Origin of the sequence: Arthrobacter woluwensis, assembly GCF_900105345.1 — a bacterium.
GTDB classification, from domain to species: Bacteria; Actinomycetota; Actinomycetes; order Actinomycetales; family Micrococcaceae; genus Arthrobacter_E; species Arthrobacter_E woluwensis.
This window is the reverse complement of sequence record NZ_FNSN01000003.1, coordinates 2,560,245-2,675,587: the sequence shown is the minus strand read 5'-3', so window position 1 is coordinate 2,675,587 and position 115,343 is coordinate 2,560,245. Positions and strand designations below refer to the sequence as shown.

General features: G+C 68.0%; 95 protein-coding genes, 1 tRNA gene, 3 rRNA genes and 1 pseudogene (2 of these 100 cut by a window edge). 53 read left to right on the top strand and 47 right to left on the bottom strand.

Going from position 1 to position 115,343, the window contains the following annotated elements:
• The 3 genes from rplT to BLV63_RS12810 form a co-directional block, all read left to right on the top strand.
• Positions 1 to 174 carry the 3' portion of a 50S ribosomal protein L20 gene (rplT, locus tag BLV63_RS12820; RefSeq protein WP_066217310.1) on the top strand. It extends 207 nt beyond the left edge of the window, so 174 of the gene's 381 nt are visible here — the last part of the coding sequence; its start codon lies off the left edge, out of view; the stop codon is at positions 172 to 174.
• 15 nt (positions 175 to 189) lie between these two features.
• Positions 190 to 1,104: a TrmH family RNA methyltransferase gene (locus BLV63_RS12815; RefSeq protein WP_066217312.1), complete on the top strand. Its 915-nt coding sequence runs from the start codon at positions 190 to 192 to the stop codon at positions 1,102 to 1,104.
• 123 nt (positions 1,105 to 1,227) lie between these two features.
• Positions 1,228 to 2,145, top strand: a complete 918-nt coding sequence (locus BLV63_RS12810) for a cation diffusion facilitator family transporter (RefSeq protein WP_066217314.1) — start codon at positions 1,228 to 1,230, stop codon at positions 2,143 to 2,145.
• A gap of 133 nt (positions 2,146 to 2,278) precedes the next feature.
• Here BLV63_RS12810 and BLV63_RS12805 read toward each other — a convergent pair whose 3' ends face one another.
• On the bottom strand, positions 2,279 to 3,514 hold the full coding sequence (locus BLV63_RS12805; protein ID WP_373277874.1) for an MFS transporter: 1,236 nt from the start codon (positions 3,512 to 3,514) through the stop codon (positions 2,279 to 2,281).
• Positions 3,515 to 3,657: 143 nt separating this feature from the next.
• On the opposite strand from BLV63_RS12805, the gene BLV63_RS12800 reads away from it, so the two are divergent.
• The gene (locus BLV63_RS12800; RefSeq protein ID WP_066217316.1) at positions 3,658 to 4,089 is read left to right on the top strand and encodes a (deoxy)nucleoside triphosphate pyrophosphohydrolase; all 432 of its coding nucleotides are present in this window, start codon (positions 3,658 to 3,660) and stop codon (positions 4,087 to 4,089) included.
• 189 nt (positions 4,090 to 4,278) lie between these two features.
• Here BLV63_RS12800 and BLV63_RS12795 read toward each other — a convergent pair.
• The 3 genes and pseudogenes from BLV63_RS12795 to BLV63_RS12785 all read right to left on the bottom strand — a co-directional run.
• Positions 4,279 to 5,475, bottom strand: a pseudogene (locus BLV63_RS12795) (Rv2578c family radical SAM protein); the annotation flags it as partial.
• Between the two features lie 82 nt (positions 5,476 to 5,557).
• Positions 5,558 to 6,196, bottom strand: coding sequence for an SIMPL domain-containing protein (locus tag BLV63_RS12790; RefSeq protein ID WP_066217318.1), 639 nt, complete (start codon positions 6,194 to 6,196; stop codon positions 5,558 to 5,560).
• A gap of 34 nt (positions 6,197 to 6,230) precedes the next feature.
• A complete protein-coding gene (locus tag BLV63_RS12785; RefSeq protein WP_066217320.1) occupies positions 6,231 to 6,647 on the bottom strand; it encodes a hypothetical protein in 417 nt (138 codons plus the stop codon).
• Positions 6,648 to 6,734: 87 nt separating this feature from the next.
• Between BLV63_RS12785 and pheS the strand changes: the two genes are divergently transcribed.
• Entirely contained in the window at positions 6,735 to 7,796 is a 1,062-nt protein-coding gene (pheS, locus tag BLV63_RS12780; protein ID WP_066217321.1) for a phenylalanine--tRNA ligase subunit alpha, read from the top strand.
• A gap of 2 nt (positions 7,797 to 7,798) precedes the next feature.
• Positions 7,799 to 10,342, top strand: a complete 2,544-nt coding sequence (gene pheT, locus BLV63_RS12775; protein WP_066217323.1) for a phenylalanine--tRNA ligase subunit beta — start codon at positions 7,799 to 7,801, stop codon at positions 10,340 to 10,342.
• An 88-nt stretch (positions 10,343 to 10,430) separates the two neighbouring features.
• Here pheT and BLV63_RS12770 read toward each other — a convergent pair whose 3' ends face one another.
• Both BLV63_RS12770 and ppk2 read right to left on the bottom strand, forming a co-directional pair.
• Complete coding sequence (locus tag BLV63_RS12770; RefSeq protein ID WP_066217325.1) at positions 10,431 to 10,850, bottom strand: ASCH domain-containing protein; 420 nt, start codon at positions 10,848 to 10,850, stop codon at positions 10,431 to 10,433.
• 236 nt (positions 10,851 to 11,086) lie between these two features.
• Positions 11,087 to 11,995: a polyphosphate kinase 2 gene (gene ppk2, locus BLV63_RS12765; protein WP_066217326.1), complete on the bottom strand. Its 909-nt coding sequence runs from the start codon at positions 11,993 to 11,995 to the stop codon at positions 11,087 to 11,089.
• Between the two features lie 81 nt (positions 11,996 to 12,076).
• On the opposite strand from ppk2, the gene BLV63_RS12760 reads away from it, so the two are divergent.
• Complete coding sequence (locus tag BLV63_RS12760; RefSeq protein WP_066217328.1) at positions 12,077 to 12,919, top strand: 4'-phosphopantetheinyl transferase family protein; 843 nt, start codon at positions 12,077 to 12,079, stop codon at positions 12,917 to 12,919.
• Here the strand turns inward: BLV63_RS12760 and BLV63_RS12755 are convergent.
• The 3 genes from BLV63_RS12755 to BLV63_RS12745 form a co-directional block, all read right to left on the bottom strand.
• Positions 12,864 to 14,213, bottom strand: coding sequence for a M1 family metallopeptidase (locus BLV63_RS12755; RefSeq protein WP_066217330.1), 1,350 nt, complete (start codon positions 14,211 to 14,213; stop codon positions 12,864 to 12,866). The two genes, BLV63_RS12760 and BLV63_RS12755, sit on opposite strands and share 56 nt — an antisense overlap.
• A 48-nt stretch (positions 14,214 to 14,261) precedes the next feature.
• Positions 14,262 to 18,131: a Pls/PosA family non-ribosomal peptide synthetase gene (locus BLV63_RS12750; protein ID WP_066217365.1), complete on the bottom strand. Its 3,870-nt coding sequence runs from the start codon at positions 18,129 to 18,131 to the stop codon at positions 14,262 to 14,264.
• 234 nt (positions 18,132 to 18,365) lie between these two features.
• Entirely contained in the window at positions 18,366 to 19,337 is a 972-nt protein-coding gene (locus BLV63_RS12745) for a quinone oxidoreductase family protein (RefSeq protein WP_066217332.1), read from the bottom strand.
• Positions 19,338 to 19,474: 137 nt separating this feature from the next.
• On the opposite strand from BLV63_RS12745, the gene argC reads away from it, so the two are divergent.
• From argC to BLV63_RS12700, 9 genes are all read left to right on the top strand, one after another.
• A complete protein-coding gene (gene argC, locus BLV63_RS12740; RefSeq protein WP_066217367.1) occupies positions 19,475 to 20,506 on the top strand; it encodes an N-acetyl-gamma-glutamyl-phosphate reductase in 1,032 nt (343 codons plus the stop codon).
• Complete coding sequence (gene argJ, locus BLV63_RS12735) at positions 20,503 to 21,669, top strand: bifunctional glutamate N-acetyltransferase/amino-acid acetyltransferase ArgJ (protein ID WP_066217334.1); 1,167 nt, start codon at positions 20,503 to 20,505, stop codon at positions 21,667 to 21,669. The genes argC and argJ overlap by 4 nt, the downstream gene beginning before the upstream one ends.
• A gap of 30 nt (positions 21,670 to 21,699) precedes the next feature.
• Positions 21,700 to 22,641, top strand: coding sequence for an acetylglutamate kinase (gene argB / locus BLV63_RS12730; protein WP_066217336.1), 942 nt, complete (start codon positions 21,700 to 21,702; stop codon positions 22,639 to 22,641).
• A 5-nt stretch (positions 22,642 to 22,646) separates the two neighbouring features.
• Entirely contained in the window at positions 22,647 to 23,918 is a 1,272-nt protein-coding gene (locus tag BLV63_RS12725; RefSeq protein ID WP_066217338.1) for an acetylornithine transaminase, read from the top strand.
• 6 nt (positions 23,919 to 23,924) lie between these two features.
• Entirely contained in the window at positions 23,925 to 24,893 is a 969-nt protein-coding gene (gene argF / locus BLV63_RS12720; protein ID WP_066217340.1) for an ornithine carbamoyltransferase, read from the top strand.
• On the top strand, positions 24,893 to 25,420 hold the full coding sequence (locus tag BLV63_RS12715) for an arginine repressor (protein WP_066217342.1): 528 nt from the start codon (positions 24,893 to 24,895) through the stop codon (positions 25,418 to 25,420). Before argF ends, BLV63_RS12715 begins: the two co-directional genes overlap by 1 nt.
• A gap of 74 nt (positions 25,421 to 25,494) precedes the next feature.
• Complete coding sequence (locus tag BLV63_RS12710) at positions 25,495 to 26,700, top strand: argininosuccinate synthase (RefSeq protein ID WP_066217344.1); 1,206 nt, start codon at positions 25,495 to 25,497, stop codon at positions 26,698 to 26,700.
• Between the two features lie 2 nt (positions 26,701 to 26,702).
• Positions 26,703 to 28,127, top strand: coding sequence for an argininosuccinate lyase (gene argH, locus BLV63_RS12705; protein WP_066217346.1), 1,425 nt, complete (start codon positions 26,703 to 26,705; stop codon positions 28,125 to 28,127).
• A gap of 127 nt (positions 28,128 to 28,254) precedes the next feature.
• Positions 28,255 to 29,019 (top strand): maleylpyruvate isomerase family mycothiol-dependent enzyme, encoded by a 765-nt coding sequence (locus BLV63_RS12700; protein WP_066217347.1) that lies wholly within the window; start codon positions 28,255 to 28,257, stop codon positions 29,017 to 29,019.
• A gap of 83 nt (positions 29,020 to 29,102) precedes the next feature.
• On the opposite strand, the gene BLV63_RS12695 is transcribed toward BLV63_RS12700, so the two are convergent.
• Complete coding sequence (locus BLV63_RS12695; protein WP_373277875.1) at positions 29,103 to 29,603, bottom strand: methylated-DNA--[protein]-cysteine S-methyltransferase; 501 nt, start codon at positions 29,601 to 29,603, stop codon at positions 29,103 to 29,105.
• Positions 29,593 to 31,125 carry an AlkA N-terminal domain-containing protein gene (locus tag BLV63_RS12690; protein WP_066217350.1) on the bottom strand — a complete coding sequence of 511 codons (1,533 nt, stop codon included), beginning with the start codon at positions 31,123 to 31,125 and terminating at the stop codon, positions 29,593 to 29,595. The genes BLV63_RS12695 and BLV63_RS12690 overlap by 11 nt, the downstream gene beginning before the upstream one ends.
• Positions 31,126 to 31,231: 106 nt before the next feature.
• Between BLV63_RS12690 and BLV63_RS12685 the strand changes: the two genes are divergently transcribed.
• The 4 genes from BLV63_RS12685 (at position 31,232) to tyrS (ending at position 36,326) form a co-directional block, all read left to right on the top strand.
• A complete protein-coding gene (locus tag BLV63_RS12685) occupies positions 31,232 to 31,915 on the top strand; it encodes a DNA-3-methyladenine glycosylase (protein WP_066217352.1) in 684 nt (227 codons plus the stop codon).
• A gap of 65 nt (positions 31,916 to 31,980) precedes the next feature.
• A complete protein-coding gene (locus tag BLV63_RS12680) occupies positions 31,981 to 32,544 on the top strand; it encodes an adenine phosphoribosyltransferase (RefSeq protein ID WP_066217354.1) in 564 nt (187 codons plus the stop codon).
• A gap of 197 nt (positions 32,545 to 32,741) precedes the next feature.
• Positions 32,742 to 34,973, top strand: a complete 2,232-nt coding sequence (locus BLV63_RS12675) for a HelD family protein (RefSeq protein ID WP_066217356.1) — start codon at positions 32,742 to 32,744, stop codon at positions 34,971 to 34,973.
• 36 nt (positions 34,974 to 35,009) lie between these two features.
• On the top strand, positions 35,010 to 36,326 hold the full coding sequence (gene tyrS, locus BLV63_RS12670) for a tyrosine--tRNA ligase (protein WP_174521293.1): 1,317 nt from the start codon (positions 35,010 to 35,012) through the stop codon (positions 36,324 to 36,326).
• Positions 36,327 to 36,428: 102 nt separating this feature from the next.
• Here tyrS and BLV63_RS12665 read toward each other — a convergent pair whose 3' ends face one another.
• Positions 36,429 to 37,241 (bottom strand): carbon-nitrogen hydrolase family protein, encoded by an 813-nt coding sequence (locus BLV63_RS12665; protein WP_066217360.1) that lies wholly within the window; start codon positions 37,239 to 37,241, stop codon positions 36,429 to 36,431.
• A gap of 514 nt (positions 37,242 to 37,755) precedes the next feature.
• Between BLV63_RS12665 and BLV63_RS12660 the strand changes: the two genes are divergently transcribed.
• From BLV63_RS12660 to rrf, 3 genes are all read left to right on the top strand, one after another.
• Positions 37,756 to 39,280, top strand: a 16S ribosomal RNA gene (locus BLV63_RS12660).
• Positions 39,281 to 39,810: 530 nt separating this feature from the next.
• Positions 39,811 to 42,937 (top strand): 23S ribosomal RNA (locus BLV63_RS12655).
• Between the two features lie 222 nt (positions 42,938 to 43,159).
• Positions 43,160 to 43,276 (top strand): 5S ribosomal RNA (gene rrf / locus BLV63_RS12650).
• The 16S, 23S and 5S rRNA genes sit together here, the layout of an rRNA operon.
• 343 nt (positions 43,277 to 43,619) lie before the next feature.
• On the opposite strand, the gene BLV63_RS12645 is transcribed toward rrf, so the two are convergent.
• From BLV63_RS12645 to BLV63_RS12635, 3 genes are all read right to left on the bottom strand, one after another.
• A complete protein-coding gene (locus tag BLV63_RS12645; RefSeq protein ID WP_066217458.1) occupies positions 43,620 to 44,105 on the bottom strand; it encodes a GNAT family N-acetyltransferase in 486 nt (161 codons plus the stop codon).
• A 113-nt stretch (positions 44,106 to 44,218) separates the two neighbouring features.
• Positions 44,219 to 45,670, bottom strand: a complete 1,452-nt coding sequence (locus BLV63_RS12640; protein ID WP_066217460.1) for an aldehyde dehydrogenase family protein — start codon at positions 45,668 to 45,670, stop codon at positions 44,219 to 44,221.
• Positions 45,671 to 45,696: 26 nt separating this feature from the next.
• Positions 45,697 to 46,854, bottom strand: coding sequence for an acyl-CoA dehydrogenase family protein (locus BLV63_RS12635; RefSeq protein WP_174521294.1), 1,158 nt, complete (start codon positions 46,852 to 46,854; stop codon positions 45,697 to 45,699).
• Positions 46,855 to 47,010: 156 nt separating this feature from the next.
• Here BLV63_RS12635 and BLV63_RS12630 point away from each other — a divergent pair, with 156 nt between their 5' ends.
• The gene (locus tag BLV63_RS12630; protein ID WP_066217461.1) at positions 47,011 to 48,486 is read left to right on the top strand and encodes a PucR family transcriptional regulator; all 1,476 of its coding nucleotides are present in this window, start codon (positions 47,011 to 47,013) and stop codon (positions 48,484 to 48,486) included.
• A gap of 36 nt (positions 48,487 to 48,522) precedes the next feature.
• On the opposite strand, the gene BLV63_RS12625 is transcribed toward BLV63_RS12630, so the two are convergent.
• Positions 48,523 to 49,683 (bottom strand): CaiB/BaiF CoA transferase family protein, encoded by a 1,161-nt coding sequence (locus tag BLV63_RS12625; protein WP_066217464.1) that lies wholly within the window; start codon positions 49,681 to 49,683, stop codon positions 48,523 to 48,525.
• A gap of 352 nt (positions 49,684 to 50,035) precedes the next feature.
• Here BLV63_RS12625 and BLV63_RS12620 point away from each other — a divergent pair, with 352 nt between their 5' ends.
• The 11 genes from BLV63_RS12620 (at position 50,036) to xerD (ending at position 63,644) form a co-directional block, all read left to right on the top strand.
• Complete coding sequence (locus BLV63_RS12620; RefSeq protein ID WP_066217466.1) at positions 50,036 to 51,424, top strand: APC family permease; 1,389 nt, start codon at positions 50,036 to 50,038, stop codon at positions 51,422 to 51,424.
• Between the two features lie 244 nt (positions 51,425 to 51,668).
• Complete coding sequence (locus BLV63_RS12615) at positions 51,669 to 53,561, top strand: hypothetical protein (protein ID WP_066217467.1); 1,893 nt, start codon at positions 51,669 to 51,671, stop codon at positions 53,559 to 53,561.
• Between the two features lie 2 nt (positions 53,562 to 53,563).
• Positions 53,564 to 54,562, top strand: coding sequence for an HAD-IIA family hydrolase (locus BLV63_RS12610; RefSeq protein ID WP_066217468.1), 999 nt, complete (start codon positions 53,564 to 53,566; stop codon positions 54,560 to 54,562).
• Positions 54,563 to 54,629: 67 nt separating this feature from the next.
• Positions 54,630 to 54,851 carry a hypothetical protein gene (locus BLV63_RS12605; protein ID WP_066217469.1) on the top strand — a complete coding sequence of 74 codons (222 nt, stop codon included), beginning with the start codon at positions 54,630 to 54,632 and terminating at the stop codon, positions 54,849 to 54,851.
• Positions 54,848 to 55,723 (top strand): TlyA family RNA methyltransferase, encoded by an 876-nt coding sequence (locus tag BLV63_RS12600; RefSeq protein ID WP_066217471.1) that lies wholly within the window; start codon positions 54,848 to 54,850, stop codon positions 55,721 to 55,723. The genes BLV63_RS12605 and BLV63_RS12600 overlap by 4 nt, the downstream gene beginning before the upstream one ends.
• Positions 55,724 to 55,731: 8 nt before the next feature.
• Positions 55,732 to 56,760: an NAD kinase gene (locus BLV63_RS12595; protein ID WP_066217473.1), complete on the top strand. Its 1,029-nt coding sequence runs from the start codon at positions 55,732 to 55,734 to the stop codon at positions 56,758 to 56,760.
• Positions 56,761 to 56,809: 49 nt separating this feature from the next.
• The gene (gene recN / locus BLV63_RS12590; RefSeq protein ID WP_074784285.1) at positions 56,810 to 58,555 is read left to right on the top strand and encodes a DNA repair protein RecN; all 1,746 of its coding nucleotides are present in this window, start codon (positions 56,810 to 56,812) and stop codon (positions 58,553 to 58,555) included.
• Positions 58,556 to 58,567: 12 nt separating this feature from the next.
• Positions 58,568 to 60,295, top strand: coding sequence for a CTP synthase (gene pyrG, locus BLV63_RS12585; protein ID WP_066215737.1), 1,728 nt, complete (start codon positions 58,568 to 58,570; stop codon positions 60,293 to 60,295).
• 126 nt (positions 60,296 to 60,421) lie between these two features.
• Entirely contained in the window at positions 60,422 to 61,777 is a 1,356-nt protein-coding gene (locus BLV63_RS12580) for an acyltransferase family protein (protein ID WP_066215735.1), read from the top strand.
• A gap of 134 nt (positions 61,778 to 61,911) precedes the next feature.
• Positions 61,912 to 62,625 carry an NUDIX domain-containing protein gene (locus BLV63_RS18800; protein ID WP_066215733.1) on the top strand — a complete coding sequence of 238 codons (714 nt, stop codon included), beginning with the start codon at positions 61,912 to 61,914 and terminating at the stop codon, positions 62,623 to 62,625.
• Entirely contained in the window at positions 62,622 to 63,644 is a 1,023-nt protein-coding gene (xerD, locus tag BLV63_RS12570; protein WP_066215732.1) for a site-specific tyrosine recombinase XerD, read from the top strand. The genes BLV63_RS18800 and xerD overlap by 4 nt, the downstream gene beginning before the upstream one ends.
• A gap of 42 nt (positions 63,645 to 63,686) precedes the next feature.
• On the opposite strand, the gene BLV63_RS18945 is transcribed toward xerD, so the two are convergent.
• The 8 genes from BLV63_RS18945 to BLV63_RS12530 all read right to left on the bottom strand — a co-directional run bounded on the left by BLV63_RS18945 (position 63,687) and on the right by BLV63_RS12530 (position 72,591).
• Positions 63,687 to 64,028 (bottom strand): zinc-binding dehydrogenase, encoded by a 342-nt coding sequence (locus BLV63_RS18945; protein ID WP_367888714.1) that lies wholly within the window; start codon positions 64,026 to 64,028, stop codon positions 63,687 to 63,689.
• Complete coding sequence (locus BLV63_RS19120; RefSeq protein ID WP_367888713.1) at positions 63,913 to 64,686, bottom strand: NADP-dependent oxidoreductase; 774 nt, start codon at positions 64,684 to 64,686, stop codon at positions 63,913 to 63,915. The genes BLV63_RS18945 and BLV63_RS19120 overlap by 116 nt, the downstream gene beginning before the upstream one ends.
• A 93-nt stretch (positions 64,687 to 64,779) precedes the next feature.
• Entirely contained in the window at positions 64,780 to 66,471 is a 1,692-nt protein-coding gene (locus BLV63_RS18135; RefSeq protein WP_066215730.1) for a LamG-like jellyroll fold domain-containing protein, read from the bottom strand.
• Positions 66,472 to 66,482: 11 nt separating this feature from the next.
• Positions 66,483 to 67,139, bottom strand: coding sequence for a hypothetical protein (locus BLV63_RS12550; RefSeq protein WP_243874775.1), 657 nt, complete (start codon positions 67,137 to 67,139; stop codon positions 66,483 to 66,485).
• Between the two features lie 769 nt (positions 67,140 to 67,908).
• The gene (locus BLV63_RS12545) at positions 67,909 to 69,264 is read right to left on the bottom strand and encodes an alanine racemase (protein WP_217640451.1); all 1,356 of its coding nucleotides are present in this window, start codon (positions 69,262 to 69,264) and stop codon (positions 67,909 to 67,911) included.
• 26 nt (positions 69,265 to 69,290) lie between these two features.
• On the bottom strand, positions 69,291 to 70,913 hold the full coding sequence (locus BLV63_RS12540; RefSeq protein ID WP_066215728.1) for an FAD/NAD(P)-binding protein: 1,623 nt from the start codon (positions 70,911 to 70,913) through the stop codon (positions 69,291 to 69,293).
• Positions 70,910 to 72,052, bottom strand: coding sequence for a pyridoxal-phosphate dependent enzyme (locus tag BLV63_RS12535; RefSeq protein ID WP_066215725.1), 1,143 nt, complete (start codon positions 72,050 to 72,052; stop codon positions 70,910 to 70,912). The genes BLV63_RS12540 and BLV63_RS12535 overlap by 4 nt, the downstream gene beginning before the upstream one ends.
• Positions 72,053 to 72,276: 224 nt before the next feature.
• Positions 72,277 to 72,591 (bottom strand): ArsR/SmtB family transcription factor, encoded by a 315-nt coding sequence (locus BLV63_RS12530; RefSeq protein ID WP_066215723.1) that lies wholly within the window; start codon positions 72,589 to 72,591, stop codon positions 72,277 to 72,279.
• A gap of 96 nt (positions 72,592 to 72,687) precedes the next feature.
• Between BLV63_RS12530 and BLV63_RS12525 the strand changes: the two genes are divergently transcribed.
• Both BLV63_RS12525 and BLV63_RS12520 read left to right on the top strand, forming a co-directional pair.
• Complete coding sequence (locus tag BLV63_RS12525; protein WP_066215721.1) at positions 72,688 to 73,980, top strand: MFS transporter; 1,293 nt, start codon at positions 72,688 to 72,690, stop codon at positions 73,978 to 73,980.
• Positions 73,981 to 74,113: 133 nt separating this feature from the next.
• The gene (locus BLV63_RS12520; protein ID WP_066215719.1) at positions 74,114 to 74,407 is read left to right on the top strand and encodes a DUF4190 domain-containing protein; all 294 of its coding nucleotides are present in this window, start codon (positions 74,114 to 74,116) and stop codon (positions 74,405 to 74,407) included.
• A gap of 10 nt (positions 74,408 to 74,417) precedes the next feature.
• Here BLV63_RS12520 and BLV63_RS12515 read toward each other — a convergent pair whose 3' ends face one another.
• Positions 74,418 to 75,305, bottom strand: coding sequence for a PhzF family phenazine biosynthesis protein (locus BLV63_RS12515; protein WP_066215717.1), 888 nt, complete (start codon positions 75,303 to 75,305; stop codon positions 74,418 to 74,420).
• A 111-nt stretch (positions 75,306 to 75,416) separates the two neighbouring features.
• Here BLV63_RS12515 and BLV63_RS12510 point away from each other — a divergent pair, with 111 nt between their 5' ends.
• Complete coding sequence (locus tag BLV63_RS12510; protein ID WP_066215777.1) at positions 75,417 to 75,875, top strand: Lrp/AsnC family transcriptional regulator; 459 nt, start codon at positions 75,417 to 75,419, stop codon at positions 75,873 to 75,875.
• A 52-nt stretch (positions 75,876 to 75,927) separates the two neighbouring features.
• Here the strand turns inward: BLV63_RS12510 and BLV63_RS12505 are convergent, their stop codons facing one another.
• The 6 genes from BLV63_RS12505 to BLV63_RS12480 are packed head-to-tail and all read right to left on the bottom strand — an operon-like array spanning position 75,928 to position 80,593.
• Positions 75,928 to 76,647 (bottom strand): ABC transporter permease, encoded by a 720-nt coding sequence (locus tag BLV63_RS12505; RefSeq protein WP_066215715.1) that lies wholly within the window; start codon positions 76,645 to 76,647, stop codon positions 75,928 to 75,930.
• Positions 76,644 to 77,525 (bottom strand): ABC transporter ATP-binding protein, encoded by an 882-nt coding sequence (locus tag BLV63_RS12500; RefSeq protein WP_066215713.1) that lies wholly within the window; start codon positions 77,523 to 77,525, stop codon positions 76,644 to 76,646. Before BLV63_RS12500 ends, BLV63_RS12505 begins: the two co-directional genes overlap by 4 nt.
• The gene (locus BLV63_RS12495; protein ID WP_066215711.1) at positions 77,522 to 78,319 is read right to left on the bottom strand and encodes a SagB/ThcOx family dehydrogenase; all 798 of its coding nucleotides are present in this window, start codon (positions 78,317 to 78,319) and stop codon (positions 77,522 to 77,524) included. Before BLV63_RS12495 ends, BLV63_RS12500 begins: the two co-directional genes overlap by 4 nt.
• 18 nt (positions 78,320 to 78,337) lie before the next feature.
• Complete coding sequence (locus tag BLV63_RS12490) at positions 78,338 to 79,540, bottom strand: YcaO-like family protein (RefSeq protein WP_066215709.1); 1,203 nt, start codon at positions 79,538 to 79,540, stop codon at positions 78,338 to 78,340.
• Complete coding sequence (locus BLV63_RS12485; RefSeq protein WP_066215707.1) at positions 79,465 to 80,385, bottom strand: TOMM precursor leader peptide-binding protein; 921 nt, start codon at positions 80,383 to 80,385, stop codon at positions 79,465 to 79,467. The genes BLV63_RS12490 and BLV63_RS12485 overlap by 76 nt, the downstream gene beginning before the upstream one ends.
• A gap of 19 nt (positions 80,386 to 80,404) precedes the next feature.
• Positions 80,405 to 80,593 carry a hypothetical protein gene (locus tag BLV63_RS12480; RefSeq protein ID WP_066215705.1) on the bottom strand — a complete coding sequence of 63 codons (189 nt, stop codon included), beginning with the start codon at positions 80,591 to 80,593 and terminating at the stop codon, positions 80,405 to 80,407.
• Positions 80,594 to 80,991: 398 nt separating this feature from the next.
• On the opposite strand from BLV63_RS12480, the gene BLV63_RS12475 reads away from it, so the two are divergent.
• Complete coding sequence (locus tag BLV63_RS12475; RefSeq protein ID WP_066215703.1) at positions 80,992 to 81,558, top strand: 8-oxo-dGTP diphosphatase; 567 nt, start codon at positions 80,992 to 80,994, stop codon at positions 81,556 to 81,558.
• A gap of 93 nt (positions 81,559 to 81,651) precedes the next feature.
• Here BLV63_RS12475 and BLV63_RS12470 read toward each other — a convergent pair whose 3' ends face one another.
• The 7 genes from BLV63_RS12470 to BLV63_RS12440 all read right to left on the bottom strand — a co-directional run bounded on the left by BLV63_RS12470 (position 81,652) and on the right by BLV63_RS12440 (position 89,452).
• Entirely contained in the window at positions 81,652 to 82,803 is a 1,152-nt protein-coding gene (locus tag BLV63_RS12470; protein WP_066215702.1) for a bifunctional 2-methylcitrate synthase/citrate synthase, read from the bottom strand.
• Between the two features lie 89 nt (positions 82,804 to 82,892).
• Entirely contained in the window at positions 82,893 to 83,801 is a 909-nt protein-coding gene (gene prpB, locus BLV63_RS12465; protein ID WP_066215700.1) for a methylisocitrate lyase, read from the bottom strand.
• Positions 83,801 to 85,318 carry an MmgE/PrpD family protein gene (locus BLV63_RS12460; RefSeq protein ID WP_066215698.1) on the bottom strand — a complete coding sequence of 506 codons (1,518 nt, stop codon included), beginning with the start codon at positions 85,316 to 85,318 and terminating at the stop codon, positions 83,801 to 83,803. The genes prpB and BLV63_RS12460 overlap by 1 nt, the downstream gene beginning before the upstream one ends.
• On the bottom strand, positions 85,315 to 86,013 hold the full coding sequence (locus tag BLV63_RS12455) for a GntR family transcriptional regulator (protein ID WP_074784279.1): 699 nt from the start codon (positions 86,011 to 86,013) through the stop codon (positions 85,315 to 85,317). Before BLV63_RS12455 ends, BLV63_RS12460 begins: the two co-directional genes overlap by 4 nt.
• A gap of 115 nt (positions 86,014 to 86,128) precedes the next feature.
• Positions 86,129 to 86,899, bottom strand: coding sequence for an SGNH/GDSL hydrolase family protein (locus BLV63_RS12450; RefSeq protein WP_169795529.1), 771 nt, complete (start codon positions 86,897 to 86,899; stop codon positions 86,129 to 86,131).
• A gap of 88 nt (positions 86,900 to 86,987) precedes the next feature.
• Positions 86,988 to 87,704 carry a response regulator gene (locus tag BLV63_RS12445; protein WP_066215694.1) on the bottom strand — a complete coding sequence of 239 codons (717 nt, stop codon included), beginning with the start codon at positions 87,702 to 87,704 and terminating at the stop codon, positions 86,988 to 86,990.
• On the bottom strand, positions 87,701 to 89,452 hold the full coding sequence (locus BLV63_RS12440; protein WP_066215775.1) for a sensor histidine kinase: 1,752 nt from the start codon (positions 89,450 to 89,452) through the stop codon (positions 87,701 to 87,703). Before BLV63_RS12440 ends, BLV63_RS12445 begins: the two co-directional genes overlap by 4 nt.
• 195 nt (positions 89,453 to 89,647) lie before the next feature.
• Here BLV63_RS12440 and BLV63_RS12435 point away from each other — a divergent pair, with 195 nt between their 5' ends.
• From BLV63_RS12435 to der, 10 genes are all read left to right on the top strand, one after another.
• On the top strand, positions 89,648 to 91,000 hold the full coding sequence (locus BLV63_RS12435; RefSeq protein ID WP_066215692.1) for a cation:dicarboxylate symporter family transporter: 1,353 nt from the start codon (positions 89,648 to 89,650) through the stop codon (positions 90,998 to 91,000).
• A gap of 129 nt (positions 91,001 to 91,129) precedes the next feature.
• A complete protein-coding gene (locus BLV63_RS12430; RefSeq protein ID WP_066215773.1) occupies positions 91,130 to 92,020 on the top strand; it encodes a ParA family protein in 891 nt (296 codons plus the stop codon).
• An 8-nt stretch (positions 92,021 to 92,028) separates the two neighbouring features.
• On the top strand, positions 92,029 to 93,042 hold the full coding sequence (locus tag BLV63_RS12425) for a segregation and condensation protein A (RefSeq protein ID WP_254780556.1): 1,014 nt from the start codon (positions 92,029 to 92,031) through the stop codon (positions 93,040 to 93,042).
• Positions 93,032 to 93,601, top strand: coding sequence for an SMC-Scp complex subunit ScpB (gene scpB, locus BLV63_RS12420; protein ID WP_066215690.1), 570 nt, complete (start codon positions 93,032 to 93,034; stop codon positions 93,599 to 93,601). The genes BLV63_RS12425 and scpB overlap by 11 nt, the downstream gene beginning before the upstream one ends.
• A gap of 592 nt (positions 93,602 to 94,193) precedes the next feature.
• Positions 94,194 to 94,760 carry a putative endonuclease domain-containing protein gene (locus tag BLV63_RS18130; RefSeq protein WP_139244690.1) on the top strand — a complete coding sequence of 189 codons (567 nt, stop codon included), beginning with the start codon at positions 94,194 to 94,196 and terminating at the stop codon, positions 94,758 to 94,760.
• A 231-nt stretch (positions 94,761 to 94,991) separates the two neighbouring features.
• Positions 94,992 to 96,359, top strand: coding sequence for a pseudouridine synthase (locus BLV63_RS12410; protein ID WP_066215687.1), 1,368 nt, complete (start codon positions 94,992 to 94,994; stop codon positions 96,357 to 96,359).
• A gap of 3 nt (positions 96,360 to 96,362) precedes the next feature.
• Positions 96,363 to 97,499 (top strand): prephenate dehydrogenase, encoded by a 1,137-nt coding sequence (locus BLV63_RS12405; RefSeq protein WP_066215685.1) that lies wholly within the window; start codon positions 96,363 to 96,365, stop codon positions 97,497 to 97,499.
• Positions 97,496 to 98,299, top strand: coding sequence for a (d)CMP kinase (gene cmk, locus BLV63_RS12400; RefSeq protein WP_082724236.1), 804 nt, complete (start codon positions 97,496 to 97,498; stop codon positions 98,297 to 98,299). The genes BLV63_RS12405 and cmk overlap by 4 nt, the downstream gene beginning before the upstream one ends.
• Before the next feature lie 100 nt (positions 98,300 to 98,399).
• Entirely contained in the window at positions 98,400 to 99,065 is a 666-nt protein-coding gene (locus BLV63_RS12395; RefSeq protein WP_066215769.1) for a lysophospholipid acyltransferase family protein, read from the top strand.
• 9 nt (positions 99,066 to 99,074) lie between these two features.
• Positions 99,075 to 100,607, top strand: a complete 1,533-nt coding sequence (der, locus tag BLV63_RS12390; protein WP_066215683.1) for a ribosome biogenesis GTPase Der — start codon at positions 99,075 to 99,077, stop codon at positions 100,605 to 100,607.
• A gap of 455 nt (positions 100,608 to 101,062) precedes the next feature.
• On the opposite strand, the gene BLV63_RS12385 is transcribed toward der, so the two are convergent.
• The 3 genes from BLV63_RS12385 to BLV63_RS12375 form a co-directional block, all read right to left on the bottom strand.
• Complete coding sequence (locus BLV63_RS12385; protein WP_066215680.1) at positions 101,063 to 101,893, bottom strand: hypothetical protein; 831 nt, start codon at positions 101,891 to 101,893, stop codon at positions 101,063 to 101,065.
• A 104-nt stretch (positions 101,894 to 101,997) separates the two neighbouring features.
• Positions 101,998 to 102,621, bottom strand: coding sequence for a DUF6318 family protein (locus BLV63_RS12380; protein ID WP_255218042.1), 624 nt, complete (start codon positions 102,619 to 102,621; stop codon positions 101,998 to 102,000).
• Between the two features lie 120 nt (positions 102,622 to 102,741).
• Positions 102,742 to 103,893, bottom strand: coding sequence for a hypothetical protein (locus BLV63_RS12375; protein ID WP_082724235.1), 1,152 nt, complete (start codon positions 103,891 to 103,893; stop codon positions 102,742 to 102,744).
• Positions 103,894 to 103,998: 105 nt separating this feature from the next.
• Between BLV63_RS12375 and BLV63_RS12370 the strand changes: the two genes are divergently transcribed.
• Positions 103,999 to 104,595 (top strand): TetR/AcrR family transcriptional regulator, encoded by a 597-nt coding sequence (locus BLV63_RS12370; RefSeq protein ID WP_066215676.1) that lies wholly within the window; start codon positions 103,999 to 104,001, stop codon positions 104,593 to 104,595.
• Positions 104,596 to 104,943: 348 nt separating this feature from the next.
• On the opposite strand, the gene BLV63_RS12365 is transcribed toward BLV63_RS12370, so the two are convergent.
• Positions 104,944 to 105,717, bottom strand: coding sequence for a hypothetical protein (locus tag BLV63_RS12365; RefSeq protein WP_066215673.1), 774 nt, complete (start codon positions 105,715 to 105,717; stop codon positions 104,944 to 104,946).
• Between the two features lie 282 nt (positions 105,718 to 105,999).
• On the opposite strand from BLV63_RS12365, the gene BLV63_RS12360 reads away from it, so the two are divergent.
• Both BLV63_RS12360 and BLV63_RS12355 read left to right on the top strand, forming a co-directional pair.
• A tRNA-Pro gene (locus tag BLV63_RS12360) sits at positions 106,000 to 106,076 on the top strand.
• 560 nt (positions 106,077 to 106,636) lie between these two features.
• Positions 106,637 to 108,640 (top strand): DUF262 domain-containing protein, encoded by a 2,004-nt coding sequence (locus tag BLV63_RS12355; RefSeq protein WP_066215671.1) that lies wholly within the window; start codon positions 106,637 to 106,639, stop codon positions 108,638 to 108,640.
• A 31-nt stretch (positions 108,641 to 108,671) separates the two neighbouring features.
• Here BLV63_RS12355 and BLV63_RS12350 read toward each other — a convergent pair whose 3' ends face one another.
• The 5 genes from BLV63_RS12350 to BLV63_RS12330 form a co-directional block, all read right to left on the bottom strand.
• The gene (locus BLV63_RS12350; protein WP_066215669.1) at positions 108,672 to 108,881 is read right to left on the bottom strand and encodes a hypothetical protein; all 210 of its coding nucleotides are present in this window, start codon (positions 108,879 to 108,881) and stop codon (positions 108,672 to 108,674) included.
• Between the two features lie 303 nt (positions 108,882 to 109,184).
• A complete protein-coding gene (locus tag BLV63_RS12345; protein ID WP_066215667.1) occupies positions 109,185 to 109,886 on the bottom strand; it encodes a hypothetical protein in 702 nt (233 codons plus the stop codon).
• Positions 109,886 to 110,653: a YfbU family protein gene (locus BLV63_RS12340; RefSeq protein ID WP_066215665.1), complete on the bottom strand. Its 768-nt coding sequence runs from the start codon at positions 110,651 to 110,653 to the stop codon at positions 109,886 to 109,888. Before BLV63_RS12340 ends, BLV63_RS12345 begins: the two co-directional genes overlap by 1 nt.
• A gap of 90 nt (positions 110,654 to 110,743) precedes the next feature.
• The gene (locus BLV63_RS12335) at positions 110,744 to 113,884 is read right to left on the bottom strand and encodes a hypothetical protein (RefSeq protein WP_066215663.1); all 3,141 of its coding nucleotides are present in this window, start codon (positions 113,882 to 113,884) and stop codon (positions 110,744 to 110,746) included.
• 2 nt (positions 113,885 to 113,886) lie between these two features.
• On the bottom strand, positions 113,887 to 114,477 hold the full coding sequence (locus tag BLV63_RS12330) for a recombinase family protein (protein ID WP_066215662.1): 591 nt from the start codon (positions 114,475 to 114,477) through the stop codon (positions 113,887 to 113,889).
• 193 nt (positions 114,478 to 114,670) lie between these two features.
• On the opposite strand from BLV63_RS12330, the gene BLV63_RS12325 reads away from it, so the two are divergent.
• Positions 114,671 to 115,343, top strand: partial view of an AbiV family abortive infection protein gene (locus BLV63_RS12325; protein WP_066215660.1) — the 5' portion only. It continues 44 nt past the right edge of the window; the window shows 673 of its 717 coding nt (coding positions 1-673); it begins with the start codon at positions 114,671 to 114,673; its stop codon lies beyond the right edge, outside the window.

Here is a 115,343-nt window from a genome sequence, read left to right as displayed (position 1 = left end):
CGCGCCAACGGCCTGACCTACAACCGTCTGATCCAGGGCCTCAAGGCCGCTGAGGTCGAGGTTGACCGCCGTATGCTCGCCGAGCTGGCCGTGTCCGACGCCGCCACCTTCGCCGCTCTGGTGAAGCTCGCCAAGGACGCCCTGCCGGCTGACACCTCCGCCCCGAAGAACTAGTAAGTCCTTCTCAGCGTGAGCTTTTCCGAGCGCCCCCAAGCCGCCATCATGTCCAATCCCCGGGCCGACCGGGTGAGAGACGTGGCCCGGCTTGCGGGGCGCTCGGCGCGTTCCCGGCAGGGTCTGTTCCTCGCCGAAGGACCGCAATCCGTGCGCGAAGCCCTCGTGGCTCATCGTGAACGCCTGTCCCGCGGTGAGGAGGGCCTGGTCACGGAGCTGTACGCCAGCCAGGCCTGTCTGGACCGATACCCGGAACTCGCCGCAGGTGCCGAAGGGGTCCGGACCAGGATCGCCACGGATGAGGTGCTGGCCGCCATGGCCGACACCGTCAATCCCCAGGGCATCGTGGCCGTCTGCCGCTTCCTGGACCGCCCTCTGGACGAAGTGCTCGACGCCGGGCCGCGCCTTCTCGCGGTGCTGTGTCAGGTACGCGATCCCGGCAACGCCGGCACCGTCCTGCGGGCAGCGGACGCCGCGGGTGCGGACGCCGTGATCTACTCCGGCTCCAGCGTCGACATCTACAACCCCAAGGCCGTGCGCTCGACCGCCGGCTCGCTCTTCCACCTCCCCGTGGTGACCGGGGTCGACGTCGCGGATCTCGCGGCGCGCTGTGCGGAGCGGGGGATCGGCATCCTGGCCGCTGACGGTTACGGTTCCCTGGACCTGGACGAGCTCCAGGACGCCAGCGCGGCTCGTCGGCTCGGGGCGTCCGGTTCCGCTGGCTTGGACGGTGAGCAGGCGCCGTCGTACGACCTGGCCTCACCCACCGCGTGGTTCTTCGGCAACGAGGCCCAAGGGCTCGCCCCCGAGGAGCTCGCCCTGAGCGACCACCGTGTGGCAGTGCCCGTGTACGGTTCGGCGGAAAGCCTGAACCTCGGCACCGCTGCGACCGTCTGCCTCTACGCCAGTGCCCGCGCCCAGCGCCGCTGAGCACCCCTCCGGCCTGATTCCTTCGGTGCCACGGGGCGTCAAAGATCCCGTTTCGTCTCCGGGACGCGCCGCGTGCGACTAGCCTTGGAATGATTTGTCACTCCAACTCATTCAAGGGGAATCATGTCCGCAAGTGGCGGAAACAAGGCCGTGGTGGCCGCCCTGTCCGCGAATCTCGCCATCGCCGCGATGAAGTTCGTGGCGTACGCCTTCACTCTCAGCAGCTCGATGCTGGCGGAGGCGATCCACTCCGTCGCCGACTCCGGCAACCAGCTGCTGCTCCTGCTGGGAGGGAAGCGGGCCAAGCGCGCCGCCGATGCGGAGCACCCCTTCGGGTACGGGCGTGAGCGGTACATCTACGCGTTCATCGTCTCGATCGTCCTGTTCAGCGTCGGTGGCTTGTTCGCCCTGTATGAGGCCTACGAGAAGTTCCACGATCCGCACGGCATCGAAGGGCCGTTCTGGTGGGTCCCGCTCGCCGTGCTGGTGGGCGCGATCATCGCCGAAGGCTTCTCCTTCCGCACCGCGATCCACGAAGCGAACCACCTCCGCGGCCGTCAGGGCTGGGTGCGGTTCGTCCGCAACGCCAAGCAGCCCGAACTGCCCGTGGTCCTGCTGGAGGACTTCGGCGCGCTCATCGGTCTGGTGTTCGCCCTGTTCGGTGTGTCCATGACCCTCGTGACGGGCGATGGCGTCTGGGACGCCTTCGGCACCGCCATGATCGGTCTCCTGCTCGTGGCGATCGCCATCGTCCTGGCGCTCGAGACGAAGTCACTGCTGATCGGTGAGTCCGCCAGCGCGAACGATGTCGCCGCGATCGAGCGCGCCATCCAGGAGGACGGCACCCGCATCATCCACCTCAAGACTCTGCACCTCGGCCCCGAGGAACTGCTCGTGGCCGCGAAGTTCAGCGTCCCGGAAGGCGCCACGGGCGCAGCGATCGCTCAGGCCATCGACGACGCCGAGAACCGGATCCGCACCGCCGTTCCCACGGCACGGGTGATCTACCTCGAGCCGGACATCTACCGCGCCTCCGTCTGACGGAAGCCGGGAAGCACCGGAGACGGCGAAGGCCGGGCCTGATGGCCCGGCCTTCGCCGTCTCCGGAACCGGATCGTCCGGCGTCGGGTGCTCAGTGCTCCGTGCTTAGTGCTCCGTGATGAGTGTCCGAAGCTCAGTGCTCGATGTCGTGGTGCACGGACTGGACCGGGAAGCGGCGCTCCAGACGCCCGCTCGTGAGCGCGACCCCGAGGCCGAGCAGGGCGAGGACGGCGCCGACGAGGGCGGGTGCCGTATAGCCGTAACCCAGGGCGATCACCACGCCGCCCAGGAAGGCGCCGGCGGCGTTCGCCAGGTTGAGTGCGGCGTGATTGAGCGACGACGCCAGGCTGGGCGCGTCCGGGGAGGCGTCCAGCAGGCGGGTCTGCAGGGGAGTGGTGAGGAGGGAGCCGATGCCGCCGACCACGAAGACCATGATGAGGGCCGCAGGCGCCCACGGGGCCGCCAGGGTGTACAGCACGAGCGCGATGGCGATCGCGATGAGCGCACGGTAGATGGAGCCCATCACGGACTTGTCCGCGAGGCGGCCGCCCACGATGGTTCCGATGACCATGCCCAGGCCGTAGATGGCGACCACCAGCGGGATGAGGCTCTCCGGCAGATGGCTCACCTCGGTCATCGTGTGCGAGATGTACGTGTACGTGGCGAAGAACCCGCCGAAGCCGATCGTGCCGATCAGCAGCGCCATCCACACTTGGACGCGCTTCAGAGCGCCGAGTTCCCGCCGGATGCTGGCGCCCGGGATGCTCGCTTCGAACGGCACGAAGAGCGCGATGGCCCCGGCCGTGAGCAGGGCGATCACGGAGACGAGGGCGAAGAGCAACTGCCAGCCGAAGTTCTGGCCGAGCCAGGTGGCGAACGGGACGCCGATGACATTCGCCACGGTCAGGCCCGTCATCACCATGGAGATCGCCCAGCCGCGCTTCGTCGCAGGCACCAGGGACGCCGCGATCACCGCCGCGATGCCGAAGTAGGCGCCGTGGGGCAGGCCGGAGATGAAGCGTGAGAGGGCCATGGCGCCGTAACTGGCGGCGAGCATGCTGGATGCGTTGGCGACGGCGTAGAACAGCATGAGACCGATGGCGAGACGCTTGCGCGGAAGCCGCGCGCCGAAGGCCGCCAGCAGGGGTGCGCCCACGCAGACGCCCAGGGCGTATGCGGAGATCAGTGTTCCCGCCTGGGGAGTGGTCAGGTGCAGTCCATGCTCGACTTCCCGGAGCAGGCCCATCATGGCGAATTCCACGGTGCCGATGGCGAATCCGCCCATGGCGAGCGCGATGATCGCCCGGGTGAGGGCGGCGGAGGAGAGGCGAGGACGTGCGATGATCCCGGCCGGGGGAGAGGTGGTCACGGAGGGTCCTTGACTGAGGGGGTGGGCTGGTCTGTGATCACGACGTCGGGACCATTCTTTCCATTGTCGCAACGTGAAAGCCCTGGGCGCTATTTCTTTCGGTCTCCGCGTGCCGTGACGGGGTGGATCTAGACTGGTCCGCGATGACTATCGCACCTCGCCTCGTGGTTGGCGCCGCCGTCCTGGATTCCCTCACCGAGCCCCGTTCGCTGCTCTGCGCCCGGCGCAGCGCCCCCGAGAGCCTGGCAGGGCTCTGGGAGTTCCCGGGCGGAAAAGTCGAACCGGGCGAGGAGCCGGAGGCCGCCCTGCACCGGGAGCTCCGTGAAGAACTCGGGATCTCGGTGGCGCTGGGACCCGAGGTTCTGTCCGGCGCCGATCACGGCTGGGTGCTCAACAAGAAGGCGACCATGCGAGTGTGGCTCGCGGAGATCAGCGAGGGTGAGCCGCAAGCTCTCGAAGATCACGACGAACTGCGCTGGGTCCCTCTAGAAGAGGGCGCCTTGCACGCCCTGCCGTGGATTCCGGCGGACTTCCCGATCGTGGACGCCGTCCTCCGCCGGGCGACCGGTTCCTGACAGGCTTCGTCCCGGGAGACGGTGACCGCTTTCGGACCCTGGGGCCGGCAGCGGCTCCTGCGTGCCGGTCCCCGCGGAGTTCCAGCGGGTGCGCCACGTCGGCGGCCCGGCGAATCGTGATGTGACGCCGGTGGGGGACTGACCGGTGCCGTTCATGATGGCCTGTGACGGCCTGGCTTCTGACGGCCCGCCTTGTGACGGCGGGGTCCAGTTCTTCAGGGACGCCATGCTGCCTTCGGGGTAGCGGGCCTCCTCGACCCGTGGGTCCGGATGGAACTCCGTGACGGCGCCGTCCGTGCTGCGGGCCGCGCCGAGCCCTGCAGGCACCTCCCGGTTCACGGCAGGCCCCGAGGCAGAGGAAGCCTGCTGCCCTTCGGACTGCTGCAGTTCGGAATGCGCAAAGCCATTCGACGTCGGGAAGCCGTGCTTCCTCTTGAAGAAGGCGACCCGCTGGGCGAGCCACTTCCGGTAACCCGCATCGGCGTATGAGCCCTGGCCTTTCGGGCCGGCGTACAGGCGGCGGTACTTCCCGACCAAGGCGGGGTGTTCGCGGGCCAGCCAGGACATGAACCACTCGCGGGTGCCCGGGCGCAGATACAGCGCGCCGGCGGTGACGCCGGTGGCCCCGGCGGCCGCGAGTGAGGAGAACAGTGCGTCCAGATCATCATCCGAATCGCTCAGATAGGGCAGGATCGGCATGGCCATGACGCCACACGGCAGTCCGGCCTCGCGCAGCCGGGACACCAGGCGCAGGCGGGCCCGCGGACCCGGGGTGCCCGGTTCGATGGCGGCCTGAAGCTCCTCGTCCATCATCGCCAGCGAGATCCCGAGCCCGATCGGCACCGCCTGTGCGGCTTCGCGGAGGAGAGGGATGTCCCGGGACAGGAGTGTCCCCTTGGTCAGGATCGAGAATGGAGTCCCCGACTCGGCCAGGGCCTCGATGATGCCCGGCATCAGCTGATACCGCCCCTCGGCGCGCTGGTACGGGTCCGTGTTGGTGCCGAGCGCGACGTGGTCGTGCTTCCAGGACGGGCGGGCGAGCTCGGCCCGCAGCACCTCCGCCGCGTTGACCTTGACCACCACCTGCGAATCGAAGTCGAGGCCCGAGTCGAAGTCCAGATAGGTGTGGCTCTTCCTCGCGAAGCAGTACACGCACGCATGGCTGCAGCCCCGGTAGGGGTTGATGGTCCACGAGAACGGCATGGTCGACTGAGTCGGGACCTTGTTGAGCACCGATTTCGCGGTGACCTCATGGAAGGTGATCCCCGCGAACTCGGGCGTAGAGATGGAACGCAGCAGGCCCGCCATCGGCAACAGCGGGGCGGCCGTCGGGGCAGTGGCGGTGTCCACCAGTGCCGGCTGGAGTGCCTGTGCGTCCCATCTCATGCAAGTATTCGAACATATGTTCGAACGGAGTTCAAGGGGGGCGCGGTCAAACTGCTCTGGGAGGCGGCTTCGGCCGGTGTCTTCAGGCGACGGACCACGTGACGCCGAGCGACACCTGGACCTCCTGTTCGCCTGCCTGGATGGCGCCATCCGCTTGCGGTGCGGCGGCGACCCGGGCGAAGGCGATGGGAGGGAGCCCGCCGACGGCGGAGCCTTCCTCGATGCGGAGGACCTGGCCGAGGGTGACGCCCGACGATGCCGCGAGCTGCGACGCCCGGGCGAGGGCGTCCTGCCAGGCGGCCTCACGGGCCTGCGACCGGACCGCGGTGGGGTCGGAGACTTCGAGCGAGAATCCTTCGAGCCGGGCCTGTTCCCCTCCGGCGGCGATGGCGCTCTGCAGGACGCCCGCGGCGGCGGGCAGGGAGCGGAGCGTCACGCGCACCGTGCCACGGGCGACGTAGCCCAGCAGGCCGTCGTCGTGCCCGTCGCGCCATTTCCGTTCCGCGCGGAGCGAACGGTCCGTGGTCGCGATGTCGCGGGGTTCGACGCCCGCGGAGTGCAAGGCGTCCCGCAGCGCGTCGAGGGTGCGTCCGGACTGGGCGAACGCCTCCTCCACGGAGCCGGCCAGCGTTTCGATGCTCAGGTGTGCCGTCGCGATGTCCGGCACCGCAGGGGCGCTCGCGTGCCCGGTGACGGAGATGGTCCGTGTCGGTGTTTCCATGCCGTTCCTCTCGTCGTGTCCCCTCAGGGAATGGTCAGAACCGATCCTGGTCCTGCGGCCCAATATAGCCACCCGCTTCAAGGCCCGCGTCCCGTTCGAAGGGGTTCGCAAGAGCCGGACTGCCCGTCCGCCAGACGGAATAGGCGGCGCAGAGACCGTAGAACAGCAGGAAGGGCAGCCCCAGGCAGGCCGCGTACTGCGCGGCGTGGCGAGCCTCGTGAGCGAGCAGGCGCGGGTCGCTCTCGACGGACAGGCCGGGCCGCGCGAGGATCACGGATCCCACGGTGAAGGCGCCTCCGGCAGGGAACGCCCAGGGGTAGTCGCGGGCCAGCCAGAGACCGTGCGGACCTCGGTCGACGGGGCAGCGCGCGGCACGTGCGACGGCGAGGCCGAGCAGCGTGCTCAGATTCACCCAGTTCAGTGCCGCCCGGGTTTTCCACATGCCAGACATGGGCCCAGCCTACGACGGGCCGCGTACTAGACTTGTGCAGGGCCTTGATTGGCCCGTCACCACCCCTTCGACCCGAAAACACGGTACATGTCAGAGACCACTAAGGAAGTCATGGCCCCCAGCCCGTTGGATGAGGCCGCTCTCCAGAATGCTGTCGCAGAAGCCCTGGCAGCCTTTGAGGAGGCCACCGATCTTGAGGAGCTCAAGACCGCTCGGCTGGCGCACACCGGTGAGAAATCGCCTCTGAGCCAGGCGAACGCGGCCATCCGCGATCTGCCCAAGGACCAGAAGAGCGCCGCCGGCAAGCTCATCGGCGGTGCCCGCGGCCAGGTGAACAAGGCGCTCGCCGCCCGCACCGTGGTGCTGGAGGAGGAGAACGACGCGCGGATCCTCCTCGAGGAGACCGTGGACGTCACCGCCGCGCCGCGCCGTCGCCGTGCCGGCGCCCGCCACCCGCTCTCCGTGCTCCAGGAGCAGGTCTGCGACATCTTCGTGGGCATGGGCTGGGAGATCGCGGAAGGCCCCGAGCTCGAGTCCGAGTGGTTCAACTTCGACGCTCTGAACTTCCAGCCGGACCACCCGGCGCGCGAGATGCAGGACACCTTCTTCGTGGAGCCTCCGGAGGCCCACCTCCTGCTGCGCACCCACACCTCGCCGGTGCAGGTCCGTTCCATGCTGGAGCGGGAGCTGCCGGTCTACGTGCTGTGCCCGGGCAAGGTGTTCCGCACCGACGAGATCGACGCCACCCACACGCCCGTGTTCCACCAGTTCGAAGGTCTGGCCGTCGACAAGGGGCTGTCCATGGCGGACCTGCGCGGGACGCTGGAGCACTTCGCGCGGCAGATGTTCGGCGCAGAGGCCAAGATCCGGCTGCGCCCCAACTACTTCCCCTTCACCGAGCCGAGCGCCGAACTCGACATCTGGCACCCGGGCGCCAAGGGCGGCCCGCAGTGGATCGAGTGGGGTGGCTGCGGCATGGTCAACCCGAACGTGCTCCGCGCGGCCGGGATCGACCCGGAGGTGTATTCCGGGTTCGCGTTCGGTATGGGCATCGAGCGCACTCTCATGTTCCGCAATGAAGTTCCTGACATGCGGGACATGATCGAGGGCGACATTCGTTTCAGCGAGCACTTCGGGATGGAGATCTAAGCGTGCGCATTCCACTTTCCTGGCTCCGTGAGTACACGGAGCTTCCTGCAGGCGCGTCCTCCGAGGACCTGATGGCGGACCTGGTCCGCGTCGGTTTCGAAGAGGAGGATGTGCACCGTCCGGCCGACTCGATCTCCGGTCCCGTCGTGGTGGGCCAGGTCCTGTCCCTCGTCAAGGAACCGCAGTCCAACGGCAAGACCATCAACTGGTGCCAGGTCCGTGTGGTCCCGGAAGGCCAGGAGCAGACGCTGGAAGGCAAGGGCATCGAGCCCTCGGGCATCCAGGGCATCGTCTGCGGCGCCCACAACTTCGTGGAGGGTGACAAGGTGGTGGTGACCCTTCCGGGCGCCGTCCTGCCGGGTGACTTCCACATCTCGCCGCGTAAGACCTACGGGCACGTCTCCGCCGGCATGATCGCCTCCGCCCGTGAACTCCGACTGGGCGACGAGCACGACGGGATCATCGTGCTGTCCACGCTCGGTCTGGACCCGGAACTCGGCACCGACGCCCTGGAGCTCTTCGGGCTGAAGGACGAGGCCGCCGAGATCAACGTGACTCCCGATCGAAGCTACGCCTTCAGCATCCGGGGTGTGGCCCGTGAGTACGCTCATGCCACTGGCACCGCCTTCACCGACCCGGCTTCGAAGGTCTCCGTGCCGGCCGCGCTGGGCGAGGGTTACCCGGTCACGCTGTCCGACCAGGCCCCCATCTACGGGGTTCCCGGCTGTGACCGCTTCGTGGCCCGCGTGGTCCGCGGCGTGGACGCGAGCCGTCCCACGCCGCAGTGGATGGTCTCCCGGCTGCGCCTCGCGGGCATCCGCTCCATCAGCCTGCCGGTCGACATCTCCAACTACGTCATGCTGGAACTCGGACAGCCGAACCACTGCTATGACCTGGACACCCTCGAGGGCGGCATCGTCGTCCGCCGTGCCCTTCCGGGCGAGCGGATCGTCACCCTGGATGAGAAGGACCGCGCGCTCGACGCCGAGGACCTGGTCATCGCGGACGATTCCGGTGCGATCGGTATCGCCGGTGTCATGGGCGGGGCCCGCACCGAGGTGTCCGCGGGCACCAAGGACATCCTGGTGGAAGCCGCTCACTTCGACACGATCTCGATCGCGCGGGCCCGTCGCCGTCACAAGCTGCCGAGCGAAGCGTCCAAGCGGTTCGAGCGCGGCGTCGACTGGTACCTGGCTCCTGTGGCCGCGCAGCGCGTGGTGGATCTGCTCGTGGAACTCGCCGGTGGGACCGCCGACGACGCCGGCACTGATGTCGGCACGGCGCCGGAGACGGTGACCATCTTCCTGCCGTCCGGTTTCGTGTCCGCACGGATCGGTGTGGAGTACACGACCGAGCAGATCGTCAGCAGCCTGACGGACCTCGGCGCGACCGTGACCGAAACCGAAGGCGGCTGGACCGTCACCGCTCCGAGCTGGCGCAACGATCTGGAGACCAAAGAGGACCTCTCCGAGGAGATCGCCCGCCTGGTCGGCTACGACAAGATCCCTGCCACCCTCCCGGTGGCGCCTCCCGGCCGCGGCCTGAGCCGTGTCCAGAAGCAGCGCCGCCGCGTGATGCAGGCCCTCGCCGACTCCGGTCTGGTCGAGGTCCTCGCTTACCCGTTCGTCTCGAAGACGTCCAACGACGTGTTCGGCACGCCCGAGGCCGGCGCCGCGGTGCAGGCCGTCAAGCTCGCCAACCCGCTGAGCGAGGAGTTCGGCTGGCTGCGGACCTCCGTGCTCCCTGGTCTGATCGAAACCGCCAAGCGCAATATCTCGCGTGGTTTCCGTGACCTGGCGCTGTACGAAGCAGGTCTGGTGTTCCTGCCGGAGGGCGGGCTGGGCACCCCGGGCATCCCGCCGCTGGGCGCCAAGCCTTCCGACGAGGTGCTGGAGGGCCTGTACCAGGGCATCCCCGCGCAGCCACAGCACATCGCCGGCGTCTTCACCGGCAAGGACAGCCCGGCAGCGCCCGGTCACGCGCCCCGTGCGTGGGACTGGGCCGACGCGGTCGACGCCGCACGGCTCGTGGCCGATGTCCTCGGCGTCGAGGTCGTGGTGGAGCAGGGCGCGCACCAGGCGTTCCATCCTGGCCGCACTGCCGTCCTGCGTCTGCGGTCCGGTGAGCTCGTCGGCTACGCGGGTGAGCTTCACCCCAAGCTGGTGAAGTCGCTCGACCTGCCGGCCCGTACGGTCGCGTTCGAGATCGATGCCGATGTCCTCTTCGACGCGGCGGCCGACGTCGTCGTGGCGAAGCCCATCTCCACCTTCCCGGTGGCGACACAGGACGTGGCGCTGATCGTCGACGGCGATCAGCCGGCCGCCGCTGTTCAGGACGCGCTGCGTGAAGGGGCCGGAGAACTCCTGGAGGATGTCGCGCTGTTCGACGTGTACATCGGCACCGGGATTCCGGAGGGCAAGAAGTCCCTGGCCTTCGGCCTGCGGTTCCGTGCGGACGACCGCACGCTGACCGCGGACGAGGCCTCCGGGGCCCGCGCGGCGGCTGTCGCGCTCGCGGCGGAGCGCTTCGGAGCCGTCCAGCGCTGACGCCCCCGCACCACATCGACTGCTCCACACGATGTCGAAACCTCCGGAAATCCGGGGAAATCGGCATCGTAGGGAGCAGTCGATGTGTTTAAAGCGTTTGGACGCTCATCCTCACGCAAACGACCTCGGTCTCGTCGGTGACGTGGAATCCTGGGTCCCCAAGGGAATCGCGGAACTCGTCGGAGTGCCAGAACCCCTCATGGGCGGAGCGCCACTCGTCGACCGACTCGAAGCCCTCGCCCTCGGCCAGGGCATGCTCCAAAGTCACCGCAGCAAGTCGGCATACCTCCACCGTGGTCACCGTCTCCACGGCGACCGGCGTACCGGCTGAATCGACGACGACGGCCCGGTCGCCCGCGCGCGGCAGCGGCTCGTTCGCGGAGTATTCGAGAAGCAGCGAGGACGTGGACGTCTTCGTCCCGTCGAGCAGGGCTGCCACGAGCTGATCCCGCAGAGGGCCCGGGAATGCATACTCGGAAACGGGCCAGGCGGGGTCGATTGCACTCATCCGACCAGTCTAAGACGGCGTTGAGCTTCCACCGTCAGGGATTCGTGCAAGACGCGATCGACTGCTCCATACGATGCCGTTTCCGCCACAATTCCAGGAGAAATGGCATCGTATGGAGCAATCGATCGTGGGCTCAGGCCGGGGAGAGGGTCGAGGAGAGACGCGGGGCCAGATGCGAGGCCCGGGAGCCGGCGATGGGGTAGCGAAGAGGGCGGCAGGCACGGCCAGCCTCGGGCCTAGCTCGACGGGTGCTCTCCGTCTTCGAAGATCCTCGAGGCCGGGCCTACGATCAGCGGGTCCGGGGCGGTGGCGAGGTCGGGGTCCTTGCCGTCGTAGTCGAACAGGTTCAGCACGTGGCGCATGGCCTCGAGGCGGGCGCGCTTCTTGTCGTTGCTCTTGACGACGGTCCACGGGGCGTGGTCGGTGTCCGTCGCCAGGAACATCGCCTCCTTGGCCTCCGTGTAGGAATCCCATTTGTCGAGGGACGCCAGATCCATGGGGGAGAGCTTCCACTGACGGACCGGGTCGACCTGGCGGATGGTGAACCGCGTCAGCTGCTCCGAGCGTGACACCGAGAACCAAAACTTCACCACATCGATGCCGTCCTGGACCAGGAGCTCCTCGAACAGCGGCACCTGGCGCAGGAACACCTGATACTGCTCATCGGTGCAGAAACCCATCACCCGCTCGACCCCCGCCCGGTTGTACCAGGAGCGGTCGAAGAGGACCATCTCCCCGGCCGCGGGCAGGTGCTTCACGTAGCGCTGGAAGTACCACTGGCTCTGCTCGGTGCTGCTGGGCTTCTCGAGCGCCACCACCCGGGCGCCGCGGGGGTTCAGGTGCTCCGTGAAGCGCTTGATGGTGCCACCCTTGCCGGCGGCGTCCCGGCCCTCGAACACGAGGAGCAGCCGGCGGCCGTTCCCCTTGATCCATTTCTGCAGCTTCAGGAGTTCGATCTGCAGGAGACGCTTCTCCAGCTCGTACCGGGGCCGCTCCAGCCGCTCGCTGTAGGGGTAGCCTTCACGCCACGTGTCGAGGGGCACGCCCTGGGCGTCCAACAGGACCGGATCGTCGTCATCGTTGTCCAGCACGGAGTAGCCGAGCGGCGGCTGGATCCCCGTGAGCGAGTGGTTCAGGATGCTCATGGCGTCACCGTAGACGCGGCCGATGAACGGCGGTTGAACGGGATGCGAGGGCCGCGCCGCCGTACCGGGGACAATGGATTCATGCGCGTGATCACCTGGCTGGGCTCCCTGGACGACGCCGCGCGCGACGTCGGCCTTCCGCCCCTCGACGACGCCGAACGTAACCGGGCGCGCGCCTTCACCTCGGCTGCTGCGGGGGTGCGCTTCGGCACGCTGCGGCGGATCCAGCGCAAGCTTCTGGCGGACGCCCTCGGAATCGATCCGCGACGATTCGCGAGTGCCTACGAGTGCCCGGACTGCGGCCCGGCGGCGGGTCACGGCAGGCCGGGATACGTGGTCGTGGAGCGGGTCCCGGCGGACTCTCAGCCCGGGAGCGCGGTAAGCCGGGGTCCCGCCGGCACGAGCCACCTCGACTCTGACCACACCGCCAACGCCCACACCGCCGCCCCCGGCTCCGCGAGGCCGCAGCGGCTGACCGACGTCGGGCTGTCCGCCAGCCGCGCGGGGGAGTGGGGCGCCGTCGTCGTCGTGACGGAGGTGGAGCCGGGCTTCCGGATCGGTCTGGACCTCACCCTGCACCGCGAGATCTTCGACGGCTTCGACGACGTCGCCCTCGACGGACGGGAACGCGACTGGCTCCGGATGCAGGAACCCGGGGAACGGAACGCCGAACGGGCTGCGCTCTGGGCCGCCAAGGAAGCCGTGGCCAAGCGCGACGGTCACGGTCTGAGGAAGGACCCGGCAGGGATCCCCGTCCTGTCCGCGCCCGGAAGCGGCACCAGCGGAACGCCCCCGGGAGGCGCGATAGGCTACGCGCCCGGAGTGGTGCAGCTTGCAACACGTGCGGAGGGGCTGCCTCCGCACGTGCTCACGGCCGCGGTGCCGGCAGCGGCGGAAGGTGCTTTTCGTACAGCCATGGCTTGAGCAGCGCGGCCGCGTCGAGCCCCGGCGCCAGCGAATCCGCGAGGGCGAACAGCGCCTGAGGCGTGACCGTGGCGTGGCGGTGTTCACGGGTCCACTCCCGCAGGAGGGTGAAGAACTGCTCGTCGCCCATGGCCGTCCGCAGCACGTGGAGGGCCAGGGCGCCCCGCTTGTACACCCGGTCATCGAACATGTCCTCGGGGCCGGGATCGCCGATCACGAGATCCTGGGCCTGGTCCGCGAGTTTGCGCCAGGCCGCGAGCACCCGCAACTGGGTGCTGAGCGTGCCACTGGCCTCGCTCCAGAGCCATTCGGCGTAGCAGGCGAACCCTTCGTGCAGCCAGATGTCCTTCCAGCTGCCGACGGTCAGAGAGTTGCCGAACCACTGGTGGCTCAGCTCGTGGGCCACCAGGCGCTGGGCCTCCCACTCGGTGGCGAGGTGGTTGCGCCCGATGATCGACAGCGCCTGCGCCTCGAGGGGGATCTCCAGCTCGTCCTCCGTGACCACGACGGTGTACTCGCCGAAGGGGTACGGGCCGAAGCGGTCCTCGAAGAGGTCCATCATGTCGCGCTGACGGGCCAGCCCCGTCTCGGCCTGCCCGCGGAGCGACGGCGGCACCGCGACGTGGACCGGGACCGCGCCCGGGGCGCCGTCGACGTCGAACGTGGTGTACCGCCCGATCTGGAGCGTCGCCAGGTAGGAGGCCATCGGCTCCTTCTGCTCGAACACCCAGGTCTCGCGGCTGGACTTCCGGCGGTGCTCCACGAGGCGGCCGTTGCACACCACGCGGTAGCCGGCGTCGGTCGTCACGGTGAAGCGGTAGGAGGCCTTCTGGCTCGGGTGGTCATTGCACGGGAACCACGACGGCGCCCCGTCCGGCTGCCCGGCGACCAGCACGCCGTCGCGCAGCTCTTCCCAGCCGACCTCACCCCAGGTGCCACGGCGCGGCCGCGGATTGCCCTCGTAGCGCACCTCCAGGAGGAAGTCCTCGCCCTTCGGGATGCTGTGCGGGGCGTTGACGACGAGCTTCTCGCCGCGCTGGGCGAACTTCGCCACCCGTGAGCCGTTGAGCTGGATCTTGGTCGGCTTGAGACCGGCGAGATCCAGCGAGATCTGGGAGAGCTTCACGTTCGCGCGCCCCCGGAGGATCGCCACGCCCTGCAGCCGGTTGCTCGCCAGGCGGCAGTCGAGCTCCAGATCATAGTGCCGGACGCTGTAGTCCGCGCTCCCGTGCCCGGGGGTGTACGGGTCCGGGATCGTGGAGGCGGGGTGCTTCTTGCCGTGGTGCTCAGACATGGGGGAGAGGGTCATCCAGGGTCGGGGACGGGGACGATGCGGGAGCTGCTACGGTCCGCGCCAGGGGCTGACCGGATTACCCATCCAGTAACTCCCGGCCGGAACCGCTTCGCCCCGCATCACGAGCGACGCGGGGCCGACCGTGGCCCCGCTGCCCAGGGATGCCTGGGGCAGGATCACGCCGTGCGGCCCCATGGTGGAACCAGCCTCCAACGTTACGGTATCGATCGCCATGATGCGGTCGTGGAAGAGGTGAGTCTGCACCACGCAGCCGCGGTTCACGGTGGAACCGTCGCCCAGGGTCACCAGGTCCGCTTCCGGGAGCCAGTAGCTCTCGCACCAGACGCCGTGACCGATCTTCGCGCCGAGCGCCCGAAGCCACCACACCAGGGCTGGAGTGCCCGCCGCGGCCCGCGCGAACCACGGGGCGGCCGCCATCTCGATGAACGTGTCCACCACCTCGTTCCGCCAGATGAACGAGCTCCAGAGCGGGTGCTCGCCTTCGCGGATCCGTCCCACCAGGACCCACTTGGCGACGACGGCGCTCGCGGCCGCGACCGCTCCGGCGACCAGGACCACGAGACCCCCCAGGAGGGCGGCCGGCCAGTAGCCGGCGCCGCGGGCGATGGCGTCGAGGAGGACCATGACGCCTACCGCGAGGTAGCCCGTCAGCAGGACGGGGAAGACGCGGCACAGTTCCCAGAGGGCCCGTGCCACCTTGAGGCGGGTGGGTGGTTCGAAGGTGCGGCTCGCATCGGTGCTCTGTGCCACACGCCGCAGCCGGACCGGGGGACTGCCGAGCCACGAGCTGCCCGACTTGGCCTTGCGCGGCGTGGCCGAGAGGACCGCGACAAGAGAGTTCTTCGGCACGCTGCGGCCGGCCGCGGTCATCCCGGAGTTGCCGAGGAAGGCCCGCTTGCCCACCTTCGCGGGAGCCACCTTGAGCCAGCCGCCGCCGAGCTCGTAGGAGGCGACCATCGTGTCGTCGGCCAGGAACGCGCCGTCGCCCACGGTGGTCATGCTCGGCACCAGCAGGACGGTGGAGGCCTCCACGTTTTTGCCGATCGTGGCGCCCAGCAGCCTCAGCCAGACCGGGGTGAAGAGGCTGGCGTAGATCGGGAAGAGGAGATCGCGGGCCATGTCCAGGACGCGCTCGGTGGCCCAGACCTGCCAGCCGACCCGGCTGCGCACCCGGTGATGACCTTCCACGAGGCCGATCGCGAGGGCGCGGGTCGTCCCGAGGATCAGGAGCGCGTTGCAGAGGAACCACACCACGGAGGCCAACGGCACGGACCGGGCCAGCGCGCCGAGGGATTCGGAGAGCGAGGCCGCGCCGTGCAGGGCGCCCACGACTACGAGTCCGGCCACCGCGGCCGAGACGAACGGGATGCACGCCAGCAGGCCGGAGGCCGCGGCGAAGGCGGTGAACCAGCTGAACTCGCGGATGCCCTCACTCGCATCCCCCTGCTCAGGCCAGGCGGGCTTCGCCTTGCCGGTCCGGCCGGCGGGGGAACCGGCCACGGTGGTGCCGGCCTTGACCTTGCCGGTGACGGCGGAGCCGGGCTCGACGATCGCGTCGGCGCCCACCTTCGCGCCGGGCATGAGCGTGCTGCGCGCGCCGATGGTGGCTCCGGGGCCGATCGAGACGGAGCCGATGTGGACGGTGTCGCCGTCGACCCACCAGCCGGACAGGTCCACTTCGGGCTCGACGTTCGCGCCGCGGCCCACCGTCAGCAGCCCGGTGACGGGCGGCACCGAGTGAAGGATCACGTCGCGGCCCAGCTTCGCGCCCAGGGCGCGGGCGTAGTACGGGACCCAGGGAGCGCTGGCCAGGCTGACCGCGCTCGCGGCGTCCTGGATCTGCTCCGCGAGCCACAGCTTGAGGTGCACCCGTCCGGAGCGGGGATACACGCCCGGGGTGACGCCGCGCAGGAGCACCCGCGCCGCCACGACGGCGATGCCCATCCGGCCCAGGGGGCTGACGAAGACTGCCCAGGACAGCAGGACCCACCACCAGGAGACGGTGGGCGCCGCGTGCAGGACACCCCAGGCGGAGAGCAGATTGTTGACGGCCATGAGGTAGGTCAGCCAGCGCATGCCCACCAGGATGAACAGCGGCACGCCCATGAGGGTCTGGAACACCTGGGTCTTCCGGGCGGTCCGGCGGACCAGGCGTTCCTTCGCCTCGACGGCCTCGCCGTCCGGGACGGAGGCGCGGCAGGCCTCCACGAGAGCGCCGACCCGTGGATTGGCGTAGATGTCGGCCACCGTGACGGTGGGGTACCGGCATCGCAGGGCTGAGACCAGCTGCGCGGCGGCGAGGGATCCGCCGCCGTGGGCGAAGAAGTCGGCGTCGAGGCTCGTGGCCGGGGCGCCGAGCACGGCGCTCCAGGTGTCCACGATCCACTGGGCATCCTCCGGCAGGTTCAGCGGGGCCGCGTCCGCGGCGTCGGCCGAGCCTCCGGCCAGAGGCCATGGCAGGGCTTTGCGGTCCACCTTGCCGCTCGTCTTGGTCGGCAGATTGTCGGTGGTGGTCAGGAGCGGGATGAGCGGTGCGGGCAGGGTCGCGCCGAGCAGCTCCCGGAGGACGCCCAGGTCCGGCTCGGCGTCCCCGGCCGGCACGAGGTAGCCCACCAGGACCTGATTCCCGGCCGCGGTGGTCTGCACCGCCGCCGCGGCGCCGGCGATGTCCGGAAGCGCCTGGAGGGCCGCATCGACCTCGCCGAGTTCGATGCGCCGCCCGCCGAGCTTGACCTGTTCGTCCGCCCGGCCCTGGAAGATGAGGCCCTCGGCCTCATACCGGACCAGGTCGCCCGAACGGTAGGCGCGTTCCCAGCCGAGGCTGGGCATCGGCGCGTACTTCTCCGCGTCCTTGGTGGGGTCCAGGTAGCGTGCCAGGCCGACGCCGCCGATGATCAGCTCACCGGTCTCGCCTTCCGTCACCGGCACGCCCTCGGCGTCGACGACGGCGAGGTCCCAGCCGTCCAGCGGCAGACCGATGCGCACGGGGCCGGGTCCGCCGAGGGGAGCGGCGCAGGCCACGACCGTGGCCTCCGTGGGCCCGTACGTGTTCCACACCTCGCGCTCGTCCACGGCGAGACGCTCGGCCAGCTCGGGCGGGCACGCCTCGCCGCCGAAGATCAGCAGACGGACGTTCTCCAGCGCCTCGGCGGGCCAGAGCGCGGCGAGCGTCGGAACGGTGGAGACCACGGTGATGCCGTGGTTGATGAGCCACGGCCCGAGGTCCATGCCGGTGCGGACCAGGGCGCGCGGCGCGGGGACGAGGCAGGCTCCGTGCCGCCAGGCGAGCCACATCTCCTCGCAGGAGGCATCGAAGGCGACCGAGAGCCCGGCGAGCACGCGGTCGTCGGTGCCGATGGGCTCACCCTGGAGGAAGAGCCGCGCCTCGGCGTCCACGAAGGCCGCCGAATTGCGGTGCCGCACGGCGACGCCCTTCGGGGTGCCGGTGGAGCCGGACGTGAAGATGACCCAGGAATCGTCCTCGGGCCGCGGCATGCGAGGAGCCGGGAAGGGCTTGGGGCGCTTCTTGTCCACCACGATCTCGCCTTTGGCCTTGAGGATGCCGGCGACCTTGGCCTCGCTGAACACGAGGCGGGCGCGTTCGTCGGGATCGTCGGCGTCCACCGGCACGTAGGCGGCGCCCACCAGCAGGATGGCCAGGATGGCGATGTAGAGCTCGTTGGTGCCGGAAGGGATCCGGATGCCGATCTTGTCCCCGGCGCCGAGTCCGGCGCGGTGCAGCTTGCGGGCGTACGCGCGGACCTCGTCGGCCAGCTCGGCGTAACTGAGCGACTTCTTTCCGTCATCCAGGGCCGAGGCCTCGGGGTACGCCTCGACCGTGGCGAGGAAGATGTCCACCAGCGTGCGCTCCGGGGGCGCCAGGAGTCCGCCCGGCATCTGTGGTTCGTAGACGGTCCCCGTGGGCGACGACGGCGCGCCGCCGCCCTCCGCCGCCGGTTCGGGGCCGGGGGCCTCCGGAGCGGGGGAAGGGTCATGCGGGGAGGATGCGGGATGCTCGGTCACGCCAGCATCCTTTCTGTCGTGAGTGAACCAATGATGAAGTTCTGCTGAAGGCGCCGGTGTCCGGCCTGCGGGAGGTCGTATCCTGGCCCGTCCGGGGCCGCGGCAGGGTCAGTCGCCATCCGGGATCAGCAGCACCTTGCCCGTGGTGCGCCGAGCGGCGAGATCGCGATGGGCGTCGGCGGCGCGGGAGAGCGGGTACCGGGCGCCGATGCGCACGGACAGGCCGCCGTCGGCCGCCGCGCCGAAGACCTCGCCCGAGCGCCAGCGGCGTTCCTCGGCGTCCAGCAGGTGGTCGCCGAGGGTCGGCCGGGTGAGGAACAGGGAGCCGCCCTGGTTGAGCCGCTGGGGATCGACGGGCGGGACCGGACCGGAGGCCGCGCCGAAGAGCACGAGCGTTCCGCGGACCCGGAGGCTCTGCAAGGAGGAGTCGAAGGTGTCCTTGCCGACGCCGTCGTACACCACGTCCACGCCGCGGCCGTCCGTGAACTGCCGCGCCTGGGTGGCGAAGTCCGAGTAGTCGACCACCAGATCGGCGCCCGCGAGGCGCGCGAGGTCGGCCTTCTCCGGCGTGGACACGGTGGTGATGACCCGTGCGCCGCGGGCCTTGAGGAGCTGGATGAGGAGCAGCCCCACGCCGCCGGCCCCGGCGTGCACGAGGGCCGTCGTGCCCTCACCGGCCGGGAAGCTGGAGGTCGCCAGGTAGTGGGCGGTCATACCCTGCAGGGGCAGCGCCGCCGCCGTCTCGAGGTCCAGTCCATCGGGGACGGGCAGGGCCTTGTCCGCGTCGACGATCGCGTACTCCGCGTAGCAGGCGGAGGCCTCGGCGGTGGCGATCCGGTCGCCGGCCGCGAAGCCCGTCACGCCCTCGCCCACGGCGTCGACCACCCCGGACGCCTCCGCTCCGGGGGTCCACGGGAACGGCAGGGGGTAGATGCCCTCCCGCTGGTAGGTCTCGATGAAGTTGACCCCGGTGGCGGCCACGCGGAAGCGGAGCTGCCCGGGCCCGGGCTGGGGGATGTCCGTCTCGGTGTACTCGAGCACCTCTGGTCCGCCGGTCTCCTGGGCGATGATGGCGTGCATGGTCTGTGCCTCCCGTATCCCTCTCGATTGCCGTCAGGGACATCTTATGCAGTGGCTCCGGAGCGGTCACCGCGCCATGCCGATGCATAAATATTTGCGACAGTGCATATTCTTGCTTCGAGGTGTACAGTGTCCGCATGAGCATTTCCGTCGCCGTTTCCGGAGCCAGTGGTTACGCAGGGGGAGAGGTGCTGCGCCTGCTGGCCACCCATCCCGGAGTGACCATCGGCGCCATCACCGCCCATAGCAACGCCGGGGCCCGGCTGGGCAGCGTTCAGCCGCAGCTTCACACCCTGGGTGACCGCATCCTGGAAGAGACCAGTGTGGAGAACCTGGCCGGACATGACGTGGTGTTCCTCGCGCTCCCGCACGGCGCCTCCGCCGAGATCGCCGCGCAGCTCCCCGAGGGCACCCTGGTGATCGACGCCGGCGCGGACCACCGCCTCGTGGACGCCGCGGCGTGGGAGAAGTTCTACGGCTCGCCGCACGCGGGCACGTGGCCGTACGGCCTGCCCGAGCTCCCCGGCCAGCGGGAGAAGCTCCGCGGCAGCAAGCGCATCGCCGTGCCGGGCTGCTACCCGACGTCGGCCCTCCTCGCTCTCACTCCGGGCTTCGCGGCCGGGATGCTCGAACCGCAGGACGTCGTGATCGTCTCCGCCTCCGGCACGTCCGGCGCCGGGAAGGCCGCCAAGGTGAACCTGCTCGGCTCCGAGGTCATGGGTTCCATGTCGCCGTACGGCGTGGGCGGCGGCCACCGTCACACCCCGGAGATCGAACAGGGCCTCGGCAACGCCGCCGGGGAGCCCGTCACGGTCTCCTTCACCCCGACGCTCGCCCCGATGAGCCGCGGCATCCTGACGACGGCGACGGCGCGGGTCAGGCCGGGCGTCGGCGCGGAGGAGCTCCGTGCGGCCTGGCAGGACATCTACGAGAACGAGACGTTCGTGCACCTCCTGCCCGAAGGACAGTGGCCGACCACCAAGTCCGTGCAGGGCTCCAACCATGCCGTCCTCCAGCTGGCGTACGACGCGCACACGGGAAGGGTGATTGTCAGTGCGGCAATCGATAACCTGACCAAGGGCACCGCAGGCGGTGCCGTGCAGTCCATGAACATCGCCCTGGGTCTCGACGAATCCCTGGGGCTCGCCCAGCTAGGAGTCGCCCCGTGAGTGTCACCCTTCCCCTCGGTTTCCGTGCAGCAGGCATCACCGCAGGCCTGAAAGCCAGCGGCAAGCCGGACATGGCCCTGGTCATCAACGACGGGCCGACGAAGCACGCAGCCGGGGTGTTCACCTCGAACAGGGTGGCCGCGGCTCCCGTGCACTGGTCGCGCCAGGTCCTCGCGGACGGGCGCGTGGACGCGGTGGTGCTGAACTCGGGCGGCGCGAACGCCTGCACCGGCCCGCAGGGTTTCCAGAACACGCACGCGACGGCGGAGCGGCTCGCAGCGCTGCTCGGCGTCTCCGCCGGGGACGTCGCCGTCTGCTCCACGGGACTGATCGGCGAGCAGCTGCCCATGGACAAGATCCTGCCGGGTCTTGAACTGCTCGTGGACAACGCCGGTCCGGACGCCGGGTCCGCCGCGGCCGACGCCATCATGACCACGGACACCGTGAGCAAGGAAGCCAGCTACATCGGGTTCGATCCGCTCGGCACCGGGTTCACGATCGGTGGCATGGCCAAGGGGGCCGGCATGCTCGCCCCCGGTCTGGCCACCATGCTCGTGGTCATCACCACGGACGCCATCGTCAGCCCGGAGCTCCTGGACGCGGAACTGCGCGAGGCCGTGCGTCTGAGCTTCAACCGCGCCGATTCGGACGGTTGCATGTCCACCAACGACACCGTCCTGCTGCTCGCCTCCGGCGCCTCGGGCTCCTACCCGACCGGCGAGGAGTTCGGCAAGGGACTGCAGGAAGTGTGCAAGAACCTGGCCCGCCAGCTCATCGGCGACGCCGAGGGCGCCGCGCATGACATCGCCATCCGCACCTTCAACGCCGCCAGCGAGCTCGACGCGGAGACGGTGAGCCGCGCCGTCGCGCGTTCGAACCTCTTCAAGACCGCGATCTTCGGCAAGGACCCGAACTGGGGCCGCGTGCTCTCGGCCGTGGGCACCACGGACGCCGTCTTCGACCCTGACCGGCTCAATGTGGCCATCAACGGGGTGCAGATCTGCCGCAACGGCGGGATCGGCGAGGACCGCTCGCTGGTCAGCCTGGAAGACCGCGAGGTCCTCGTGGAGATCGACCTGAACGCCGGCGAGGACGAGGCCACCATCTGGACCAACGACCTCACCCACGACTACGTGCATGAAAACAGCGCCTACTCCAGCTGAGTAGCGCACCACCCACGCCCTAGGAGAGACATGACCTCCAGCTTGACGAGGGATCTCAGCCAGGCCCAGTCCAAGGCCGAGACCCTCATCGAAGCCCTGCCCTGGATCCAGCGCTTCGCCGGGAACACCATGGTGATCAAGTACGGCGGCAACGCCATGATCAACGAGGAACTGCGACGGGCTTTCGCGGAGGACATCGTCTTCCTGCACCACGTGGGCGTGCGACCCGTGGTCGTGCACGGCGGCGGTCCGCAGATCAACTCCATGCTGGCCCGGCTGGGCATCGAGAGCGAGTTCAAGGGCGGGCTGCGCGTCACCACCCCCGAGGCCATGGACGTCGTGCGCATGGTCCTCACGGGCCAGGTGGGCCGCGAACTGGTCGGCCTCATCAACAACCACGGCGCGTACGCGGTGGGCCTCTCCGGCGAGGACGGCGGGCTCCTCCAGGCCATCCGCACGGGCACCGAGGTCGACGGCAAGTCCGTGGACCTGGGCCTCGTCGGCGAAGTGGTGGGCGTGAACCCCCGCGCCATCCACGATCTGCTGGAGGCCGGCCGCATCCCGGTCATCTCCACGGTCGCCCCCGAGATCGGGCCCGACGGTTCCCCGACCGGGGACGTGCTGAACGTCAACGCGGACACCGCGGCGGCGGCCCTGGCCGAAGCGCTGGGCGCCAGCAAGCTCGTGATCCTGACCGACGTCGAGGGTCTGTACGCGAACTGGCCGGACAAGGACTCGCTCATCTCCTCCCTGACCGCCGATCAGCTGCGCGCCATGCTGCCGAGCCTGCAGTCCGGCATGATCCCCAAGATGGAGGCCTGCCTCAAGGCCGTGGACGGGGGAGTGCCGCAGTCCCACATCGTCGACGGCCGTCTGCCGCACTCCATGCTGCTCGAGGTCTTCACGACGGCGGGCATCGGCACCCAGGTGGTCCGCGACGCGGACGCCGACCTCACCACGGAAGGGCTGTGACGCGTATGGCGAAGCACGCTGACATCACCCCGGCGCAGGAGGAAGGCCTCCTGGACGCCCGCACGGCCAGCGGCGCGGAGTGGCTCGCGCGCTACTCCGGAGCCCTGCTCAACGTCTTCGGCACGCCTCAGCGCGTGCTGGTCCGCGGCGCGGGCGCCGTGGTCTGGGACGCCGACGGCAAGGAGTACCTTGACCTGCTGGGCGGCATCGCGGTGAATGCGCTGGGCCACGCCCACCCGTTCGTCACCTCGGTGATCTCGAGCCAGCTGGCCACCCTCGGCCACGTCTCCAACTTCTTCGCCTCGCCGCCGCAGATCGCGCTCGCGGAGAAGCTCCTGGACCTCTCGGGCGCCCCCGAAGGCTCCAAGGTGTTCTTCTCGAACTCGGGCACCGAGGCCAATGAGGCGGCGTTCAAGCTGGCGCGCCGAAACGCGGACGGACCGGACGGGCCGCGCCGGAAGATCCTCGCGCTCGAGGGCGCCTTCCACGGCCGGACCATGGGCGCGCTCGCCCTCACCGCCAAGCAGGCCTACCGCGAACCGTTCGAGCCGCTGCCCGGCGGGGTGGAGCACCTTCCCTTCAACGATCAGGACGCACTCCGTGCGGCGGTCGACGGTCAGACGGCCGCCGTGGTCCTGGAGCCCATCCAGGGCGAGGCGGGCGTGCGTCCGCTCGACCCCGAGTACCTGCGGCTCGCCCGCGAACTCTGCACCGAGCACGGCGCCCTCCTCATCCTGGACGAGGTCCAGACCGGTGTGGGGCGCACGGGCCAATGGTTCGCCTTCCAGGAGAGCGGCGTTCTCCCGGACGCCATGACCCTGGCGAAGGGTCTCGGCGGCGGATTCCCCATCGGCGCGCTCATCACGTTCGGCGAGAAGGTCTCCGCGCTGCTGAACCCGGGCCAGCACGGCACGACCTTCGGCGGCAATCCAGTCGCGACGGCCGCGGCCCTGGCCACCCTGCACGTGATCGAGCAGCAGGGCATCCTGGCTCAGGTGCGCGCCACGGGCGAGCGCCTGGCCCGGGGCCTGGCCGCGGTGCCCGGCGTCACGGACGTCCGCCAGCGCGGCCTGCTGATCGGGATCGACCTGGACGCCGACGTCGCGCCCGCCTTCGTGACCGCGGCGCTCGACGCCGGTTTCATCCTCAACGCGCCGGGCCCGCACACGCTGCGCCTGGCGCCGCCCCTCATCCTCAGTGATGCCCAGGCGGACGCCTTCCTCGGCGCGTTCCCCGGCATCCTGTCCACGGCCAAGGCCGCCTCGGCGGCAGAGTAGGTTCCCATGACTTCCGTACGTCACTTCCTCAAAGACACCGACCTCAGCCCTGCCGAACTGCAGGAGGTCCTGGACCTCGCGGTGCGGCTCAAGGCCGAGCCGGACTCCCTGGCCGTGTACGCCGGGGAGGGCCGGGCCCGCAAGACGGTCGCGGTGATCTTCGACAAGACCTCCACTCGGACGCGCGTGTCGTTCAGCGCCGGCGTGTCCGAGCTCGGCGGCAGCCCCCTCATCATCAACCCCGGGGAGGCGCAGATCGGCCACAAGGAGTCCGTGGCCGACACCGCCCGCGTGCTCGAGCGCATGGTCTCCACGATCGTGTGGCGGACCGGCGCGCACCAGGGCCTGGTGGAGATGGCGGAGAACTCCCGTGTGCCCGTCATCAACGCGCTCTGCGACGACTACCACCCGTGCCAGCTGCTGGCCGATCTGCTCACCATCCGCGAGCACAAGGGCAGCCTTGCCGGACTCACCCTGACCTATCTGGGCGACGCCGCCAACAACATGGCGAACTCCTACCTGCTGGCCGCGGTCAACGCGGGCATGCACGTGCGCATCGCGGGCCCGGAGGGATATCTGCCGGCTCCGGAGATCGTCGCGGCCGGTGAGGAGCGCGCCGCTCAGACCGGCGGCAGCGTCCTCGTCACGAGCGACGCGGTCGAGGCCCTGGCCGGCGCCGACGTCGTGGCCACGGACACTTGGGTGTCCATGGGGCAGGAAGCCGAGAAGGAGTCCCGCATGACGCTCTTCCGCGACTACTCCGTCACCGAGGAGGCCATGGCGCAGGCCGCGCCGGACGCCATCGTGCTGCACTGCCTGCCGGCGTACCGCGGGTACGAGATCGCCGCGGACGTGATCGACGGCCCGCAGTCCGTCGTCTGGGACGAGGCCGAGAACCGTTTGCACGCCCAGAAGGCCGTGATGGCATGGCTCATGCACCGTTCCGGCCTGGCCGTGGTGCCGGGTCTGGACTGATGACCGCCGCCGGCGCCGGGGCCACCAGCCCGGCCACCAAGACCGCCCGCCAGGCGCGCATCAGCGCGATCCTGCGGGGTGAGAGCGTGCGCTCGCAGGCCGAGCTGGCCGCACTCCTGGCTGACGACGGCGTGCAGGTCACGCAGGCGACGCTCTCCCGGGATCTCGTGGAGATCGGCGCGGTCCGGGTCCGGGGGAGCGACGGCGGCCTCGTGTACGCCGTCCCCGGCGAGGGCGGCGACCGTGGGCCGACGAGCGCCGTCGCGCAGGAGATCCTGGACGCCCGCCTCGAGAAGCTCTGCGGCGAACTGCTGGTCACGGCGGAGGCGTCGGCGAATCTCGTGGTGCTGCGGACCCCGCCCGGGGCCGCGAACTTCCTGGCCCTCGCCATCGACCACTCGGTGATGCCGTCCGTGCTGGGCACCATCGCGGGGGATGACACCGTGCTCCTGGTCGCCCGGGACCCTCAGGGCGGGGAGGCTCTCGCCGCCCGGTTCCTGGCCATGGCGGACAGCAACCCGAATTGATCCAGAAGGCTATGAATACTTACTCATAGTCATGTATAGTTTTACATACACCACTTCCTGAAGGAGATACTCACGTGACTGAGCGCATCGTCCTGGCCTACTCCGGCGGCCTTGACACGTCTGTGGCCATCGGCTGGATCGGCGAAGCCACCGGCGCCGAAGTGATCGCCGTGGCGGTCGACGTCGGGCAGGGCGGCGAGTCCCTGGAGACCATCCGCCAGCGCGCCCTCGGCTGCGGCGCCGTGGAGGCCTACGTCGCCGACGCGCGCGATGAGTTCGCCAACGAGTACGCCATGCCGACCCTGAAGGCGAACGCTCTCTACCAGGGCCACTACCCGCTCGTCTCCGCGATCTCCCGTCCCGTGATCGTCAAGCACCTGGTCAAGGCCGCCCGTGAATTCGGCGCCACCACGGTCGCTCACGGCTGCACCGGCAAGGGCAACGACCAGGTCCGCTTCGAGGTCGGCATCCAGACCCTGGGCCCGGACCTGAAGTGCATCGCCCCGGTCCGCGACCTCGCCCTCACCCGGGACAAGGCCATCGCCTTCGCCGAGGAGAAGGGCCTGCCGATCGAGACCACCAAGAAGAATCCGTACTCGATCGACCAGAACGTCTGGGGCCGTGCCGTGGAGACCGGCTACCTCGAGGACATCTGGAACGCCCCCACCAAGGACATCTACGACTACACCGCCACCCCGGAGTTCCCGCCGGCGCCGGACGAGGTCGTCGTGACGTTCCACCAGGGCGTCCCGGTCGCGATCGACGGCGTCGCCGTCACGCCGCTGCAGGCCATCCAGGAGCTCAACCGCCGTGCCGGCGCCCAGGGCGTGGGCCGCATCGACGTCGTCGAGGACCGTCTCGTCGGCATCAAGTCCCGCGAGATCTACGAGGCCCCCGGTGCCATGGCGCTCATCACGGCCCACAAGCACCTCGAGGACGTCACCATCGAGCGCGAGCAGGCCCGCTTCAAGGCCACCGTCGGCCAGCGCTGGTCCGAGCTGGTCTACGACGGCCAGTGGTTCTCCCCGCTCAAGCGCTCCCTGGACGCCTTCATCGAGGACACCCAGAAGTACGTCTCCGGCGACATCCGCATGACGCTGCATGGCGGCCAGGCCATCGTGAACGGCCGTCGCTCGGACACCGGCCTCTACGACTTCTCGCTGGCGACCTACGACACCGGTGACACCTTCGACCAGTCCCAGGCCAAGGGCTTCATCGAGCTCTGGGGCATGTCCTCCAAGGTCGCGTCCACCCGTGACCAGCGGGTCGCAGGGGCCTGAGCATGAGCTCCGAGACCCACGGCACGAACGAGGGCGCCCTCTGGGGTGCGCGCTTCGCCGGCGCCCCGGCGGACGCACTCGCCGCGCTGAGCAAGTCCACGCACTTCGACTGGCGTCTGGCGCGGTACGACATCGCCGGCTCCAAGGCGCACGCCCGCGTGCTCCACAAGGCGGGCCTGCTCGACGACGCCGAACTGGACGGCATGCTGGCCGCCCTCACGCAGCTGGATGAGGACGTCGCGAGCGGCGCCTACGTCGCGGCCGAGAGCGACGAGGACGTGCACGGCTCCCTGGAACGCGGCCTGCTCGAGCGCGCCGGCACCCACCTGGGTGGCAAGCTCCGCGCCGGCCGGTCCCGCAACGACCAGATCGCCACGCTGGGACGCATGTTCCTGCGCGACCACGCCCGGATCATCGCCGCGCGTGTGCTGGACGTGGTGGACGCCCTCGTGGCGCAGTCCAAGGCCCACCCCGAGGTCGCCATGCCGGGCCGCACGCACCTGCAGCACGCGCAGCCGGTCCTCCTGAGCCACCACCTCCTGGCCCACGCCTGGGCCCTTCTGCGCGATGTGCAGCGGCTCCAGGACTGGGACAAGCGTGCGGGCGTCTCGCCGTACGGCTCCGGCGCCTTGGCGGGCTCCTCGCTGGGTCTGGACCCGGAGGCCGTCGCGGCGGAGCTCGGCTTCTACTCGGCGGTGCACAACTCGATCGACGGCACGGCCTCCCGTGACGTCTTCGCGGAGTTCGCCTGGGTCGCAGCCATGATCGGCGTGGACATCTCACGGATCTCGGAGGAGGTCATCCTCTGGGCCACCAAGGAGTTCTCCTTCGTCACGCTGGATGACGCCTACTCCACGGGCTCGTCCATCATGCCGCAGAAGAAGAACCCGGACGTCGCCGAGCTGGCGCGTGGCAAGGCCGGCCGCCTCATCGGCGATCTGACCGGGCTGCTCGCCACGCTCAAGGGCCTGCCCCTCGCGTACAACCGGGATCTGCAGGAGGACAAGGAGCCCGTCTTCGACGCCGCGGACACCCTCGAACTGCTGCTGCCGGCCGTGTCCGGCATGATCGCCACGCTCGGGTTCAACACCGAGCGCATGCAGTCGCTCGCACCGCAGGGCTTCGCGCTCGCCACCGATGTGGCGGAGTGGCTGGTCCGGCAGGGCGTGCCGTTCCGGGAGGCTCACGAGCTCTCCGGCGCGGCCGTCAAGCAGGCCGAGAGCCGCGGCGTCGAGCTGTGGGACCTGACGGACGAGGAGTATGCGGCCATCTCCCCGCAGCTGACTCCCGAGGTCCGCAGCGTGCTCTCGACGGAGGGCTCGCTCGCCAGTCGCAGCGCTCAGGGCGGCACCGCGCCGTCCGCCGTCGCACGTCAGCTTGAGGCGCTTGAAGCCGAGCTGAGCGAGGCGCGGTCGTTCGTGGCCTAGTCCTCGGCGCCGTGCCCCGAGAGGCCGGGTTCCGCATTTCCGCGGAACCCGGCCTCTCGTGCGTCCGGCACGGATTCCGGTTCATGGCCACTCACTGAAACGGTCGTCCCTGCCCTAGGATGGCGGCATGAGCCAGATCACTTCCGGGTCCTCGGACCACGCCTCCGCCGATGACTCCCTGCTCCGCGATCTCCGGTCCGCCGCGGACCTGGTGAACAAGCTGGCGGCCTCCCTCGACGATGAGGCTGTGAAGGCGCCGTCGGTCCTCCCCGGCTGGACCCGGGGCCACGTCCTGGCCCATCTCATGGGCATCAGCGAGGCGATGGCGCGGCAGGTCGAGTACGCGAAGCGCGGCGAGCGGATCGATCTGTACGACGGCGGCTACGAGGGCCGCACGGCGCGTATCGAGCTCGCCGCGGGCCACACCGCCGAGGAGCACCGCGACGACGTCCGGGCCGCGACGACGCGCGCCCTGGACGCCCTCGGCAGCCTGGAACCGCAGGAGTGGGACCTCCCCATCAGCTACCGGGACGGCGTGGTGCGGGACGGCGCCTTCGCGCTCTGGCGGGAGCTCACCATCCACGGCACCGATCTCGGTCTGGACTACGGCCCGGAGACCTGGTCCAAGCCCTTCTGCTTGCATCTGCTGGACTTCCTTGCCGCCCGCGTCCCGGAGGGCCGGCACCTCGTGATTCAGCCCCTCGGATTGCCGCCCCGGACGCTCGGCCACGGGGGCGATGGCGTGGTGGTGAGCGGCATGCTCACGGACATCGCCGCGTGGCTGGCGGGACGGGAACCGAGCCTGTCGTCGCTGCGCGCCTCCGCCGCCGCCGACGACGTCGACCTGCCGGAGCTGCTGCCCTGGCCGTCCGGCGTCCCGGCGACGAAGTAGCGTCTCCTCCAGCAATGACCGTTGCGGGGTCAGCTGATGTCCCTTCCGGAGCGACCGGGGGACATCGTCTGACCCCGCATTCGTCAGGCCGCCGCGGCTTCGCGGGCCAGCAGGCTCTCCTTGACCGGAAGACCCCAGCGGAACCCGCCCAGGGTACCGTCGGTCCGGACGATCCGGTGGCACGGGACGAACAGCGCCGCCGCATTGAACGCGCAAGCGCTGGCCGCAGCCCGCACGGCTTGGGGGTTCCCCGCGGCCAGGGCGTAGCCGGCATAGGTCAAGGGGCTGCCCGCCGCGACCTCCCGCAGGACATTCCAGGCGTGTTCGCGGAACGGGCCGGACTTCTGGTGCACGGGCACGGTCATCGGCGCGGTCAGCTCGCCGTCGTAATACGCCAGCACGGCATCCGTCAGCGCACCGAGGCTGCCCGTCCGGCGCAGTTCCGCGGGCCGCAGGCTCGCGTGCACCTGGGGGAGCAGCTCGTCGAGGTCGGCGGTCCAGCCCGACGCGAGGACCGCGCCGTCCTGGCCGATCACGGTGAAGGGGCCGTCGGGCGTGGTGAGGGTGGTGTAGTCAGCCATGATGCGGTGCTTTCCTCTCGGGGTTCGCGGGCGTTGACGTGGTGGTGGCGCGCGGCAGGGCCGCCAGGCGCCAGAGGTGCAGGGTGGCGTACGAGCGCCAGGGGGAGGCGGCGGTGAACGTGGGATCTCCGGCGTCGCCGCCGAGCGCGCGGATCCCGTTGCGGACCGCGGCATCCCCGGCCAGGAAGATGTCCGGCGCTCCGAGGATCCTCATCGAGAGGTACCCGACCGTCCAGGGCCCGATGCCCGCCTGCGGCAGCAGCGCCGCCGCGAGCGTCTCCGGAGTGTCGCCGAAGCCGAATTCCAGCTCCCCGGAGGCCATGGCCGCGGCCGCCGCCTGCAGCGATGCCGTCCGGCGGGCGGGTCCGCGCAGCAGCTCCGGAACATGCTCCGCGAGCGACGACGGCGCCGGGAACAGCCGCGTGATCCGTGCCTCCGGGTGGGGACTCGCCTCAGCCGCGGTGGACCCGGGCGCGGGAGCCTCGAACCGCTCGCCGCAGACGGAGAGGCCCGCCAGGGCCGTCCGGGCCGCGGACACGGTGATCTGCTGACCGACCATGGCCCGCACGAGCATCTCCTGCGGATCGAGGGCGCCCGGCAGACGGAGCCCCGGGACCTCCGCCACGGACGCCGCCAGGCGGGGGTCCGCCGCGAGAGCCGCGTCGATGGCCTGGGGGTCCGCGTCGAGGTCGAAGAGCCGCCGGACCCGGGTGATAAGGCGGTGGAGGTCCTTCAGATTCACGGAGTGGACCTGCAGTTCCAGATACCCCCGGCCGGTGGCGGACACCCGGAAATGCGCCACCCCGTGCGGCAGCGCGAGGGCGCGCTCGTAGGACGTCCCGTCAGCGATCTCCACCCCCGGGATCGCGCGGGCCTCCAGGAAACGGAACACCCCGGGGTCGAACGGTTCCCTGTAGGGCAGGCGCAGCGTCAGCGTGCCCGCCGGGGCGTCCACCGGGTCTCGGCGTCCGTTCGCGGTGGCCCGGAGCTGACCGGGCGTCTTGTCGAACACGGCGGAGATGGTCTCGTTGAACTGCCGGACACTGTTGAAACCGGCGGCGAACGCCACGTCGGCCAGGCTCATCCCCGTCGAGACGAGGAGCTGCCGGGCCGTCTGGGCGCGGGCCGCGCGGGCGAGGGCCAGCGGGCCGGCGCCGAGCTCCTGGCTCAGGATCCGGCCGAGCTGCCGCGTCGAGTAGCCGAGCCGGCCGGCCAGTGCGGGGACGCCGCCGTCGTCCACCAGGCCGTCGTTGATGAGGCGCATGGCCCGCGCCGCGACGTCCGAGCGGATGTTCCAGGCGGGGGTGCCCGGCACCGCCTCGGGAAGGCAGCGCTTGCAGGCGCGGTAGCCGGATTCATGCGCTGCGGCGGAGGTTTCGAAGAACTCGACGTTCTCCGGTTTGGGGGTGCGGGCCGGGCAGGAGGGACGGCAGTAGATGCCCGTGCTCTTGACGGCCGTGTAGAACTGCCCGTCGAAACGGGCGTCCCTCGTGTCGATCGCCCGATAGCGCTGCCAGAAGTCCATGGCTTCATTCTGGCAGTTTCCGGACACGCCCACTGGCGGTTTTCGGACACGGCAGTGCCGGGACGGTGGGCGGGTCGTGTCCGAGGCCGGTGTTAGCGTCGGAACCATGATCGAGTCGGCTGACGTGACACGTGAAGAGGACTTCCTGAGCCCCGCGGAGGTCCGTGATCTGCTGAGCGGGGATCCCGTGGACCTGGCGCCCCGGTTGCTCGGCTCGGTGATCAGCCACACCACGCCGGACGGCACGGTCGCGATCCGGCTGACCGAGCTGGAGGCGTACCGCGGTGAGCGGGACTCGGATTTCCCTGATCCGGGAGCGCACAGCTTCCGCGGCAAGACGGCGCGGAACGCCGCCATGTTCGGCCCGCCCGCACATCTGTACTGCTACTTCACCTATGGGATGCACTATTGCGCCAACCTCGTGTGTGGGCCGGAGGGCAGGGCCTCCGGGATCCTGATGCGTGCCGGGGTCGTGGTGGAAGGCGCCGCGCTCGCCGAGAGCCGCCGGCCCGCCGCCCGCAAGGAGAGCGAACTCGCCCGCGGACCGGCCCGGCTGGCCACCTGTCTGGCCCTGACGACGGCGGACACGGGCGCGGATCTGCTCGCGCCGCCCCTGAACCTCCAGGTGCCGCGGAGCGCGCTGACGGGTGACGGCGTGGACGGTCTGACGGTGCTCGCGGGCCCACGGGTCGGCGTCTCCGGCGCCGGCGGCAGCCTGGAGTACCCCTGGCGGTTCTGGCTCGACGGCGAACCGAGCGTCTCCGTCTACCGCCCGGCCAAAGCCCGCTGAGCGTGGCGCGGAACACCCGTTCCGCGGCCGGCGCCGGTCCGAGCGGCCGGACGCCGGGGCCTAAAATGGAGGGCGTGCCTGAAACAGCCCATGAATCCGCCATCGCCCTTCTCGACCGGCTCTGCGCCGTCATCCCGGATTACCCGGAACCCGGCATCGTCTTCCGCGACCTGACCCCGGTCTTCGCCGACGGCGAGGGCTTCCGCACCGTGGTCGACGCTCTGATCGAACCGTACGCGGGCCGTTTCGACGTCGTGGCCGGTGTGGAGGCCCGTGGGTTCCTGCTCGCCGCCGCGGCAGCGTACGCCTCCGGCAAGGGTGTCGTCGCCGTGCGCAAGGCGGGCAAGCTCCCGCGGGAGACGTTCGCACAGGAGTACGCGCTCGAATACGGCACGGCCACGCTGGAGATCCACCGGGATGACCTCGCTCCCGGCACCCGCGTCCTCCTGCTCGACGACGTCCTCGCCACCGGTGGCACGCTCGCCGCCGCGCATGAACTCTTCGGCCGCGCCGGCGTGGAGGTCACGGGGATCGGCGTCGTCATGGAGCTCGACGGCCTTCCCGGCCGGGACCGCCTGGCCGCGGCCGGCATCGATCTGGACCTCGTGCACGCCCTCCAGAAGGTCTGACCCGGGTGCTCTGACCGAGAACCTCCGAGGGCTGCCCGCAGTGCGCTCCGACGGGCGCGCCGGGTCCCCTTCGGCGTCTCCGGGCAGCCGCCTCCGCCGGTCCGCCGGGACGTTCCCTTCCGTTCACCCGAATGGCTGTAGAATGGACGGTCCGTTATCGACAATGGCGGGGAACCTTGGCGAAGAGGAGTTGCTTGATGCTCGAGGCTGAGCTGGCGCGTGAACGGGACTATGTCCACGGCCTGTACCACCGGCTGGATGAACTCCGCGAAGAGAAGCGCGGGCAGCTCGCCCGCGTGCGCCGGGGCGGACCCGTGGGGAGCATGCAGAATGTGTCCGAGCGGGACGCGTTCGCCGCGCTGTATGAGGACCGGCTGGCGCAACTGGACGCGGTCGAGGACCGGCTCGTGTTCGGTCGCCTGGACCTCGACGACGGCGAGGCCCAGTACATCGGCCGTATCGGCCTGTCCACCGAGGACCTGCAGCGCCTCATGGTCGACTGGCGTGCCCCCGAGGCCGGACATTTCTATCAGGCCACGGCGTTCGACCGGCAGGGGGTGCGCCGCCGTCGTCATCTGATCCTGTCCGGCCGCGACCTCAAGGCGATGGAGGACGACGTCCTGGACCCCGGCATGCTGGGGGAGCAGACCGGCCATCAGGGTGAGGGCGCCCTGCTCGCCGCTCTGAACTCGAAGCGCACCGGACAGATGTCCGACATCGTCAGCACCATCCAGGCCGAGCAGGACCGCATCATCCGCAGCTCGATGTCCGGGGCGCTCGTGGTCCAGGGCGGTCCCGGCACGGGCAAGACGGCCGTGGCCCTGCACCGTGCCGCGTATCTCCTGTACACGCACCGCGAGCGGCTGAAGTCCGCCGGTGTGCTGCTCGTCGGCCCCAGCACGTCGTTCATGAAGTACATCGAACGCGTGCTGCCCTCCCTGGGTGAGACCGGCGTGGTCATGGCCAGCCTCGGCAAGCTCATGCCCGGCATCGACGCCGTCCCCGAGACCGATCCGCAGGTGGCGGCCCTCAAGGGACGTCTCGCCATGGCGATCGTGGTCGCCAACGCGGTGGCGCAGCGTCAGCGCACGTTCCGCTCCCCGCGGACCCTCGAGGTGGAGGGATACCGCCTGACCCTGAGTCCCAAGCAGGTCTCCCGCGCCCGGGAGAAGGCCCGCCAGACCGGCAAGCCGCACAACGAGGCGCGGGGGACGTTCGTCAAGATCCTGCTGCGCGAACTCACGGAGCAGCTCACCGAGAAGGTCCTGGCCGCCAATCCGGGCAACAGCGCGGACCGTTCGTACCTGGCGGAGGACGTCCGGTCGTCCCACGACGTCCGGGTGGCGCTGAACCTCGCCTGGATGCCGATGACACCGGAGAAGCTCCTGTCCGAGCTCTTCTCCCGTCCGGACATCCTGAAGGCCTGCACTCCGGGGTTCACCGAGGCGGAGCGCCGGCTGCTGCTCCGCCCGGCCGACGCCCCCTGGACGGAGGCGGACGTGCCGCTCCTGGATGAGGCCGCCGAGCTCCTGGGCGACTACGACGTCCATGCCGGCCGCAACGCCGCCCTCGCGGAGCAGGAACGTCAGCGCGACGTGGAGAACGCCAAGGCGACCCTGCGGAACATGGAGCACATGGGCATCGACCCGCTGTTCACCGCCGAGGAGCTCGCGGAGCGGAACGCCGAGCAGCACCACCGGCTGAGCGCCGCCGACCGTGCGCGCGGGGACCGCAACTGGGCCTACGGCCATGTGGTCGTGGACGAGGCGCAGGAGCTCTCGCACATGCAGTGGCGCCTGCTGGCCCGCCGCTGCCCGCTCAAGTCGTTCACGATCGTGGGCGACATCGCTCAGACCAGCTCCGCCGCGGGCGCGCTGTCCTGGGCGTCCGCGCTGACCCCCGAGTTCGGTGATCACTGGCGCCTGGAGGAACTCACGGTCAACTACCGCACCCCGTCGCAGATCGCCGAGGCCGCGGTCCGGATGGCGAATGCCGCCGGTCAGATCGTCTCCGCCCCGAAGGCGGTCCGGGAGGGCCGCTGGGCGCCGCAGATCGACCGGGTGTCCGCGTCCGACGTCGTGCCCCACCTGGTGCGCGCCGTCCCCGAAGAGCTGACGATGCTCGACGGCGGCCTGCTCGCCGTCATCAGCGGCCCCCGCCACCGCGCGGCGGCCGAGGCGGCCCTGCGCGCCGAGTACGGCGGCCGCGTCGGCACGGGGTCGGGCAGCTACGACCAGGACATCGTGGTGATCAGTCCGCAGGAGGCGAAGGGCCTCGAATTCGACGGTGTCGTCATCCTCGAACCCCAGGAACTCCTGGACGAGGCTGACGGACGCGTGGGTGATCTGTACGTCGCCATGACCCGGCCCACCCAGCGCCTCCGCCTGATCGCGTCCGGGCCCATCCCGGAGGGCATCGAGAAGGCCTGAACCCATGGGGAATGCTAATTTGGAGGGGTGTCACAGCTGAGCGAAACCATCGAGGGCCCCGCCCTCGCCAAGCAGAAGAACGATTCCGCCTTTGCTAACGTCTGGCAGGAGCTGAAGTGGCGTGGCCTGGTCCACGTGTCCACGGATGAGGCGGAACTGGAGAAACTCCTCGCCGGCGAGCCTGTGACCTACTATTGCGGCTTCGATCCCACGGCGCCGTCCCTGCACCTCGGCAACCTGGTGCAGCTCCTGGTGATGCGCCGCCTCCAGCTGGCCGGCCACAAACCGCTGGCGCTGGTCGGCGGTTCCACGGGCCTGATCGGTGATCCGCGTCAGACGGCCGAGCGGGTGCTCAACACCCGCGAGACCGTGGCCGAGTGGGTGGAGAAGCTCCAGGCGCAGGTCTCGCGCTTCCTCTCCTTCGAGGGGGAGAACACCGCGCGCCTGGTGAACAATCTGGACTGGACCGCGCCGCTGTCCGCGATCGACTTCCTGCGCGAGGTGGGCAAGCACTTCCGCGTGGGCACGATGATCAAGAAGGACATCGTCGCGAGCCGCCTGAACTCCGATGAGGGCATCAGCTACACGGAGTTCAGCTACCAGATCCTCCAGGGCATGGACTACCTCGAACTGAACCGCGCCTACGGCTGTGTCTTGCAGACCGGCGGCAGCGACCAGTGGGGCAACCTGACCAGCGGCACCGAGCTGATCCGCAAGGTGGAGGGCCGCAGCGTGCACGCGCTGGGCACCCCGCTGATCACCAACTCGGACGGCACCAAGTTCGGCAAGAGCGAAGGCAACGCCATCTGGCTGGACGGCGACATGTGCTCGCCCTACACCTTCTACCAGTTCTGGCTGAACACCGCCGACGCCGATGTGGTGGACCGCCTGAAGGTGTTCACCTTCCTGAGCCGTGCGGAGATCGAGGAGCTGGCCGTGTCCGTGGCGGAGCGTCCGTTCGCCCGTGAGGCGCAGCGCCGCCTGGCGTGGGAGGTCACCGGCCTGGTGCACGGTGTCGAGGCGACCGAGAAGGTCATCGCGGCATCCGCCGCCGTGTTCGGCAACGGCGACCTGTCGGTGCTGGATGAGGCGACGCTCCTGGCGGTGTCGTCGGAACTGGCCTCCGCGACCGTGCCGGCCGACGGCCTGGCCGTGGTGGATCTCCTGCTCGCGACCGAGCTGGTGAAGTCCAAGTCCGATGCCCGCCGCACCATCACCGAGGGTGGTGCCTACGTCAACAACGTCAAGGTGACGGATGTGGACTTCGTGGTGCCGGCCGAGGATCTGCTGCACGGCAAGTACCTGCTGCTGCGCCGCGGCAAGAAGAACCTCGCGAGCGTCACGGTCGCCTGACCTACCGCCTTCCCGAGACGTACGACGACGGCCCGCCCTCCCGGGCGGCTCACCTTCATGGTGGGCCGGGGGAGTGGCGGGCCGTCGTCGTTTTCGGAGGGCTCAGAACTCCACGCGGTTGGCGAGCACCGGAAGGGCCTCCCTGGCGCGGCGGACCATGTCGGGGTCGAGCTCGGCGAAGAGCATCTGGACGGCGCCGTCGGCGCGCGCCACATCCTGTCCGAACGGATTCACGACGCCGGAGTGTCCCACGCCGGTGGGAAGACTCTTCGGATTCTCCACACCGATGGAGGCAGGATCGGCCTGACCGCAGGCGAGCAGGTAGCTCGTGGTGTCGAGTGCGCGGGCACGGGTGAGTAGCTCCCACTGTTCGACCTTCCCCGGGCCGGGTCCCCAGGAAGCGCAGACGATCTGCACGGTGGCGCCGGCCAGGGCATTCGCGGTGAACAAGGCGGGGAACCGGACGTCGTAGCAGGTGGACAGGCCGAAGGTCACGCCGTCGAGTTCGAACGTCACAGCCACGTCGCCCGGCTCGACCGTGTCCGACTCCGCGAAGCCGAAGGCGTCGTAGAGGTGGATCTTCGTGTAGGAGGCGGAGACTTCAGGCCCCGTCACCAGCAGAGTGTTGCGGACCTTGGGCCGGGCGTCGCCTGCGGGCTCGGCGCCCGGGGTGAACATGCCGGCGATGATGGTGATGCCGTACTCGTGGGCGATTCCCTCCACCTCGCGGGCCCAGGGACCGTCCAGCGGCTGGGCGATGTCGTGAAGAGGATTGCCGAATGCGCGCATCGTCGCTTCCGGGAACACGATCAGTCGCGCTCCGGCATCGGCTGCCCGGGCGGTGAACTCACGGACCGACGCGAGATTGCCGGCGAGATCGGCGCCGCTGTGGATCTGGGCGAGAGCGATGAGCATGCGTACTCCTGGTCCGGGGAGGGGCCGGCGTCTTCCGGCACTGACCACTCCAGCATCTGCCGAGAGGAACGCCGAGTCCAGTCCTCCCAAACCCACCTGGAACGCTGACGGGAAGCCGACGGGACGCTGATGTGGCCGGGTTCACAGAATAGTCTGCTCCCCACAAGGGCACTTTCCGGGGCCTGAGTGCCCCCGAAATCCCCAGGATTCCGCGGAAGTTCAGGGTGATGAGGCACCACAGGGTTCTGAATTTGCGCAGACGCCGGAAGGTGCGTATAGTTGATCAGGTCGCCGCGACGGAGACGGAAAGGGTCCTGAAGGATCCGGAACCGCCCGGAGGCGGCAAACAACCTTCCTCATCGTCCTGGAACCTTTGCGTCCGGGATAGACGGTTGGATGTCTGTTGTTTGAGAACTCAATAGTGTGTCATGTTTTTTTGATACCAATGTTTTTTTGGTAATCACTGATTTCACCGCCCCTGTGGTGGATTGGTGTTTGCTGGGTTTTGAATTTCTTTTTGGAGAGTTTGATCCTGGCTCAGGATGAACGCTGGCGGCGTGCTTAACACATGCAAGTCGAACGATGAAGCCTAGCTTGCTGGGTGGATTAGTGGCGAACGGGTGAGTAACACGTGAGTAACCTGCCCTTGACTCTGGGATAAGCCTGGGAAACTGGGTCTAATACCGGATACGACCATTGCCCGCATGGGTTGGTGGTGGAAAGCTTTTGTGGTTTTGGATGGACTCGCGGCCTATCAGCTTGTTGGTGAGGTAATGGCTCACCAAGGCGACGACGGGTAGCCGGCCTGAGAGGGTGACCGGCCACACTGGGACTGAGACACGGCCCAGACTCCTACGGGAGGCAGCAGTGGGGAATATTGCACAATGGGCGAAAGCCTGATGCAGCGACGCCGCGTGAGGGATGACGGCCTTCGGGTTGTAAACCTCTTTCAGTAGGGAAGAAGCGAAAGTGACGGTACCTGCAGAAGAAGCGCCGGCTAACTACGTGCCAGCAGCCGCGGTAATACGTAGGGCGCAAGCGTTATCCGGAATTATTGGGCGTAAAGAGCTCGTAGGCGGTTTGTCGCGTCTGCTGTGAAAGGCCAGGGCTCAACCCTGGTTCTGCAGTGGGTACGGGCAGACTTGAGTGATGTAGGGGAGACTGGAATTCCTGGTGTAGCGGTGAAATGCGCAGATATCAGGAGGAACACCGATGGCGAAGGCAGGTCTCTGGGCATTAACTGACGCTGAGGAGCGAAAGCATGGGGAGCGAACAGGATTAGATACCCTGGTAGTCCATGCCGTAAACGTTGGGCACTAGGTGTGGGGGACATTCCACGTTTTCCGCGCCGTAGCTAACGCATTAAGTGCCCCGCCTGGGGAGTACGGCCGCAAGGCTAAAACTCAAAGGAATTGACGGGGGCCCGCACAAGCGGCGGAGCATGCGGATTAATTCGATGCAACGCGAAGAACCTTACCAAGGCTTGACATGGACTGGATCGCATCAGAGATGGTGTTTCCCTTCGGGGCTGGTTCACAGGTGGTGCATGGTTGTCGTCAGCTCGTGTCGTGAGATGTTGGGTTAAGTCCCGCAACGAGCGCAACCCTCGTTCCATGTTGCCAGCGCGTAATGGCGGGGACTCATGGGAGACTGCCGGGGTCAACTCGGAGGAAGGTGGGGACGACGTCAAATCATCATGCCCCTTATGTCTTGGGCTTCACGCATGCTACAATGGCCGGTACAAAGGGTTGCGATACTGTGAGGTGGAGCTAATCCCAAAAAGCCGGTCTCAGTTCGGATTGGGGTCTGCAACTCGACCCCATGAAGTTGGAGTCGCTAGTAATCGCAGATCAGCAACGCTGCGGTGAATACGTTCCCGGGCCTTGTACACACCGCCCGTCAAGTCACGAAAGTTGGTAACACCCGAAGCCGGTGGCCTAACCCCTTGTGGGAGGGAGCTGTCGAAGGTGGGACTGGCGATTGGGACTAAGTCGTAACAAGGTAGCCGTACCGGAAGGTGCGGCTGGATCACCTCCTTTCTAAGGAGCAAACGAGATCATGGCCGCTTCCTGCATGGGTTGTGGTGGTGGTTGAGTGTAGAACCCGCCTGCCAGGGCGTTCGTTCCTGGGGTGTGGTGCTCATGGGTGGAATATCGAAAAAACACATCCTCGTGATGGTTGGTGGGTTCCTGTGAAACAAGGGGGCTTGCCGGCTGGGGGTGCGGTTCCTGTACGGGTGCTGTGATGCTGCGTTTTAGTACGCCGGCCGGTGACGGTTGGTTGGAACGGGTGTGGTGTTGTGGTGGTGCAGGGGTTGTTGACACACTGTTGGGTCCTGAAGCAACAGGCCCGTCGCATGTCTCCTTTGGGGGTGTGTGGTGGTTGTTGTTTCGTTTGGTTGCCCTGCTTCTGGAAGGCGTGCCCGGTTGGGTGTGTTGGATGGGGGTGTGGGGTTGTTGTTTGAGAACTGCATAGTGGACGCGAGCATCTTATAAGGCGAGCGTCATGGCCTGGGTGGCCTCCTTTTGGGGGGTTGTGTGGGTTGTGGTGTTTGTCTTGGTTTTTGTGTGGCCAAGTTTTTAAGGGCGCACGGTGAATGCCTTGGCATTAGGAGCCGATGAAGGACGTGGGAATCTGCGAAAAGCCTGGGGGAGTTGATAACCGAACTTTGATCCCAGGATGTCCGAATGGGGAAACCCGGCTGCCTGTTATGGGTAGTCACCCGCAGCTGAACGCATAGGCTGTGTGGAGGGAACGCGGGGAAGTGAAACATCTCAGTACCCGCAGGAAGAGAAAACAACATGTGATTCCGTGAGTAGTGGCGAGCGAAAGCGGATCAGGCTAAACCGGTCCATGTGTGATAGCCAGTGGGCGTTGCATGGTCGGGGTTGTGGGGTTGTTCCGTACCAGGGTCACTGACCTGGTCGGGTGTGAATGTGCTGGCGTAGATGAACGGCCTGGGATGGTCGACCATAGAGGGTGAGAGTCCCGTAATTGTCGCGTTGATGCACCGCTCGAGGGATGATTCCCGAGTAGCACGGGGCCCGAGAAATCCCGTGTGAATCTGTCAGGACCACCTGATAAGCCTAAATACTACCTAATGACCGATAGCGGACCAGTACCGTGAGGGAAAGGTGAAAAGTACCCCGGGAGGGGAGTGAAATAGTACCTGAAACCGTGTGCCTACAATCCGTCAGAGCAGGCTTGTACCTGTGATGGCGTGCCTTTTGAAGAATGAGCCTGCGAGTTAGTGTTACGTCGCGAGGTTAACCCGTGTGGGGAAGCCGTAGCGAAAGCGAGTCTGAATAGGGCGTTTGAGTGGCGTGATCTAGACCCGAAGCGAAGTGATCTACCCATGGCCAGGTTGAAGCGACGGTAAGACGTCGTGGAGGACCGAACCCACTTCAGTTGAAAATGGAGGGGATGAGCTGTGGGTAGGGGTGAAAGGCCAATCAAACTTCGTGATAGCTGGTTCTCCCCGAAATGCATTTAGGTGCAGCGTTGCGTGTTTCTTGCCGGAGGTAGAGCTACTGGATGGCCGATGGGCCCTACAAGGTTACTGACGTCAGCCAAACTCCGAATGCCGGTAAGTGAGAGCGCAGCAGTGAGACCGTGGGGGATAAGCTTCATGGTCGAGAGGGAAACAGCCCAGACCACCGACTAAGGCCCCTAAGCGTGTGCTAAGTGGGAAAGGATGTGGAGTTGCTTAGACAACCAGGAGGTTGGCTTAGAAGCAGCCACCCTTGAAAGAGTGCGTAATAGCTCACTGGTCAAGTGATTCCGCGCCGACAATGTAGCGGGGCTCAAGTACACCGCCGAAGTCGTGGATTTCAGATAGTAGACAAGCCTTCGTGGTTCAGTCGTCTGGAGTGGTAGGGGAGCGTCGTGTGGACGGTGAAGCCGCGGTGTAAACCAGTGGTGGAGACCACACGAGTGAGAATGCAGGCATGAGTAGCGAAAGACGGGTGAGAAACCCGTCCGCCGGATGATCAAGGGTTCCAGGGTCAAGCTAATCTGCCCTGGGTGAGTCGGGACCTAAGGCGAGGCCGACAGGCGTAGTCGATGGACAACGGGTTGATATTCCCGTACCGGCGAAGAACCGCCCATACTGAGCCCGGGATACTAACCACCCAATCCGCCTCCAGGAGCCTTCGGGCAAGTGGTGTGTGGTGAGGCTGGGAACTGATCGGGGGAGGTAAGCGTATTAACAGGTGTGACGCAGGAAGGTAGCTGAGCCGGGCGATGGTAGTCCCGGTCTAAGCAGGTAGGCCGTTCCCTAGGCAAATCCGGGGAACATGAAGGCTGAGACGTGATGGGACCCCACCTTGTGGGGGATTCAGTGATCCTATGCTGCCGAGAAAAGCATCGACGCGAGGTTCCAGCCGCCCGTACCCGAAACCGACACAGGTGATCAGGTAGAGAATACTAAGGCGATCGAGAGAATCATGGTTAAGGAACTCGGCAAAATGCCCCCGTAACTTCGGGAGAAGGGGGGCCCGGACTGTGAAGAGGACTTGCTCCTCGGAGCGGATAAGGGCCGCAGAGACCAGGGGGAAGCGACTGTTTACTAAAAACACAGGTCCGTGCGAAGTCGCAAGACGATGTATACGGACTGACTCCTGCCCGGTGCTGGAAGGTTAAGAGGACCGGTCAACACTTTGGTGTGAAGCCGGGAATTTAAGCCCCAGTAAACGGCGGTGGTAACTATAACCATCCTAAGGTAGCGAAATTCCTTGTCGGGTAAGTTCCGACCTGCACGAATGGAGTAACGACTTCCCTACTGTCTCAACCATGAACTCGGCGAAATTGCACTACGAGTAAAGATGCTCGTTACGCGCAGCAGGACGGAAAGACCCCGAGACCTTTACTATAGTTTGGTATTGGTGTTCGGAGTGGCTTGTGTAGGATAGGTGGGAGACTGTGAAGCGGACACGCCAGTGTTCGTGGAGTCATCGTTGAAATACCACTCTGGTCACTTTGGACATCTAACTTCGGCCCATGATCTGGGTCAGGGACAGTGCCTGATGGGTAGTTTAACTGGGGCGGTTGCCTCCTAAAAAGTAACGGAGGCGCCCAAAGGTTCCCTCAGCCTGGTTGGCAATCAGGTGTCGAGTGTAAGTGCACAAGGGAGCTTGACTGTGAGAGAGACATCTCGAGCAGGGACGAAAGTCGGGACTAGTGATCCGGCGGTACATTGTGGAATGGCCGTCGCTCAACGGATAAAAGGTACCTCGGGGATAACAGGCTGATCTTGCCCAAGAGTCCATATCGACGGCATGGTTTGGCACCTCGATGTCGGCTCGTCGCATCCTGGGGCTGGAGTAGGTCCCAAGGGTTGGGCTGTTCGCCCATTAAAGCGGTACGCGAGCTGGGTTTAGAACGTCGTGAGACAGTTCGGTCCCTATCCGCTGCGCGCGCAGGAAATTTGAGAAGGGCTGTCCTTAGTACGAGAGGACCGGGACGGACGAACCTCTGGTGTGTCAGTTGTACTGCCAAGTGCACCGCTGATTGGCTACGTTCGGATGGGATAACCGCTGAAAGCATCTAAGCGGGAAGCCCGCTTCAAGATAAGATTTCCATGACCCTTCGGGGTCGAGAGGCTCCCAGCAGACCACTGGGTTGATAGGCCGGACGTGGAAGCAGGGACTAACGACCTGTGAAGCTGACCGGTACTAATAAGCCGACAACCTGACCACACACCACACCCCCCCGGGTGTGGGTGAAAGAACTGTGCTACGCGTCCACCATGCGGTCCCCAAACAACAAACCCACCAGTTTGACCCGAGGGAACCAGATAATTGAATAAGCAACACCACCACCCCCACAAGGGATCCACTGGTTGGTGTTGCGTGTCACGGAAACGATCCAGTGACCCTTACAAACCAACCCCCACCCCCTGGTGGGGAGTTTGAAAGAGTTACGGCGGTCATAGCGTGGGGGAAACGCCCGGTCCCATTCCGAACCCGGAAGCTAAGACCCACAGCGCCGATGGTACTGCACTCGCGAGGGTGTGGGAGAGTAGGACACCGCCGGACACAACCACCCAGGATGGCCCGAGCAACGACGCCCGGGCCATCACTGCACCACCAACGAAACAGCCCCCACACACAAGCGTGGGGGCTGTTCGCCTTTAACCACCCCACCACCACGAACCAAACCCACCCCACCCCAAAACCACAGCCCCCGCACCCAACATGCAGGGGGCCGCCCGTCTTTAACCGGCCACCCAGCAGACTGCCTTCGTGCCTGATCACACCCCCACCCCACCGGACCAGCAACCGGATCCAGCCCGCCCGAGGCAGGGGACTGGGCCTTTGATCAGCTGTGCTGGGTGACCGGCGTCGGGAATCTCGCTTATTGCTGTGGTTTTTACGGCTCTCAAACGCGCCGGTACATCACGTGGAGGCCGACCAGGCCGTCGACAGGATGGTCGAAGGCTTCGGGGACGGTGCCGATGATGTCGAATCCGAGCGATTGCCAGAGGTGCACGGCAGGATGGTTGGAGGCGACGACCGCATTGAACTGGATGGCGTGGTAACCCGCGGCACGCGCCCACGCGATGACGTATTCGCCGAGGCGCCGGCCTGTCCCACGATTGCGATATCGAGGATTGACCAGGAACGATGCGGTGGCGATGTGGCTGCCCCGGCCAGGACGGTTCGGACCCATCTTCGCGGAGCCGAGCACGTCGTCGCCGTCGGTCGCGACGACCGTCTGCCCAGGTTCGGTCTCCATCCACCAGGGGCGTGCTTCGTTGAGGGTCTGCCCCGCGGGGAAGGCGTAGGTGAATCCCTCCGCCATGATGTCCCGGTAGAACTCGTATATCGCAGGCCAGTCTTCGTCGGTGGCTTTCCTGATCTCCATGGCGCCACCCTAGCCGAAAGAGCCCTCGCTGAAAGGGAAGGGATGCCGCCGTGAGAACGGCGGCACCCCTGGCGATCGCAGCGTTGCCGTGCAGGACGGATTCCTGGGGCGCCTCAGGGGCGCGCTTGTCCGCCCCGCAGGTACACCGTGGTGGTGTGGGTGAAGAATTCGCGAGCGGCCTGGCCCTGTTCCTTGGGGCCGTATCCGCTCTTCTTGGCCCCTCCGAAGGGAACGTGCGGGTCGGCGCCCGCTGATTCCGAGTTGACGTGCAGCACGCCGACGTCGAGAATCTCCAGGGCTTCCAGCGCCAGGGTGAGGTCCTGCGTGAACAAAGCGGCCGAGAGACCGAACTCCGAGTCGCCGGCGAGAGCGAACGCTTCCGCGGGATCCGCTGCCCTCCGCACGGTGAGCACTGGGCCGAAGAGTTCATCCCGCCACACGGGTGCGTCTCCGGAGACTTCCAGGACCGTGGGTGGCACGAAGTGACCGGTTGGAGGCACGGGGGCATCGGGCCCGCCCGCCAGCAACTGGGCACCTCCGGTGAGCGCCTCGTTGACGGAGGTCAGGATGGAGTCCCGGGCTTGTGCGGTGATGACCGGCCCCAGGTCCATGCCGTCGGCGAGGGGATCACCGAGTCGCAGTGCGCCGACCCGGGCAGTGAGGCGTTCCAGGAAGGCATCCGCGATGGATTCTTCGACGATCAGCCGCGAGGTCGCGGTGCACTTCTGGCCGCTCGAGCGGAAGGCTCCCAGCAGGACCTGTTCCAAGGCGAGATCCAGATCGGCGTCCGCGAGGACGATCGCGGCGTTCTTGCCGCCCATCTCCGCCTGGACAGGCACGCCGCGGGCGGCGGCCCGTCCCGCAAGGGCACGGCCCACCCCGGTCGAACCGGTGAAGCTGAGGCCGTCCACCTCGGGGTGGTCGACCAGGACGTCGCCGAGCGCTCCGGAGCCGAGGACCAGGTTGAGTACGCCGGCGGGAAGCCCCGCCTGGTCGAGAGCCTCCGCCAGCCGCACGGCGAGCAAGGGCACCGTGCTCGCCGGTTTCCAGACCACGGTGTTGCCGTGGACCAGCGCGGGAGCGATCTTCCAGGCCGGAATCGCGATCGGGAAGTTGAAGGGCGTCACGACCGACACCACACCCAGAGGTCTCCGGGTGACCAGGATCCGCTCGCCCGCCCTGGGGGAGTGGAAGACCGTGCCGGCCTCACGCTCCGCCTCGGCCGCCTGATAGCGGAAGACCTGCGCGGCCCGGAGCACCTCGCCCTTGCCCTCGGGGAACGTTTTGCCTTCTTCGCGGGCCAGTTCCGCACCCCACGCGTCAGCCTGGTCCTCGAGCACGACGGCGGCGCGCAGCAGGACGGCGCCACGTTCGGCGAGGGGGGTGCGCGCCCAGCCGGCGGCCGTCGCGCGGGCGGCGGCGACAGCGTCGTGCACCTGCGCCTCGGTGGCCTGACGCCCCGAGGCGACCAGGTCGTCCGGGTGGCTCGGATTCCAGCTGTCCAGACGGGCCCCGTGGCCTTCGATCCAGGCGCCGTCGATGTACTGTCGCAGGTCGATGCTCATCTCAGTCCTCCAGGAGTCGTCGCTGCTCAGCGGAAGGCCGGGACGCCGGTGATGTGGTTGCCGAGCACCAGGGTGTGGACCTCGTCCGTGCCTTCATAGGTGCGGACGGATTCCAGGTTGTTGGCGTGCCGCAGCGGCGAGTAGTCGAGGGTGATGCCGTTGCCGCCGAGGATCGTGCGGGCCTCGCGGCAGATCTCGATGGCCTCCCGGCAGTTGTTCAGCTTGCCCACGGAGATCTGGTGCGGCGCCAATTTGCCGGCGTCCTTCAGACGGCCCAGCTGGGTCGCCAGGAGAAGACCCTTGTTGATCTCCAGCGCCATGTTGACCAGTTTCTCCTGCGTCAGCTGGTAACCGGCCAGGGGGCGGTCGAACTGGAGGCGCTGCTGGGAGTACTCCAGCGCGGTGAGGTAACTGTCCCGGGCGGCGCCCATCGCACCCCAGGCGATGCCGTACCGGGCCTCGTTGAGGCACTCGAACGGGCCACGCAGGCCCTTGGCGCCGGGCAGCAGCGCCGTGGCGGGCAGCCGGACCTCGCTCAGCTCCAGATCGCACTGGACCGAGGCCCGCATGGAAAGCTTGGGCTGGATGGGGGTGGCGGTGAATCCCGGGGTGTCGGTGGGGACGATGAAGCCGCGGACCCCGTCGTCGGTCATGGCCCAGATGATCGCGATCTGCGCGAGAGTCGCCAGACCGATCCAGCGCTTGGAGCCGTTGATCACCCATTCATCGCCCTCCCGGCGGGCGAAGGTCTTCATGCTGCCTGGATCGGAGCCGGCGGTCGGTTCGGTCAGGCCGAAACAGCCGATGATCTCGCCGGCCGCCATGCGGGGGAGGTATTCGTTCTTCTGTTCCTCGGTGCCGTGCTTGTGGATGGCGCTCATGGCAAGGGAGCCCTGGACGCTCACGAACGTGCGCAGACCCGAATCTCCAGCTTCCAGTTCCAGCGCGGCGAGGCCGTACTCGACCGCGGTCCGGCCCGGGCAGCCATAGCCCTTGAGGTGCATGCCGAGCAGGCCCAGCTCCGCCATCTCCGGGATGATCTCCACCGGGAACACGGCATCCTCGTACCAGCGCGCGATGCCGGGCCGGATCCGCCGGTCCACGAACTCCCGGACGGTGTCCCGGAAGGCCAGCTCGGCGGGGGTGTAGAGGGAGTCGATGTGGACGAGGTCGTAGATGCTCATGGTCTCTCCGTGGGGTGTGACGGCGGTCATGGCCTCCACGGTACTGAGCGGCCTGCCGTGCTTCATTGGTCAGTTTGTCTCGACTACAGTGAGTTCTGGTTGAAACGACCACACTCCGCGAAGGAGCCGTCACCCGGAGCGCAAGGAAGCGACACGATGATCAGCCTGGCCCATCTGCAGACCTCCCTGGGCGCGCGGCTCACGACTCTCGACGGCAAGCCTCCGGCGGCACGGACCGTCTCGGGTGTGCACATCTCGGAACTCGACGACCCCACCCCCTACCTCGAGGGCGGGGAACTGCTGCTGACCACCGGCATCCCGTTCCGGGGTCCGGCTCCGAGGACGCACGAGTACGTGGCGCGGCTCGGCGGTCACGGGGTGTACGCTCTCGGGCTGGGCCTCGGCGCGGGTCTCGACGAGGTTCCGGTGGCACTCGTGGAAGCGTGCCGGGGACAGGGTGTGGAACTCCTGATCGTGCCCGATGGTGTGCCTTTCATGGATGTCTCCCGGGCCTACTGGGACCTCGTGGCCCGGCTCGGTCAGTCGGATCTGGTCGCGAGTCTGGGCACGCAGACCGCTCTCGCCCGCGCCGCCGCACGGCCGGACGCTCTGGCCTCCGTCGTCCGCGCGCTAGCGCAGGCTCTCGGTGGCTGGGCGGCCTACCTGCCCGTGGAAGACGCTTCTCCCACCGTCTGGCCCGACAGCACGCGCCCTCTCCTGCCGCAGCTCCGGCAGGAGACCGCCCGGCTGAATCTCCGGGGACTCAGATCGGCCGCGACGTTCCAGGTGCACGGCGCCGACGTGGTGGCTCACCCTGTTCTGGTCGGTCAGCGGATCGCGGGTGTCCTGGCCATCGGGGCGGGTCGCACGCTGACCCGGGCCGACCGCCAGGTCATCCAGACGGTCTGCGTGCTGCTCTCCCTGAAGGCGCAGCAGGACGAGGAGGCGGACCGTCGCACGGGCCTGCTGCACGCCGCGGTGGCCCGGCTGATCATCGGCGGCCACCTCGAAGCCGCACGGCTGCTGGCGGGGGACATCGGAGTCGGCCTGCCCACGGGCCGGATCCGGCTGCTGCTCGTGTCGGGCCTGCCGGAAGGGGCATCGGACCGGGAACTGTCCGCCGTCCTCGGAACGCTCGACGGCGGGCCGGTGATCGAGGCGGGAGCCCTCCGGCTGCGGTGCTCTGAAGGCGAGGTCGAGATCTGTCTGGTCGACGACGAGGCCGCCCGCCTCCCGGCCGGCCGCGCGCCGGGGGAGGGGCCCGGCGTCGTTGTGCGGGCGGTGCTGAGCGCGCCGCTCACGCCGGCTCAGGTGCCCGGACGCCTCGAAGCGCTCCGGGACCTCCTGGCGCAGGCCACACCCGGCGCGCTGACCCGGCCGCCGGTGAGTCCGCTCGACCCTCGCGCCTCAGGGTGGGTGGAGACGCTGCGCGCCCAGGAACGAGGGGATCTGCTCGCAACCGTCCAGTGTTACCTCCGGAACCGCGGCCAGTGGGAGCCGGCGGCGCGGGAGCTGGGCATCCACCGGAACTCGTTGCGGCACCGTATCGGGATCGCGCAGCGGCTCCTCGGCGCCGAACTCGATGATCCGGATGTGGCGGCGAACCTCTGGCTCGCGCTCAGGGCTTCTTGACCCCGGGCTTCCTGACGGCAGGTCTCCTGAACCTGCTCAGGAGTCCAGCCACTCCCGCAGCCGGTCTGAATGCTCGCCCAGCGCCGGCGGAGCCTGGGTGGGGGTGGGGAACGCCGGGGTCCAGGTGATCGGATGCCGGACCTGGCGTCCCACCGTGGAGCCCGACGCGTCCTGCACTTCGATGGTGGGGTTGAGACCCAGTTCTTCGGCGTAGGAGATCCCCTCGTCGATGCCGGACACGCGGCCCGCGGGGATGCCCGCCGAGGTGAAGGCCTGTTGCCACGCTGCCGCGGTGTCGGTGGCCAGCGCGGTCTCCAGGTGGCGGGTGAGTTCCTCCCGGTGGGCCACCCGGGCCGAGTTGGTGCTGAACCGTTCGGCCTCGGCCAGGGCGTCCAGTCCGAGCAGGGAGGCCAGCCGGCCGAACTGCGCGTCATTGCCGCACGCGACCGCGAGGGGGCCGTCGGCGCAGTTCAGGAGCTGGTACGGCGCGATGGACGGGTGATCGTTCCCCATCCGCCGCGGGACCACCCCGGCGCCGAGATACGCCTGGGCCTGATTGGCGAGCGCGCCCTGCAGACTGGAGAGCAGGTTGACCTCCAGATGCGCGCCGCGGCCGTCGCGGTGCCGTGCGGTGAGAGCCGCCAGGATGCCCAGGGTCGCGTCCTTCGCGGTCAGGACGTCCACGAGCGCGACGCCCGCCTTCATGGCCGGGCCGTCCTGCTCGCCCGTGATGCTCATGAGCCCGCCGAGGGCCTGGACGACGAAGTCGTAGCCCATGAGTCCCGCGCCGCCCGCGCTGCCGAAGCCCGAGATGGAGGCGTAGATGAGTCCGGGATTCTCCGCGGAGAGTTCCTGATACCCGAGACCGAGACGGGCCATGCCACCCGGCTTGAAGTTCTCCACCAGCACGTCGGCGCGGCGGGCCAGCTCGCGGGCGAGCCGAAGGTCGCCGTCGTCGCCCAAGTCCAGGCAGAGCGACTGCTTGTTCCGGTTGACGCTTTCGAAGTAGGTGGAGCCGGTGGCGGAGAAGGGCGGCCCCCAGCTGCGGGTGTCGTCCCCGGTGCCGGGACGTTCCACCTTGATGACGGTGGCACCCAGATCGGCGAGGGTCATGGTGGCGAGGGGGCCCGCCAGGACCCGGGAGAAGTCGGCCACGAGGAGGCCCTCGAGGGGCAGGGTGCCGTCCGGTGCCGTCATGAAAACCGTCCTCTCACGTCTTCTCAGCGGGGGAATGAAGCCTGCATCACACCTTAGGGAATGCCGCGCACGGGCCGCAGTGGGCGAAAGCGACGGGCGCTGGACGGATCATCCAGTGTTTCGTCCGCGTGACAGTTTCAGAAAATTTTTGAACGTCATTCATAAATCCTCTTCCCTTCGAGGTGATGGGCGACTATCGTCTCGATGTGGCGTAGAACACATTTCGCCCCGTGGCCGGAACACCACCCGGCAGAATTCCCGGACCGGTCCGCCGGTCCGGCCGAACCTTCCGGTCACTCCGGGCGGCCTCCGCAAGGAGCCGTCCGCCTCCCCACAAGAAAGTCTCCCCAAGATGTCCCAGAACACTCCTCGCCTCAGGCGAACGCTCGGCCTCTGGTCAATCGTCGGCCTCGGCGTCGGCTACATGACGCTCACCACGGTCTTCGACACCTTCGGGATCGTGTCCGAAGAGACCAACGGCGTCGTGCCGACCGCCTATCTGGTGGCCCTCATCGCCCTGCTCTTCACGGCCATCAGTTACGGCCGCATGACGCGGGTCTTCCCCTCTTCCGGCTCGGCGTTCACCTACACCTCGGAGACCATCCACCCGAACGTCGGGTTCCTGGTCGGCTGGACGTCCCTCATGGACTACCTGCTCCTGCCCCTGGTGAACGCGCTGATCGTCCGCACGTACCTGACCTCGATCTTCCCGGATGTGCCGGAGTGGATCTGGGTGGTGCTGTACGTCGCGATGATCACCCTGCTGAACCTCTGGAGCATGACCAGCACGTCCCGCATCAACGGACTTCTGGTGGTGTTCTCCACCGTCCTGATCGTCGTGTTCCTGGTCCTGGCGTGGAACGCGATGCAGAACGGCGCGGGCACCGGCACCCCGTTCACGACGCAGCCGTTCTTCCATGACGGTGTGGACACGAGCTCGGTGATCGCCGGCGCGACCGTGGTGTGCTTCTCCTTCATCGGCTTCGACGCCATCACCATGTACTCCGAGGAAGCCAAGGACGCCAACACGGTGCCCCGGGCGATCGTCATCGCGCTGCTCATCGGCGGCCTGGTGTTCTTCGTGGCCGCCTGGTTCAGTCAGGCGACGTTCCCCACGGTGGAAGGCTTCGAGAACACGGATGAGTCGCTCCTGCCGCAGATGGCACTGAAGGTAGGCGGTCAGTTCTTCCAGATCCTCTTCACCGCGGCATCGTTCGCGGCCGCCGTCGCCTCCAGCCTGTCCTCCCACGCCTCCGTGTCCCGCATGATCTACGTGATGGGCCGCAACGGCAAGGGCGTGGTCTCCCGCTTCTTCTCCTTCATCCACCCGAAGACGCACACGCCGTTCAACGCCATCCTGTTCGTCGGCGCGGTCTCGCTCCTGGCCATCCCGCTGTCCCTGGACTTCGTGGCCTCCATGATCAACTTCGGCGCACTGATCGCGTTCACCTTCGTGAACGTCACGGTGGTGGTGTACTTCGTGTTCATCAAGAAGGACCGGAAGGGCCCGGCGGCGCTTCTCCGCAACATGGTCCTTCCGGTGATCGGCATGATCCTGACGGGTGTGCTCTGGTACTTCCTGTCCGACGAGGCGCGCCTGTACGGCGCCATCTGGCTCGGCGCGGGCTTCGTGGTCCTGCTGGTCATCACGCGGGTGTTCCGCCGTCCGCTCAGTGTCCGCATGGAGGACGAGGAGATCGCCGAAGTCACGGGCGAGGAACTCGGTCAGGCGGCTCGCTGACGTCGTCACGCGACACCGGACGGTTCCCTCCGAGGGTGCTGGAGAGACTGCCGGGGCATGCTGCGGAGCGTGCCCCGGCAGTCGTGTGTCCGGCGTCGCGCGTCCGCGGAGTGGCGCGGCTCACGGCCCTCCCGTCGCCTAGAATGGAAGGGATTGTGCCGGGCGGAGTCCCGGGGAAAAACCAAAGAGGCGAAGAGATCGACTGCGTGCGGCGCTGGTCGGCTCGCACAAGGAGGAATCCACCATGGCAGAGCACGACGGCGGCCGGCGAAGCGGCCGGAATTTCGGCCCCCAGGGCAACCGCAAGCCTTTCGGCGACCGCAATTCGCGGGATGGCGAGCGTCGCGGTGGCTTCGGCGACCGCAAGCCCTACGGTGACCGTCCTCAGCGCGACGGCGAGCGTCGCCCGTATGGTGACCGTCCGCAGCGCGATGGTGAGCGCCGCTGGGAGGACCGCGGCGAGCGTCGCTCCTTCGGTGACCGTCCGCAGCGTGATGGCGAGCGCCGTCCGTATGGCGACCGCAAGCCGTTCGGTGATCGCCCGCAGCGTGATGGTGAACGTCGGTCGTATGGTGACCGTCCGCAGCGCGACGGCTATGGCCCGCGTCGCGACGACCGCCGCGATGACCGCGGTTCGTTCGGAGAGCGCCGCTCCTTCGGTGACCGTCCGCAGCGTGATGGCGAGCGGCGCCCGTACGGTGACCGCAAGCCCTTCGGCGATCGCCCCCAGCGTGATGGTGAGCGCCGCTGGGAGGACCGCGGCGACCGCCGCCCGTATGGCGACCGTCCGCAGCGTGATGGCGAGCGTCGTCCGTACGGTGACCGTCCCCAGCGTGAGGGCTACGGCCGAGGCCGCGATGACCGCGGTTCGTTCGGTGAGCGCCGCTCCTTCGGTGACCGCCCGCAGCGTGATGGTGAACGTCGCCCGTATGGCGACCGCCCGCAGCGTGATGGTGAGCGCCGCTCCTTCGGCGACCGCAAGTCCTTCAGTGACCGCCCCCAGCGTGAGGGCTACGGGCGTGACCGTGACGACCGTCGTGACGACCGCCGTCGTGACGACCGTGGGGGAGAGCGCCGCTGGGAGGACCGCGGCGGGAACCGCCGCGACGATGACCGCCGCTCCTTCTCGCGCCGTGACGCCGCCGGCAACGGTCCGCGCGACTCGTACGGCCGCTCGATCAACCCGGCCGATCTGCGGTCGTCCAACCGCCCGGACCGCGAGCGCTCCCCGGAGATCGACGAGGACGTCACCGGGCGCGAGCTGGACCGCGGCACCCTCGGTGAACTCCGCTCCCTCGAAAGCCGCAATGGCACGTTCGTCGCCCAGCACCTGGTGATGGCCGGACGCTACCTGGAGGAGGACGCCGAGCTGGCCTACCAGCACGCGCTCGCCGCGAGCCGCCGCGCCGGCCGTCTGGCGTCCGTCCGCGAAGCCGTCGCCATCACCGCGTACACCGCTGGTCACTACGCCGAGGCGCTCAGCGAGTTCCGCACCTTCCGCCGCATCTCCGGTTCCAATGTGCACCTCCCGCTCATGGCCGACTCCGAGCGTGGCCTCGGCCGTCCGGACAAGGCGCTGGAACTGGCCCGCAGCGAGGACGCCCAGGATCTTGACGCACCGGGCAAGGTCGAGCTCGCGATCGTCGCCTCGGGCGCCCAGGCCGACAAGGGCGACTTCGCGGCCGCCCTGGCCGAGCTCGAGATCCCGCAGCTGGACATCAACCGGGCCTTCTCCTACAGCCCGCGCCTGTTCCGCGCCTACGCCGACGCTCTCGTCGCCGCGGGCCGTGAGGACGAGGCCGCCCGCTGGGCCCGCCAGGCGCTCGTCGCCGAGGAGGCGCTCGGCGTCGGTCAGTTCGCGGAGCCCGAGATCTTCGATCTGGTGGGCGACGACGAGGAAGAGGAGCGCCGCCACGCCTCCACCGAGGAGGACGACGCAGCCTCCGACGACGACGCTGCATCCGACGACGCCCCGGAGACCGGCTCCGAGGACGACGGCGCTGCCTCCGACGACGAGACCGAGGTCTTCGTCGACGAAGCCGACGGTCTGGTCGAGCAGCCCGCACCCGCGGGCACCGAGGACGATTCCGCCGAGGAGCCGGACAACGGTTCCGAGGGCGAGTCCCAGGACCGCTGAGCATGATCCTGCCGAGCACTTCCGCACTGGTCGACCGCTTCGACGCGATCCTCTCGGATCTGGACGGTGTGGTCTACGCCGGACCGTCCGCGATCCCGGGCGCCGTCGAAGCGCTGTCCGGTCTCGCGGACCGGGGGGTGGGGCTGGCGTATGTGACCAACAACGCCTCCCGCTCCCCAGAGCAGGTTGCTGAGCACCTGCGGGAGCTCGGCGCTCCGGCCACAGCGGAACAGATCGTCACCTCCCCGCAGGCGGCCGCCCGGCTGCTCGCGGAACGTCTGGCGCCGGGCTCCCGGGTTCTCATCACGGGCAGCACGGCGCTCGCCGCGGAAGTCTCGGAGGCAGGCCTCGAACCGGTCTGGAAGGCCACGGACGAGCCACACGCCGTGGTCCAGGGCTTCGACCCCGGGCTCGGCTGGAAGGATCTCGCGGAAGCGTCCTACGCCGTCGCCACGGGCATCCTCTGGGTCGCGACCAACACGGATCTGTCCATTCCGCAGGCCCGCGGCATCGCTCCGGGGAACGGAACCCTGGTCGCCGCCGTGCAGGCCGCGACGGGCGTGACGCCGGTCGTGGCGGGCAAGCCGGAGGTCCCGCTGTTCCACGCGGCCGCCGCCCGGCTGTCGTCCTCGCGGCCCGCCGTCGTCGGCGATCGCCTCGACACGGACATCCTGGGCGGCAACCGCGCGGGCTTCGCCACGATCCAGGTGCTGACCGGGGTCAACACGGCGCGGGACGCGCTGAACGCCCTCACTCTGGAGCGTCCCACCCACCTGATCGCGGAGCTGGGGGCGCTGTACCGCCCGTACCCGGAGACGGTGCACGACGACGGCGTGTGGCGCGTCGGCGAGGCGACCGCCGTCGTGGAGGGAGACCGCGTGGTGGTCACCGCCGAGGAGGACTCGCTGGACGGCTGGCGTGCCGCCTGTGCCGCCTGGTGGTCGGCCGTGCCCGAGACGGAGGCCGCCACCGCCCCCGGGCTGGTCTGGCGGACTCGCTGAGGTGCCGGGCCGCCGGTGGCCGCATGACGTGACGCCGTGACCCCTGACCTCGTTACGATGGGGACTGATGGATGCCGAGGAGATCACCGTGGATGAGCACGCCGACGACGGGACGAGCGCCGACGGGATGGGCCCTGTGCAGGACCCTGCCGTGGCCCAGGTGCTCTCGGCCCTGGAGGAACTGGAGGACGCCCCCTTGGAGGAGCACCCCGCCGGGCTGGACCGCATCCACGACGCCCTGGGTTCCCTGCTGGACGGCCCTCTGGTGCCCGGGATCCAGCCGCGATGACCCGGCTCGATCAGGAACTCACCCGCCGCGGTCTGGCCCGTTCCCGCACGGAGGCGGCGCGCCTCATCGCCGCGGGACTCGTCAGCAGCGCCGGTCAGGTGCTGGCGAAGGCCTCGGTGAGTGTGACGGAGGCGACCGAGCTGAGAGTCGCGGAGAGCGGCATCACGGAGTTCGTCTCGCGTGCCGGCCACAAACTGCGCGGCGCCCTCGACGCCTTTCCGGAGGTCTCGGTCACCGGCAAGAGGTGCCTGGACGCCGGCGCCTCGACCGGCGGGTTCACGGACGTCCTCCTGAGGGCGGGCGCCCGGGAGGTCGCCGCCGTCGACGTCGGCCATGACCAATTGGTCGAGGAACTGCGGCAGGATCCTCGCGTGCAGGTCTTCGAGGGCGTGAACGTGCGGTACCTCCAGGCCGCGGACATCGGGGGAGAAGCCGCCCTCACCGTCGCCGATCTGTCGTTCATCTCGCTGACCCTCGTCATGAAGCCCCTCGCCGCGTGCACCTCGCCGGGCGGCGAGCTGGTCCTCATGGTCAAGCCCCAGTTCGAGGTCGGACGGGAACGTCTGTCCCGCACGGGGGTGGTGACCAGCACGGAGCAGCGCCGCGAAGCCGTGGGCCGAGTGGCGCAGAGCGCCGTCGACGCCGGCCTGGTGCTCCGTGGTCTGGCCGAAAGCCCTCTGCCGGGTCAGGACGGGAACCACGAGTACTTCCTGTGGCTGGCACGCCCGGACGGCTCGGATGCTGTGCCTGCCGGAAGCGACATGCCTAAGATCGACCCAGGTGATGTCACCGCTCCGGCCTGGACCGGAGTGACGGTGGCGGAACTCCTCACGACCATCTGGCCGGCGCACCAGGCCGGGCCGAACCACTAGGAGCGGGTATGAGCCGGCGGATCCTCGTCTTCGCCCACACGGGGCGCGAAGAGTCCCTCAAGGCTGCCCGCGAAGCCTGCCTGGAACTGACGTCCAGTGGCCTGATCCCCGTCATGAATCCTGCCGAGCGCCAGGACATGGAGGACTACTTCGGGGACCGGGACACGCCCACCGAGATCCTGGGACAGGACTGCGAGCTGGACGGGATCGAACTCGGCATGGTGCTGGGCGGCGATGGCACCATCCTGCGCGCCGCCGAGATGGTGCGGGAGATCAACATCCCGTTGCTCGGCGTCAATCTGGGCCACGTCGGATTCCTGGCCGAAAGCGAGCGGGCGGACCTGAAGGACACCGTCCGGTGGATCGCGCGCAAGGACTACGTGGTCGAGGAGCGGATGACCATCGACGTGCAGGTCTGGGTCAAGGGCCGGCGCATCTGGCACACCTGGGCGCTCAACGAGGTGTCGCTGGAGAAGGGCAATCGCGAGCGGATGCTCGAAGTCGTCATGGAAGTGGACGAACGCCCCCTGACGTCCTTCGGCTGCGACGGCGTGGTCATGGCGACCCCCACGGGCTCCACGGCGTACGCGTTCTCCGCGGGCGGCCCTGTGGTGTGGCCCGAGGTGGAAGCGCTCCTCATGGTCCCCATCAGCGCCCACGCGCTCTTCGCGAAGCCTCTCGTGGTGTCGCCGCGGTCGCGTCTGGCGGTCGAGGTGCTCACCCGTACCGACGCCCACGGTGTCATCTGGTGTGACGGCCGGCGTTCTCTGGACCTCCCCCCGGGCGCCCGTATCGAGGTCACCCGTTCGGACACCCCGGTCCGTCTGGCCCGGACCCATCAGACGCCGTTCTCCGCACGGCTGGTGAGCAAGTTCGAACTGCCCACGAGCGGCTGGCGTGGCCCCATGCATCAGGTCCACCCCGTGGCCACGGGACAGGTCCCGATGGTCGACCAGTCCGTCCTCGACCGTCCCGTCCCCGGCGGGCAGGACGAATCACAGAACAGCACCCCGGTGCCCAGCCCGAAACACCTGTGAACCGCGCCGACAGGCCGGCCGCGCAGGGGAGACGAGACGAAAGCACAGCATGATTGAAGAAATCCGCATCAGGGACCTCGGCGTCATCACGGAAGCGAGGCTCCCGCTGGGCCCCGGGCTCAGCGTGGTGACCGGCGAGACCGGCGCCGGCAAGACCATGGTGGTCACCGCCGTCGGGCTGCTGCTGGGCGCCCGGGCCGACGCCGGCGCGGTGCGGGTGGGCGCCAAGGCCGCCAGTGTTGAGGCGACGGCTCTGCTGCCGGAAGGTCATGCGGCCCTGGAGCGGGCTGAGGAAGCCGGTGCCGAGGTCGAGACCAGTGACCAGGGCGCCGAGTTGCTCCTGGCGCGCAGCGTCAGCATGGAGGGCCGGTCGCGGGCCTACCTGGGTGGGCGCTCCGCCCCCGTCGGGGCTCTGGCCGAAGTGGGGGAGCGTCTGCTCGTGATCCACGGCCAGACGGACCAGATCCGGCTGAAGAGCTCCGCTGCGCAACGGGAAGCCCTCGACAAGTTCGGCGGCCCGGCGCTCGGGAAGGCGCTGACCGCGTACCAGGACTGCTATCAGGCGTACCGCGCGGCCGAGAAGGAACTCGCCGAGCTGCAGGCCGCGGAGCGGGAACGGCTGCGCGAGGCGGAATCGCTCGACGCCGCTCTCACCGAGATCGACGCCGTCGCCCCCGAACCGGGGGAGGACGAACGGCTCAAGGCCGAGTCGGTCAAACTCGCCCATGTGGAGCAGCTGCGGATCGCGGCGGGGACCGCGCAGGGCGTCCTCAGCGGCGACGACTACTCCGAAACCGGTGACGCGCTGCAGCTGCTCACCGCCGCGCAGCGGACTCTGGAACAGGTGTCCCAGCACGACGCGACGCTGGAAGCCCTCGCCTCGCGCGTCGCGGAGACCGCCGTGGTTCTGGAGGACATCGCCTCGGAACTCGCGCACTACTCGGCCGGGCTGGAGACCGAAGGCCCGGAGCACCTCGCGGCGTTGGAGGCCCGGCGTGCCGAGCTCTCCAAGCTGGTGCGGAAATACGCGCCCAGCATCGACGAGGTCCTGGAATGGGCCGAGACGTCCCGCGTCCGGCTGGAGGAGCTCCAGGGGGACACCGAGCGCATCGAGGCTCTGCAGGCCCAGGTGGAAGGCCGGAGGGCCGAGCTGGCTCAGTTGGCGGCCGAACTCCACGAGCTCCGCGTCAGGGCCGCCGGTGAGCTCGCCGAGCGTGTCAGCGCGGAACTCGCCGCGCTGGCCATGAAGGATGCCCGGCTGCACGTCCAGGTCGAGGAGGCGCCGGAACCGGGCCCCCACGGCCAGGACCAGATCGCGATCCTTCTGCAGCCCCACGCCGGGGCTCCGGCGCGGCCTGTCGGCAAGGGCGCGTCCGGCGGTGAACTCTCCCGGGTCATGCTCGCCATCGAGGTGGTGCTCGCGGAAGTCGACCCGGTGCCCACGTTCGTCTTCGACGAGGTGGACGCCGGGGTGGGCGGGCGTGCCGCCGTCGAGATCGGACGGAGGCTGGCGATGCTCGCCCGTCACGTCCAGGTGCTGGTGGTCACCCACCTGCCCCAGGTGGCGGCCTTCGCCCACCAGCATGTGCGCGTGATCAAGAACAGTGTCCGGGGCGCCGACGGAGGCCTGGACAGCGGCTTCACCTCGAGCGATGTGGAAGTGCTCGATGCTGATGCCCGTGTGGTGGAACTGGCCCGCATGCTCGCGGGTCAGGAGGAATCCGAATCCGCGCGTGCTCACGCGCAGGAACTTCTGGACGATGCGCGGCAGTTCACAGCATCGACCATGGCCTGAGAAAGACAAAGGGTGATAGGCTTGAACTCCGTGGTGCAGCGATCCAATTCCCGTGTAAATTCCCGCTTCCAGGACTCCGGCAAGATCACCAAACAGATCTTCGTGACCGGTGGTGTGGCTTCCTCCCTCGGCAAGGGCCTGACTGCTTCAAGTCTGGGTCATCTTCTCCGGGCTCGTGGCCTTTCGGTCACCATGCAGAAGCTCGATCCCTATCTGAATGTCGATCCTGGAACGATGAATCCGTTCCAGCACGGCGAAGTCTTCGTCACCGACGACGGCGCCGAGACCGATCTGGACATCGGACACTATGAGCGCTTCCTGGATGAGAATCTGGACGGCTCCGCCAACGTGACCACCGGCCAGGTGTACTCCACCGTCATCGCCAAGGAGCGCCGCGGCGAATACCTCGGCGACACGGTGCAGGTCATCCCTCACATCACGGACGAGATCAAGCGCCGCATGCGCCTGCCCGCCGAGCCGACGGCCGGGCATGAGGTCCCTGATGTCATCATCACCGAGATCGGCGGCACCGTCGGCGACATCGAATCCCAGCCGTTCCTCGAGGCCGCCCGTCAGGTCCGCCAGGACGTCGGACGGGGCAACGTCTTCTTCCTGCACGTCTCCCTGGTCCCATACATCGGCCCGTCTCAGGAACTGAAGACCAAGCCGACGCAGCACTCCGTGGCCGCGCTGCGCTCCATCGGCATCCAGCCCGAGGCCATCGTGATCCGCTCCGACCGCGAGGTGCCGGAGGCCATGCGCGAGAAGATCGGCCGCATGTGTGACGTGGACAGCGACGCCGTCGTCAACGCCGCGGACGCCCCCAGCATCTACGACATCCCCAAGACCCTGCACGCCCAGGGTCTGGACTCCTACATCGTGCGTGCACTGGACCTCCCGTTCAAGGACGTGGACTGGAGCAAGTGGGACAAGCTGCTCGAAGCGGTCCACAACCCGCGCCACGAGGTCGAGATCGCCCTGGTCGGCAAGTACATCGACCTGCCGGACGCCTACCTGTCCGTGACCGAGGCCTTGCGTGCCGGCGGTTTCGCCAACAACGCCAAGGTCAAGATCCGCTGGGTCCCCTCGGACACCTGCGAGACCGAGGCCGGCGCGAAGGCCGCGCTGGCCGGCGTCGACGCCATCTGTGTTCCGGGCGGCTTCGGTATCCGTGGCCTGGAAGGCAAGCTCGGCGCGCTCAAGTTCGCCCGTGAGTCCGGTCTGCCGGCTCTGGGCCTGTGCCTGGGCCTGCAGTGCATGGTCATCGAGTACGCCCGCAACGTGGTCGGCCTGGGAGGCGCGTCCTCCTCGGAGTTCGAGCCGGATTCCAAGTACCCGGTCATCGCCACGATGGAAGAGCAGATCGACATCGTGGACGGCAAGGGCGATCTGGGCGGCACCATGCGCCTGGGCCTCTACCCGGCCGTGCTGACCGAGGGTTCCGTGGTCGCGGAGACCTACGGCGCCACCGAGGTGGGCGAGCGTCACCGTCACCGCTACGAGGTGAACAACAAGTTCCGTCCGCAGATCGCCGACGCCGGCCTGGTGTTCTCCGGCACGTCCCCGGACGGCAAGCTCGTGGAGTTCGTCGAGCTTCCGCGCGATGTCCACCCGTACTACGTGGCCACCCAGGCCCACCCGGAGCTGAGCTCCCGCCCGACCCGCCCGCACCCGCTCTTCGCGGGTCTGGTGCAGGCCGCTCTGGTCCACTCCGGTGCGCTGGAGACCGCCGCCAAGTAAGGCGCCACCTCAGCAGGGTTTCCGCGAAGGGCGGGTGGCCCGGTCAGACCGACCGGGCCACCCGCCCTTCGTCATGTCCGGCTGAAGCACTTGTTAATCCAACGACTGGACTATTAGGCTGGGGCCATGAGTCAGCCTCACGTTCCCGCAACCCGGCCCGCGATCCCCGCCGGGCGCGATCTCACCCTGGACCTCGCCCGGGTGGCCTGTGTCCTGGTGGTCGTCTTCGTGCATCTCGTCCTCGTGGGGGTGGGGCGCAACCCGGACGGCTCGCCGCTCATCGACAGCCCGGTGACCGGATCGCGCTGGGTGGCCCCGGTGTCCTGGGTCGCGGAGATCATGCCGCTCTTCTTCGTGGTGGGCGGGTTCGCGGCCAAGACGGGGTGGGAGTCCGCGCAGGCCCGAGGAGAGAGCCCAGGCCGTTTCGTCCGATCCCGTTTGGCACGCCTGGCCCGTCCCGCGCTCCCGCTCTACTGCTTCCTCGCCGTGGCGCTTCTCGTGGTCAAGGTGATCGGTCTGGACCCGGCGCTCGTGAGTGCGGTGGAAATCCCCGTCGGCTCGGTCCTCTGGTTCCTCGGGGCCTATCTCCTGGTGCAGTCGCTGGCTCCGTGGATGATCCGCTGGCACGAACGTGCTCCGTGGCGCACCCTGAGTGTGCTCCTCGCGGCGGCGCTGCTGGTCGACATCATCCGCCTGGTGGTCGGCATCTGGGCGCTCGGACTCGGCAAGATCGATCTCAACGGCTATGGCACGGGGGACGAGCTGTTCGGCATCCCCAATGTCGCCTTCGTCTGGCTGTTCGCGCAGCAGATCGGATTCTGCCTCAAGGACGGCTGGTTCTCCCGTCTCAGCTGGTGGCAGCTGCTCGGCGTGGTGGCCCTCGGTTTCCTCGCCATCGGAGCCCTGGTGGGCTTCGGCTCCTATTCCACGAGCATGCTGAGCAATCAGTGGCCGCCGACCACCCCGATCGCCGTCCTCGCGCCCATCCAAGCCGCGCTCTTCACGCTGCTGCGCCGACCGCTCACCGCTCTCATGCGGCTGCGCTGGCTGCAGGCCGTGGTGTTCGCCGCCGGCTCCCGTCTCATGACCATCTATCTGTGGCACGTCACGGCGATCGTCGTCCTCACCGGGATCCAGCTCCTCCTGCCGCTGCCCATGCCGGCCCCCGGTTCGACCGCGTGGTGGCTGACCCGGCCGCTCCTCATGGTGGCCGTCTTCGCCGTGGTCTGGGTGATCTCGCTTGGGACGGCGCGGCTCGAGCGGCCGGTGCCGGAGCCGGCCGGCAGTCGTGTCAGCTCTGCGGCGACCGTCGCCGCCGTCGTGCTCTTCGTCCTCCCGTCGATCGGCATCTCCGCCTACGGTCTGGACCTGCCGCTCGCCATCGGCGCGGTGCTGTGCACGGCGGCGTCGCTCCTGCTGATCGTTCCGCGGGGGAGTGCGGAAGCATCGCGCCCGACGACGGCGGGCAGCGTCGCTGCCTGAGCCGGCCACCGGACGCTCCCGCCGGGCCCGGACGGAGACTTCCCGCCGTTCAATCACCGACGCCGAGCCGCGGCGAGGCTATTGTCGATAGTGGGGATGCGCCACTCGCCGTCCCCGGTGAGCGAAGGAGAAGCATGACCCAGTCACCCGGCGCTGAACAGCACGGACAGCAGGATGGAAACCCCGGCACCCCGCTGGCCGACGCCGTCCACACCCGCCCTCTCGCGGAGCGGAAGACGGTGTTCTCGGGCCGGATCTGGGACGTCGTCTCGGACAGCTTCTCCCTCGCCGACGGCGGGCCGACCATGGTGCGCGATTACGTCGACCACACCGGAGCCGTGGCGATCATCCCGGTCGACGAGAAGGGCCGGATCCTTCTGCTGAAGCAGTACCGTCATCCCGTCGGCATGGACCTCTGGGAGGTGCCCGCAGGCCTGCTGGACGTCGAGGACGAACCGCCGCTGGACGCCGCCGCCCGCGAACTGGCCGAGGAGGCGGACCTCCGCGCCGCCGAATGGCACGTGCTCGTGGACTTCTTCAACTCCCCGGGCGGCTCCTCGGAGGCGCTGCGCGTGTTCGTGGCCACCGGCCTCAGCCCGGTGCCCGAGGCGGACCGCCACGTGCGCACAGACGAGGAATCCGAGTTCGAATACGCCTGGGTCTCCCTGGACGAGGCGGTCTCCGCGATCCTGGCGGGCGATATCCACAACGTGTCGACCGTGGTCGGGGTGCTGGCCTTGCAGGCTGCCGTGTCCCGGAGCGGAGGGGAGCTGACGGGGGATGCGCTGCGCCGAGCCGGGCTCCGTCCCGCCGAGGCGTCCTGGACCGCGCATCCCCACTTCCGGTGAGCGCCCCGAGCGCCGGCCCTGAGACGGCGGCGGGCCCGGGGACGGCCGCCGTCGAGGCGGCCGCGAAACAGACGACGCCGGCGACCGCCGTCGAGCGCGCCATCCGGCAGTATCTCCAGCATCTCTCCGTGGAACGCGGCCTCGCGCAGAACACCCTGCAGTCCTATGAGCGCGACCTCAACCGCTACGCCCGGTTCCTGGCAGGCGAGGGCCTGGCCGAGCCTCAGGCCATCGAGCGCGGAGATGTGAGTGCCTTCGCCCAGGCCCTGCACGACGGCGCGGACGGCGGCACGGCGCTCGGCGTCAGGTCGGCGGCGCGGACCATCGTCGCGGTCCGGGGCCTCCACAAGTTCTGGGCTCTCGAGGGGCTCACCGTGAACGATCCCGCCCATGAGGTCCGCCCGCCCATGCCCGGTAAGCGGCTGCCGAAGGCGATCCCGTTCTCGGAGGTCGAACGCATCCTCGACGCCGCCGTCACCGACACGCCCGCCGGGCTTCGGGATGCGGCCCTGCTGGAATTCCTGTACTCCACCGGCGCCCGGATCAGCGAGGCCGTCGGGCTGGATGTGGATGATCTGGCGCTCGCGGGCGAGGAATCGGACGGCCCGGCTCTGGTGCGGCTCTTCGGCAAAGGCTCGAAGGAGCGGGTCGTGCCCTTGGGCAGTTACGCGGCCCGGGCGCTCGAGGCGTACCTGGTGCGCGGACGGCCCGTTCTCGCGGCGAAAGGCAAGGGCACGCCCGCCCTGTTCCTGAACGTGCGGGGGAGCAGGATCAGCAGGCAGAGTGCCTGGGCGATCCTGAAGGCCGCCGCGGAACGAGCCGGCATCGAGCGCGACATCTCGCCCCACACGCTCCGGCACTCCTTCGCCACCCACCTGCTCGAGGGAGGCGCGGACGTGCGCGTGGTCCAGGAACTCCTCGGCCACGCGTCCGTCACCACCACGCAGATCTACACCCTGGTCACCGCCGACACCTTGCGTGAGGTGTACGCGGCAGCCCACCCCCGCGCACTCGGCTGACGGATCGCCGAGCGCCGCGGGTGTTGCGGCGGACCTCCCGGCTCAGTCCCCGGAGCCCCTGCCCTCGTCCATGACGATGACGAGCTTGCCGGTGGTGTGGTCCGTTTCCCCGGCCTCGTGGGCCTTGGCAGCCTCCGCGAGGGGGAAGGTGCCGGCGATCGTGGCCTTCAGTGCGCCCTCGGCCGCCAGATCAGCGATCGCCTGCATGCCGGCATGGTCGGCTTCCACGAGGATGAGCTTGACGCGCACGCCGAGACGGTCGGCCTCCTCACGCAGTCCTTTCGCAGGTCGCGGCAGGGTGGAGACGAGGATTCCTCCAGGTCGCAGAGTCCGGAGTGACCGCAGCTGGTAGTCGCCGCCGATCGTGTCGAGCACGACGTCCACGTCGTGGACGGCTTCGGCGAAGTCGGTCTCGCGGTAGTCGATGGTCTCGTCGGCGCCCAGCTCGCGCAGGAGTCCGTGCTTGGGGGGCGCTCGCCGTGCCGATCACGTAGGCGCCGCGGGCCTTGGCGATCTGCACCGCCAAGTGGCCCACCCCACCTGCCGCGGCATGGATCAGCACCCTGTCACCGGGCGCGACGCCGGCCGTGTCGACCAGCGCCTGCCACGCCGTGAGCGCGGCGAGAGGAAGCGCGCCGGCCTGGATGTGGTCGATCTCCGCGGGCTTGCGCACGAACGCGCGAGTGGGGCCGACGACGTATTCGGCGTGGGACCCGACGCCGTGCGGGTAGGGCAGCATGCCGAACACCTCATCGCCGGGTTCGAACAGCGTGGAGCCGAGCCCCACGGCTTCGACGACACCGGAGACGTCCCAGCCCAGCGGCACCGAGGGCTCCGGGAACCACGACTGGCCCGCGCGGTGCTTCCAGTCGGTCGGGTTGATGCCCGCCGCATGGACGCGCACCAGGATCTCGCTGATTCCGGGCTTCGGGCGGGGGAGGGTGATCTCGTGGATCTCCTCGGGGCCGCCGAAGCGCTCCTGGCCGGCGGCTTTCATCGTCGCGGGGCCCGCGTTCTGGTCGTCAGATGCCGTATCGCTCATGATCCCCACCCTGGCACCCGCAAACGGTGAGGACAAGGTCTGGCCTCCGTGGCGTGCCGCACACCGCTCCGGTGGGCCCGCACCGGCGCCCGGCTAGCGGCCGGCGTCGTAGTGACTGGAGACCTGGGCCGCGGTCAGCGCCGTGGTGTAGACGGCCGCGTACTGGATCGAACCGGTGAAGTAGGATGGCCCGTTGTAGCCGGTCCCGTCGCCGTTCGCCCAGCCGGCGAGCGTTCCGCAGCCGACCTTCCAGTAGCCGTTGTAGGCCTCCCCGTTGGTGACGGCGGTGTTGGAGCCGACGAGCACCCCATCCACATAGAGCCGCATGCCGGCCGAGGAGAGCACCGCGACCGTGTGGTGCCAGGCGCCGTCGGCGTAACTCTTGCCCGCCGCCGTGGACAGCGTCCGCACCGCGTTGGGGTACACCCCGAAGACGATCCGGCCGGTGTTGTCCAGGTAGAGGTGGCGGTCGTTGTTGGCGTCGGCGCTGCTGTTGGTGGCGGTGCCGAATCCGATGATCTTGCCGTTGCTCGTCGAGGTGGTCCGGAACCACGCCTCCAGGGAGAAGGTGTTCGGACCCGCGTTGAGTCCGGGGATCGACAGGCACTGGTTGCCGGCGAAGGATGCCGAGACGGCGGGCGTGTCACGCGCGCAGCCGATGGACGACGTCGTCGTGGGCGTGATCAGGTATGTGGCAGTACGGCCACTGCCGGAGAAGTCGCTCTCGCTTCGTGCCGCACCCGCCGCCAGGGCGTACGCCCCGTAGGTCGAGGCGGACCCGAGGCTCGACTCCGCCTGCTTGCAGGTGAAGAAGGTGCGGGTGCCGGAGGTGTCCGTGCTGTTCTGCACCGTGGCGGCGAAGGCGCCATGGGTGCTCAGCGAATTGACGAGCGCGACGGCGAGTGCCGTGAGTGCCGCGATGACCGCGAGGAGGATCACCCCGCGACGGCGGGTCCGGGAGTCCTGGCCGTCGTCGTCACCTTCCGGTGCGACTCCGGCCACGGCGGGCCGGATCACGAGCGCTGCCAGCAGCGGCACGAGACAGACGACGATCACGAGCGCCTGCTGCCACCACTCAAGGGCCGGCAGGGGATTGATGACGTAGTGGCCCGAGGCGTTCGTGGTCGTCACCTGGGTCACGGCGTCCTGCCCGCTGCTGAGCCGCTGGTCGCCGGCGCTCATGGGGAAGAGTCCGGTGTTGACGACATGCATGAGCACACCATCGCGGGAGTCGGCGGGACGGTACCCGAGCATCTGCATATTGGTCCACGGGCGGAGCCACAGCGAGATCGCGGCGACGACGAGTGAGCCGCCGCCCAGCCGGACGCTCTGCTTCCACACGGCGTCGCCCCGGCGGGAGCGCGCGAGCACCTCGACGATCAGACCACCGATGAGCAGCCAGGGGAGGGCCCTGGCGAACCAGCCGAGTCCGCGGCTGCTCCACACGACGGAGCCGACGACGTCATCGGTGGGCACGCGCCAGCCGTCGACCGCGCCGTTCAGATCACCCTTGGTGGTCAGCCGCTGAGGCGTCTCGGCGATGATCCGGTGCGTGTAGACGCGATTGTCCACGCGGAACGTCGCGATCTCCCCGACGTCGTACGCCGGCTGGGGATGGACCACCACCAGGGAGCCGACGGGCAGCGTCGTGCCCATGCTGGGCGTGGTGACCGCGAAGACGCGGTACCCGCTCAGGAGGAACACAGCGACGCCGATGACGAACAGAATCCCGGCCCCCGCCCCCCAGAGGGCGAGAGCCGGGCGTCTGCGAACCAGAATGCTCAAAGGACAGACCCTCAGGAGGAGAACGTCCAGGTCAGCGGCTGGCTCAGCTGCAGGCCGGAGTAGGTGTTGCCCGTGGCCGCGGGAACCGTCACGGCGAACGTGAAGGGGACCGTGGTGCCGGCCGGAACGGAGGAAGCCGCGGTCTTCGCCAGGATGTCCACCGGTGCGTTGAAGGCGGCCAGGGTGCCGCTGTAGATCGTGCTGGAACCGGAGGTCACCACGAGGGTCACCTTGGAGCACAGGTCGGTGGCCGTGCCGTTGACCGGGCCGTTGTTGCTCTGCGCGCAGGCGGCCGGGCTGAGGTTGAAGGCCGACGCCGCGACGGTGCCGGTGTTCTTGATGGTGATCTGGGTCGACACGGTCTGGCCGGGCACCATGGCCAGGTTGCCGCCGTACTTGTTGATCGTCGCGCAGGTCGCGGTGTTGGTGGAGATCGAGCCGCCATCGGTGCTGTTGCACAGGATGGTGCCGGCCTGGTTCGCCTCCTGCATCGACAGGCTGCCGAGGCCGGCGGTGTCGGTGCTGTTGGTGATCGACGCGGTGAACGCGGCCAGGGTCGGCGACATGCTGAGAGCCAGCGCGACCGAGCCGACGGCGCCGGCGATCACGATGGGCAGACTACGGCGCAGACGGCTCTTGCGGGCAGGGGTGATCGAATCAGACTTCAAGGTTTCCTCCAAGAAACGGGCGGCATTCCGTGCGGCCCTTCAATGAACCCGCGGTGCGCTGCGGCGGAGTCGCCCGGCACGGCAAAAGTTCTCACAATACTCGTGTGAACTATAAGGGCATGTCAGCTATTTCTGCCAATCATCAAAGGGGGCCTAACATTGCGGGCGGATCCGACAGGATGCTGCATGGAATACCGAAAAGTCTCTGTTATCGGATTTCATCGAGTGCGGGTTGCAAGGACGAGGCGCGGACTGCCTTTTCTGTCATCCCATTCTGTTTCGGTTGCGGATATCTGGGAGCGCCCCGACGGCGTAGCAGACCAGGTCACCCCCTCCGACATGGTCGGTCGGGACGGGGATGCGGCCCTGGCGTGTTTTGTCTTCCTGCTGGAGATTCCCGGCCTCTCTCGCGCGTTCCGATTCCCGAGGAGATGGGTGAGGAATGCCGGAACGGGGCGGCGCAGCGCGGATTCAAGGAAAGGGGCTCCGGGGAATTCGGCGATTCTCCCACGGGGAAACTCTCGGTCACACGGCATCAGGCCTATGACGAATGATTCAGTTGACGTGACTCGTCCGGATTCAGGCGCGTGAATTGAGACATTGGTTTTCGTGGGCCTCCGGGCCGCTGACGGTGCTTGAGCAACAGGAATTGCGATGGTTTGTCCCAGAACGAACAAGCCATCGACCCGAACAGTTCTACAGCTCGGCACTGACACTCAAGATCGATCGTCAATGCAACGATTTTCGAGGCCGCACCGTCCCGTCATTCTCAGGATTCGCCATCCGGGATCCAGGCGCCGTCCCGGTGCACGAGATTCTGCGCGAGTGGCAGCTGGTGGGACGGGCTTTCCAGGATGTGCATGAGATACCCCGCAGTGTTGAGGAACACGGCGATGTCTCCTCGCGCGACGCCTTCGGGGAAGACCAGCCGCCTGCGGAGGAGGAGCTCCTCCTCGATGCAGTACGCGCCGACCAGGAACCCCTCACCGGGAGCGGACGGGGCGCCGGCTCCGGAGGGGCGCAGCCAGCGCGGATCGATCAGGACGTCGGCCGACGTCGAGCGCATCTGCGTCCGGTTCATCCGCAGCCCGACGAGCGGCACGCCGTCGCTCGTCGTCTTGCGGAAGGCGACCTCGGCGAGCGTCATGCCGCATCCGTCAAGCACGGAGCGCCCCGGCTCGCACCGCAGCTGAAGCCCCCGTGATGTCAGGAGTTCCGCCGGAGTGGTCCCATCGACCGGTGTGCTCAGGAGCGCGGACAGCCAGGCTCCGCGGGTCTCGCGCTGCCAGTAGGGATAGAGGGCTCCGGACGGGCAATCCAGTGTGGGGTCCGTGAGTCCGAGACGGTCGCCGCGCCAGGTCAGCACCCCACCGGTGTCCGCCGCCAGCGCCTGCCAGAAAGCCCGCCACGACTCTTCGTCGTCGAGGTAACTCATGGGGATCCCGCCGCCCATGTCGATGTACCCGACCGGGTGTCCCGCCGCCCGGAGCCGGTCGACGAGGCTGCACGCCTCGGCCAGGGCCAGGACGCGGTGGTCTCGGTCGTAGCCGTTGAGGTGGAAGTGAAGTCCTTCGATGTCCAGCAGTTCGCCGTGGTCCTTCAGGAAGGCGAGCCAGGAATCGGCCGTGAGTCCGAACCGGGTCGGCGGGACGTCGGGGTGGGTCACGGCGAGACGAAGGGCGACGCGGGCCCGGATCCCCAGGTCCGCCGCGATGGCCTCGACATCGGCCGTCTCGTCGGGATTGTCGAGGCTGACCGTGACCCCGGAACCCACCGCCAAGGTCAGAAGAGCGGTGTCCTTCACCGCGGCGGTCACGATGATCCGTCCCGCGTCGACGCCCCTGTCGAGGCACTGCTGCAGCTCGGCGAACGACGCGACGTCGAGCCCCGCCCCGGCGTCGACAGCGGCGGGGATGAGGGAGAGCGCCTTATTGGCCTTCCGGGCGACGAACACCGCGACGTCGACACCGAGCTCGGCGCCTGCGCGCGTCAGCTCGCCGATATTGCGGTGGAGCGGACCGAAGTCCAGCAGGTTCAGTGCCGATCCGTGATCCGCCAGCAGGGCCGCACACCGGTCCGGATCGGCGAGCAGCTGTTCCATCCAGGGTTCGGTCCGGCCGGTCAACGGCGGGAGTCCATGGCACAAGGTCGTCATCGTGAGTTCCGTTCGTGATCGGGGAAGGGGAGGGTGGCGATGGGGGTCCGGGCTCCGAGGACCCATTCCGCGACCGCCCGGGACCAGCGTTCGCTGTCCTGATGGAGTGTCCTGTTGAGCGTGTCGTGACCGATCACCGGGTCCTCGGTCGGCCGGCCAAGGGCGGCGAGACCGGAGGACGGGTGGCCCGACCGCGTCACGCACACGCCGTCCGGGCGGGTGAGCACGCCGCGCTCGCCGCGGCGGACCGTCACGTCCCCACGGGACAGCAGAGAGGCCCAGAGGTCGTCGTGAGCAGAAACGGGGCCTAGTGTCTCGGCCGGTCCGGTGAGGACGCCGGGGCCGGCCGTGACCGCGCGGACCGTGGTGACGGGGGACTCGGAACCGGCGAGGCCGGGGGAGCCCGCGTCGCTGCGGACCTGCAGGAGGCCGGCCTGGTGCAGGGCCAGCAGTTTCGCGGCGGTGGCCGGGGGAGGGCCGAACGCCCATTTCTCCAGGCGCGCCGCCCGGCGTCTCCAGAGGTCCCAGAGCTCAGGGGTCCGCGCGCCGCGCTCCAACGACCGCACGACATCCCGATAGCCGGCGGACCAGGCGCGGCCCCACCACCAGGCGGGGTCGCCGTCGAGCATTCCGTGCGCTCGTGCCAGGCCGTGCACCCATTGTTCGGCTGCGGGACCGCCCGGCGTCCCATGATCCAGATGGTCCAGCAGCGCAGGCGCGTCGAGGTCGACGCCGGCGGTCCTCGCCGCGGCGCTCGCCCCCTCGGCGAGTGTCATCCACCAGGCGTCGTCGGGCTCACCCCCCGTGGGCAGCGCCGCGGTCACACCCTGGACGGCGTCGAGGACGTGACGCTGGTCGGTGGCCGGTTTGGGCAGCATCATCTCCCCGGAACGGGAGGTCAGCGTGATCAGCCGAGGCTCCGCGCCCGACGCGACGTACTCCAGTGCGTTCCCGGGGGTCCGGCGCCAGGCGCCACCGCGGCCTTCCGTCACGTCCAGCACGACGTCGATCGCCGTGAGGGCGGCGCCGGTCACGGTCAGCGGGGCCGAGGGATCCGTGCCCTCCCCGGAGGCGACGCGCCGGTGATCCACGCCGCCGGAGTCGGCGTGCCCGGTGCAGAGCACGACGACGGGGGCCCGCCAGGAAGCCGGCCCCGCTGGGGTGCGGGCAGTGACGAGCCAGTAGTCCCCGTCCCGCGTCACCTCGCTCACGCGCCCCGCGCCGTGCCGGAGCTCGAGGCGCGGCGAGGCTGCGAGACGCTCAAACGCCCAGCTGAGATAGCGACCCACCTGGGTGCGGGGCGGAAAGGTCTCGCCGGCCGTTTCGGGGAAGAGTCGCTGTTCCCACGCGCGGTAGGACTCCGGGACGGCGGGGCAGCTCAGGTCCACGATCCTGGCGTCCACGTTCATCCGCAGGTGCGCGGGCTGCTCCGGATCCCAGACCGCGCCGGGCCCGGGCCGGGCCGGATCGCACAGGGTGACCCGCAGGGGGCGCGGTCGCGGGCCGAGCTCGGCCAGGCGAGTGTCCAGCTCGGCGACCGCCGCGAGAGCCTTGGGCCCGGCCCCGACGAACAGGACGTCGCACCAGGCCGTGGTGTGGGTGGGGAGGGGCGCCGTCATCGAGTGCTGAACGGGTTCGCCCGCTCCAAGGCGGCCTCGACCGCGCCGACGTCACCCAGGTTTCCCGCGACCCACTCGTCGTCGTACACGGTCGGCAGGTACGGCAGCCCGCCGTCGTGGACGAGCATGCCCACCGTGGTGCCGGCGTCCAGCGACTCGAGGTCCTGGCCGATGGCGGCGACGATCGCGCCCGTCGAGGCGCCGGCGAGGATGCCCTCGCGTCGTGCGAGCATGCGGCAGCCCTTCACCATGTCGAGCTCCGAGATCCGGCGCACTGCCTCCGGGCGCGCGTGCCGGGACAGCTCGGTCACGAATCCGGCACCCAAGCCGGGCAGGCGGCGTTCGCCGCGCTCGCCGTCGAACAGCACCGACCCCGCGGCGTCCACGGCGACCAGCACGGTCGGCCATCCCGCCCGTTCAATGGCCCGCTGGCATCCGAGCAGCGTGCCCGTGGTGCTCACCGCGACGTACATCCGGTCCGGCGGTGCGCCGAGAGCGGCGACGAACTCGGGCATGGTGGTGAGATCGTGGGCGCGGGCGTTGTCGGCGTTGCCGTATTGATTCGTGGTGACGGCGCCGGGGATCTTCTCCAGCAGTTCGGCGACCTTGAGGACTCGGGCGCGCAGGCGGTTGCCGTCCTCGGGCGTCGGCACGCGGACCACACGCGCCCCGTAGGCCTTCATGGCCTGCAGCGCCGCGACGTTGGCGAACTCATCGACGACGGCGACCATCCGGACTCCGAGCAGCGCACACTGGCGGGCCAGGGCGCTGCCGAGGTTGCCCGAGGTGGATTCGACGACGGTGCCGCCCGGCGTGAGATCGCCGCGTTCCATCAGCCCGGCCAGCAGGGACGCCGCGGTGCGTTCCTTCGTGCTGCCCGAAACCTGCAGAAGGTCCAGCTTGGCGATCACCTGAGCCGCGGAGCGCGCCCCGAAGAGGCGGTCCAGGGAGGTCAGGGGCGAGGGGATGAACGCGTCATGCAGGCGGACGGCCGCGGGACCGGGTTCCGGCATACGGAACAGCCCGGGGTGGTCGTCCTCGAACGGTGCACGGACGTGCCCACCCCATTCAGGTGCCGCGAATTCAGGCTCTTCCTGCTGCGAGGTCGTGTATCCGTGTAGTCCGATGTGACTGTTCATCAAACCCTCTCCGGCTCCTGATCGAGAAGCCTGGCTGTGATCGGGAAAGCCTGGTCATTCGACCCTATCGCGCTGATCAGCGCAGGATAACCCCCCACCTGGCGGTCCCGTCATGGGCCGGATGGGAGAAAGTATCCGAGGGGATTGCGAGAGAATTGGACGGGCGTTATGGCCGGTGTTTCCTGCCGGGGAATCCGTTGTGCACTCGAAGGGCGTGCCCTGGCCTACGCGTCGTCCTGGGCGATGAGGTTCAGAAGGCCGGGGAAGCGTTCCTCGATGTCCTCGCGGCGGAGCGTGACGCCTCGCATGTTCCCCCGGTCGACCTGTCGCACGAGTCCTGCCTCGCGAAGCACCCGGAAGTGGTGGGTGCGGGTCGACTTCGTGACGGGCAGGCCGAAGCTGGTGCAGGTCCGTTCGATCCCGGGCTCGCTGTGCAGCAGGTCGTGAATCACCTGCCGGCGCAGCGGGTCGCTGAGCGCGCTGAGTACCTGGCCCAGCTCGATCTCCGCCGTTTCGGGGTGGCCTTCCGCGTCCGCCATGTCCTCGCCTCCTCAGGGTTCTACTTGCATCATACCTTCGACGATGGGCATCATAGGTTCGTCATAGCTCGTACCTTCGTTCAAAGGCGTACCTTCATGACCGTCCGTGCCTCGTCCCCACCGACCACGACCGCGCCGTCCCGCGCGGTGCTCCCCGTCATCCTGCTGGCGCAATTCGTCATCCCGCTGTCCATCGCCGGGACGGCTGTGGGCCTTCCCGCGATCTCGGTCGAACTCGGCGCCGAACCCGTGCTTCTCCAGGGGATCGTGAACGGCTTCAACCTCGCCTTCGCCGTCTGCACCCTCATGTGGGGAGCGATCGCGGATCGCATCGGCCCGGGCCGGGCCTTCTTCTTCGGCGTGCTGGCGGTGGTTCTCGGCTCGATCCTCAGCGCGGCGAGCCCGTCCCTCCTGGTGCTCGACGTCGCCCGGGTCCTCGCGGGCATCGGCTCGGCCGCAGTCATCACCGGCGCGACGGCGACGATCCACTCGGCGTTCGAAGGACCCTCCCGTGCCAGGGCCTTCGCGGCGTTCGGCATGGTGAACGGCCTGGGGCTCGCGGCCGGTCCCAGCCTGTCCGGGGTCCTGATCGGCCTGCTCGGCTGGCGGGCCGTCTTCGTCGTCCATGCCGTCGTGCTTCTCGCTGCGCTGGCAGGCAGCCGCGCACTGCGCCGCCTGCCGAGGACCGCGCTCGCCTCCGGAAGCCGACTGTTCGACGTCGGGCTCTTGCGCAATCCCGGTTTCCTCGCGATGGTGCTGATCCCGGTGGCGGGGGCGGTCGGGTTCGTGACGTTCCTGACCTATCTGCCCGCAGCGCTGCAGGCGATCCACGGGTTCACGGCCGGTGGCGCGGGAACCCTGATGCTCGTGATGACTCTTCCGGTGCTGCTCGCCCCGCCACTGGTCCACCGGGTCAGGGCCAGGCATCCACGGATCGACGCCGGGGTGGTCAGTCTGGCGGCGCTGGTGTGCCTCGTGCTGGCGGCGGCCGGGTTCTTCGCGCTGCGTCCCGAGGTGCCGGTGTGGTGGACCGTGCTGCCCATGATCCTGGCCGGCGCCGGGTTCGGACTGCCGCTCGGCGTCGTCGACGGGAGTGCGCTGAGCTTCGTGCCGGCCGAGCGGAGCGGGACGGCCGCGGGGCTCCTGAACTTCTTCCGGATCGGGAGCGAAGCCCTGTTCGTCGCGCTGTATGCCGTGGTCCTCACCGCGGCGGTGCGGGCCCAGCCCGGTACGGTGGGGATCGCGGACCAGGTCGCGGCGGGGCAGCCGGGGCACGGCGACGTGTACACGCAGGCGCTGACCCCTGTTTTGTGGGGCATCGGAGTGGTGGTGGTTCTGCTCGGGGTGAGCTTCGTGGCCCTTTACCGCCGGGCCGTGAAGAACCGCTGAGTACGAAGACTCCGCCCCTGGACCACTGCGATCTGAAGCATTGGCATCCGAAGCGTTGCCATCCCGGCGGAGCAGGATCATCCTGAAAGGGCGACGGTCGGTCGACGGTCGTGCACACTTCGGGAGGGGACCCATGACACAGCGCCAGGCCGGTGGCACGCGCAATCCTGCCACGACGCGGCACACCGGGAAGCCCACTCTCGCTCTCAGCTCGCTCCTCTGCTGCCTCCTGCCACCGCCCACGGGACTGGTCCTCGGCGTCGTAGCGCTCCACCGGATCGACGGACCGAAGGGCGAAGGACGGGCGCTCGCGGTGGCAGGCATCGTGCTGAGCTCCGTGTGGGCGGTGCTGTTGATCGTCCTGACCGCCGTTCACGCGTTCACCACACAGGATCAGGTGTCCCCGCCGCTCATCGGGTGGGGATGAGGGAAGAGGTTCAGAGGAACAGGGTCCCTTCCGCGACGACCAGACCGGAGCCGGACAGTTCGACGCGGTCATCGTTGACGACGACACTCAGCACGCTCGGACGACCCGCCGCGTTGCCTTGCAAAATGCGGAACTCGTGGCCGGCGACGGCCGGGGATTCCTTGGCCAGAAGGGCGGCCAGGGGACCGGCGGCTGTTCCGGTGGCGGGATCTTCCGCGATTCCGACGGTGGGATTGAAGAATCGCGTATACGCGTCATACCCGTCCGCACCCGGCTCAGTCGTGAAGACATAGCACCCCTCTGCGCCACTGTGCGCCAGAATCGCCTTCAGACGGGCAGAGTCCGGCGCCGTACGGTCGATAGCGTCTCGGGACGCCACGGGGACCAGCAAGTGCTCCGCCCCTGTCGAGGCGACCACGGGGCCGGGAGTGGCCAGCAGATCATCGGTCGCCAAGGACAGGGCGGCTGCCAGGGATTCTCGGTCAAGGACGCGGCCCAGGAATCGAGGTGCGGACTGTTGCATCGTCACTCGAACCACGGCGGAATCGGGGGAGCGGTCGATGCGCACGGGGAGGATGTCCTGCCCGATCTGTTGCCGGAATTCGTGGCGTTCCGGAGGAAGGCCGCCGTGACCGGCGAGCCAGATCCAGGCCCCCATCGCGTTATGCCCGGCTCCCAGCGCTTCGAACCCCTCGGGGGTGAAAGAGAGTAACCGGATGTCTGCGCCGTCCAGGGCTGGCGTGACCAGGAACGTCGTTTCTGATTGGTTGAACTCGCGCGCGATCGCGACCATCTGCTCGAGCGTGAGGTCGTCGGCCTCGGGTACGAGAGCCAGGGGATTTCCCGTCAGCGGGGTTTGTGCGAAGACGTCCACCCAGAAAAATCGTGTTGTCGCCATTGGTGAATCCCTTCCGTTGGTTCCACGTTAGAGGGATACCGAGTGGATTCGGAGGACAATTTCGACGGGAGAATAGAGGTTTCGCCGTCGCTTTTGCGGCACCATGGCGAGATGACCGATCATGAATCCGTCGACAGCGTGGATGCTGCTCTGATCCGTGCGCTTCAGACTGACGCTCGGGCGCCGCTGACCGAGCTGGCTCACGCCGTGCACCTCGGGACATCTGCGACGCGTAGCAGGCTGCTCAGGCTCGAAGAGCGGGGCATCGTCACGGGTTACCGCGCGTCCGTTCCTCCGTCCAGCGCAGGATTCGGATTGCACGCAGTCATCCGGATGAAGGTGCACGGTTCGCTCTTCGACCAGGTCAAAGCAGTCATCGACCAGGAACCGCAAGTGGTCCGTTGTCTGCGCATCACCGGTGAGGCGTGCTACAGCATTGAGGTCCTCGCACGCGACATGGCTGACCTCGAACGCATCACGTCGCGCTTCTCGAGGATCGGGTCCATCACCACCGACCTCGTTTACGAGGTCGTGACGGACCGCCCCACGCCCATGGGCCCGGCAACCTAGCCGCTGAAGGCGAAGCCGCGAGCACACCCGCGCGGGGCCCTCGCCCAGCCCCTCACCGGTACTGCGTCTGCTCCACCCGCCGGTAGCCCCAGACGGCCACGGCTCCGCAGAGCAGGAAATAGCACGCCAGGATGATCAGCGCCAAGCCATTGCCTTCGCCGTGGAGCGCCGAGGTGATGAGGTCCGACCAGGCCCCTGTGGGGCTGAACGTGTGCAGCGGCTGCAGGGCGCCCAGATCCCAGGCTCCGAAGAGTCCACCGACGAAAGCCAGGGGGAAGTAGATGAGATTCGTGATCGGCACGGCTCCGCGGGCGGGCAGCCAGTAGCCGAGCGCGAGTCCGAGGGCGCCGTGGACCAGGCCTCCGAGGATCAACGCCCCCACAGCCCACAGGAACCTCCCGGGCGCCACGGAGAAGACCGCCCCGTTGACCACTCCCAGGACCAGGAGCGGCACGGAGAAGAGCACCGAGAAGAACAGCCCGGCGATCAGCTGCGACAGCACACGCACTCTGGAGGGCACCGGGAGGCTCAGAAGATACAGACTCCACGCATCATTTCGCGTGGATGCGATGCCGACGCCGAACTGGAACATCATCGTGCCCAGCATCGCGAAGGCGAGGTAGCTGAAGAGGATCTGCCCTGCCGGAAGGTCCGCGCGGACTCCGACCATCAGGTAGAACGCCGCGGGGAGCGCGATGAGTGGCAGGAAGAAGGAGGGCAGCCGGAGGAGCTCCAGGACCTGGATGCGGACGTACTCGGCGACGAACTTCATGCCTTCTCCTCGCTCAGAATCATGCTCACGGCATCCTCCAACGAGGACTGCAGGACATTCAGTCTCGGGTCGTCCAGGACCTCCAGCAGGATCCTGCTGGCCGCGTCGGGGTCTTCGGTGACCAATCGGTAGCGACCGGCCCCCGCCGGCTCGACGACGCCGAGCTCGAGGACCGCTGCCGGGAGCGGCGCCGCGGCGGAGAAGCTGAGCTGATACAGACCGAGGCGCTGTCTCACGGTCTCGATGCCCTCACTCAGGATGTTCCTGCCGTCCTTGACCAGGGTGACGGTGTCCGCCGTCGCTTCGATCTCGCCGTAATCGTGAGACGCCATGATGATGCACCTGCCGAGGTCCCGCTGCTCGAGGATGATGTTCCGCACCTGGGCCCGGCCCTCAATGTCCAGACCGGCGAGCGGTTCGTCCATGATGATCACCGGGGCGTTGCAGATGATGGCGCCGGCGATACCGAGCCGTCTGAGCTGCCCGCCCGAGAGGCCGCCGCATTGCTTGTCGAGGATTCCCTCGAGCGACAGGGCGTCCTGGACCGCGGCGAAGTCCAGAGGATCCGGGTAGTGCACGGAGATGAACCTGAGCACTTCACTGACTTTGAGCGTCGGCGGGAAGGTCACCGCCTGTGGCACGCAGCTGACGTGCCGTGCCTGGGGCCCTCCTCGGACCACCCGCTGCCCCAGAACGGTCGCCGTGCCCGAGGTGGGCTGCCGGATTCCGGTCAGGATGTTCAGAGCCGTCGACTTACCCGCTCCGTTGGAACCGAGGAGGCAATGGACGCCCGCCCCCAGTTCCAGGGAGAAGCCCGTCAGGGCCGCCTTCCCCCGGTAGTCCTTGACCACGTTCTCCCACGACACGATCGCCGTCATGTCAGGTCCCCCGATTCCTTGTTGACATGTCCGAAAGCAACACTGTAGATGACGGACTGCTCCACGCCGTCGAGGCACAGCAAATCGTCCACTTTCTGGTCGATGAACCCTCCCACGGCGCACGATCCGATCCCCGCCTCGTCGGCGCACATCATCATGGCCTGCGCCAGATGCCCGGCCTCGATCAGTGAGAACCGGTAAGCCCGCTGCCCGTACTTGATCCGCTGGCGCAGGAAACTCCCGACGAAGAACACGTGAAACGCCGAGGCGTCCGCCAGGTTCTGGAACACCAGACAGTCCCGGAGGAACTCCCGGGGATCGACGCGCACAGGAAGCCGATGGAGCACGGCTTCGTGCGGATCCAGGGCGTAGATCCCGGGGGAGACACCCTCCACCGCGGCCACGGCCAGGTAGATGTCGATCGGGTACAGGGCCCCGGCCGACGGGGCGCCGCGCCCCTGCTCCACCGTGAGGCAGGCCGATTCCCGGAGGATGCTGCTGAGGATCCCGGAGCTCACCGGCAGCGGGGCGAAGCGGGTCGCCGAGCGTCGGTGACGGAGCGCGGCGGTGACCGGGGAGGCCGGCCCCGCGGGGTCGAGCGCATGGCGTTCGGAGGACAGGTACGGCGGATGCGGACGGCCCAGCATTCTCAGTGCCTCGGGATCGGTGCTGAGTTCGGTCGAGTAGGTCCCGGTGGCGGAGCCGCTCGTCCAGAGACTGAGTTTCGAGGCGACGTGGAACGTCTCCGCGGGATCGTCGTACGCCGGGGTGGCGAGTGCCCATTGCTGCTGCATGAAGTGTCTCCGGAGAGGTCAGGGGAAGGGATGAGGGGTGGTGTGCACCGCGTCGGGATGCTGACGAAGGTGCGGCTCGTCGACGTCCAGGGTGGCGGCCTGCGGACTCAGGGCGCGGATCACGTGCCAGCCCTGCGATGCGACGTCGGGCGACCGGACGTCCGCCAGGTACACCTGCCAGCCGGCGCCCTCCAGTGCGAACAGCGCCGCGGGCAACGGGTGGATCCCCTCACGGAGGAACTCCGCCTCGGTCACGGCCGGTCCCGAGTCCAGGAACTCATTGAAGTGCCGGTTCGAGGGCCGGGAGTGGAAGGCGATGTGATCCCTCAGCGATTCGACCTCCGTCGGCATCGACGACGCCGCCGCCTCGGCGAGGCCCCAGTTGTACGTGTGCAGGGATTCGACGAACGCCGCCGTCATCGCCGCGCCGATGTCCGGTTTGGAGGAACAGCCCACGGCGAGCCCGACACGGTCCGAGCGGGCGCAGGACAGCACCACGGGCAGTCCGCCGGGACCCTCCAGCCGGACCAGGGTGACGGTCACCCCCTGGAGTTCCAGTTGCCGGCACGCTCCCCGCAAGGCGGGGGAGAAGTGCCCGGGGACGGTCTCCGGAATCCGCAGGGTGGCGCCGGATGTCCTGCGGTACCAGGCACGCAGGAAGCCGTCCCGTTCGATCAGCTCGAAGACCGCGGCCCGCGCCGCCATCGCATAGCTTCGGCCGGCTCCGAGACCGTTGGAGGTGACGGTGCACCAGCGGGTCCGGTCACCTGGGTTCAGATGGACCAGGTCCGCGGGTACGGCTCTGACCGAGTGGTCAACCGCGCGGTGCACGCTGACGTACGGCAGATCCTCCACCGTGTCGGGATGGGCATAGGAGAAGCCGGGCTGCGCGTACTGTTCCTCGGTGAACGGCATGAACTCCGTGGCGGGGATGATCTCCTCCTCATGCGGAGCGTCGAAGACGTCGGGAAGGTACCCCGCCGAATACCGTTCGATGAACTCACCGCCGGCCGACCCGTACAGCTGATCAGCGCCGATCCCGAAACCGCAGGAGGCCTCTTCCGGAAGGCAGGCTTCGAGCAAACGCGGCAGATCAGGGGAGCGGTCGATGAGGGCCGGAAGACTCATCGCACCGGGGCCCATCCTCAGGGTCTTGATGCCGGGGATGAGGCCGACGTCGGGACCGGCCAGCCCGCTGCGGAGGAGGCTGGGGCGAGCCAAGGATAGCTGGTTGACGATCTCCCGGTCTGTGAACACGAGGGGCACCGCGGCACACTCCAAACTCTCGAGTTGTAACTGGTCAGGGTTCCAGGGTTGATGACGCTGCACGACCCGATGAGATCGTTGGCGTCACGGTAGAAGGCGGCGACGGCGAGCCGTGCCGCGAGGTGGACCCCGAGCGCGAAATCGTGGGGCGGGAAGTCCTCCGACGGGATCGTCTGATGGAACCTCAGGTACTCATCCGGCCAGTCGGTGGTGGCGGCCCTCCGGATGACGAGGCATTCGAAGCACGCGCTGGTGCCCGGCAGGACGGCGGGCCCCACGACGAGTTTGCCGCCGTCGAACGGGACGACCGGCACGTGGCATTCGCCCCGTCTCCAGGCCTCGCGGCAGACGTCGATCGCGTCCTGGACCGAGGGCCGGATGACGAGCACCGGGACATCGGTCCGCTCGGAATCACGATCCTCGATGTCGACGGCGGTGAAGACGCTCAGGACCTGCCTCGCCCGGGTCTCCCAGCGTTCCGGGACGTCGAGGCGGAGCGCCGGCCGGTCAGTTCGCGGGTCGAAGGGCGGAAGTCCGCCCAGCCGTTCCTGTGGCCCCCGGAGGGCCGAGACGACACCGGCCGAGCGGAGTGCGCCCAGAAGGCGTTCCTGGCCACCCAGACCAGGAACGCCTTCCGCCACCTCGTCGAGCGTGCGGGGCGTGCCGAGAAACTGGAACAGTTCACGGGCCAATTCCTGATGTTCACGGAAGCGGACGATCGAGCTTCCGCACACGAGGACGAAGGAATCTTCGAAATCGGCTTGCCGGACGCCCTCGGCCACGACGTAGGTGGTGCTCACGATGATTCGACCTCCGCGCCTACGGCGCCTTCGGCGAGGTGGGACGAGCAGAGGAGCACGACGACGACAGGGTCACCGTGTCTCCGTCCATCTTCGCCGGGGTCACGAGGGACCCGCCCGTTTCGAAGTCGAGTTCCTTCAGTTGCCTCGGCATCACGTGACCCGGCTCGGTCTCCACGATGGGTGCAATTGTCAGTGCAGTGCTCACTTGTTCTCCTTTGGACAAAGCGAATATTTACGGAATAACACCTGATATTCAAAGGTGTTGAAATGAGCCTAGAAGTGGGCTTCGTCCCTCGTCAAGGGCATATAAATATTCTTTTGAAGAAAGTTCTGGGCCTGTTTCTGGCGGTATTTTCGGGAAATTGGCGCGATAAAAGAGAGGCCTCTTGCCGGCCAGGCAGAAATTCTTCAACCCCGCGGGAATCGCCAGGGGAAGTGCGGTGCTCACTCGGGGTGAGGTGGATGCGCTCACACCAGTATCACCATTGGGCAGCCAAATGTCCAACAGATCGTCCTGGATGGCGTGTCCTTCGGCGCGAAGTCCTCCACCTGACCGCCCCGGGCCCACCGCACAGGGGTTCCGGCCCCGATAGCATGAGCAGCATGACTGCCGCTCCTGTCGTCCTGTGCTTCCTCCTGCGCCCCTCGGGCGCCTCGGGCCTGGAAGGGGATCCCGCTCTCTGGGATGTTCTCCTCGGCCTCAAGAAACGAGGCTTCGGGCAGGGGAAGGTCGTGGCCATCGGCGGCCATGTCGAGGCGGGGGAGACCCCGGAGGAGGCCCTGCAGCGGGAGGTCTGGGAGGAGGTCGACGTCGTAGTGCCGCAGGAGGCCCTGGCCAAGCTCGGCACGGTCCGGTTCGTCTTCCCTGCCCAGCCGAGCTGGGACATGAATTCCGTGGTGTACGCCGCGGACCGCTGGGAGGGCGAGGTGTCCCCGAGCGAGGAGATCTCCCCGGAATGGCACGGCCTGGACGGTCTGCCGTTCCGCCGCATGTGGCCCGACGCAGGCCACTGGCTGGAGGAAGCCCTGACCCGCGCGGCCCAGGCGGTGTCCGGCGGCTCGCCGGAACCCTTCGATGTCACGGTCACCCTGGCCGACGACAATCACGCCGTCGCAGGCGTCGAGTGGACCTTCGGGGGACCATGCGCAGAACCGTTCCCGGCTGCCTGATCCGGACGCCGCTGCCTGAACCGGATGCTGAACGACGACGGCGCGCGGCCACCGGGGAGGTGACCGCGCGCCGTCGTCGTGGCGTCCCGGGCGTCAGCCCAGGTGCCGCTCCTCCACGCCGTTGTAGGCGCTCAGCGGGCGGATCAGGGAGTTCGCGCCTGCCTGCTCCATGACGTGAGCCGTCCAGCCGACGATCCGGCTGGCGACGAACAGCGGCGTGAACGTCGGAGTGTCGAAGCCCATGAGGTGGTACGTGGGGCCGGCAGGGTAGTCGAGGTTCGGCTTGATGCTCTTCGCCTCGTCCATGGCCTGCTCCAGCCCGTTGTAGAGACCGAGGAGCTCGGGGCGGCCGTAGTGTTCGATCATGGCGTCCAGCGCGGCTTTCATGGTCGGCACGCGGGAATCGCCGTGCTTGTAGACGCGGTGGCCGAAGCCCATGATCTTCTTCTTGGCGGCGAGCGCCTCCTCCATCCAGGTCTTCGCCCGGGCGGCGGCGTCCTCGGCGGATTCGGAGGGATCGATGCCCAGCTCCTCGAATGTGTGCATGACGGCCTCGTTGGCGCCGCCGTGCAGCGGCCCCTTCAGGGCGCCGATGGCGCCCGTGACGGCCGAATGCAGATCAGCGAGCGTCGACGTGATGACCCGGGCCGTGAAGGTGGAGGCGTTGAAGGAGTGCTCCGCGTACAGGATCATCGAGACGTTGAACGCGTCGACCACGGCCGGGTCGGCCTCCTCGCCGAAGGTCATCCAGAGGAAGTTCGCCGAGTATCCCAGGTCGTCACGGGGTTCGACGGCGTCCTGGCCGTGCCGGCGTCGCTGGTCGTAGGCGACCACGGCGGGCATCGCGGCCCACAGATCGATCGCCTTTGAAAGGTTCGCCTCGGGGCTGGAGTCCTCCGCCTGCGGATGCCGGGCGCCCAGGACGGAGGCCGCCGTGCGGCAGACGTCCATCGGATGGGAGCCCACGGGCAGCGCGTCGATCACGGTCTTCAGCACGGGATCCAGGGCTCGTCCGGCCCGTTCGCGGGCCTGGAACTCCTCCAGCTGCTCGGGGGTCGGCAGTTCCCCGTTCCACAGCAGGTAGGCGACCTCCTCGAAGCTCTTGGCCGCGGCCAGCTCCTGCACCGGGTAGCCGCGGTAGAGCAGCGAATTGCTGTCCGGATTGACCTTCGAGATGGCGGTGTAATCCACCACCACGCCGGCCAGGCCCTTCTTGATCTCGGTCTCTTGGGGTGTGGTGCTCATGGTGACTCCTTCGTCGAATGAAGCCTATCGGTGTGATTCTGGGACTGTTTCCTGTGAATTGGCTTCGAGCGGTGTGACAGCCCGATGAGTCATCGCGGTGTGCCCGGCACCTGGAAGTTGAAGACCCCGGTGTCGAAGCTGTTGTAGGCGGGATAGTCCACCAGTTCGTACAGCCGGGCACGGGTCAGCATGTCCGGCACGGCGGCCTGCTGGGTGCCGTCCGCCTTGATGGTCTCCAGCACCCGCTCCGCCGCGCCCAGCGCACTGCGCAGCAGTGTCACGGGATAGATGACCATGTTCACGCCCACCGAGGAGAGTTCCTCCAGGGTGAACAGCTCACTCTGCCCGAATTCCGTCATATTGGCCAGGATCGGCACGTCCACGGCCTCCCGGATGGCGGCGAACTCCTCCAGGGTCTTCATGGCCTCGGGGAAGATCGCGTCGGCGCCGGCGGCCACGAGGGCGCGGGCGCGTTCCTGGGCTGCTTCCAGTCGATCGGCCGCCCGGATGTCGGTGCGGGCCATGAGGAGGAAGCCGGGGTCCCGGCGCGCCTGGGCCGCCGCCTGGATGCGCCGCGTGGCGGTCTCGACGTCCACCACCGACTTGCCGTCCAGATGGCCGCAGCGCTTCGGGTTGACCTGGTCCTCGATGTGGCAGCCGGCCAGCCCGGCGTTCTCCAGCTCCTGCACGGTGCGGGCGACGTTCATGGGTTCGCCGAAGCCGGTGTCGGCGTCGACGAGTGCGGGCAGATCCGTCATCCGGGCGATCTGGCCGGCACGCGTCGCCACCTCCGTCAGCGTGGTGAGCCCGATGTCCGGCAGCCCCAGGTCGTTGGCGAGGACCGCGCCGGAGATGTAGACGCCGTCGAACCCCTTCTCCTCGATCAGCCGGGCGGACAGGGGGTTGAACGCCCCGGGGAACTGGACGGTGCGGCCGGAGGCCAGCAGATCCCTCAGCTCGCGGCGCTTCTGCTCGGGGGTGCGCGTCGAGTACAGCATCAGAAGAGGCCCTTCGGCGCGGAGGCCAGATCGATCACGCCGGGGGCCGCCTGGATGTTCAGCTGGTCCAGTTCACCGGCGGCGAGCTCCGGGAGGCGCTGCACCGTGTCGAGGAAGCGCTCGATCTCGGCCGGCTCCACGAGACCGTCCGCGAGGGTGCGGAACTTGGCGATGTACTGCTCGCGGGCGAAGGGCCGGGCTCCGAGCGGATGAGCGTCCGCGACGGCGATCTCGTCCTCGATCACGCGGCCGTCCGTGAGGGTGATGACGACGCGGCCGCCGAACGCCTTCTCCGCGATGTCCAGGGAGTGGTAGCGGCGCGTCCACTCGGGGTCCTCCTCGGTGGTCACCTTGTGCCACAGCTCCACGGTGTCCGGGCGGGCTGCGCGGTCCGGGGCGTAGGAGTCGACATGGTGCCAGCGGCCGTCCTGGAGTGCGACGGTGAAGATGTACGGGATGGAGTGGTCCAGGGTCTCGCGGCTCGCCGTCGGGCTGTACTTCTGGGGGTCGTTGGCGCCGGAACCGATCACGTAGTGCGTGTGGTGGCTCGTGTGGATCACGATGCTCGCGACGTTCGCCGGGTCCGTGAGCTCGGGGTGCTCGCCATGCAGCTTGCGGGCGAGGTCGATCCAGGCCTGCGCCTGATACTCGGCCGAGTGCTCCTTGGTGTAGGTGTCCAGGATCGCGCGCTTGGACTCGCCCGGCTCGGGGAGCGGCACCTCGTAGGAGGCGTCGGGACCATCCAGCATCCACGCGATCACGCCGTCCTCACCCTCGTAGATCGGCACGGGGGAGGTCTGGCCGCGCATGGCGCGGTCCACGGACTCCACGGCCATCTTGCCGGCGAACGCGGGGGCGTGCGCCTTCCACGTGGAGATCTCGCCCTTACGGGACTGCCGGGTGGCGGTGGTGGTGTGGAGTGCCTGGCCGACGGACTGGAAGACGGTCTCCGTGTCGAGGCCGAGCAGTGTTCCGAGACCCGCGGCGGCGGACGGCCCGAGGTGCGCCACGTGGTCGATCTTGTGGGCGTGCAGGCAGATGGCCTTCACGAGGTCCACCTGGATCTCGTACCCGGTCGCAATGCCGCGGATGAGATCCGCGCCGGAGGAGCCGACGTGCTGCGCGACGGCCAGCAGCGGCGGGATGTTGTCCCCCGGGTGGGAGTAATCGGCGGCGAGGAACGTGTCGTGGTAGTCGAGTTCCCGGACCGCCACCCCGTTGGCCCAGGCGGCCCACTCGGGGGAGACCCGCTCCTGGATGCCGAAGACGGTGGCGCCGGGTCCGCCGGTGGAGGGTGAGTGCGTGAGCGCCTGAGCCCGCGCCGCCACGATGGGCGCCCGGTTGAGCGACGCGACGGCCACCGAGGCGTTGTCGATGATGCGGTTGATGATCATGTCGGTGACGTCGGGGTCGACGGCGACGGGATCGGTGGCCACGCGGGCGATCTTGTGGGCCAGCTGGTCCTCACGGGCCAGGTTCTCATCGCTGCGGTGGACGCGGACGTTGTGGGTTTTCACCGTGACTCGCTTTCCTGTGGGGTGGTGTCGTGAACATCGCGGGCCGGCGACAGGATGCCGCGGCCCCGCTGGCTGTGGTGGAGGTGATCCAGGCTGGCGTGCAGGTGGACGGTCGTGGCCGCGGCGGCCAGGCCGGGATTGCCCTCGGCGACGGCGGCGGCGATCGCCGCATGCTCCCGCGAGGAGTCGCGCAGCCGGCCGGGGTTGTCGTGGGCCAGGCGGCGCAGACGCTGAAGGTGAGGACGGAGCTGACGCAGGGACAGCGCCAGGTACGCGTTGCCGCACTCCTCATCCAGGGCGTCGTCGAGCTCGCCGACCAGCCGGTAGTAGCCGTCCACTTCGGACGAGGCGCCCAGGAGCGACTCCGCCGTGACGAACTGTTCGTGGAGGCGCGCGAAGCGCTCGCGGTCTCCGCGGCTCGCGGCGAGTGCCGCCGCCCGGCTCTCCAGGGTCTCGCGGAGTTCGAAGAGCTGATCGAGGTCGCCCACGGAAAGTTCCGCCACGACGACGCCGCGCCGCCGCTCGGCGACGGCCAGCCCTTCCGCGGTGAGCCGGGAGAGCGCCTCCCGCACCGGGGTGCGGCTCACTCCGAGCCGTTCGGCCTGTTCGACTTCAGCGAGGACGGTGCCGGGGGCCAGGCGCCAGGAGACGATGTCCTCCCGGAGGGCTTCGTACGCCCGGTCACGTGCTCGCATGGCCTCAGTGTATACACAAAGGGCCTTCCGAAGGGATAGTGGGCCTCAACTTCCCGCTTATGTATACAAACGCGCGCAGTTGCCCAGTCGCCCTGTCGCCCATTCGTGCAGTCGGTCAGCCGCTCGACGCGGGAGACGCCGCGGCCGGCGCCGGTGCGGGACTCGTCGAGGGGGCGGCGGGGAGCCCCAGCACCGTCCCCATGAGGTCGGCGAGGTGCACATGCCCCTCGGGGCTGGGGTGTTCACCGTCCGGGCCGAGGAACGCCTCCGCTTGCGTGGCCATCCAGTCATGGGTGATCGGGTCCACGAACTCGACGGACGACGCGTCGGCCGCGGCCTTGAGGGCGTCGCGGATCGCCAGAAGCTCCTGGTCCGGGTCCGCAGAGTAGGCGGGCGGCCCCACCACGATCCGGCGGGCGTGAGGGGCACGGAGCCTGACATCCTGAAGCGCGGCCAACGCGGCCTGTTTCACCTGTCCGACGTCCTCGCCGAGGTCGTTGTCAGAGCCGAAGAACAGCACCGTTCGGGTCCAGGCGTTGACGGAGTGCTGCACTTCAGCCCCGAACGTGTCGCCGTCCTCACCCGGGCTGACATAACCGCTGCCGTTCTGCGCCGCGTTGACCAGGACCAGATTGGGCTTCGCTGAGGCGAGCCGCTGATTCAGGAGCGTCGGCCAGGCCTGATCGGCGGACGTGCCGAATCCTGTGCTCAGGGAGTCGCCGATGATGACGAGGTTGGACTGCCCAGGTGGCGCGGGGGTGGCATGGGTGGCGGCCTGGGCGCTCGTGCCGCAGGCGCCCAGCAGGGCCGCGACGGGACCGCCGACGGTGAGCAGGAGGAATGTCCTCCGGCTGCTGCCGCCGTTCTGGTCACGTGAGTTCTGCACGTCCCTCATGCTCTCCATCATTCCTGTGTCTGCGCTGTGTCATCGATAGCCGTGCCATCGATAGCTGTGTCGCCGATGCCGTGTCGCCTCACACGCTGCGGTACTCGTTCTCCGGCCGGCCGGGGGTGCCGTAGCGCGGGGTGCTGCGCAGCACCCCGGCCGCCACCAGATGCTCGAGATAGCGGCGGGCGGTCACCCGCGAAAGGTTCGCCTGTTCCGCCAGCTCCGCGGCGGACAGCGGGTGCGGCGCGGTGGTGACCAGTTCGCGGACGGCGGCGAGCGTCGTCGTCGAGATGCCCTTCGGCAGCGGCAGCTCCACCGGTGCTCGCAGGGTGGCGAAGGCCTGGTCCACGGCGCTCTGATCCACCGGCGCGGGGGAGGCGTCCTCCGTCTCCGCTCCGGACGAGTCCAGGGTGCGCCGGAAGGCGCGGTAGTTCTCAAGCTTCTCGGCGAAGGTCGCGTAGGTGAAGGGCTTGATGAGGTACTGCACGACGCCGGTCGCGATGGCGCCCCGGACGACGGCGAGTTCCCGGACCGCCGTGATCGCGATGATGTCCGTGAGCAGGCCGGCGCTGCGCATCCGGCGCGCGACGTCGAGGCCGTGCAGATCCGGCAGGTTCATGTCCAGGAGCACCAGGTCCACGGTCTCGCCGCGCTCGCGGGCGAGGCTCAGCGCCTTGAGCGCTTCCTGGCCCCCTGCGGCGCTTCCGGCGTGCTCGAAGCCCTCCAGGCGGTCCAGGTAGGCGGCGTGCGCCTCCCGGGCGATCGCCTCGTCCTCGACGACGAGGACGCGGATGGGTTTCATGACTCTCCTTCGGGGGTTTCTGCCGATCCGCCGTGCAGCGGCAGGGTGACGACGAAGCGGGCCCCGGGCAGTTCCCCCGGCTCCCGTGGCGCGAAAACGGACGACGGCGCGTGGCCGGCCTCCACCTCCAGTGTCCCATCCAGTCTGCGCACCGTCTGCCGTACGAGCGCCAGCCCCACCCCGCGGCCGTGCCGGCTCTCCTTGGTGGAGTACCCGAACTCGAACGCGCGCTCGAGCTGTCCTTCGCCGAGCCCGGCGCCCGAGTCCTGCACGGTGAAGGTGACGGATCCCTCGTCCGCAGTGATGCCCAGGCGCACCAGGCGAGGCGCCTCGGCGGCGGCCGCGGCGTCGATGGCGTTGTCCAGGAGATTGCCGAGGATGGTCACCAGATCCTGGACCGGGATGTCGAGAGCGGCTGGGGTGGAGCCGCCGTGCAGTTCCAGGAGGACGCCGCGTTCGTGGGCCTCTGCGGACTTGCCCATGACGAGCGCGGCCAGGACTGGCTCGTCCACGGAACCGAGCAGGTCATCGGCGAGCCGCTGGCCCAGTTCGAGGTCGCGCGTGGCGAGTTCCAGTGCCTCCGGCGTGCGGCCCAGCTCCATGAGGGACACCATGAGGTGCAGGCGATTGGCATGTTCGTGGGTCTGTGCGCGGAGCGCGTCGGACAGGGTGCGGGTGGTGGCCAGCTCCGAGCCGAGGGATTCGATCTCGGTCCGGTCGCGCAGCGTGGCGACCGTCCCGAGCCGCCGCGGCCGCGATCTCGTGCCGGAATCCTGTTCGACGGCCGCCTGCTGGTTGACCACCAGCAGGCGGGGGCCCGCGAGGTGGACTTCGTCCCGCGCCTCGCGTCCCGAGGTGAAGAGGTCCCGCAGACTCGGTTCGAGGGGTAGCTCGGCGACGGTCGGCGGCACGGCGGCGCCGGTGCCGGAACCGGAGCCGGGGCCGGTCGCGGAGTCCTGTGCGGCTTCGCGGCTCGCCGCGGCGCCCGGGGAACCGGCGGAACCGGGGGAGTCGAGACCCAGGAGCTCCGCCGCCTGGTCGTTGTACATCACCACCCGGCCCCGGGTGTCCACGAGGACCACGCCTTCGCGGACCGAGTGGAGCACTGATTCGTAATAGGCGAAGAGCTGGGCGAGCTGCTCCGCACCCCAGCCGTGCGTGACCCGGCGCAGATACCGGCCGAGGAGCCAGGCCACGAGAGCCCCGCCGGTCACGAGAGCGGCTGCCAGGCCGAGGATCGCCAGAAGCCGCCAGGTGATGCCGGCGTCGACGTTCTGCACGGTGACGCCCGCGGACACGAGAGCGACCACTTTCCCGGACGGGTTCTTCACCGGGACGATCGTCCGGACGGACGCGCCGAGGGTGCCGGTGTAGGTCTCGGTGAAGTCCTGACCGCGCAGCGCCGGTTCGACGGTGCCCAGATACTTCTTGCCGATCTCGGCCGGGTTGGCGTGCGTCCAGCGGGTCGTGTCCGGGCTCATGATCGTCAGGAAATCCACGTGGCCGCGTCGCATGACCGCCTCGGCGTAGGGCTGGAGGGTCGCGGACGGTTCGGGGGACACGGCGGCCTGCACCACGAAGGGGCTGGCCGCCACGGTGGCCGCGACGCTCTGCGTGCGCTGCCCGGCGTCGTCGTAGCTGCGCGTCCTGATGTCGACGGCGGCGAAGGCGCTCGCTGCGATAGCGGCCGTCAGGACGAGGAGCAGGTTCGCCACGAAGAGACGGCGGGCGATGCTCCAGCGTCCCATGAGGTCCTTCACGGTTCTCGTCTCCTCCGTGTCCGGTGAGCGCCGGTCGGCGCCGTCGCCTGATGTCGTGCCTGGTTCCGGTCCGCCCCCGCGACCAATATGACCGCAAGAGTGACCCACGTCACGCCCCCGGCCACCATGGTCCCACGAGGTGCGGTCAGTCAGGCCGCGCGAACGACTCCCAAGGAGCAACGAATGTCCTTGCAGCATCAGGCGCCAATGGCGGCGCCCGCGCGCGGCAAACGTCTTGAATCATCCCACTACCTGTACATCGCCGTCATCGTCGCGGTGGTGCTCGGAGCCGTGGTGGGCATCCTCTTCCCCGAGGTGGGGAAGTCCCTGAAGCCTCTGGGCGACGGGTTCATCAAGCTCATCAAGATGATGATCGCCCCGGTCATCTTCTGCACCATCGTGCTCGGCATCGGCTCGATCGCCAAGGCGGCCACGGTGGGCAAGGTGGGCGGCCTCGCCCTCCTGTACTTCGTGATCATGTCCACGTTCGCCCTGGCCATCGGCCTCGTGGTGGGCAACCTCATCCACCCGGGCGAAGGTCTCAAGCTGACCCCGTACGACCCCAACAAGAAGGCGGCCACGGACAGCACCGTGGACTTCCTGCTCGGGATCATCCCGGGGGACATCCCCGTGCTCCCGACCCTGCTGGTCGCCATCCTGGTGGGCTTCGCCGTCCAGAAGATGGGCACGCAGGGCACCCCGATCCTCAACGCGATCGGCCATGCCCAGAAGCTCGTGTTCCGCATCCTGGTCATGATCATGTGGCTCGCCCCGGTGGGCGCGTTCGGCGCCATCGCCGCCGTCGTCGGGGCGACCGGTGTCAAGGCGATCGTCAGCATGCTGACGCTCATGGTGGCGTTCTACCTGACGTGCATCCTCTTCATCGTCCTGGTGCTGGGCTCGCTCCTGCGGGTGGTGTCCGGTGTCAACATCTTCAGCCTCATGAAGTACCTGGGCCGCGAGTACCTGCTCATCTTCTCCACGTCCTCCTCGGAGGCGGCGCTGCCGCGACTCATCGCCAAGATGGAGCACCTGGGTGTGTCGAAGCCGGTGGTCGGCGTGACCGTTCCCACCGGGTACTCCTTCAACTTGGACGGCACGGCCATCTACCTCACCATGGCCTCCCTGTTCGTGGCCAACGCGATGAACATGCCGCTCAACCTGGGCGAGCAGATCTCCCTCCTGGTCTTCATGATCATCGCGTCCAAGGGCGCCGCGGGCGTCACGGGCGCCGGTCTGGCGACCCTCGCCGCGGGCCTGCAGGCTCACCGTCCGGAGCTGCTGGGCGGCGTGGGCATCATCGTCGGCATCGACCGGTTCATGTCGGAGGCGCGTGCCCTGACGAACTTCACCGGCAACGCGGTGGCCACCGTGCTGATCGGGACGTGGGTCAAGGAGGTCGACACCGTTCAGGTGCGCTCCGTCCTCGCGGGGGAGCGGCCGTTCGACGAGTCCTCGATGCTCGCGGACAGTCACGGACCGGCGGCCGCGGACAGCTCCTCCACGAGCCAGGGAGCAGCCCCGGTCCCGGCCTAACCTTGACCCTCTACTTGAGGGTCAAGGCTCACGGAGGCGACTTTGTCAACATCCCCAGCCAGCGTGTCGTAGCCGCTAGGGTGGAGGTCAGGCAAGAGTCATCGCGATGCAGGAAGAGTGGATCATCACGTGAGCAGCGAACAGGGTACGACCGCGCTGGGTACCACCGAGGAAGATGTCAGGCTCGGCCCCACCGGCCGTCCCTGGCGGGAGTTCCCCACCCCGGCGCCCCTGCAATCGCACGGACCCGCCCGCGTCATCGCCATGGTGAACCAGAAGGGCGGCGTGGGGAAGACCACCTCCACCATCAACCTGGCCGCGGCGCTCGCCGAATACGGGCGCCGTGTCCTGTTGGTGGACTTCGATCCGCAGGGCGCCCTCTCCGCCGGTTTCGGCGCCAATCCGCACGAGCTGGATCTGACGGTCTACAACGTGCTGATGGACCGCAAGGTGGACATCCGGGACGCGATCCACTCCACCGGCGTGGAGGGCGTGGACCTGCTCCCCGCCAACATCGACCTCTCGGCCGCCGAAGTGCAGCTGGTCAACGAGGTGGCCCGCGAGCAGGTCCTCGCCAGCGCCCTGCGCAAGGTCGAGGACGACTACGACGTGGTCCTCATCGACTGCCAGCCGTCCCTCGGTCTTCTCACGGTCAACGCGCTCACCGCGGCGCACGGCGTGATCATCCCGCTGATCTGCGAGTTCTTCGCGCTCCGTGCCGTGGCGTTGCTCGTGGAGACCATCGAGAAGGTGCAGGACCGCCTCAACCCGCGCCTGCAGGTCGACGGCGTGCTCGCCACCATGTACGACGCCCGCACCCTCCACAGCCGTGAGGTCATCACGCGCCTGGTCGAGGCGTTCGGGGACAAGGTCTTCGAAACGGTCATCAAGCGCACCATCAAGTTCGCGGACGCCACGGTGGCCGCCGAACCCATCACGCAGTACGCCAGCAACCACCCGGGCGCCGAGGCGTACCGCCAGCTGGCCAAGGAACTCATCGAGCGCGGTGGTGCTCCGTAAGCAGCGTCATGCCCGCTGACCAGGTGAGCGGAACGATGCACGACGACGACGCCCCGCACCCGCCTGCCGCGCAGAACGGCGGCGGGGCCGCCGTCGTCGTGGTCACCGAAGAGGCCGGCGCCGGCAGCGCGGTGCAGGCCGAGCCGACGCCCGCACCCTCGGAGCCCGACGTGCCCCAGGGTTTCCAGGTCCGTCTGGAGAACTTCTCCGGCCCGTTCGACCTGCTCCTGAGCCTGATCTCCAAGCGCGAGATGGACGTCACCGAGGTGGCCTTCGCGACCGTCACGGACGAGTTCATCGCGTACATCCGGGCGCTCCAGGCGCAGGGCGAGGACTGGGCCCTGGACGAGGCCAGCGAGTTCCTGGTCATCGCCGCCACGCTGCTCGACATCAAAGCCGCCCGGCTCCTGCCCGCCGGCGAGCTCGACCCCGAAGAGGACCTCGCCGCGTTGGAGGCGCGCGACCTGCTCTTCGCACGTTTGCTGCAGTACAAGGCGTTCAAGGAGGTCGCGACGCAGCTGGGCGAGGAGCTCAGCCAGGAGGCGCTGCGCTTCCCGCGGCTCGTCAGCCTCGAACCGCATTTCGCCGCCCTCCTGCCGGAACTCGTCTGGAAGCACGGCCCCGACGACTTCGCCCAGCTCGCCGCCAAGGTCCTTGCGCCTAAGGAGGAGACGATCCCTCAGGTGGGCGTCGACCACCTGCACAGCGCGCCCGTGAGCGTCCGCGAGCAGGCCGAGCTCCTCGCCCTGCGTCTGCAGGCGGAGCATCAGCTGAGCTTCCGGTCGCTCGTGGCGGACGCGCTGAATGCCCAGGTGGTGATCGCGAGATTCCTGGCTCTGCTGGAGCTGTTCCGGGACCGTGCCGTGGCGTTCGAACAGCTCGAGGCCCTGGGGGAGCTGACCGTGCGGTGGACGGCGCATGAGCACGAGGGGGACGGCGCTCCGCTGCTCTCCGGCGGCTCCGATTTCGACGAACCGGCGGGAACTCCGACCGCCGAGGAAGGTGCTCACGATGAGCGATGACGACGGACTGCTGTCCGCGCTGGAGGCGGTCCTCATGGTGGTGGACGAGCCCGTGAGCGCGGTGCAGCTCGCCTCCGCCCTGGAGATCCCCGAGGACGAGGTGGAGTCGGGCCTTCAAGCGCTCCGGGCCGAGTACGACGGCGCGGCGCCCGGAGCCCGTGTGCGCGGCTTCGAACTGCGGAATCTCGCCGGTGGCTGGCGCATCTACTCCCGCCCCGTTCATGCCGAGGCCGTGCAGCGCTTCGTGATGGACGGCCAGACGGCACGGCTGACGCAGGCCGCGCTCGAAACCCTGGCCGTCGTGGCGTACCGGCAACCGGTGTCGCGGGCACGGGTGTCCGCGATCCGTGGCGTCAACGTCGACTCGGTGATGAAGACCCTGGTCCAGCGCGGCCTCGTGGAGGACTGCGGCACCGATCCGGAGTCCGGAGCCATCCAGTACCGCACGACGGCGTACTTCCTCGAGAGACTCGGGGTGAAGGACCTGTCCGAGCTCCCGGCCATCTCGCCGTACCTCCCGGGCCTGGACGAGTCGACGGCGTTCTACCCGGGGGTGTAGGGGCACGTCGCTCTCGGTGACCGGCCTGGTAGCCGACCCTCCCGGCCCCACCCGCCGAAACAGTGAGTTTCCGCTGAAACAGTGTGTTGTGCTCACTGTTTCAGCGGAAACTCACTGTCTCGGCGGTGCCTGACCACACCGTCCCGCGGTCAGGCCATCCACATACGGACACCGGTGGACCACCTAGCCTGGCGCTCGGGGCACCGTGGTCGATATGACGTCACCTCATCTTCGGCTCGATCCCGACGAAGTCCTCTGGACATCCGCCGAACTTGACCTGTTGGGTATCCGGCATGCCCAACGGCGTCGTCTCGTGGAATCCGGATTCTTCGTCCTCATCCAGAGGGGCGCTTATGCCCGGCGGGATCACGCTGTAGGACTTCCACTATCGGATCGCGCCGAGCTACGGCTGCGGGCTCATCAGAAAGTCCATGCGCGACGTCGGGGCCGGGCCTTCGTGTACAGCCACACGTCCGCCGCCCGCATGCACGGTTGTCAGCTGTGGCATGCGGACGAGCATGTCCACGTCACCTGCCGGACGAGGACATCGACGCTCCGGCTTGGTCCATCGACTGTGACCCATCATCTTTCGGTGCTCGCCGACGAAACCTGTTCCTTCGGGGCCGGCGAAGCCACTTCGTTGGAGCGCACCGTCGTCGACTGTTGCCGCATCCTGGATCTTGAGGCCTGCGTCGTCGTCATGGACCAGGCCTTGCGCCTCGGCGCGGATCGTGCGGTGCTGGAGGGATATGTCAAGCGGATGACCGGACACCGGGGTGTGGTGAGCCTGCGCCAGGCCTTGGACTTGGGTGATTCACGGAGCGAGTCCTTGGGGGAGAGCCGGACGAGGTTCCTCTTGTGGTCGGAGAACATCTCGATGCCGGTCTCACAGTTCCCCGTCATGACGGATCGCGGTCTCAGGCGCCTGGACTTCGCCTGGCCGGACTTGAAAGTGGCATTGGAGTTCGATGGCCGGGTGAAGTACTTCGGGAGCGTCCCGACGGCTGAGGCGGTTTTCGGTGAACGAGTCCGAGAGCGTCGGCTCATGGAGATGGGGTGGATCTTCGTCCGACTGGACTGGAAGGACCTCGAAGATCCGGTCGGCGTGAAGCGGCGGATCCATGCGGCCTGGGCGAAGGCCCGGACGCAGGTTGATTGAGCTGCGATGCCGGGCGTGGTCCGCCGAAACAGTGAGTTTCCGCTGAAACAGTGAGCACAACACACTGTTTCAGCGGAAACTCACTGTTTCGGGTAGGTCCGGTAGACTGATACAGGGCTTCGGCCTCCTTTTCGGCATGCCATGAGGCTGCCAGGCGCTCCCTGGGACGCGTCCACTGTGACGAACGGGTCGAGTGCAGCACCACGAAACACCACAATTTAAGGCCAGGTAATGACACAGTCGGGACGACAGGGTTCACACCGAGGCGGGGACGCCCGCAACCAGGGCGGCAGCCGCCGCCAAGCCTCTTCGGGCTTCAGCAAGTACGGACGGGACGCCCAGCAGGGCGGCCGCAACGACGACGGCGGCGCACGCCGCTCGGGCGGCTACGGCCAGGGCGGCAGCTCCAGCGGCGGCCGTGGTCAGGGAGCGGGTCGCTCCTCCTCCGGCGGTTTCGGCCGCGACGACCGTCGCGGGCAGGGCCGTGGCGAGTGGCAGGGCCGCGACGCCCGCCCGAGCCGCGATTCACGCGATGGCCGTTCCGGTGACTTCCGCTCCGGCGGTGACCGCTTCGGCCAGGACCGCGACGCGTTCACCAAGGACGGCGCTCGCAAGCCGAACCGCCCCAATTCCAACAAGCCGGGCTTCAACAAGAACGGCAAGCCCAAGGCGGGCACCGGCCGCGGTGGCGCCGGAACCGTCGGCGGCACCCGGAAGGGCGCGGGCCGCAAGCCTGCCGCCGCACCCGGCCGCCCGGCGTCGAGCGCTGCCTTCGGCTCCGAGCGCTTCGGCGAGTACAAGGGCCCGGTGAAGTCCCCGCGGCGCGCGCCGCGTCGCGACGTCCCGGACCACGAGCTGCACAGCACCGAAGGCGTGCGCCTGCAGAAGCTCATGGCGCAGGCCGGTGTGGCCAGCCGTCGCATCTGTGAAGAGATGATCCTGGAAGGCCGGGTCGAGGTCGACGAGCAGATCGTCACCGAGCTGGGCCTTCGCGTGGACCCGGAGACGGTCGTCATCCACGTGGACGGCATCCGCCTGCAGCTCAACGAGTCCATGGTCTACTACGCGTTCAACAAGCCCAAGGGCGTCGTCTCCACGATGACCGACCCCGAAGGCCGCCGTTGCATCAGCGACTACATCAAGCCGAGCCTTCTCCGGGGCGAGCGCCTCTTCCACGTCGGACGTCTGGACGCCGAGACCGAGGGTCTCCTGCTCCTGACCAACGACGGCGAGCTGGCCAACCGCCTGACTCACCCGTCCTACGAGGTGCCGAAGACCTACCTGGTCCAGGTGCGCGGCCCGTTCCCGCACGGCATCGGCAAGCAGATGCTCGAAGGCATCGAGCTCGAGGACGGCGTGACTCGCGTCGACTCCTTCCGCCTGGTGGACTCCACCCCCGGCAAGGTGCTGATCGAGGTCGTCCTGCACTCGGGCAAGAACCGCATCGTGCGCCGCCTGTTCGACGCCGTCGGCTTCCCCGTCCTGCGCCTGGTGCGCCTCAAGGTCGGTCCCATCGGCCTGGGCGATCAGAAGCAGGGCAGCATCCGCCGCCTCGGCAAGCAGGAGCTCGGCCACCTGATGGCCGCGGTGGGGCTGTAAGGCATGTCCGCCTTCGGCATGCACGGGCCCGGTCAGCTGACCGGCCCCGTCGTCATCCTGGGCACCGGCCTGCTCGGCGCGAGCATCGGCCTGGGGCTGCGGGGGCGGGACGTGGAGGTGTACCTCTCGGATCCGTCGCCCACCAACCAGGCCGTGGCCGTCGACATCGGTGCGGGGCTCCCGCTGTCCGCTCTCGCTGAGCGGGGGCACGACGACGGCGCGGTCCGCCTGGTCGTCGTCGCGTCGCCTCCGGATGTGACCGCCGTCGTCGTGGAGAGCGCGCTGACCACCTACCCGAACGCCGTGGTGGTGGACATCGCGAGCGTGAAGGCCGGGATCCTGGCCGCGCTCACCGAGTCCGCGGCCAGGTCCGCTCTCGACCTGAGCCGGTACGTCGGCACGCACCCCATGGCAGGCCGGGAGAAGTCCGGGCCGGTCGCGGCGCGTGGCGAGCTCTTCACCTCGATGCCGTGGGTGCTGTGCCCCGGGCCGGAGGCGTCCCCTGCCGCGCAGGAGACGGCACGGACCCTCGCCCTGGACCTCGGGGCGATCGTCTACGAGTTCACCCCGGTGGAACACGACGAGGCCGTGGCGCTGGTGTCGCACCTGCCGCAGGTCATGTCGTCGCTGCTGGCCAGCCGCCTCCAGGAGGTCGGCGAGCATTCGCTGTCCCTGGCGGGCAACGGGCTGCGGGACACGACCCGCATCGCGGCGAGCGACCCGAAGCTCTGGGTGCAGATCCTGGGCGCCAACGCGGGGCCCATGGTCGAGATCCTGCACGGTGTGCGCGATGACCTGAACCGGCTCATCAACACCCTGGAGGATCCCGAGGCCCCGGGCGCTCGCCTGGACCTCGCCCAGCTCATGAGCGAGGGCAACGCCGGTCAGGCCCGAATTCCGGGCAAGCACGGCGGCCAGGCCCGCAGCTATGCGTGGCTCACGGTGCTCGTGGATGACCGTCCGGGTCAGATCGCCCATCTGCTCACGGAGATCGGTGAGATCGGCGTGAACCTTGAGGACATGCGTCTCGACCACTCGTCCGGGCAGAATGTGGGCATGGTGGAACTGTCGGTGCTGCCAAGCAGGCACGACGCCCTGGTGGAAGAACTGAGCAAACGCGGCTGGAAGGTGTTGCAATGACCGAGGGAACCCCGAACCCGGGCACGGTGGCTGCCGCCGCCGCGTCCAGTGCTGCGGCTTCCCGCGCCGGCGACACCCACGTGGTGATCCGTCCGGGCAGGTCGCTGCTGGTGGCCATCGACGGACCCAGCGGTTCCGGCAAGTCCAGCGTGAGCAAGGCGGCGGCGCGTGCGCTGCGTCTCGCGTACCTGGACACCGGGGCGATGTACCGTGCGCTGACCTGGCACTGCCTTGATGCCGGTGTCGACCTGGCCAGTGCCGCGGCGGTGGAGAATGCTGCCGAGGCGCTCGCGCTGCAGATCAGCACCAGCCCGGACGAAGAGTACGTGCGGGTGGGCGGCGTGGACGTCACCCAGGCGATCCGTGAACCGCGCATCTCGGAGCACGTGAGTGCCGTGGCGACCACCCTGGGCGCCCGGACCGAGCTGATCCGCCGTCAGCGCGAGCTCATGGAACAGCATCGCAACCGCATGGTCGTGGAAGGGCGGGACATCACCACGGTGGTGGCCCCCCGCGCCGAGGTCCGGCTCCTGCTGACCGCCAGCGAGGAGGCGCGTCTGCGCCGCCGAGGCGTGCAGCTCGGGGGGACGCAGAGCAAGGAACACCTGGCTCAGCAGGTACTGGCCCGTGACGCGAAGGACTCGACCGTGGTGAACTTCACCCGGGCCGCGGACGGCGTGGTCACCCTGGACTCGAGCGATCTGGACTTCAAGCAGACGGTGGACGCGGTGCTGGACATCGTGCACCGCGTGCTGGAACACGGCATGCTGGGCTCGACGCCCGCTGAACAGCGTGACTGACGACGGCGCGGCCCCCGTGGGTGCCGCTCGCGCCACGGTGATCGGCTCGGGTGCGGCCGGCTCGGGTTCCGGGTCGAGTCCGGTCCCGCACCGTGCCACCATGTGGTGGGCACGGCCGGTCGGCTGGTTCCTGGATCATGTGGCGTACCGAACGACGGTGTACGGCCGCGAGAACGTCCCGCGGGACGTTCCGGTGCTGTTCGCCGGGAACCACCTGAGCTATCTGGACGGACCCGTGATGTTCGGCGCCAGCCCGGTGCCGATGCACATCCTGGTCAAGCAGGAGATGTTCACGGGCTTTCTGGGCGGTGTGCTGCGGGGCTCGGGCCAGATCCCGGTGGACCGTTCGCACGGCCGCCAGGCGCTGAACACGGCGAAGTCCCTGCTCGATGCGGGCCGGAATGTCGGCATCTTGCCGGAAGGCACCCGGGGGAGCGGGACGGCGGCGAGCCTCAGCAACGGGGTGGCGTGGCTCGCGCTGCATACGGACGCCGTCGTCGTGCCGGTGGGCATCACCGGGACCCGGCGCGAAGGTGAACATCTGGATCATGTGCCCCGGCCCGGTCGGCGATTCGCCGTGGGCTTCGGGGAACCGCTGCGGCTGAGCCGCCAGGCGGGGGAAAGCGGCCGTGCTTCAATGGACAGAGCGGCCGAGGAGATCAGGCAGGCGCTGGTGAACGAAGTGTCACGCGTCGTGCGGAGAAGTGGACTTCAGCTGCCGGATGGCAGCGTGGAACCGGCCGGGACCCGGCTGGAGAAGGTGTAAAGGGAGAACATGAGCGAGAAGCTGAACGGCCAGGAAGAGGAGTACGTCCCCGCTGGTCCGGACAATGTCGATGAGACGTTCGCCGCCATGGACGAGACCGAGCTGGAGGCCCGGGCCGCGAGCCTGCGGGCCGGCCTGGACGATTATGAGCTTGACGAGGAGGACGCCGCCCTTCTGGCGGAGCACCTTGGTGAGGACTTCGAGCAGGTGGAGCGCAAGCCCGCTCCCGTCCTGGCGATCATCGGGCGCCCGAACGTCGGCAAGTCGACGCTGGTCAACCGCATCCTGGGCCGCCGCGAAGCCGTGGTGGAGGACGTCCCGGGCGTGACCCGCGACCGCGTCATGTACCCGGCGGAGTGGAACGGCAAGCGGTTCACGGTCGTCGACACCGGTGGCTGGGAGCACGACGCCAAGGGCATCCACGCCTCCGTGGCCGCGCAGGCCGAGGTGGCCGTGGAGTTCTCCGATGCCGTGCTGTTCGTGGTGGACTCCACCGTGGGCGCGACCGCGACGGACGAGCTGGTCATGAAGATGCTGCGCAAGGCCAAGAAGCCGGTCATCCTGGTGGCCAACAAGGTGGACGATTTCGTGCAGGAGGCCGAGGCCGCCGTACTGTGGGGCCTCGGTTTCGGCGAGCCCTACCCGGTGTCCGGTCTGCACGGCCGCGGTGTGGCCGATCTGCTGGATCACGCCATGAAGATTCTGCCGGAGTTCTCCGCCGTGGATTCGGTCGAGCGCACGGGTGGCCCGCGCCGCGTCGCGCTGATCGGCCGCCCGAACGTCGGCAAGTCCTCCCTGCTGAACAAGCTGGCGGGCTCCGAGCGTGTGGTGGTCGACAACCTCGCCGGCACGACGCGCGACCCGGTCGATGAGTACATCGAGCTGGGCGGCGAGACCTGGAAGTTCGTGGACACCGCTGGTATCCGCCGTCGCCAGCACATGGCGCATGGCTCGGATTACTACGCCTCGCTCCGCACGCAGGCGGCGCTGGAGAAGGCCGAGGTGGCCGTGGTGCTGCTCGCCGTGGACGAGGTCCTGAGCGAGCAGGATGTCCGCATCCTGCAGCTGGCGATCGAGTCCGGCCGCGCCATGGTGCTGGCCTTCAACAAGTGGGACCTGCTGGACGAGGACCGCCGCCGGTACCTGGAGCGCGAGATCGACCAGGACCTGGCGCACGTCGAGTGGGCGCCGCGCGTCAACATCTCCGCGAAGACCGGCTGGCACAAGGACAAGCTCGTGCCCGCGCTCGAGCTGGCCCTCGACAACTGGGATCGCCGCATCCCGACCGGCAAGCTGAACGCGTTCCTCGGCGAGCTCGTGGCCGCCCACCCGCACCCGGTGCGTGGTGGCAAGCAGCCGCGCATCCTCTTCGCGACGCAGGCCAGCAGCCGCCCGCCGAAGTTCGTGCTGTTCACCACCGGGTTCCTCGATCCCGGATACCGCCGCTTCATCACGCGCCGTCTGCGCGAGACCTTCGACTTCCGGGGCACCCCGATCGAGGTCTCGATGCGAGTCCGCGAGAAGCGCGGGCGCAACCGGTAGGTTGTCGTGGTGGTCGGGCGCTGACGGGCGTGCTGGTGCGCGGCGGCCGGCGACCGGCGGCTGAGTGACGACGCTTGACGTACGACGACGACGGCGGGTCTCCCTGAGGGGGAGGCCCGCCGTTGGCGTTTGCTGGGGGGTGATCTTTTCCGGGCCGCATTGGTGCCCGAGTTTCTTCTCGGTGTGGTTATTGCCGCACCGAAACGACATTCGGGCACCGACTTCCCGTGCTACCCCGTGGGCCCTGCGCTCTTCCTTACGGACTACGCCCTTTTTGGTGGCCTGCGCTCATCCTGGTGTAGTGCGCCGTTCCTGGTGGGTGGCGCTCTTCCTGGTGTGTTGCGCCGTTCTTGATGGGGTGCGCCTCAATGGGGGAGCGGAATGCCAGGAAGGGCGCGGTTCTGTGGGGCCGGGTCACGCCGACCCGCTTCGGCCAACTCCGTCCCGATGGTGGCTCAGCAGCCCGCACCGTGGGGGTTCTGGTTGCAGTCGTCGGCGTACCAGTCGACCTTGGAACGCCAGACGGACAGCCGCACTCCTGGCGACGTGACCGTGGCTTCGCCAGGGATCGGCATGGTAGGATCACCGTTGATGCTGTACGTCCCGTGGAACCGGGTGGTCACGCTGGCGACGAACTCGCCGGTGCGCTGGTACGCGTGGGACGTCCTGGTCTCGGTGCCCCATTGCGCGTTGGGCAGGGACGACCCTTCGAGTTCAGTCGGGCCGAGCGTGGTCCCGTCGCCATAGTCGTACGTTGAGGAGACAGGGTAGACCGTCAGGGTGATGCTCTGACCCAGGAGGGTCAATGGGAACGTCTGCTTCGTCGGGTGTGAGTAGAAGTTGGTGTTGAAGCCGATCAAGGTGTGCGGCTGTGGCTGGACTCCGAACTCGGCCGCGGTGATCTTGCGCGACTGGAATTCCCGAGCCATCAAGCCCGGAATGTTGAGCAGCGCCTGAGCCTCCCGGGGGTTGTAGACGCAGGTCGGCGAACCGTCGTTGGTCCACTGCGACCACTCCGGATCCGACAGCCCGATCGGCGCATAGCGGTACTGCGCCAAATACCCGGCCTCTTTGTGGTCGGCACCGGCCGGGCACTTCTGGGCATTGCGGTTCGATCCGAGGCACTTGGTGTCCTGGCTGCCGGACTTGTCGATCTGGCAGGGGAGCGTGAGGAGCCACTGGTACTTGGGGGCATCGGGTGAGGTGTGGACGGAGGCAAGGTCGCCCGTTTTCGAGTCAGTGCCGCTCGTGGATGTTGCATTGGCCTTTTCATCGTGAAGGTTCACTAGTGGCGGCGGGGGCTCAGCGGCAAGTGCAGCTACTGACGGGCACCAGATCGCAATGCAGAGGAATATTGCACCTAGAAAGGGCATTCCGAATCTGTTGGTCATCAGGGCGCCCAGAACTTCGCATCAGTTATCAGCCATCCCCGCTTGGAGTAGTCCAGGACGAATGCCAAGGCCATGACCTCACTTGGACGACTTGCCGTGATCTTGCCGTTCTTGTTGTGCACCTTGATGGCATCTTGATCGATCTGTGCCACCAACGTCACCCGGCTGGGGTATGGCGTGGCCTTAATCTCGAAATCCGGAACTCTTAGTTTCCCGCCTTCAGTCCACGCCGCGTTGCTCCACTGCGCTTTGATGTTCGTCGGCTGCGAATGGCAAAGTCGGCACTCCGGTGCGCCCAAGGTGTCGAGCGTCGTCACGTCCCCTGTCTCGTACGCATACGACAGCATCGCGACCCAGTACCCCACGAACGCCTTCGCCCCTTCGGCCGTCTCCTTCTTCGCAGCCTCCGGCATCACGGGCACGGGGACATTCAGAGCCTTGCTGGTCGCGGTCGCCGGCTTGTAGACGGGCTTGGCTACAGCGGACGGCGACGGTGACGCAGTGGCTGAGGCCGGCGTCGTGGATGGGGGAGAAGGGCTTGGTCCAGCGGGACCGGTGCCGCAGGCGACCAAGCCCACGCACGACAGCAGGACGAGCACACACCAGGACACGGCGCGCTTCATGGATGACCCCCAGTTGGCCGGCAGCAGAGACAGACGCCACTCTACGGCAAATGACCAACAAATGACAGAAGTTATCCACAGTGCTGGGTGGGCGGCGCGTCGCCCGCCCAGCAGGATCGATCAGATCTCCGCCACCGCTGACTGATCGCGGAAGTGACCGGTCGCGATCAGGAGCACTCCAAGAACCGCCCACCCGGCCAGAACGAGCCAGGGGAAAGCGGTCGCCGCGTCGGGGAAGTAGGAGAGGTCGCGGAGGAGCGTGCCGGAGGCGCCGGGCACGAACCACTGGCCGATGTCGCCCCATGGCGCCGGCAAGAATTCCTTGGGCTGGGTCAGCGAGGACAGGGGGTTGCCGATGAACATCGTGAGCACCGCCCCCACGGCGATGCCCGCGCGCCCGATCAGAGCCGACACGCCGGTGATGATTGCCGCCGTCGCCGCGACGCCGAGCCCGATCGCCGCGGCGTTGGCCCAGTATTCACCCTGGAGGGTGTGGAACCAGCCCTGCAGAATGCCGGCGAGGCCGAGGCCGCCCAGGACTCCGTAGCTCACGACTGCCGCGAGGCGACGCCATGCGCCGGACACCAGGAGTGAGATCAGGATGCCGCCGACCATGCCGCCCATCGCGAGCGGCAGACCTGCGACGGCCAGGCCGGTGCCGCGGGAGTCGTCGGCCGACAGCGGCACGACGTCGGTGACCACCACGGTGGGGACGGTCGCGTGCTGTTGCGGGGCCGGCGTCGTCGTTCCGGCGGCGGGCGGCGTGGACTTGCCCTGGGCGGCGGCAGCGAGGCCCGCCTGGAGCTGCTGGACCGCGGAGATGAGTCCAGTGATCGCCTGCTGGTCGATCTGGCGTTGGATTCCCGCGCCGAGCTGCGTCAGCGCGGAGCTCGCGACGGGGCTTGCCGCACTCGCGACCAGGATCTCGGGCGCACCGGCTCCGGCGGTGGCGGGCAGTACGACGGCGCCGTAGACGTCGCGCTTCTTGATCTGCGCCAGGGCGTCGTCGCGGCTGGTGGCGGTGCGGATGTCGAGCATGCCCTCCGGCGCTTTCGCGGTCAGCTGCTGGACCTGCTCGGCGCTCCCGACGACCGCGATCGGCAGGTGCTGCGCCTTCGCCGTGACGCTGGGCCAGGCGAAGGCGAGGAGGATGACGCAGACTGCGACGGCAGCGAGGGCCGCCGCGCGGAGGGCGTGCGGCCAGGGGGTGTGCGGGGCGTGGGTGGCTGGGCTGGTGTCCCGGTGGGCGGGCGTGGACTGGGGAGTGCTCATGGTGACTTCCTTCAACAAAAAGAATATTCGTTCTCTATTGTCCTCGCGGAGGCTAGACTGTCAAGAACGATCATTCGTTTTCGGTCGATCGATGGAGGAGTGGGCATGCCGAAGGTCAGCGACGAGCACCGTGAGAAGCAGCGGCAGCGGATTTTGGAGGCCGCGCTGACGTGCGTGGCACGGAAGGGGTTCGCGTCGACGTCGATGTCGGACATCATCGCGGAGGCGGGGCTGTCCGCCGGCGCCATGTACGTGTATTACCGCAGCAAGGAGCAGCTGACGATCGACGTCGGACGAAAGGTGCTCGGCGAGCGGGTCGCCATGCTGGAGGAGTACCTGGGGCGCGACCAGGTGCCCGCGCCGGCGGAGGTCATTCCGGCGTTCCTCGAACAGATGCCCGACGACGGCTTCTTCCCTGGTGTTGCCGTGCAGGTCTGGGGCGAGGCGATCCACTCACCAGCGCTGGCCGAGACGGCGGAGAAGCTCATCGGCGAGATCGGCGGTCACTTCGCCGACTACTTCGCCGCCTGGTTCCGCCAGTCACGAGGTCTGGGGGAGCGTGAGGCCCAGGCCGAGGGCCGTCGCGTGGCGCCCGCCGTGCTCGGCATGGTGCAGGGCTACATGGTGCAGAGCGTCTTCCTCGACGACGGCGCGCGGGCGCGGTACCGCGAGGCTGTGGCGGTGGTCGTTGGTGGGTTGTGAGGGGGAGCGGCCCCGGTTATTTCAGCCAGGCCTCAAATTTGATCCCGTTGTAGTTTTTCTTGTTCTGGCAGATGACGTTAGCTTGTCCTTCTTGGTGTTCGACGTAGCAGGCGTAGAAGCACAAGTAGTCTGCAGTAGCCAACCCGCTCGTTGGGGCCAAGCGGAGTCTCGCTCAAAGTGAGGGCGGATGCGGTCTGACGGGTTCCGGCACTTTTCGTGGGACGCGGTCGGCGTCGGCCAGGGCGCCTCGCGGTGCGACCCCTGGCTCTCGCCGACCGGCATCTTTCATCTCATGCAGGAGACATCGAAATCGAGCTCTTTCATCCGCGCTCGATGCTCGTCGCGTCGCTATCCGTTCGGGTACGCCTCAGCGATCATCTTGCCGCGGTGAACGGCCATCTGGGCGTACATGTCGTGCAGGAGGTAGAGGTCGCGGCGCCGAGTCCACGGCTGGCCCGACTGGAGATCGTAGGTGCCGGGCATGTCGAATCCGGCGGGGGCGAAGGCGGTCATGCCGCGGTCGCGAGTGGTCTGGACGCAGCGCTTGACGTGGTCGCGGAAGCCGACGACGCCGGCCGTGCCGCCAGTGCCGCGCTGGGCGACCACCTGTGCGGCGACCCCGTCGGTGCTGAGGTACGTGATGGTGCCGTCCGGCGCGATGACCGGTTCGATCGAGATGACCTGCGTCATCGAGTATTTGGACTTGAGGAAGCGGGCGATCTCCCACTGCGCGAAAACGGGGACGGTCTTCTGTTTGCGGACAGCGACGATGGTGTCCGCAAGGGCCTCGTTGACGGGGCCGGGCTCGTAGAGGCCCTTGGCGGGGTCACCGCCGCCGGCCGGTGCACGGTTGCCGAAGGCATAGGCCACGAAGTAGTCGATGTTCGCCACCGCAGTTACGGGCGGGCGCCAGTTGAACCCGATGTCCTGAAGGTGAGGCTCGACGACCCGCGCAGTTGCAGGGTCGTCCAGCTCGCGGTCCAGCGCGTCCAGCATGAGGCACGTCAGCTTCTTGGCCTGCGCGTCGGTGGAGTCGGCGAAGGCGGGCTCGGCGGTCAGGAGGGGGAAGGAGGCTGCCGCGGTGGTGGCAGGGGCAGCGGTGAAGAAACGACGGCGATCCATGGGGGGTCCTTGCTGTGTGGTGTGGCGCGTGCCCTGGGGAGTGGGCGCACAGTGAGTCTGGCGCGGCCGGATGAATGGGTGGTGACGGGAGGGTTGCGCCGGCGGATTCGGACGCCGTGGCGGGCGCGGTTGGAGATGCGGTGACGGGTTGCAGGATCGCCGCCCGGCGCCGCGACACGAGGGGCCTCCAGGGTGGCGAGGATTTCGCATCTGGGCCGGTTTTCGTATAGGGTAGAACCCGTTGCTTGAACGGCCGCGAACAGCGATAACGGTCAGGCAAGGCGGGCTGTAGCGCAGCTTGGTAGCGCACTTGACTGGGGGTCAAGGGGTCGCAGGTTCAAATCCTGTCAGCCCGACCAAATTCCGTGAAAAACCCCGGAAGATCAACGATTTTACGGGGTTTTTGCATGCTTGGGGTTGGGGCTGGAGCAGTGCGTGTGCACGCAAGAGTGCACGCAAGGCCTTCTCCGAAGAGCTCGACACGCCCGAAGCTCGCGATGCCGACTTCGACAGCTGGTGCCGAGAAACGCGCTCCATAGCGCTTGTTCGCATCTTCAGCTCCTTTCGCGACGGGCTCTCGAAGCCGCCTCAACGCGCCGGGCCCGCAGGTTCAATTGGCCTTAGCCGCTGAGCTCCGCGATGTCGTCCATGAGCGCGACACGGTCCAACCCCGACCAGGCCGGTGGGTCTTGTCTCGAGTCGAATCTCTGTCACCGACCTTCGAGAGCGACGTGCAGCGCTACGCGCGGGTCGACCAATGGGTCGACACGTCCAATATCCCCAAGTCAACCTCGGCTTCAATGTCTGATCCCTTCGATAGCATGGCAAGGTGACGAAGCGCCCCGCTGCTGGTGGTGCACGTTGACCGCGCGAATTTTCCGGAGCATTGATGCCCCGGATCACGAAGAGGAACTCCTGTATGAAGGCAAGCCCGATGTATTTGCTCGACTCGTTGTCGAACAATGACGTGACGTTCTTCATCCCGCCATACCAGCGAAACTACGAGTGGTCGAGCGATAACTGCAAAGTCCTGCTCGCAGATGTCGAGAAGGTTGCAGACTCCAATTTGGAGAACGTGCGAACGGAGCATTTCTTCGGCAGTATCGTCTACGTAGTCGAGGACTCAGGCTTCGGCATCCCCGACAAGTTTGTTCTTACTGACGGCCAGCAGCGAATTACCACAACCATGCTCCTGTTGATGGCCCTGCGTGACAGCATTCAGGATGAGAACTATCAGGCAGAGATCCAACGCCGATACCTTCAGAATGATCGAGCAGACGCTGACGTCGAGTACAAGATCAAGCTCAAGCAGGTCGAGACCGACTGGGAAGCCTACAAACGCCTTGTGCTTCGAACCGAGGTTGATGCAAGTTACAAGAACTCCGCGGTGCACCAGAACTACCAGTTCTTCCGCAAAGCGCTCGAGTCGATGAGTGACGAGCGCAAGAAGAACCTTCTGGTCAAGGGCTTGTCCAAGTTCAGCATCATTTCAATCCAACTCGAACCAGAGCGTAATCCGTGGGAGAACCCCCAAGAGATTTTCGAGTCAATGAACTCGCTCGGCAAGCCGCTTTCTCTGGCAGACCTGGTTCGCAATTATCTGCTCATGGGAAAGAGCAGCCAGCAGCAGACGGACCTCTACAACGGATACTGGCTTTCTCTCGAGAAGCGACTGCCTGGCCAGCTCTCCGAGTTTATTCGCGACTGGATGCAGGCTGACCAGCACAGGAGCTTCAAAGTCGCCAGGGAAAGCAACTACAAGGAGTTGTATAGCGCCTTCAAGGAGGTTGTGCGCGGGCGGAGTGTTGAGACGCTCTTCGAAAGTTTCGTTCGATATTCCCACCCGTATGCGATTACCTGCGGCCTCGAGCAGACCGGTATCCACCGCATTGACCAAACCATCGAGGATCTCAACGTCATCGGCGTCAACCCTGCGTATTCATACCTGACTGAAGTCCTGGCGGCGTGGGAAGACAAGTTGTTGAGTGACGGCGATGTGGTCGGCGTGCTCACTGGGTTCCGCACTTACCTTTTGCGTCGCCGAGTGCTTGGCATGACTCAGGCTGAGAACAAGTTCTACCCCGTTCTGGGATCAAGACTTGGCGAGCTCTATGACTCGGAGGACATCTCCGACACTTTGTTCAGCCAACTTTCCTCACAGGAGTATGCGCTCCGCGTTCCCAACGACGACGAGATGGGCGCGCGACTGCGGAGCATGAACTTCTACAACCTTGGGCGGTCGAGGAACTACCCTCGCCTGCTTCTTTCGATGGCAGAGGAGTCGCTCACCAAATCTCGTCCCCAGTGGGACGACACGCACTTGCAACTTGAGCACATCATGCCGCAGAAGCTCAGCGCGGATTGGGTGCAAGTTCTCGGCGACGATGCTGAAGAGGTGCACCAAGATCTAGTGAACAATATCGGCAACATTACGCTTATCCGCCACAACCAGGAGCTTGGCAACAAGGGGTTCGCAGAGAAGAAGAAGACGTACGAAGGTCAGTCCGGCCTGCAGGTCACACAGAATCGCGTGCTTGACAGGGAGGTTTGGGACGGGGCAGCTATCAAGCGGCGACGAGACTATCTGCTTCACATCTTGCTGCAACAGATTCTCGAGGTGCCAGCTCGCTTCAAGCGAGCAAGCAACTGGAGTCAAAACGAGCGCGCCTCCGCCCAGTTCGATTCTCGCGAGACCCTGAATCAACTTATCGGCGAGACCATCGAGTTCATCTCGAACCCGATGCTCACCGCTCATGTCGTAAGTGATTCCAAGGTGTCATTCGAGGGTGCTGAGTGGTCGCTTGGTCCTCTTACTAAGATTCTGAAAGAACGAAGCGGGGCGAAGGTCAGTCAGTCCAGCGACTTCCATGGTGCGTCGAATTGGAGTTGGGGCGGAACGCGTCTTGTCGACCTAGACATCTAACGCTCCGGTAGCTACTCGTTGATTGGACCATTCATCGTAGGTCCTCGAACGGGTCGATGAGCGACTGGGGCCCGTGCTCCGGGCATACGAACGCGACCCTGGCCTTGTGCTCGTTAGAGCCGAACTCTACGCCTGGCTCGCAGTCCCCGCCGCAGGCGGCGCACGTCCTGTAGCCGTCGTCGACCGGCACGCGCAAGGGGACCCCGTCTACGTCGCCGACCTCCTCGTGCTCCGTGCCCATGACTCTGACCGTCGCGCTCTAGCACGGCCACGAGCGCCGTCTCCGTTCGCCAGACGTCTCTGAGGCCCGTCCTCAGCTCGACCCTCTTCCCGAGCTCCACTGGCAGCCGCCGCTTGTCATCGCCACCCACAGCTGGCTCAGCGTCGACGAACCCGACCCAGAAGAGCCGCTGCCACGCGCCGTCCGGCTCCACCCGCCAGCGGTCGCGAATGCTTCCGCCGTTGGCTCTGAACTCGCGGTCGACGACCACCCGCTCGCGGCCGTCTTCAGCTCCCAGACGTGCCCGCCACGGAGCTCGATGACCTAGGTCATTGCTGACGCACTACGTGCGAGGTTTTGCTCCACGGCTTTCGCGTATTTGAGCAGCTTCCTCACGGCAGAGTTCTCCTCGCCCGGTCTCGGGCCGATGAAACCGAGATCGTGTGACGTCCTCCCTTCGGCCGTGTCGAGGACGGCAGCGCTCACCCGGCGAAGCCACTGGGAGCCCGCGCGCAGTTCCCGGATGCGGGCCTGCGTGATCAGGTAAGTTTTACCTTCCTTCGCGATCATGAACGCAGGAGCGCTTCCTCCCTCGGTCAATTCCCGGCACGGTCGCCAGGCCGACCCATGCGCCAGGAAGTTGCGGGCTTCTTGGACCGCCCGGAAGACCGTGTGGAAGTAGTCGGCGTTGATGACGCCTACCTCGAGCTCCTTGATGAGCCAGGCACCGACGCGTCGAAGGCTCTCGTCCGTGAAGCGATCCTGTTTGGTCGGTCGACAATTCCCGGGCAGGTCGTCCGCACCGTGCGCACGCGCGGCCCGTTCGAGCAGCGACTGGGCGCGTGCGAAATCGGCGATCAGTCGAAGAGCCGTCCGTTCCAGGTCACCGTAGGCGGGATCTTGGTCGAACTCGGCTTCGATCACATCGTGGAGCTGTCCGCCCAGGTCCCATCCGCGAGTGTATTCGTGGGTCGCCCACTCAACGTGCATGTTCGTCACATCGACGCCGCCGTCCTCTTCCACCATCAGGCCTTCAGGCGGTTCGAGGGGTGCACGCTGGCCGCGGCGATCTGCTCCAGCTCGTCCATACTGAGCAGATAGTCGTAGCGGCTGTGCCCGCGCTCCCGGCCGTCCATGACGCGGCGGTACTCGGCGAGCATGCGCATGTAGGTGTCCAGCATGCGGTGGTGCGAGTTGCCCCGGTCGTTGCGCTCGATCTGCGGGCGCAGCTCCGACCAACGGTCCTCGTCGCGCATCTGAAACTTGACGTAGCTGGCCATGTGGCCCTCCAGCGCGTCGTTGTGGTCGAAGCCTATGAACTCGAGGCGGAACGCCAGCTTCTCGTCGACCGGCGTCCCGTCCTCCTCCAGGTGGCGGATGCTGAAGGTGATGATGCGGAACATCTGCAGGATGTCCGACACCCGCGCGCAGTCCCGCTTGGAGAGCTCGGTCTGGAAGCCGGCCGTCTCGTACCAGTATTCGCCGGTGTAGCCGGCCTCGAGGATCTCGGCCCGCATCAGCTGGTACTCCTCGTCGCCGTCGACGTCGGCCGCGTCTTCGGGTAACACGCGTCCGAGGATCCGGTGCAGCAGGGAGAGCACCTGCCGGTCGACGATCCGCAGCGACTCCGGGGCGGGCTCGTCGCCGTGCTTGGCCTCGCGCTCGTACACGGGGACCACTGCCTCCATGAGCAGGTCTCTGACGTACTCGCTGAGTGTGACTCCTGCATCGTCGGACATTTCCTTGAGCTGGTCGCGGACCCGGTCGTCCACGCGGATATTCAGAACAGCCATACTGTCCTCCAATCTCGTTGTGTGGCGCTTAGCGTAGCACTGTCATACACGCGCGACTAGTGCTTTCTCGTTGCACCACTTCCGACTCGGCTATTCAGCGTGGGGTTCCTGTGTCGTACTCTTGCCTTCAAGCGGCCGTCGACGTTCCTCCTGCTGCGCCTCCGCAACGAACTTGACGAGCAGGTCCGAGTCGTTCGAGAGCGCTTCGAGAATCTCAAGCGGGGCGTCCGGATTGAGCGCCACAACGAGTGCGAGCTCGGCGCTGCGTCCGGCGAGATCGGCCAACAAGTCCACGGTCGTCCCTTGATTGAAGGCGACTAGCAGGAGCGTGTCGGCGTCGTCTTGTCCCGCCAGCGACCTCAGCACTTCGGGCGGCGTGTTCGGGTGCGCGGCGACGGCTCGTCGGACTTTCGCGCTGCGCCGCTCGCCTCCGAGGAATGCCAGGATGTCCGGCGTCGCGTGCTCGCTGTACGCGGCTCGGATGCGCACTTCCGCCCTTGGGTTCGCGGCCATCTCCTGCAGCTCCGCGGTCATCGGGACCGTGGGCCGCACTGCGATGCTCACGTCTCTCGACAGCGAGGGTTCGTCGTCGGCGTCTTCCTCGGCGTCAGGGGTCCGGTAGGCCGCGATGCGGACGTCCAGGTCGTCATCGAGGAGGAGGGCGTTCAGCAGGTCCTGGGAAAGGCGGTCGTTGCGCGCGACGGCCCGGCGGACGCTTGCGTCTTCGTCTCGGCTCATCCCTTCCAGAGCGCTCTGCGGGATGTGAGGGTTCTCCGAGACCGCGATCCTCACCTCCGCGTCCCTGCTCTTGCCGAGGCGTTCCATCGTGCCGATGCCCGTTCTCGGGTGCCCCGCAACGTAGTGCCTGAGATCAGGATCGCGGACCCTGCTCTTCGACAGGCGGTCGAGCGCGTCTTCCACCAGTCCATCAGGCACGGCCAGCTCTGGCCTTCCGGACAAGTCGACGAGGACGGCGTGCAGATCGTGGTCCTCCGACGTCGCCAGGAGCGCCTCCGCGATGGGGGCGGCGAGCTCCGTCGGTGACTGGGGGTTCGTCATGACGCCCAGCCGGACATCGGTCGAACTGTCCTGCGCCAGCCGAGACAGGACGTGCTGCGGCGTGGAAGGGTTGCCAGCCACCGCGGCACGCAGGTGGGTCCGCTTGTCCGTCGACAGGGCTTCGAGCACCGCCGCAGGCGTCCGGGCGGATTCGGCGAACAGAACGCGCGCGGCCTCGGCCCGCGTGCTTGCCATCTTGTTCGTCAGCGATTCCAGTGGCTCCGGGCCGAGCGCGGGATTCCCTGCCAGCGCGAGCAGCACCTCGGGCGACTTCTCGGCGACCAGGCCCGCCAACGCCTCGCTGGGAGTCGCTGGGTGGCGGGCGATCAGCTGCGCGACCCGGTCGCTGGACTCGGTCGGCGTGCGCCAGCGCTCGTGCGGCTCGAGGCCGTCCGTGATGAACTTGATCCGGGCCGTGCGGGAGCCGCCGAGCTCTGCGAGCACCTCTTCCGCAAGCAGCGGGTCCGGGTCTGTCATGGACCGTTCGAGGGCGTCCCAGCGGATGCCCGGATCGGCGTCAGCGAAGAGCTCGCGGCGGACTGCGGTGTGCGCGATGGGCCGCATCCTCGCCGCGATCCGCCGTATGTACGCCGGCCGCTGGTCCGACATCAGGTCCACGAGTACCTCGACGGGCAGGCCCTGCGACGCGCCTGCGGGCAGGCGGAGCGATCGGCCCGTTCTCCATGCCCAGACGCGGCCGGATTCCGGAAGGATGCTGTCAAGCGCTTGATCGCCATCACCGCGCAGCATCGCCCACAGGGTGGAGCTGAGAGCGACGCCAGGTGTGCCATCTGGATCGCGGTCCTGGTTAATCTCAACGCCGCGAACGTAGAGCTCGGATGGCGGCTGAACACCCGACAGAACCATCTCGTCCGGCCCATGTCCGGACAGGACAGCATCATTCGTGTGCCTCGTGAGCTCCGGCTGCTGGTGTGCCGGCATGGTGCCCATTGACCGATTCGCAGCGGCCGCACGTCGCACAGTCGCGCTGCTGTCCTCGGCGAGGCGATGCAGCACGTCGCCTGGCGCTGCCGTGTTCATGGCGACGCCTTCGCGCACGCGGGCGTAGCGGTCGTCCGCGAGCCGCCTCACGACGTCTGTCGGGGCCGAGGCGTTCCGTCCGACGCGGAACCGCAGATCGGTGTCGTCGCTCTGCGCCAGGGCCATGAGCATCGAGTGCGGGGTGTGCCGGTTGTCGGCGAGAAGCTGCAGCTTGCGGCGCTCCGACACGGGCACGTGCACGGCGATCTGGTTGCGCATTGTCGCCCCGACGAAGCCTTCGCGCAGCTTCGGCAGGAGCGTCTCCGGATCCCCGCCGAGCAGCTGCTCGAGCGTCCACGTCTTCAAAGATTGTTGCCGCGGCAGCCAGACACCGACTTCACGGATGCCGAGGGCATCCTCGAGGTCGAGCATGACGTAACCCAGCAACTGGCGGAGGAAGTCGCGGAGCTTGGCGACGCTCAGCTCACCGTAGGCCTTGCAATCGATGAGCGCGTCCCCGATCATCCAGTCGCCGTCGGCACCGCCCAGGAGCTTCGCGCCGCTGAAGCCCGGGTTGGGCTCGAACCGCGCTCCTGCCGCAATGCGCTCGCGCCAGGCGTCGATCTGCAGGCGGCTCGCTCTCATGAGGGCTTCGACGTCATCGAGCGCCGCCTCGGAGATCGCCTGCGCCAGGCCCAGTCCTCCCTCCGCCTCGTCGCAGGCCGCACCCAGAGTTCCAGACAGCGCGTCGGGGCCGCCCCTGTAGACCTGCTCGCAGTAGGCGAAAAGGATCGAGGCCCTCGTCAGGTCGGACGCATCGCCGGGCTTGCCCAGCAGTTCGTCGCCGACCCGGAACGCTTCGCTGAGAACCCGTGCGCGGTGCTCGCCGTTGTCGACCAGTGCCGCCAGGCCTGACAGTGCTTCTATGCCTGCGGCGGACGTCGATCCGGCTGGGGCGAACCCGCCGAGCTCGATCCGTGCCCGGATGTCGAACGCCGTTCCTGACAGAGGCTTGTCCACGGCGTCGCCGGCTGGCACGAGCAACGCCTTCCCCGCGAGATCGACGAGGCCGAGAGCAGCGGCCGCCTGACGTGCGGTGCTGCTGTTCCCACGCGTCGCCGCTAGAATCGGCGAGACCCCGTCGAGGTACGCGCGGACGGGTGACCCCGGATTGCGCAATTCGTTCGTCAAGCTCATGCTTTGGCCCCCTTGTCGCTGTCGTCTTGTAGAGCAGCGTCCGCCAGGACGCCCGACACCGTGCCCACTGACACGCCAACCGCAGAGGCGATCACCCGGATCGACTCGCCCTTCTCGCGCCGAGCCAGGATCACCGCTCGCTTGTCGTCGTCGACCACCCGAGGTCGGCCCCCGACCTTGCCGCGGGCGCGTGCCGCGTCCAGCCCGTGCTTGGTCTTGCGCACGATGTCGCGCCGGCGGTCCTCGGCCAGCGCGAGCGCCAGATCAAGAATTAGGCTCCGCTCGGTGTGCTCGCCCTGCGCGATGCCATCGAGTACCTTCACGGCGATGCCGCGCTCGAAGAGGTCGGTGAGAACGATCAGCCCCTCGAGGAGGCTGCGTCCCAGCCGGTTCACCTCGTGCACGGCGAGCATGTCGCCCTCGCGCATGTAGTCCAGCGCCGCTGCCAGACCGGGGCGATCCTCGACCTTGAGCTTCCCGCTGACCTTCTCCTCGAAGACCTTCACGCAGATGGGGTCGAGGGCGTCGTGCTGCCTCGCCGTCTCCTGGCCCTTCGTGCTCACTCGCACCAGTCCAACCAGCCCCATGGTCGTTGCTCCGTTCAATAAACGTGTTCAGTTGTTTCTTTCGACGGTACCTGTTATTGAACGGGTTGTTGAACGCCGACGCGCCGATTCCGGCTTCGAGTTCATGTCCTGATCAACTGTTCAAAAGACGACCGATTTCTGAACGACAAAGGCGCGCCGCTTCGTTGTCGTGGGTCGACCGCATACTTGTGGCATGGAACTGACCCCTGCCGTCGCGCGAGACTTCTGGAAGTCGCTGATGGATAACGCGACGAACCTCGTCACAGACGCGAACCTGCTGCTAGAGCACGGCTCGATCGGCAGGGCGCGCTCCCTGACGGTGCTCGCCCAGGAAGAGCTAGGCAAGGCGCTGTGGCTGTACGAGACGTTCGAGTCCGCATGGAACAGCGGCAGCGCGGAACCGAAGATCGTCGAGCGCCTCGCCTCCGATGGGCGCAGGCACGCGGTCAAGTACATGGCCGCGTTCGTCTTCGGCCAGGAGCTTGAGGCGTTCTGGGGCGACTACGGGTCGCTCTACGAGGACGCCCCCGTCGACGGCTCGCAGGCCGACTGGGATGCCTGGTTCGCCGCGCGCGACGCCGAGGCGAAAGCAGCAGGGAAGGCCGCCAACGAGGAGAAGATGCTCGGCTTCTACGTCGACCTCGACACCGACGGGAAGATCCTCAGCCCGACCGACATCGACGCCGGAACGATCGCGGACGACCTGCAGACCGCCGCGCGGGTGGTGGAGATGCTGTTGATCAAGGACCACAGCCGGATGAAGCTCGACTCCGATACCCCCTATGACAGCACGCACGCGCAGCAGTACAAATTGCTCAGCATCAGCCACCCAGAGGACTGGGAGGGCGCGCCGGAGGTGTTCAGGA

Excerpts from the sequence above, each read along its gene's own strand:
- BLV63_RS12810 (WP_066217314.1), top strand. The coding sequence starts at position 1,228 with ATGTCCGCAAGTGGCGGAAACAAGGCCGTGGTGGCCGCCCTGTCCGCG.
- BLV63_RS12800 (WP_066217316.1), top strand. The coding sequence starts at position 3,658 with ATGACTATCGCACCTCGCCTCGTGGTTGGCGCCGCCGTCCTGGATTCC.
- BLV63_RS12790 (WP_066217318.1), bottom strand. The coding sequence starts at position 6,196 with ATGGAAACACCGACACGGACCATCTCCGTCACCGGGCACGCGAGCGCC.
- BLV63_RS12785 (WP_066217320.1), bottom strand. The coding sequence starts at position 6,647 with ATGTCTGGCATGTGGAAAACCCGGGCGGCACTGAACTGGGTGAATCTG.
- pheS (WP_066217321.1), top strand. The coding sequence starts at position 6,735 with ATGTCAGAGACCACTAAGGAAGTCATGGCCCCCAGCCCGTTGGATGAG.
- BLV63_RS12770 (WP_066217325.1), bottom strand. The coding sequence starts at position 10,850 with ATGAGTGCAATCGACCCCGCCTGGCCCGTTTCCGAGTATGCATTCCCG.
- ppk2 (WP_066217326.1), bottom strand. The coding sequence starts at position 11,995 with ATGAGCATCCTGAACCACTCGCTCACGGGGATCCAGCCGCCGCTCGGC.
- BLV63_RS12760 (WP_066217328.1), top strand. The coding sequence starts at position 12,077 with ATGCGCGTGATCACCTGGCTGGGCTCCCTGGACGACGCCGCGCGCGAC.
- BLV63_RS12755 (WP_066217330.1), bottom strand. The coding sequence starts at position 14,213 with ATGTCTGAGCACCACGGCAAGAAGCACCCCGCCTCCACGATCCCGGAC.
- BLV63_RS12750 (WP_066217365.1), bottom strand. The coding sequence starts at position 18,131 with ATGCCGGGCGGACTCCTGGCGCCCCCGGAGCGCACGCTGGTGGACATC.
- BLV63_RS12745 (WP_066217332.1), bottom strand. The coding sequence starts at position 19,337 with ATGCACGCCATCATCGCCCAGGAGACCGGCGGACCAGAGGTGCTCGAG.
- argC (WP_066217367.1), top strand. The coding sequence starts at position 19,475 with ATGAGCATTTCCGTCGCCGTTTCCGGAGCCAGTGGTTACGCAGGGGGA.
- argB (WP_066217336.1), top strand. The coding sequence starts at position 21,700 with ATGACCTCCAGCTTGACGAGGGATCTCAGCCAGGCCCAGTCCAAGGCC.
- BLV63_RS12725 (WP_066217338.1), top strand. The coding sequence starts at position 22,647 with ATGGCGAAGCACGCTGACATCACCCCGGCGCAGGAGGAAGGCCTCCTG.
- argF (WP_066217340.1), top strand. The coding sequence starts at position 23,925 with ATGACTTCCGTACGTCACTTCCTCAAAGACACCGACCTCAGCCCTGCC.
- BLV63_RS12715 (WP_066217342.1), top strand. The coding sequence starts at position 24,893 with ATGACCGCCGCCGGCGCCGGGGCCACCAGCCCGGCCACCAAGACCGCC.
- argH (WP_066217346.1), top strand. The coding sequence starts at position 26,703 with ATGAGCTCCGAGACCCACGGCACGAACGAGGGCGCCCTCTGGGGTGCG.
- BLV63_RS12700 (WP_066217347.1), top strand. The coding sequence starts at position 28,255 with ATGAGCCAGATCACTTCCGGGTCCTCGGACCACGCCTCCGCCGATGAC.
- BLV63_RS12690 (WP_066217350.1), bottom strand. The coding sequence starts at position 31,125 with ATGGACTTCTGGCAGCGCTATCGGGCGATCGACACGAGGGACGCCCGT.
- BLV63_RS12685 (WP_066217352.1), top strand. The coding sequence starts at position 31,232 with ATGATCGAGTCGGCTGACGTGACACGTGAAGAGGACTTCCTGAGCCCC.
- BLV63_RS12680 (WP_066217354.1), top strand. The coding sequence starts at position 31,981 with ATGGAGGGCGTGCCTGAAACAGCCCATGAATCCGCCATCGCCCTTCTC.
- BLV63_RS12675 (WP_066217356.1), top strand. The coding sequence starts at position 32,742 with ATGCTCGAGGCTGAGCTGGCGCGTGAACGGGACTATGTCCACGGCCTG.
- BLV63_RS12665 (WP_066217360.1), bottom strand. The coding sequence starts at position 37,241 with ATGCTCATCGCTCTCGCCCAGATCCACAGCGGCGCCGATCTCGCCGGC.
- BLV63_RS12645 (WP_066217458.1), bottom strand. The coding sequence starts at position 44,105 with ATGGAGATCAGGAAAGCCACCGACGAAGACTGGCCTGCGATATACGAG.
- BLV63_RS12640 (WP_066217460.1), bottom strand. The coding sequence starts at position 45,670 with ATGAGCATCGACCTGCGACAGTACATCGACGGCGCCTGGATCGAAGGC.
- BLV63_RS12635 (WP_174521294.1), bottom strand. The coding sequence starts at position 46,854 with ATGAGCATCTACGACCTCGTCCACATCGACTCCCTCTACACCCCCGCC.
- BLV63_RS12630 (WP_066217461.1), top strand. The coding sequence starts at position 47,011 with ATGATCAGCCTGGCCCATCTGCAGACCTCCCTGGGCGCGCGGCTCACG.
- BLV63_RS12625 (WP_066217464.1), bottom strand. The coding sequence starts at position 49,683 with ATGACGGCACCGGACGGCACCCTGCCCCTCGAGGGCCTCCTCGTGGCC.
- BLV63_RS12620 (WP_066217466.1), top strand. The coding sequence starts at position 50,036 with ATGTCCCAGAACACTCCTCGCCTCAGGCGAACGCTCGGCCTCTGGTCA.
- BLV63_RS12615 (WP_066217467.1), top strand. The coding sequence starts at position 51,669 with ATGGCAGAGCACGACGGCGGCCGGCGAAGCGGCCGGAATTTCGGCCCC.
- BLV63_RS12610 (WP_066217468.1), top strand. The coding sequence starts at position 53,564 with ATGATCCTGCCGAGCACTTCCGCACTGGTCGACCGCTTCGACGCGATC.
- BLV63_RS12605 (WP_066217469.1), top strand. The coding sequence starts at position 54,630 with ATGGATGCCGAGGAGATCACCGTGGATGAGCACGCCGACGACGGGACG.
- BLV63_RS12600 (WP_066217471.1), top strand. The coding sequence starts at position 54,848 with ATGACCCGGCTCGATCAGGAACTCACCCGCCGCGGTCTGGCCCGTTCC.
- BLV63_RS12595 (WP_066217473.1), top strand. The coding sequence starts at position 55,732 with ATGAGCCGGCGGATCCTCGTCTTCGCCCACACGGGGCGCGAAGAGTCC.
- recN (WP_074784285.1), top strand. The coding sequence starts at position 56,810 with ATGATTGAAGAAATCCGCATCAGGGACCTCGGCGTCATCACGGAAGCG.
- BLV63_RS12580 (WP_066215735.1), top strand. The coding sequence starts at position 60,422 with ATGAGTCAGCCTCACGTTCCCGCAACCCGGCCCGCGATCCCCGCCGGG.
- BLV63_RS18800 (WP_066215733.1), top strand. The coding sequence starts at position 61,912 with ATGACCCAGTCACCCGGCGCTGAACAGCACGGACAGCAGGATGGAAAC.
- BLV63_RS19120 (WP_367888713.1), bottom strand. The coding sequence starts at position 64,686 with ATGAGCGATACGGCATCTGACGACCAGAACGCGGGCCCCGCGACGATG.
- BLV63_RS12540 (WP_066215728.1), bottom strand. The coding sequence starts at position 70,913 with ATGACGGCGCCCCTCCCCACCCACACCACGGCCTGGTGCGACGTCCTG.
- BLV63_RS12535 (WP_066215725.1), bottom strand. The coding sequence starts at position 72,052 with ATGAACAGTCACATCGGACTACACGGATACACGACCTCGCAGCAGGAA.
- BLV63_RS12530 (WP_066215723.1), bottom strand. The coding sequence starts at position 72,591 with ATGGCGGACGCGGAAGGCCACCCCGAAACGGCGGAGATCGAGCTGGGC.
- BLV63_RS12525 (WP_066215721.1), top strand. The coding sequence starts at position 72,688 with ATGACCGTCCGTGCCTCGTCCCCACCGACCACGACCGCGCCGTCCCGC.
- BLV63_RS12520 (WP_066215719.1), top strand. The coding sequence starts at position 74,114 with ATGACACAGCGCCAGGCCGGTGGCACGCGCAATCCTGCCACGACGCGG.
- BLV63_RS12515 (WP_066215717.1), bottom strand. The coding sequence starts at position 75,305 with ATGGCGACAACACGATTTTTCTGGGTGGACGTCTTCGCACAAACCCCG.
- BLV63_RS12510 (WP_066215777.1), top strand. The coding sequence starts at position 75,417 with ATGACCGATCATGAATCCGTCGACAGCGTGGATGCTGCTCTGATCCGT.
- BLV63_RS12505 (WP_066215715.1), bottom strand. The coding sequence starts at position 76,647 with ATGAAGTTCGTCGCCGAGTACGTCCGCATCCAGGTCCTGGAGCTCCTC.
- BLV63_RS12500 (WP_066215713.1), bottom strand. The coding sequence starts at position 77,525 with ATGACGGCGATCGTGTCGTGGGAGAACGTGGTCAAGGACTACCGGGGG.
- BLV63_RS12495 (WP_066215711.1), bottom strand. The coding sequence starts at position 78,319 with ATGCAGCAGCAATGGGCACTCGCCACCCCGGCGTACGACGATCCCGCG.
- BLV63_RS12475 (WP_066215703.1), top strand. The coding sequence starts at position 80,992 with ATGACTGCCGCTCCTGTCGTCCTGTGCTTCCTCCTGCGCCCCTCGGGC.
- BLV63_RS12470 (WP_066215702.1), bottom strand. The coding sequence starts at position 82,803 with ATGAGCACCACACCCCAAGAGACCGAGATCAAGAAGGGCCTGGCCGGC.
- prpB (WP_066215700.1), bottom strand. The coding sequence starts at position 83,801 with ATGCTGTACTCGACGCGCACCCCCGAGCAGAAGCGCCGCGAGCTGAGG.
- BLV63_RS12455 (WP_074784279.1), bottom strand. The coding sequence starts at position 86,013 with ATGCGAGCACGTGACCGGGCGTACGAAGCCCTCCGGGAGGACATCGTC.
- BLV63_RS12445 (WP_066215694.1), bottom strand. The coding sequence starts at position 87,704 with ATGAAACCCATCCGCGTCCTCGTCGTCGAGGACGAGGCGATCGCCCGG.
- BLV63_RS12440 (WP_066215775.1), bottom strand. The coding sequence starts at position 89,452 with ATGGGACGCTGGAGCATCGCCCGCCGTCTCTTCGTGGCGAACCTGCTC.
- BLV63_RS12435 (WP_066215692.1), top strand. The coding sequence starts at position 89,648 with ATGTCCTTGCAGCATCAGGCGCCAATGGCGGCGCCCGCGCGCGGCAAA.
- BLV63_RS12425 (WP_254780556.1), top strand. The coding sequence starts at position 92,029 with ATGCCCGCTGACCAGGTGAGCGGAACGATGCACGACGACGACGCCCCG.
- scpB (WP_066215690.1), top strand. The coding sequence starts at position 93,032 with ATGAGCGATGACGACGGACTGCTGTCCGCGCTGGAGGCGGTCCTCATG.
- BLV63_RS12410 (WP_066215687.1), top strand. The coding sequence starts at position 94,992 with ATGACACAGTCGGGACGACAGGGTTCACACCGAGGCGGGGACGCCCGC.
- BLV63_RS12405 (WP_066215685.1), top strand. The coding sequence starts at position 96,363 with ATGTCCGCCTTCGGCATGCACGGGCCCGGTCAGCTGACCGGCCCCGTC.
- cmk (WP_082724236.1), top strand. The coding sequence starts at position 97,496 with ATGACCGAGGGAACCCCGAACCCGGGCACGGTGGCTGCCGCCGCCGCG.
- BLV63_RS12395 (WP_066215769.1), top strand. The coding sequence starts at position 98,400 with ATGTGGTGGGCACGGCCGGTCGGCTGGTTCCTGGATCATGTGGCGTAC.
- der (WP_066215683.1), top strand. The coding sequence starts at position 99,075 with ATGAGCGAGAAGCTGAACGGCCAGGAAGAGGAGTACGTCCCCGCTGGT.
- BLV63_RS12380 (WP_255218042.1), bottom strand. The coding sequence starts at position 102,621 with ATGAAGCGCGCCGTGTCCTGGTGTGTGCTCGTCCTGCTGTCGTGCGTG.
- BLV63_RS12375 (WP_082724235.1), bottom strand. The coding sequence starts at position 103,893 with ATGAGCACTCCCCAGTCCACGCCCGCCCACCGGGACACCAGCCCAGCC.
- BLV63_RS12370 (WP_066215676.1), top strand. The coding sequence starts at position 103,999 with ATGCCGAAGGTCAGCGACGAGCACCGTGAGAAGCAGCGGCAGCGGATT.
- BLV63_RS12365 (WP_066215673.1), bottom strand. The coding sequence starts at position 105,717 with ATGGATCGCCGTCGTTTCTTCACCGCTGCCCCTGCCACCACCGCGGCA.
- BLV63_RS12355 (WP_066215671.1), top strand. The coding sequence starts at position 106,637 with ATGAAGGCAAGCCCGATGTATTTGCTCGACTCGTTGTCGAACAATGAC.
- BLV63_RS12350 (WP_066215669.1), bottom strand. The coding sequence starts at position 108,881 with ATGGGCACGGAGCACGAGGAGGTCGGCGACGTAGACGGGGTCCCCTTG.
- BLV63_RS12345 (WP_066215667.1), bottom strand. The coding sequence starts at position 109,886 with ATGGTGGAAGAGGACGGCGGCGTCGATGTGACGAACATGCACGTTGAG.
- BLV63_RS12340 (WP_066215665.1), bottom strand. The coding sequence starts at position 110,653 with ATGGCTGTTCTGAATATCCGCGTGGACGACCGGGTCCGCGACCAGCTC.
- BLV63_RS12330 (WP_066215662.1), bottom strand. The coding sequence starts at position 114,477 with ATGGGGCTGGTTGGACTGGTGCGAGTGAGCACGAAGGGCCAGGAGACG.